82 protein-coding genes (1 of these 82 running past the window's edge) are annotated in these 115,343 nt (G+C 70.7%); 42 read left to right on the top strand and 40 right to left on the bottom strand.

The genetic code is table 11. From position 1 onward, the window contains the following. Nucleotides 1-267 precede the first annotated feature (267 nt). Nucleotides 268-1,851, top strand: coding sequence for a PucR family transcriptional regulator (locus Q9R33_RS18205; protein ID WP_056372405.1), 1,584 nt, complete (start codon nt 268-270; stop codon nt 1,849-1,851). A gap of 5 nt (nt 1,852-1,856) precedes the next feature. Here Q9R33_RS18205 and Q9R33_RS18210 read toward each other — a convergent pair whose 3' ends face one another. Next, nucleotides 1,857-2,270: a type II toxin-antitoxin system VapC family toxin gene (locus Q9R33_RS18210; protein WP_056372279.1), complete on the bottom strand. Its 414-nt coding sequence runs from the start codon at nt 2,268-2,270 to the stop codon at nt 1,857-1,859. Beyond that, the gene (locus Q9R33_RS18215) at nt 2,267-2,491 is read right to left on the bottom strand and encodes a FitA-like ribbon-helix-helix domain-containing protein (protein WP_045301358.1); all 225 of its coding nucleotides are present in this window, start codon (nt 2,489-2,491) and stop codon (nt 2,267-2,269) included. The genes Q9R33_RS18210 and Q9R33_RS18215 overlap by 4 nt, the downstream gene beginning before the upstream one ends. Nucleotides 2,492-2,558: 67 nt before the next feature. Here Q9R33_RS18215 and Q9R33_RS18220 point away from each other — a divergent pair, with 67 nt between their 5' ends. Further along, nucleotides 2,559-2,909, top strand: coding sequence for a DUF2695 domain-containing protein (locus Q9R33_RS18220; RefSeq protein ID WP_311294633.1), 351 nt, complete (start codon nt 2,559-2,561; stop codon nt 2,907-2,909). 8 nt (nt 2,910-2,917) lie between these two features. Here Q9R33_RS18220 and Q9R33_RS18225 read toward each other — a convergent pair whose 3' ends face one another. From Q9R33_RS18225 to Q9R33_RS18265, 9 genes are all read right to left on the bottom strand, one after another. Then, nucleotides 2,918-3,259: a cupin domain-containing protein gene (locus tag Q9R33_RS18225; RefSeq protein ID WP_310250156.1), complete on the bottom strand. Its 342-nt coding sequence runs from the start codon at nt 3,257-3,259 to the stop codon at nt 2,918-2,920. Next, nucleotides 3,256-4,686, bottom strand: coding sequence for an FAD-binding oxidoreductase (locus Q9R33_RS18230; protein ID WP_056372282.1), 1,431 nt, complete (start codon nt 4,684-4,686; stop codon nt 3,256-3,258). The genes Q9R33_RS18225 and Q9R33_RS18230 overlap by 4 nt, the downstream gene beginning before the upstream one ends. Before the next feature lie 112 nt (nt 4,687-4,798). After that, entirely contained in the window at nt 4,799-5,356 is a 558-nt protein-coding gene (locus Q9R33_RS18235; protein ID WP_056372284.1) for a cysteine hydrolase family protein, read from the bottom strand. Nucleotides 5,357-5,384: 28 nt separating this feature from the next. After that, entirely contained in the window at nt 5,385-6,305 is a 921-nt protein-coding gene (locus Q9R33_RS18240; RefSeq protein WP_311294634.1) for an ABC transporter permease, read from the bottom strand. Next, nucleotides 6,302-7,252, bottom strand: coding sequence for an ABC transporter permease (locus tag Q9R33_RS18245; protein ID WP_311294635.1), 951 nt, complete (start codon nt 7,250-7,252; stop codon nt 6,302-6,304). Before Q9R33_RS18245 ends, Q9R33_RS18240 begins: the two co-directional genes overlap by 4 nt. Further along, a complete protein-coding gene (locus tag Q9R33_RS18250) occupies nt 7,245-8,429 on the bottom strand; it encodes a spermidine/putrescine ABC transporter substrate-binding protein (protein ID WP_056372289.1) in 1,185 nt (394 codons plus the stop codon). Before Q9R33_RS18250 ends, Q9R33_RS18245 begins: the two co-directional genes overlap by 8 nt. A gap of 110 nt (nt 8,430-8,539) precedes the next feature. Then, nucleotides 8,540-9,745, bottom strand: a complete 1,206-nt coding sequence (locus Q9R33_RS18255; RefSeq protein ID WP_311294677.1) for an ABC transporter ATP-binding protein — start codon at nt 9,743-9,745, stop codon at nt 8,540-8,542. A 308-nt stretch (nt 9,746-10,053) separates the two neighbouring features. After that, nucleotides 10,054-10,842 (bottom strand): DNA-formamidopyrimidine glycosylase family protein, encoded by a 789-nt coding sequence (locus Q9R33_RS18260; RefSeq protein WP_310250145.1) that lies wholly within the window; start codon nt 10,840-10,842, stop codon nt 10,054-10,056. Beyond that, nucleotides 10,835-15,745: a DEAD/DEAH box helicase gene (locus Q9R33_RS18265; protein ID WP_311294637.1), complete on the bottom strand. Its 4,911-nt coding sequence runs from the start codon at nt 15,743-15,745 to the stop codon at nt 10,835-10,837. Before Q9R33_RS18265 ends, Q9R33_RS18260 begins: the two co-directional genes overlap by 8 nt. 111 nt (nt 15,746-15,856) lie before the next feature. On the opposite strand from Q9R33_RS18265, the gene Q9R33_RS18270 reads away from it, so the two are divergent. Further along, entirely contained in the window at nt 15,857-16,321 is a 465-nt protein-coding gene (locus Q9R33_RS18270; RefSeq protein WP_311294638.1) for a hypothetical protein, read from the top strand. A 9-nt stretch (nt 16,322-16,330) separates the two neighbouring features. On the opposite strand, the gene Q9R33_RS18275 is transcribed toward Q9R33_RS18270, so the two are convergent. The 4 genes from Q9R33_RS18275 to Q9R33_RS18290 all read right to left on the bottom strand — a co-directional run bounded on the left by Q9R33_RS18275 (nt 16,331) and on the right by Q9R33_RS18290 (nt 19,544). Then, nucleotides 16,331-16,513 carry a PspC domain-containing protein gene (locus tag Q9R33_RS18275; protein ID WP_056372302.1) on the bottom strand — a complete coding sequence of 61 codons (183 nt, stop codon included), beginning with the start codon at nt 16,511-16,513 and terminating at the stop codon, nt 16,331-16,333. Nucleotides 16,514-16,552: 39 nt separating this feature from the next. Then, nucleotides 16,553-16,735, bottom strand: a complete 183-nt coding sequence (locus Q9R33_RS18280) for a PspC domain-containing protein (RefSeq protein WP_311294639.1) — start codon at nt 16,733-16,735, stop codon at nt 16,553-16,555. Nucleotides 16,736-16,853: 118 nt separating this feature from the next. Beyond that, on the bottom strand, nt 16,854-18,608 hold the full coding sequence (locus Q9R33_RS18285; protein ID WP_311294640.1) for an ATP-binding cassette domain-containing protein: 1,755 nt from the start codon (nt 18,606-18,608) through the stop codon (nt 16,854-16,856). A 264-nt stretch (nt 18,609-18,872) separates the two neighbouring features. Next, complete coding sequence (locus Q9R33_RS18290) at nt 18,873-19,544, bottom strand: alpha/beta hydrolase (protein WP_056372307.1); 672 nt, start codon at nt 19,542-19,544, stop codon at nt 18,873-18,875. Between the two features lie 91 nt (nt 19,545-19,635). Here Q9R33_RS18290 and Q9R33_RS18295 point away from each other — a divergent pair, with 91 nt between their 5' ends. The 3 genes from Q9R33_RS18295 to Q9R33_RS18305 all read left to right on the top strand — a co-directional run bounded on the left by Q9R33_RS18295 (nt 19,636) and on the right by Q9R33_RS18305 (nt 23,998). Continuing rightward, nucleotides 19,636-20,223 (top strand): NUDIX hydrolase family protein, encoded by a 588-nt coding sequence (locus Q9R33_RS18295; protein WP_056372309.1) that lies wholly within the window; start codon nt 19,636-19,638, stop codon nt 20,221-20,223. Between the two features lie 62 nt (nt 20,224-20,285). Then, a complete protein-coding gene (locus tag Q9R33_RS18300; RefSeq protein ID WP_311294641.1) occupies nt 20,286-22,199 on the top strand; it encodes a M3 family metallopeptidase in 1,914 nt (637 codons plus the stop codon). Between the two features lie 215 nt (nt 22,200-22,414). After that, a complete protein-coding gene (locus Q9R33_RS18305; RefSeq protein ID WP_311294642.1) occupies nt 22,415-23,998 on the top strand; it encodes a hypothetical protein in 1,584 nt (527 codons plus the stop codon). A gap of 280 nt (nt 23,999-24,278) precedes the next feature. Here the strand turns inward: Q9R33_RS18305 and Q9R33_RS18310 are convergent, their stop codons facing one another. The 3 genes from Q9R33_RS18310 to Q9R33_RS18320 form a co-directional block, all read right to left on the bottom strand. Then, a complete protein-coding gene (locus Q9R33_RS18310) occupies nt 24,279-25,349 on the bottom strand; it encodes a low specificity L-threonine aldolase (protein ID WP_311294643.1) in 1,071 nt (356 codons plus the stop codon). Between the two features lie 114 nt (nt 25,350-25,463). Beyond that, complete coding sequence (locus tag Q9R33_RS18315; protein ID WP_311294644.1) at nt 25,464-26,195, bottom strand: SDR family oxidoreductase; 732 nt, start codon at nt 26,193-26,195, stop codon at nt 25,464-25,466. 133 nt (nt 26,196-26,328) lie between these two features. Next, complete coding sequence (locus tag Q9R33_RS18320; RefSeq protein ID WP_311294645.1) at nt 26,329-27,750, bottom strand: DUF6421 family protein; 1,422 nt, start codon at nt 27,748-27,750, stop codon at nt 26,329-26,331. Between the two features lie 108 nt (nt 27,751-27,858). Here Q9R33_RS18320 and Q9R33_RS18325 point away from each other — a divergent pair, with 108 nt between their 5' ends. Then, nucleotides 27,859-28,314, top strand: coding sequence for an Lrp/AsnC family transcriptional regulator (locus tag Q9R33_RS18325; protein WP_082497223.1), 456 nt, complete (start codon nt 27,859-27,861; stop codon nt 28,312-28,314). A gap of 86 nt (nt 28,315-28,400) precedes the next feature. Further along, nucleotides 28,401-29,360, top strand: coding sequence for a diacylglycerol kinase family protein (locus tag Q9R33_RS18330; protein WP_311294646.1), 960 nt, complete (start codon nt 28,401-28,403; stop codon nt 29,358-29,360). Nucleotides 29,361-29,456: 96 nt separating this feature from the next. Here the strand turns inward: Q9R33_RS18330 and Q9R33_RS18335 are convergent, their stop codons facing one another. The 3 genes from Q9R33_RS18335 to Q9R33_RS18345 all read right to left on the bottom strand — a co-directional run bounded on the left by Q9R33_RS18335 (nt 29,457) and on the right by Q9R33_RS18345 (nt 33,175). Further along, entirely contained in the window at nt 29,457-30,974 is a 1,518-nt protein-coding gene (locus tag Q9R33_RS18335; protein ID WP_056372320.1) for a CoA-acylating methylmalonate-semialdehyde dehydrogenase, read from the bottom strand. 46 nt (nt 30,975-31,020) lie between these two features. After that, nucleotides 31,021-32,355 carry an aspartate aminotransferase family protein gene (locus tag Q9R33_RS18340; RefSeq protein WP_311294647.1) on the bottom strand — a complete coding sequence of 445 codons (1,335 nt, stop codon included), beginning with the start codon at nt 32,353-32,355 and terminating at the stop codon, nt 31,021-31,023. Nucleotides 32,356-32,443: 88 nt separating this feature from the next. Beyond that, nucleotides 32,444-33,175, bottom strand: a complete 732-nt coding sequence (locus Q9R33_RS18345; protein WP_311294648.1) for a hypothetical protein — start codon at nt 33,173-33,175, stop codon at nt 32,444-32,446. 178 nt (nt 33,176-33,353) lie between these two features. Between Q9R33_RS18345 and Q9R33_RS18350 the strand changes: the two genes are divergently transcribed. Both Q9R33_RS18350 and Q9R33_RS18355 read left to right on the top strand, forming a co-directional pair. Next, nucleotides 33,354-34,544: a histidine kinase gene (locus Q9R33_RS18350; RefSeq protein WP_311294649.1), complete on the top strand. Its 1,191-nt coding sequence runs from the start codon at nt 33,354-33,356 to the stop codon at nt 34,542-34,544. Continuing rightward, nucleotides 34,541-35,197 carry a response regulator transcription factor gene (locus Q9R33_RS18355; protein ID WP_082497226.1) on the top strand — a complete coding sequence of 219 codons (657 nt, stop codon included), beginning with the start codon at nt 34,541-34,543 and terminating at the stop codon, nt 35,195-35,197. The genes Q9R33_RS18350 and Q9R33_RS18355 overlap by 4 nt, the downstream gene beginning before the upstream one ends. A 25-nt stretch (nt 35,198-35,222) precedes the next feature. On the opposite strand, the gene Q9R33_RS18360 is transcribed toward Q9R33_RS18355, so the two are convergent. From Q9R33_RS18360 to Q9R33_RS18390, 7 genes are read right to left on the bottom strand one after another with little or no spacing between them, the layout of a single operon-like run. After that, nucleotides 35,223-36,404, bottom strand: coding sequence for an ABC transporter substrate-binding protein (locus Q9R33_RS18360; protein WP_311294650.1), 1,182 nt, complete (start codon nt 36,402-36,404; stop codon nt 35,223-35,225). Nucleotides 36,405-36,453: 49 nt separating this feature from the next. Then, entirely contained in the window at nt 36,454-37,299 is an 846-nt protein-coding gene (locus tag Q9R33_RS18365) for an ABC transporter permease subunit (RefSeq protein WP_311294651.1), read from the bottom strand. Further along, nucleotides 37,296-38,087, bottom strand: a complete 792-nt coding sequence (locus Q9R33_RS18370) for an ABC transporter ATP-binding protein (RefSeq protein WP_056372329.1) — start codon at nt 38,085-38,087, stop codon at nt 37,296-37,298. The genes Q9R33_RS18365 and Q9R33_RS18370 overlap by 4 nt, the downstream gene beginning before the upstream one ends. Next, nucleotides 38,084-39,013: an ABC transporter permease gene (locus tag Q9R33_RS18375; RefSeq protein WP_056372331.1), complete on the bottom strand. Its 930-nt coding sequence runs from the start codon at nt 39,011-39,013 to the stop codon at nt 38,084-38,086. The genes Q9R33_RS18370 and Q9R33_RS18375 overlap by 4 nt, the downstream gene beginning before the upstream one ends. A gap of 10 nt (nt 39,014-39,023) precedes the next feature. Then, a complete protein-coding gene (locus Q9R33_RS18380; RefSeq protein WP_056372332.1) occupies nt 39,024-40,043 on the bottom strand; it encodes a TIGR03842 family LLM class F420-dependent oxidoreductase in 1,020 nt (339 codons plus the stop codon). Between the two features lie 10 nt (nt 40,044-40,053). After that, a complete protein-coding gene (hydA, locus tag Q9R33_RS18385) occupies nt 40,054-41,496 on the bottom strand; it encodes a dihydropyrimidinase (RefSeq protein WP_056372334.1) in 1,443 nt (480 codons plus the stop codon). Between the two features lie 15 nt (nt 41,497-41,511). Further along, nucleotides 41,512-42,360, bottom strand: coding sequence for a nitrilase-related carbon-nitrogen hydrolase (locus tag Q9R33_RS18390; protein WP_311294652.1), 849 nt, complete (start codon nt 42,358-42,360; stop codon nt 41,512-41,514). 308 nt (nt 42,361-42,668) lie between these two features. On the opposite strand from Q9R33_RS18390, the gene Q9R33_RS18395 reads away from it, so the two are divergent. From Q9R33_RS18395 to Q9R33_RS18410, 4 genes are all read left to right on the top strand, one after another. Next, nucleotides 42,669-43,847, top strand: coding sequence for a histidine kinase (locus Q9R33_RS18395; protein WP_311294653.1), 1,179 nt, complete (start codon nt 42,669-42,671; stop codon nt 43,845-43,847). 112 nt (nt 43,848-43,959) lie between these two features. Further along, on the top strand, nt 43,960-44,622 hold the full coding sequence (locus tag Q9R33_RS18400; RefSeq protein WP_310250086.1) for a response regulator transcription factor: 663 nt from the start codon (nt 43,960-43,962) through the stop codon (nt 44,620-44,622). A gap of 103 nt (nt 44,623-44,725) precedes the next feature. Further along, complete coding sequence (locus tag Q9R33_RS18405; protein WP_056372341.1) at nt 44,726-45,505, top strand: ABC transporter ATP-binding protein; 780 nt, start codon at nt 44,726-44,728, stop codon at nt 45,503-45,505. After that, complete coding sequence (locus tag Q9R33_RS18410) at nt 45,502-46,980, top strand: FtsX-like permease family protein (protein WP_311294654.1); 1,479 nt, start codon at nt 45,502-45,504, stop codon at nt 46,978-46,980. Before Q9R33_RS18405 ends, Q9R33_RS18410 begins: the two co-directional genes overlap by 4 nt. A gap of 110 nt (nt 46,981-47,090) precedes the next feature. Here Q9R33_RS18410 and Q9R33_RS18415 read toward each other — a convergent pair whose 3' ends face one another. Both Q9R33_RS18415 and Q9R33_RS18420 read right to left on the bottom strand, forming a co-directional pair. Beyond that, entirely contained in the window at nt 47,091-48,416 is a 1,326-nt protein-coding gene (locus tag Q9R33_RS18415; protein WP_311294655.1) for a hypothetical protein, read from the bottom strand. Continuing rightward, on the bottom strand, nt 48,413-50,155 hold the full coding sequence (locus Q9R33_RS18420; protein ID WP_311294656.1) for a hypothetical protein: 1,743 nt from the start codon (nt 50,153-50,155) through the stop codon (nt 48,413-48,415). Before Q9R33_RS18420 ends, Q9R33_RS18415 begins: the two co-directional genes overlap by 4 nt. Nucleotides 50,156-50,294: 139 nt before the next feature. On the opposite strand from Q9R33_RS18420, the gene Q9R33_RS18425 reads away from it, so the two are divergent. Continuing rightward, nucleotides 50,295-50,888, top strand: a complete 594-nt coding sequence (locus tag Q9R33_RS18425; protein ID WP_056372348.1) for an NADPH-dependent FMN reductase — start codon at nt 50,295-50,297, stop codon at nt 50,886-50,888. A gap of 33 nt (nt 50,889-50,921) precedes the next feature. Here Q9R33_RS18425 and Q9R33_RS18430 read toward each other — a convergent pair whose 3' ends face one another. Next, nucleotides 50,922-51,431: a hypothetical protein gene (locus Q9R33_RS18430; protein ID WP_311294657.1), complete on the bottom strand. Its 510-nt coding sequence runs from the start codon at nt 51,429-51,431 to the stop codon at nt 50,922-50,924. Nucleotides 51,432-51,613: 182 nt separating this feature from the next. On the opposite strand from Q9R33_RS18430, the gene Q9R33_RS18435 reads away from it, so the two are divergent. Then, complete coding sequence (locus Q9R33_RS18435) at nt 51,614-52,255, top strand: 2-phosphosulfolactate phosphatase (protein ID WP_311294658.1); 642 nt, start codon at nt 51,614-51,616, stop codon at nt 52,253-52,255. A gap of 6 nt (nt 52,256-52,261) precedes the next feature. Here the strand turns inward: Q9R33_RS18435 and Q9R33_RS18440 are convergent, their stop codons facing one another. From Q9R33_RS18440 to Q9R33_RS18450, 3 genes are all read right to left on the bottom strand, one after another. After that, the gene (locus Q9R33_RS18440; RefSeq protein ID WP_056372354.1) at nt 52,262-52,753 is read right to left on the bottom strand and encodes a SprT-like domain-containing protein; all 492 of its coding nucleotides are present in this window, start codon (nt 52,751-52,753) and stop codon (nt 52,262-52,264) included. Between the two features lie 50 nt (nt 52,754-52,803). Then, the gene (locus tag Q9R33_RS18445; protein ID WP_056372356.1) at nt 52,804-53,331 is read right to left on the bottom strand and encodes a hypothetical protein; all 528 of its coding nucleotides are present in this window, start codon (nt 53,329-53,331) and stop codon (nt 52,804-52,806) included. A gap of 97 nt (nt 53,332-53,428) precedes the next feature. Beyond that, complete coding sequence (locus tag Q9R33_RS18450; protein WP_311294659.1) at nt 53,429-54,292, bottom strand: fused MFS/spermidine synthase; 864 nt, start codon at nt 54,290-54,292, stop codon at nt 53,429-53,431. A 258-nt stretch (nt 54,293-54,550) separates the two neighbouring features. On the opposite strand from Q9R33_RS18450, the gene Q9R33_RS18455 reads away from it, so the two are divergent. The 3 genes from Q9R33_RS18455 to Q9R33_RS18465 all read left to right on the top strand — a co-directional run bounded on the left by Q9R33_RS18455 (nt 54,551) and on the right by Q9R33_RS18465 (nt 58,312). Next, the gene (locus tag Q9R33_RS18455) at nt 54,551-56,209 is read left to right on the top strand and encodes an ABC transporter substrate-binding protein (protein WP_056372360.1); all 1,659 of its coding nucleotides are present in this window, start codon (nt 54,551-54,553) and stop codon (nt 56,207-56,209) included. Between the two features lie 107 nt (nt 56,210-56,316). Continuing rightward, the gene (locus Q9R33_RS18460) at nt 56,317-57,321 is read left to right on the top strand and encodes an ABC transporter permease (RefSeq protein ID WP_056372363.1); all 1,005 of its coding nucleotides are present in this window, start codon (nt 56,317-56,319) and stop codon (nt 57,319-57,321) included. A 28-nt stretch (nt 57,322-57,349) separates the two neighbouring features. After that, nucleotides 57,350-58,312, top strand: a complete 963-nt coding sequence (locus Q9R33_RS18465) for an ABC transporter permease (RefSeq protein WP_056372365.1) — start codon at nt 57,350-57,352, stop codon at nt 58,310-58,312. Nucleotides 58,313-58,369: 57 nt separating this feature from the next. On the opposite strand, the gene Q9R33_RS18470 is transcribed toward Q9R33_RS18465, so the two are convergent. Next, nucleotides 58,370-60,166: an ABC transporter ATP-binding protein gene (locus Q9R33_RS18470; protein ID WP_311294660.1), complete on the bottom strand. Its 1,797-nt coding sequence runs from the start codon at nt 60,164-60,166 to the stop codon at nt 58,370-58,372. Nucleotides 60,167-60,315: 149 nt separating this feature from the next. On the opposite strand from Q9R33_RS18470, the gene Q9R33_RS18475 reads away from it, so the two are divergent. Beyond that, nucleotides 60,316-61,071, top strand: a complete 756-nt coding sequence (locus Q9R33_RS18475; protein ID WP_056372368.1) for a LamB/YcsF family protein — start codon at nt 60,316-60,318, stop codon at nt 61,069-61,071. A gap of 17 nt (nt 61,072-61,088) precedes the next feature. Further along, the gene (locus Q9R33_RS18480; RefSeq protein WP_396654131.1) at nt 61,089-62,699 is read left to right on the top strand and encodes a 5-oxoprolinase/urea amidolyase family protein; all 1,611 of its coding nucleotides are present in this window, start codon (nt 61,089-61,091) and stop codon (nt 62,697-62,699) included. Nucleotides 62,700-62,820: 121 nt separating this feature from the next. Here the strand turns inward: Q9R33_RS18480 and Q9R33_RS18485 are convergent, their stop codons facing one another. From Q9R33_RS18485 to Q9R33_RS18500, 4 genes are all read right to left on the bottom strand, one after another. Beyond that, nucleotides 62,821-65,022, bottom strand: a complete 2,202-nt coding sequence (locus Q9R33_RS18485) for a caspase family protein (protein WP_310250059.1) — start codon at nt 65,020-65,022, stop codon at nt 62,821-62,823. 38 nt (nt 65,023-65,060) lie between these two features. Beyond that, the gene (locus Q9R33_RS18490; RefSeq protein ID WP_311294663.1) at nt 65,061-67,253 is read right to left on the bottom strand and encodes a CHAT domain-containing protein; all 2,193 of its coding nucleotides are present in this window, start codon (nt 67,251-67,253) and stop codon (nt 65,061-65,063) included. 158 nt (nt 67,254-67,411) lie between these two features. Continuing rightward, the gene (locus Q9R33_RS18495) at nt 67,412-70,051 is read right to left on the bottom strand and encodes a DUF4062 domain-containing protein (protein ID WP_310250053.1); all 2,640 of its coding nucleotides are present in this window, start codon (nt 70,049-70,051) and stop codon (nt 67,412-67,414) included. Beyond that, on the bottom strand, nt 70,045-72,663 hold the full coding sequence (locus Q9R33_RS18500) for a DUF4062 domain-containing protein (protein ID WP_310250050.1): 2,619 nt from the start codon (nt 72,661-72,663) through the stop codon (nt 70,045-70,047). Before Q9R33_RS18500 ends, Q9R33_RS18495 begins: the two co-directional genes overlap by 7 nt. A 220-nt stretch (nt 72,664-72,883) precedes the next feature. Here Q9R33_RS18500 and Q9R33_RS18505 point away from each other — a divergent pair, with 220 nt between their 5' ends. The 4 genes from Q9R33_RS18505 (at nt 72,884) to Q9R33_RS18520 (ending at nt 81,825) form a co-directional block, all read left to right on the top strand. Next, entirely contained in the window at nt 72,884-73,213 is a 330-nt protein-coding gene (locus tag Q9R33_RS18505) for a hypothetical protein (RefSeq protein ID WP_056371429.1), read from the top strand. Between the two features lie 300 nt (nt 73,214-73,513). Beyond that, nucleotides 73,514-77,014, top strand: a complete 3,501-nt coding sequence (rpoB, locus tag Q9R33_RS18510; protein WP_056371427.1) for a DNA-directed RNA polymerase subunit beta — start codon at nt 73,514-73,516, stop codon at nt 77,012-77,014. Between the two features lie 41 nt (nt 77,015-77,055). Further along, nucleotides 77,056-80,928, top strand: a complete 3,873-nt coding sequence (gene rpoC / locus Q9R33_RS18515; RefSeq protein WP_311294664.1) for a DNA-directed RNA polymerase subunit beta' — start codon at nt 77,056-77,058, stop codon at nt 80,926-80,928. Between the two features lie 282 nt (nt 80,929-81,210). Next, complete coding sequence (locus Q9R33_RS18520) at nt 81,211-81,825, top strand: hypothetical protein (protein ID WP_056371423.1); 615 nt, start codon at nt 81,211-81,213, stop codon at nt 81,823-81,825. 1 nt (nt 81,826) lies between these two features. Here the strand turns inward: Q9R33_RS18520 and Q9R33_RS18525 are convergent, their stop codons facing one another. Continuing rightward, nucleotides 81,827-82,357: a hypothetical protein gene (locus Q9R33_RS18525; RefSeq protein WP_311294665.1), complete on the bottom strand. Its 531-nt coding sequence runs from the start codon at nt 82,355-82,357 to the stop codon at nt 81,827-81,829. A 236-nt stretch (nt 82,358-82,593) separates the two neighbouring features. Between Q9R33_RS18525 and Q9R33_RS18530 the strand changes: the two genes are divergently transcribed. The 17 genes from Q9R33_RS18530 to Q9R33_RS18610 all read left to right on the top strand — a co-directional run. Beyond that, on the top strand, nt 82,594-83,577 hold the full coding sequence (locus tag Q9R33_RS18530) for an ABC transporter (protein WP_311294666.1): 984 nt from the start codon (nt 82,594-82,596) through the stop codon (nt 83,575-83,577). Nucleotides 83,578-83,617: 40 nt separating this feature from the next. Then, nucleotides 83,618-84,196 carry a hypothetical protein gene (locus Q9R33_RS18535; RefSeq protein ID WP_311294667.1) on the top strand — a complete coding sequence of 193 codons (579 nt, stop codon included), beginning with the start codon at nt 83,618-83,620 and terminating at the stop codon, nt 84,194-84,196. Between the two features lie 263 nt (nt 84,197-84,459). Continuing rightward, nucleotides 84,460-85,128: a hypothetical protein gene (locus Q9R33_RS18540; protein WP_056371415.1), complete on the top strand. Its 669-nt coding sequence runs from the start codon at nt 84,460-84,462 to the stop codon at nt 85,126-85,128. 174 nt (nt 85,129-85,302) lie between these two features. After that, nucleotides 85,303-86,442 carry a serine/threonine-protein kinase gene (locus Q9R33_RS18545; RefSeq protein ID WP_311294668.1) on the top strand — a complete coding sequence of 380 codons (1,140 nt, stop codon included), beginning with the start codon at nt 85,303-85,305 and terminating at the stop codon, nt 86,440-86,442. Continuing rightward, entirely contained in the window at nt 86,442-92,411 is a 5,970-nt protein-coding gene (locus Q9R33_RS18550; protein WP_311294669.1) for an Ig-like domain-containing protein, read from the top strand. The genes Q9R33_RS18545 and Q9R33_RS18550 overlap by 1 nt, the downstream gene beginning before the upstream one ends. A gap of 55 nt (nt 92,412-92,466) precedes the next feature. Then, a complete protein-coding gene (locus Q9R33_RS18555) occupies nt 92,467-93,432 on the top strand; it encodes a MoxR family ATPase (protein WP_056371411.1) in 966 nt (321 codons plus the stop codon). Then, nucleotides 93,429-94,838, top strand: a complete 1,410-nt coding sequence (locus Q9R33_RS18560; RefSeq protein ID WP_311294670.1) for a DUF58 domain-containing protein — start codon at nt 93,429-93,431, stop codon at nt 94,836-94,838. The genes Q9R33_RS18555 and Q9R33_RS18560 overlap by 4 nt, the downstream gene beginning before the upstream one ends. Further along, nucleotides 94,835-97,396: a transglutaminase-like domain-containing protein gene (locus tag Q9R33_RS18565; RefSeq protein ID WP_311294671.1), complete on the top strand. Its 2,562-nt coding sequence runs from the start codon at nt 94,835-94,837 to the stop codon at nt 97,394-97,396. The genes Q9R33_RS18560 and Q9R33_RS18565 overlap by 4 nt, the downstream gene beginning before the upstream one ends. Beyond that, on the top strand, nt 97,393-98,970 hold the full coding sequence (locus Q9R33_RS18570; RefSeq protein WP_311294672.1) for a DUF5684 domain-containing protein: 1,578 nt from the start codon (nt 97,393-97,395) through the stop codon (nt 98,968-98,970). The genes Q9R33_RS18565 and Q9R33_RS18570 overlap by 4 nt, the downstream gene beginning before the upstream one ends. After that, a complete protein-coding gene (locus Q9R33_RS18575; RefSeq protein ID WP_311294673.1) occupies nt 98,967-99,548 on the top strand; it encodes a hypothetical protein in 582 nt (193 codons plus the stop codon). Before Q9R33_RS18570 ends, Q9R33_RS18575 begins: the two co-directional genes overlap by 4 nt. 350 nt (nt 99,549-99,898) lie before the next feature. Continuing rightward, nucleotides 99,899-100,267 carry a 30S ribosomal protein S12 gene (gene rpsL / locus Q9R33_RS18580; protein WP_018171438.1) on the top strand — a complete coding sequence of 123 codons (369 nt, stop codon included), beginning with the start codon at nt 99,899-99,901 and terminating at the stop codon, nt 100,265-100,267. Between the two features lie 5 nt (nt 100,268-100,272). Beyond that, nucleotides 100,273-100,743 (top strand): 30S ribosomal protein S7, encoded by a 471-nt coding sequence (gene rpsG, locus Q9R33_RS18585; RefSeq protein ID WP_056117669.1) that lies wholly within the window; start codon nt 100,273-100,275, stop codon nt 100,741-100,743. Between the two features lie 94 nt (nt 100,744-100,837). Further along, a complete protein-coding gene (gene fusA / locus Q9R33_RS18590) occupies nt 100,838-102,952 on the top strand; it encodes an elongation factor G (protein WP_056371404.1) in 2,115 nt (704 codons plus the stop codon). A gap of 158 nt (nt 102,953-103,110) precedes the next feature. Next, complete coding sequence (gene tuf, locus Q9R33_RS18595) at nt 103,111-104,304, top strand: elongation factor Tu (protein WP_056371402.1); 1,194 nt, start codon at nt 103,111-103,113, stop codon at nt 104,302-104,304. Nucleotides 104,305-104,482: 178 nt separating this feature from the next. Next, entirely contained in the window at nt 104,483-104,701 is a 219-nt protein-coding gene (locus tag Q9R33_RS18600) for an Rv0909 family putative TA system antitoxin (protein WP_056371400.1), read from the top strand. 331 nt (nt 104,702-105,032) lie between these two features. Beyond that, on the top strand, nt 105,033-114,752 hold the full coding sequence (locus Q9R33_RS18605) for an LPXTG cell wall anchor domain-containing protein (RefSeq protein WP_311294674.1): 9,720 nt from the start codon (nt 105,033-105,035) through the stop codon (nt 114,750-114,752). A gap of 445 nt (nt 114,753-115,197) precedes the next feature. After that, nucleotides 115,198-115,343: the beginning of a SpaA isopeptide-forming pilin-related protein gene (locus tag Q9R33_RS18610; RefSeq protein WP_311294675.1), read on the top strand. It continues 6,667 nt past the right edge of the window; the window shows 146 of its 6,813 coding nt (coding positions 1-146); its start codon is at nt 115,198-115,200; the stop codon falls past the right edge of the window.

Here is a 115,343-nt window from a genome sequence, read left to right on the forward strand (position 1 = left end):
GGACGACGACGCACGCTCCGCCCCATCGATCCAATGCGAAATCACCCGGACGTCGGCGTCCGTGGTCGCGGGCGCGACGGCGCTCTCGGCAATGCTCATGGGTGGCTCCTTCTCGGTGTCGGACAGATCGTGTGGTGATCCCCTAGGCTGGACGGGTCCCAGCCTGTCAGAGAAGAAGAGGCGGCCACGGTGCCCGACCGTCGCGAAGATCGGACGATCCACACGGATCGTCCGGTAGATCGATCCGCAGATGAGATCCTCCCGACCGTGCGCGAAGTGATCGCGCTCGAAGCGGTCGCGCAAGGGGTTCCCGAAGTGCTCGTCGGCGACGACGCGCTCGATGCGCGCGTGCGCTGGCTGCACGTCTCCGACAGTGCGGGCGTCGCTCGCCTGCTGGACGGCGGCGAGATGCTGCTGTCGACCGGTTCGTCGTGGCCGGTGGAGCCGGGAGATCTGCGCCGGTTCATCGACGAGCTCGCCGACGCGGGGCTCTCCGGCCTCGTGCTCGAGCTGGGCACGCACTACCGGTACGTCCCCGCCGTGGTCATCGAGGCGGCCCGCGAACGAGGCCTCGCCTTGGTCGTGCTGCACCGGGAGCTGAAGTTCGTCACGGTCACCGAGGCCGTCCACAGTCGCATCATCACAGGACAGACCGACGCGCTGCGCGCGCGCGACGAGGTGCGCGAGCGGTTCACGGCGCTGGTGCTGCGCGGATCGCCTGCGGACTTCATCGTCCACCAGCTCGCGCAGACGCTCGGCGCGCCCATCGTGCTCGAGAACCTCGGTTACGAGGTCGTCGCGGCAGAGGTGCCGCTCGCGATGGAGGAGGAGCTCTTCACCGAGTGGGAGCTGCGATCGCGCTCCGCGCACCGGCGCTCCGAGCATCGCCGGGAGCGCGGCATCCCGGCCGGAGCGGACGACTGGCTGATCGTCCCGGTCGAGGCGCGAGGCATCCGCTGGGGGAATCTCATCGCGCTGCCCGGACCCGAGCACGCGGCCGGGCGGGCCGCCGTGCTCGAGCAGGGCGCGATCGCCCTTGCGGTCGGCCGTCTCGCCGACGGCGACGCCGACGAATGGGCGCGCATCGGCCGGCGGCGCCTGGTCGACGGGCTGCTCGCCGGACGCTTCGCCGGTGTCGGCGGCGCCGCCGCGCGCCTCGAGGCGGCCGGCCTGCCGCTGCGGGGCGCCAAGCTCCACGGGCTGGTCGTGTCGGGCGCGCCGGTCGCGGTGGAGCGGGCGGATGCTGCCGCCCGCGCCCTGCGAGGGCGCGCGCTGGCGGGCTCGGCGCCGGCGGGCGTCGTGGCGCCGGCGACCACGATGCTGGTGTCGCTGCCGCCGGACGCCGTGTTCGACGATGCGGCCGTGGTCGCGTTCGTGCGCGCGCTCGTCGACGCCGCGGACGTCGAGCGCGTCACCGTCTCGGTCGGGCGCAGCGCCGAGGGCATCGATGCCGCGCTCGCCTCGGTGCACGAGGCGGTCGATCTCGCGGGCGGCCGGAGGCGGCGCTCGGGGCGCGGCCCGCATCTGCGACGCGCCGAGAACCGTCCGCTCGTGCAGTTGGTCACCGCCCTGCGTGATGACCATCGCGTGCTCGAGCATGGCGAACGGATGCTCGCCCCACTCATCGCCTACGACCTCTCGCGGTCGGGTGACCTGCTCGACGTCCTCGAGGCGATGCTCGCCCACCCCGGTAATCGCACCGCGGCGGCTGCGGCATCCCATCTGTCGCGTTCGGTGTTCTATCAGCGCATCGCGCTCATCGAGGAGCTGCTGGGCACCGATCTCGACGACGGCGAGACCCAGACCGCGTTGCATCTGGCGCTGCTCGTGCGGAGGTCGGCCGGACGCTGACGCGTCTACGCGTCCGCGGGCTCCCAGGGGTCGACGAGGTCGATGCCGAGATCCTCGAAGTCCTTCGGGTTGCGCGTCGCAAGCGTCGCACCGTGTGCGGCCGCAATCGCGGCGATCATCCCGTCCTCCACAGACAACGGGCGTCCGGCGATCCGGCGCGCCTCCTGCAGGCGTGCGTAGCTCCGGGCGGCTCGCTCGTCGAATGGCAGCACGCGACTCCCCGAGAGGATCGAGTCGATGGCCGCGATCAGTCGCTCGCGGCGCGCACCCTCCGGAAGCCGCCTGGCTCCGACAAGGAGCTCAGCGACGGAGACCGCGGTGATCGCGGCATCGGTCCGCGACTTCATCCAGGCGACGACAGCGGTGTCAGGCGTCGAGCGCAGCGGTTCGGACAGCACATTCGTGTCGAGGATGATCACGACAGATCGAGCTCGCGGGGGAGGCTGCGCGCGGGTGGTTCGAGGTCGATGGCGAGACTGCTCGCCGCGTCGATCCAATCGACGATCATGCTGCTGGGCGACACCGCGCTCGTCAGGATCGCTCGCGCTTCCGCCTCCATCGACCGGCCGTGCGCGGCGGCTCGCTCCTTCAGGCGCTGCTGAACCTCGTCATCGAGGTTGCGGACGGTGATGGCACCCACGGCTGCTCCCTTCGACTGCTGGCAATGCTAGCACTTCGATGTCGGAGGCCCCAGCCATGCTCTCGCCATGGAAACAGCCATCGACATCCAAGCCGAATCGTTCGTGCGTGAGCTCGCCGCCGCGATCATCGCTGCGCGGGATGGTGAATGCCTGGCGTGCTATCTCGACCGCGTCCTGCGCGACGCCCCCTGCGACGGCTCGCTGCGCCTGGCGCGCACCTACCGCGACGCACTGGCGCCGCGTGCCGTCGCGCTCGAGGGGCGCCTCGAGAGCGGCGGCGGCTTCTGCGACTGCGAGGTGCTGATGAACGTCTACTGGTCGAAGACCGACGAGGTGAGACCCTGCCGCGGCGCGAGGCGCGGGTCCACGAAGCCGTGCGACCTCTGGCTGCGCCGCAGACGCGGGGATCGGTGGTGAGCCCGGAGTCAGCCCGCGATGTAGACCTTGCGGAGCGTCTCGCGCACCGTCCACACCGTGCGCATGCCTGCTGTCAGGCGCGCGATCGACCCCGCTCGGAGCTCGATCGGCTCGAGGGTCGGGTCGTCGAAGGCCACGGTGGCCGAGCCGGACAGCACGACGAAGACCTCGTCGGCCTCGACGTCGGTCGACGCGCCCGGCGTGTGCTCCCACACGCCGAGCTCGGTCCCCCCGAACCCGCCGAGTTCGGCGAACCCCGTGGCAGGGGAGCCCTGCACCACCTGGTCGGCGGGCAGCGGCTCGAGGTCGAGCTCGAGGGACGCCGCATCCGTCACGATCGCGGGGTTCACGAGTCGAACCCCAGACCGAGCGCGTCGAGCGTCTTCAGCAGCAGGTTGCGCTTGCCCTTGTTGTGGTCGGCACGGTCCAGAGACCAGCGGGTGGCGTTGATGCCCATGGACGCCGCGGGCTCGGGAGGGAACGGGAGCGGGCGCTTGCGCACCATCTCGAGCTGAGTGCGCTCGTTCTCGACACCGTCGAGCAGGTCGAGCATGACCTCGCCGGCGAAGCGGGTCGATCCGACGCCGAGCCCGGTGAAACCGGCGGCGTACGCGACACGGCGGTCGCGGGCGGTGCCGAAGAACGCCGTGAACTGGGTCGAGGTGTCGATCGCGCCGGCCCACTGGTGCGTGAAGCGCAGCCCCTCGAGCTGCGGGAAGGTGGTGAAGAAATGGCTCGCGAGCTTGGCCCACGTCTCGGGCCTGTTCTCGTACTCGGGATTCACCTTGCGTCCGTACCGGTAGATCGCGTCGTAGCCGCCGAACAGGATCCGGTTGTCTTTGGTGATCCGGTAGTAGTGGAACTGGTTCGCCATGTCGCCGATGCCCTGGCGGTCCTGCCAGCCGATCGACGTGAGCTGGATGTCGTTCAGCGGCTCCGTCATGAGCACGTAGTCGTACACGGGAACCGTCATGAGCCGGTTGCGCTTGATGAGCGAGGGGAACACGTTGGTGCCGAGCGCGGCCCGAGAGGCCTCCACCCGGCCCTCGGGCGTTGTCACGACCACGCCCGGTCCGCTCGTGTCGAGGCCGGTGACGTGGGAGCGCTCGAAGATCACGACGCCGCGTTCCTCGCAGACCCGGGCGAGCTCGGCGGCCATACGCGCGGGATGGACCATGCCGCACGCGTTCTTCTCCCACACCGCAGCGAGGTACGTGGGGGAGTGGACGGATGCCTGGGCCTCGGTCCGGTCGAGATAGACCACGCCCTCTTCGCCCTCGGCCGCCCACTCCTTCAGCCACTCCACCTGGTGCGGCTCGATCGCGGGAGCGAGCTGCCCGGTGCGCTCGAACTGGAAGTCCATGCCGAAGCGGGCCTCGGAGGCCTCGATCGCATCGAGATTCTCGTGCCCGAGCCGGTCGAGCGTGGTCATCTCCTTCGGCCAGCGGGCCATGCCGTTCTCGTCGCCGTGGGTGAGGCTGGCCTCGCAGAAGCCGCCGTTGCGGCCCGACGCCGCCCAGCCGACGCGCTGCGCCTCGACGACCACGACCTTCGCGTCGGGGTCGCGCTCGGTGGCGAGGAGCGCCGTCCACAGCCCCGTGTATCCGCCACCCACGACGACGAGGTCGGCATGGTGCGTGCCGACGAGCGCGGGCCTGTCGGGAAGGAGGCTGTCGGGAAGGTCGTCGCGCCAGAACACCGAGTGCTTCGTGTCGGCGAGGGAATGCCGGACGACGGATGCTGCCGGCCGCTGTCGTTCGAAGACGGTCGTGCCCACGGTTATCAACTCCGATGCGGTGTGTGGTGCTCCCATCCTCACGCGTCTGCCGGGTCGACGCGGGGCTTGCGTGTCGGAAGTTGTCCGGCGGGTCGGACAGGTTGTCGCGGCCTCAGCCGGAGACGAGCTCCCCCACGAGCGCATCGACGTCGGCGACGCGGGCATACGTGCCGTCGAGCGCCGCCATGAAGGCGAGGTGCACCTGGGCGCCCGGCACCGTGCGGCCGTCGTAGGCGAGGTCGGGAGCGGCGCACGCGTCCTGCGCGACGGCGATGGTGAAGCCGAGGTCGGACGCCGCCCGCACGGTGGCGTCCACGCACATGCTCGACATCATGCCCGCGACGACGATCTCGTCGGCGTCTGCTGCGCGCAGCAGCGACTCGAGCCCCGTGCCGAGGAACGCGTTCGGCTCGTGCTTGACGATGACGTGCTCCTCGCCGTCGGGTGCGACCCGCGGATCGAACTCCACCCCGGGGGTTGCGGGGGCGAAGAACGCGGCATCCGGTGCGTCCCACACGTGCTGGACGTGCACGACCCGCTCGCCCGACGTGCGGAAACCGGCGAGCAGTCGCGCGGCGGCATCGGCGGCGGAGTCCGGGTCGACGAGCGGGTGCCGCCCGCCGGGGAAGTAGTCGCGCTGGATGTCGATGAGGAGCAGGAGTCGGGTCACCGCAACAGCATAGGGTCGCACAAACGCATCAGCCGCCCGTCATCGTCCGCGCGATCTGCGTCGCGGAGTCGCCCGCGCGCTTGAGCACGAGCGCGACGAGGGCCAGCGCGACGAGGGTCAGCAGCAGCATGATCGTCGACACGGCCGCGATCTCGGGACGCAGCCCGGTCCGCAGTGCGCTGAGCACGTACACGGGCCACGGCGTCGTGCCCGACACCTGCACGAAGGCCGCCACGATCGTGTTGTCAAGACTCAGCGTGAACGCCAGCAGGAAGCCGGCGAGCACCGCGGGCATCGCGAGCGCGAGGGTGATCCGGCGGAACGTCGTGAGGGGCGTGGCGTAGAGATCGGCGGATGCCTCCTCCAGCTGCGCGTCCTGACCCACCAGCCGCGCACGCACGATGTACGACACGACCGCGGTCGCGAACAGCGACGAGCCGACCGACAGGCGCACGATGCCGTCGTTGAACATCGACAGGCCGAGGTCCTGACCGAGGAAGACCATGAAGGGGAGGAGCGCCACAGCGTCGACGATCTCGGGCGTGACCGACACCAGCAGAAGGAGCCCCAGGAACCACCACACCCACTTGCCGGGGTGCCGCGCCATCGCGATCCCGGCCAGGGTGCCGAGGACCGTCGCGATGATCGCCGCGATCAGCGCCGTGATGAGCGATACCCGCACGGCGTTCTGAATCGCCGGCTTGACCAGGATGGAGGTGAAGGCGTCGACGCCGAACCCGTCCCACACCGCCAGCAGGCGGCCGGTGTTGAACGAGTGCACGACGATCACGATGATCGGCAGGAACAGGAACAGCATGACGATCAGGCCCCAGACGCCGAAGGCGACGTCCGACCACGACCTGCGGGGGCGCCGGCGCGGCGCGGCGCCCGGGCGCGCCGCCCGCGTCTCTGCCTGGAGGATCGTCTCGGTCTCGGTCTGCGTGGTCACGTCGTGGCCTCCAGGATCGCGGCGGGGGCAGCATCCGTCTTCGCGTTCTCGGGAACCGGCCCGAGAACCAGCCGGTTGCGAGAGCGGAACGGCAGCGCGACGAGCCAGATGATCACGGCGCACACCCCGATCGCCACCATGATCAAGAGCATGAGGAGCACCGCCATCGCCGATCCCAGCGCCCAGTTCTGCGCGGTCTGGAACTGTCCGGCGACGAGCTGACCCACCATGTTGCCCTTGGCGCCGCCCAGCACCGTGGCGGTGATGTAGTCGCCCATCAGCGGGATGAAGACCAGCAGCACGCCCGCGATGATGCCCGGCTGCGACAGCGGCAGCGTGACGCGGAAGAAGGTCACGAGCTTGCCGGCGCCGAGGTCCTTCGATGCCTCGCGCAGCGCCGGCCCGACGCGGTCGAATGCGACGAACAGCGGAAGGACCATCAGCGGCAGGTAGTTGTAGACCACGCCGATGATCACGGCCGCACGCGTGTAGAGCAGCTCGAGCGGGCCGTCGAGCACGCCGATGCCCTGAAGCACGGTCGACAGCCACCCCTCGGGAGCGAGGATCACCTGCCAGCCGATCGTCCGGACGAGGAAGTTGGTCCAGAACGGCACGAGGACGAGCGCGATCAGGATGCCGCGGCGCTGAGGTTTGACCTTGAAGGCCATCCAGTACGCGACCGGCGCCCCGATCGCGAAACAGAGCACCGTGCCGATGATCCCCACCCACAGGGTGTTCTGGAACGTCGCCAAGAAGGTCGGCGAGATGGCCTCGACGTACCGGTCGAACGACAGGACGTCGTTGGCGTGGGTGCCGAACACACCGGGCTTGTAGCCGAAGCTGAACCACACGACCATGGCGACCGGCGCGACGAAGAAGAGGAGCAGCCACGCCCAGGCGGGGACCGCGAGCGCGGGCCCCACCGCACCGGTGGCGCGATTACGCACCGGCGGCAGCCTTCACCTCGTTGTAGATCTCGACACGAGTGCTCAGCGAGTCGTTGAGCACCTGCTCGTGCATGCTCTCGAGCTGCTCGGGCGTGAAGAAGATCATGTCGAGACGCTCGACTTCGGCCTCTTCGGCCGCGCCCTGCATGTCCTTGCCGCCGACGTTGTAGCCGACCCACTCGAGGTTCAGCAGCTGGTTCTCCGGGATCATCGCGAAGTCGATGAAGGCGTGGGCCGCCTCAGGGTGGGCCGCCCCGGTCGCGATCGCCCAGTTGTCCATCCACAGCTCGGTCTGCGGGCCGGGCAGCACCCACTGCCAGCGGTCGGGGTCGGACGACTCCTGGATGCCGAGCCGCGCGTCGCCGTTCCAGGCCATGAGCAGGGCGTGTGTGCCCTGCGGAATCGTGTTGGCGCCGGCGGCGGAGTCGAACGCCGCGACGTGGGGGGCGATCTTCTCGACGAGGAAGGCGCGTGCCGCCTCGAGCTCGTCGGGGTCGTCGGTGTTCCAGTCCAGGTCGTTGGCCCAGAAGTACGATCCGACGACGCCGGCGGGATCGTCGGACATGGCGGTCTTCCCGCTCGCCTCGTTCTGCGCGGCATCGAAGTAGTCGGCCCACGTCGTCAGCTCGCGGGTGATCACGGTCTTGTCGTAGACGTAGCCCGTCGTCCCCCACGCCTTGCAGATCGAGTAATCGTTGTTCGGATCCCACGCGCGCCCGAGGAAGGCCGGGTCCATGTTGGACAGGTTCGGCAGCAGGTCCTTGTTGAGCTTCTGCAGCAGCCCCTGCTCGATCATCTGCGGGATGAAGACGCCCGTGGGCACGACGATGTCGTAGCCCGACGTGCCCTTCGCCGCGACGAGCTTGGCGATGAGTTCCTCGTTGGATCCATACGAGTCGAGCGTGACCTTCGGTCCGAGATCGGCGGTGAACGCCTCGACGACCTCGGGTGCGTCGTACTCCGCCCACGTGTACACCGACAGGCTGTCCTCGAGGGCCCCGCCGGTCGCCTGAGGGGCGGGCGCTCCGCCGCCGCCGGGGGTGCAGGCCGCCAGCACCGTGGCGCCGCCGGCGAGCGCGGCGAGACTCAGGAAGCGCCGGCGGGACAGCTCGCGGGCGATCAGAGGCGCCGCACCCTCGGGGGCGAGGATGCGAAGCGGCGTACGAGGCTGGGTCATCGGGTACTCCTGGAGTCGGGTCGGGAGCCGAGACGGATGCTGCGGCTGCGGGCGTGCGGCGGGCGTGCAGGTCGTGCGGAGGAGCGTCGGGTGCGGGTCGAGTCGTCGGGTCAGGCGGTCGGCGGTGCGACGTAGCCGCCCTGCTGCGCCGCGTCTTCGTCGGCGGCGGGGAACAGCAGCACGTGATGCGCCGCCCACGTGCAGAGGACCGGGTCCCCGATCGCGAGGGGCGGGGCGTCCGGCGTGGGCCGCCGCACGATGAGGCTCTGGTCGGCGCCGAGCCGCACCAGGTACTGCATCGTGTCGCCGAGGTGCGACACCCCGATCAGCTCGCCGCGGGCCGTGTTCGCGTCCGGGTAGCTCTGGCCGGCGGTCGCTGGGTCCGTCGACGGCGCCTTCTCGATGCGGATGAACTCGGGCCGCACCGCGGCCTCGCCGAGGTTCGTGGTCGTGAGCACGGGTGACGCGGCCCGCACCAGCGCGTGCGGAGAGGTGATCGCCGCCCCGGCCTCCGCGGCCGGTCCGCGGAAGAAGTTCTGCTGCCCGACGAATGCGGCGACATACGCCGAAGCCGGTCGCGCGTAGACGGTGTCGGCGTCGGCGAGCTGCTCGATGCGGCCGGCGCGCATGATCGCGATGCGATCGCTCATCGACAAGGCTTCGCCCTGGTCGTGCGTGACGAAGACGAACGTGATGCCCAGGCGGGACTGCAGCAGCTTCAGCTCGAGCTGCATCTCCTCGCGCAGCTGGCGGTCCAGCGCCCCGAGCGGTTCGTCGAGCAGGAGCACCGCAGGCCGGTTCACCAGGGCGCGGGCCAGCGCGATGCGCTGCTGCTGTCCGCCTGACAGCTGCGTCGGCTTGCGGTCGCCGTACTGCCGCATCTGCACCATGTCGAGGGCCTGGGTGACGCGATCGCGCACCTCCGCCTTCGGCGTGCGCCGCTGCTGCAGCCCGTAGGCGACGTTCTCCGCGACCGACAGGTGCGGAAAGAGTGCGTAGGCCTGGAAGACCGTGTTGACGTCGCGCCTGTACGGCGGCGCGGCGAGCACCGAGCGGCCGGAGATGCGGATGTCACCGGCATCGGGGTGTTCGAACCCCGCGATCATCCGCAGTGTGGTGGTCTTGCCGCAGCCCGAGGGCCCGAGCAGCGAGATGAACTCGCCGGGCTGGATCTCGAGTGACAGGTCGTCGACCGCGAGCTGCTCGCCGTAGTACTTCGTGATTCCCGACAGGGTGACGGCCCCGCGTGCGCCGTCGCCGTCGGGGGGAACCTGCTCCGCCGAAGCCTGCGCTGCGGTCGCCGTGCCTGTGGACATCGTCACCTCGTGAGGGTCCTTCTGGTGCGGGCCGCGCGACGATGCACGGCCTATCGGGTGTGGAGGTATTCAATATGGCGACGTAGGCGCCCGCAACGGAGCCGCGGCCGAACCAGACGATCCGGGCCGGTGCCGCCGCCCAGTGGGACAGATCGTCCGGGCTTGTGTGACGGTCAGGAAACCGCGGCGTTTCCGCGGTGGCACGACGCGGGGGAAACGGATGCCTCGCCCCCGTGCGACACTTCGTCCGCCGGGGATCGTGATCAAACCGTGCGGGAACCGGGGTTCAGGTGGGTTGGCACCGAGACTCAGCGCTGGCAGGTCGGGCACCAGAACACGATGCGCTCGCGCGTCGGATCCGCGCCGAGGCTGCCGCCCAGGATGAGGGTGCCGCATCGGCGGCACGGGCGCCCTTCTCGCCGATACACCCACGTCGATCGGCCGGCGCGCGCGTCACCCGTGAAGGTGCGTCCCGTACGGTTGCGGTTCGCGCGGATCATGCGGGCTCCGAGGTCCACGATGGCCGCAGCATCCGTCTCATTCGCGGGCGTCGTGGGCAGGACGCCGCGCACGAACAGGATCTCGTTCGCATACTCGTTGCCGAAGCCCGCGATGTTGCGCTGGTCCTGCACGGCGACATGCACCGCGCGGGTGTCGGCGGCAAGGCGGCGGGCGGCCTCCTCGTGATCCCACGAGTCGGACAGCGGATCGGGACCCAGATAGCCGACGAGATCGTCTTCGTCGCTGGTCGGGACGAGCTTGATGTCGGCGAGGTCGAATCCGACGGTCTCCCACTCGACGCCGTCGGGCGCCGTCGCCCCGATGATCGCCCGCGCGCGGAAGGCCGGGGCGTGCCAGCGTTCGCCGCGCCGGTAGACATGCCATTCGCCCTCCATCTTGAGGTGCGTGTGGAGCGTCCAGGACCCGATGCGGTGGAGCAGGTGCTTGCCGCGCGAGACGACCTCGTGCACCACCTCGCCGCGCAGGTCCGCGGTGGCCAGCTGCGGGACCCGCAGCTCGAAACGCGTCACCGTCGCCCCTGCGAGCGCTGCGTCGAGCCGCCGAGCAGCGCGGTAGACGGTGTCGCCTTCAGGCACGTGCGCCTGCCCTGTCCTCCGGTCCCTGAGCCTGTCGAAGGGCGTCGCCCGCGGTGAGGCGGCGCAGCGTGAGACCGCGCGGCGACTCCACGAAGCCGGCATCGCGAAGCGTCCTGCCCACAGAGGTGCCGTAGACGAACGCGCCGTTCACCTGCTCGATCGTGAGGGTGTCGAGGCGCCGTGCGCGAGCGGTCGCCGCGAGGTCGCGCGTGGCGGCGGCCAGCGCCACTTCGTCGTCCGTGAAGGCGAGGGCCGACTTGCCGCCCCGCTCGAGGTAGAGCGTGAGCGCGCCGTCGACCAGTACGACCAGGGCGCCCGCCTTGCGACCAGGGCGGTGCGAGACGCCCTCCAGGGCCGGCCACGCGAGCGCGGCCCCGTAGGGGTTCGCGGGATCGGTCGCCGCCAGCGTGACCGCCCGCAGCGGCGGCGGGTCGGCGAGTCCGGCGAACTCGCGCAGCCGGTCGACGGTGGCCGAGGCTGCGAACTGCGCGGCGCCCAGCTTCTCGATCACGTAGCCGCGGCGGCAGTGGCCCGCTTCCTCGAAGCCCGCGAGCACGCGATAGGTCTGGGCGAACCCGCCGGGCACGCCCTCCGACTGCACCGCGCCGCGCGTCACCACGCCGTACCGGTCGAGCAGCAGGCTCGCCGTCGCGGTCGCCCGCAAGGCGGCGTCGGGTTCGGCCGCCGGAAGCAGCGACCACCGGCCGCCGATCGCCGGTGGACGAGCGGGGACGGAAGCTGCCACCGCTCGCACCGCCGCACCCCGGTAGAGCCGCGCCCGCGGTGTGCGGCGGCTCACCCGATGGGCCTGCGAGCCGCCGGACACGAGCGCCCGGACCGGTGCGAAGGTGTCGTTGGTCACGAGGCCCGCCCATGTCAGTCGCCACAGCGCGTCGACGACGGACTGCTCGTTCTCGGCGCCGGTGGTCTGCCGCAGCTGCGCGGCGAAGTACGCCCCGCCGCCGCCGAGCGCCGCGAGCAGCTGCGCGTCGAGAGAGCCCGGTGCGACCTCTTCGGCCTCATCCGGGAGTGCCAGCGTGAGCGGCACCGCGTCAGCCGGGTGCAGGGCGATCCAGCCGTCGCGGCCGGGGAGACTGCCGTGGCCAGACCACACCACTTCGCCGGTGGCCGTGAGCTCGTCGAGCATGCCGGACGTGTAGTCCGCGACGCGGGCGGGGAGCACCAGCGACTCCCACGCGCTCGCGGGGATCGGCACGCCCGCGAGTTGCTCGACGACCGCGGCGACGCCGTCGATCCCCTCGAGCGGCCGCGTCACGTGCTGCCACACCGGGAGGAACCGGGCGTACGCATGCTGCGGCACCGGCTCGACGCTGCCGCGGATCGCCGCGAGCGAGCGCATGCGGAGGCGGCGGAGCACCTCGGTGTCGCACCACTCCGTCTCATCCGCGCGCGTCGCCCCCGACGCTCCCGAGGCCGTCGAAGGGGCGGGAAGGAAGAAGCCGCTGGTGACGCGTCCCTGCGACTCGAGGCGTTGCAGCGTCAGCCGGGCGACGGCCACGCCGATGCCGAGGCGGTCGGCCGCGGCATCCGCCGGGAAGGGGCCGTGGGTGCGCGCGTACCGCGCCACCAGGTCGCCGAGGGGATCGGCCACAGGTTCGAGGAACGCGGTCGGGATGCCGACAGGCAGCGCCGCGCCGAGGGCATCGCGCAGTCGCCCCGCGTCTTCGATCGCGGCGATACGCGTGATGCCGGCGATGGTCACCGGGATCGCGCGCCGCGCCGAGACGAGGGCGTCGAGGAGAGCGGATGCCTCGGCCTCGGTCGCGTGGTCGAGGTTACCCATCGGTTCGGGGCGTTTCGTCTCGCTCGTTCCTCGCTCGCTCGACGAGCGGGGGGCGGTGTCCGGGTCGAGGCGCTCCGCCACCTCCGACGCGTCGAGCGGGCCGAGGAGGCGGAGCAGATCGGCAACGCCCTCGAGCCCCCGCGCGCGGCGCTCGGGGTCGAGGCGCTGAGCCTCGCGCTCGAACTGCGCGATCACGTCAGGGTCGAGCAGCTCCCGCATCTCGACCTTGCCGAGCAGCTCGGAGAGGAGAGCGGGGTCGACGGCGAGCGCCGCGGCGCGGCGCTCGGCGAGCGGCGAGTCGCCCTCGTACATGAACGCGCCGACGTAGCCGAAGAGGAGGTCGCGCGCGAACGGCGAGGGCTGCGCGGGTTCGGTCTCGATGAGCCGGATGCGCCGCTCGCCGATCCCGCGCATGAGACGCAGCAGCGACGGCACGTCGTAGACGTCCTGCAGGACCTCGCGGAGCGTCTCGAGGATGATCGGGAAGGTCGGATAGCGCCGCGCGACCTCGAGGAGCTGCGCCGATCGCTGCCGCTGCTGCCACAGCGGCGTGCGCTTGCCGGGGTTGCGGCGCGGCATCAGGAGCGCGCGCGCTGCGCACTCGCGGAACCGGGAGGCGAACAGCGCTGAGCCGCCGACCTCCTCGGTGACGATCTGGTCGAGCTCGTCGGGATCGAAGACGAAGAGGTCCGCGCCCGGCGGCTCGGCCGCAGCATCCGGAATCCGCGCGATGATCCCGTCGTCGCTCGCCACCGCCGATCCGTCGACTCCGAGTCGCTCACGGATGCGGGCGTTCACCGCGAGGGCCCACGGCGCGTGCACCTGCATGCCGTACGGCGAGTGCAGGATCACGCGCCAGTCGCCGACCTCGTCCCTGCCGCGCTCGACAGTGAGCTGGCGGTCGGTCGGCAGCGTGCCGGTGGCCTCGCGCTGCTCGGCCAGGTACGCCAGCAGGTTGTCTTGCGCGAACTCGTCGAGGCCCGCCTCGCGCAGCCGCGACTCGGCCTTGGCAGGCGCCGCCGCCGACACCTCGCGCGAGAACCTGCCGAGCGCCTCGCCGAGCTCGGCCGGACGGCCGATGCCGTCGCCGTGCCAGAACGGCACCTTGCCGGGCTGCCCGAACGCGGGCAGCACGTTGACGCGATCGTGGGTGATCTCGACGATGCGCCAGCTCGTGGTGCCCAGGGTGAAGACGTCGTTGACGCGCGACTCGTAGACCATCTCCTCATCGAGTTCGCCGACCCGCGCGTTCTGGGATTCGCCCGCGATGAAGACGCCGAAGAGGCCCCGGTCGGGGATCGTGCCGCCACTCGTCACGGCGATGTGCTGTGCCCCCGGGCGACCGGTCAGCACGCCGAGGTCGCGGTCCCAGATGACGCGGGGACGCAGCTCGGCGAACTCGTCCGAGGGGAACCTGCCGGCGATGAGGTCGAGGGTCGCCTCGTACGCAGACCGCGGGAGGGAACGGAAGGGCGCGCTGCGCTTGAGCGTCTCGTACCAGCCCTCGACGTCGACGGGACCGATCGCGGCGGCGGCCACCGTCTGCTGGGCGAGGATGTCGAGCGGGTTCTGGGGGATCGCGATCGCCTCGATCTGACCCGCGAGCATGCGCTCGGTGACGATCGCGGTGTGCAGCACGTCGCCGCGGTGCTTCGGGAACAGGGCGGCGCGGCTCACCTCGCCGACCTGGTGACCGGCGCGGCCGATGCGCTGGAGCCCCGAAGCCGCACTCGGCGGTGCCTCGACCTGGATCACGAGGTCGACCGCCCCCATGTCGATGCCGAGCTCGAGACTCGAGGTCGCGACCACGCAGCGCAGGATGCCGGACTTCAGCTCTTCCTCGACCTGCGCCCGCTGCTCCTTCGAGACCGATCCATGGTGCGCCTTCGCGAGGATGGGATCTGCCCCTGCCGTCGCACCGGCCTGCGCCATCATCGCGGCGGGCACCGCCGGATCCGGCAGGTCGAGTCCGAGGCGTTCGGAGTAGATCTCGTTCAGCCGGCCGGTCAGCCGTTCGGCGAGGCGACGGGAGTTGCAGAACACGATGGTCGAGCGGTGCAGCAGGATGCGATCGACGATCGCCTCCTCGACGTGCGGCCAGACCGACCCCGTCATCTCCGTCTCGCCGGCTCCGGAGGCCCGCGGTGGCGCGCTCGAGGACTGTCCGTCGGCGAACCAGTCCTCGTCGATCGGCTCGTCATCGAGGTCGTCCGTCGGTCCGGGGCGTTTCGACTCGCTCGTTCCTCGCTCGCTCGACGACCGGGGGTCAGGCTCGTCGGAGGTGAACGGGCTCGGCGGCGGAGGCGGGTTCAGCATGTCGCCGATGGGCACGACGACCTTCATGTCGAAGGCCTTGCTCGCGCGCGGCGCCACGATCTCGACGGGCTCCGCACCGCCGAGGAACCGCGCCACCTCGTCGATCGGACGCACGGTCGCCGACAAGCCGATGCGCTGCGCGGACGGAGCATCGGGCGCGAATGAGCGCCGCAGCGCATCGAGACGCTCCATGCTCACCGCCAGGTGCGCTCCGCGCTTGGTGGCAGCGACGGCGTGCACCTCGTCGACGATCACGGTGTGGACGTCGCGCAGCGTCTCGCCCGCGCGGCTCGTGAGCATGAGGTACAGCGACTCGGGGGTCGTGATGAGGATGTCGGGCGGCGCCTGCACGAGCTTGCGCCGGTCGCCCGCGGGGGTGTCGCCCGACCGCACGCCGACGGTGACCTCGGGGACGCTGAGGCCGAGGCGCCGTGCCGATTGCCCGATCCCGACGAGCGGCGAGCGGAGGTTGCGCTCGACGTCGACGCCGAGCGCCTTGAGAGGGGAGATGTAGAGGATCCGGGTGGCGGGGGCCGTGGCATCCCGTCGCTTCTTCTTGCCCTCGGGTGCCGGCGACGCCGGGGCCTTGTCGTGGAAGACGCGGTCGATCGCCCACAGGAAGGCCGACAGCGTCTTGCCCGAACCGGTCGGCGCGACGACGAGCGCATGCTTGCCGGCGGAGATCGCCTCCCACGCGCCCTTCTGGGCGTCGGTCGGAGCATGGAAGGCGCCGCGGAACCAGTCCTGCGTGGCAGGACCGAACCGCTCGAGGACGTCGCCCATCACTCCATCTTCGTCGTGATCGCCGACATCGGGCCAGGTTCCGTCCAGGACCGTCGCGTAGGCTCCCTCCGTGCGTGCACCCCCGGCACGCGCTCACCGCCGAGGACCGTGATGGAACCGATGCCCTCGAGCGAGCCCACGGCCCCGGCTCCGCTCACCCGCCGCACCGACCCGGCACTCGCCGACCGGTCGTGGATGCGCTCACGGCGCGTGCAGACGTTCGGGCTCGGCGCGCTCTGCGGTGCGCTGGGGCTCTCGCTGCTGGTGGTCGTCACCACGATCCTCGGAGCATCGCAGAACCAGGCGCCGCTGGTGCCCGCCGACCCGGCGCCCGTCTCGGAGCCGCGGCCCTCGGCATCCATCCCCGCCACGCCGTCGCCGTCCTCCACGCCGACGACCGGGCCGGCGGAGGAGACGGATGCCGCCACCGAGCCGGAAGCACCCGCCGAGCAGCCGGTGGTCGCGGTCCCTGCGCCGGCGCCCGAGCCCACCCAGACCCAGCCTCCGGCCGACGAGTCCACGGACAGCCCCGGCAACAGCGCGAATGCGCCGGGTCAGCTCAAGAAGAAGCCCTGAGCGTCTGCGTCAGCGCTCGTCGGGCATGAGGATCCAGAACAGCAGGTACATCAGGATCGAGACGCCGAAGAACACGGTCGAGCCGATCCAGAGCACACGCACCGGCACCACGCTGCAGCCGAAGCGGTCGGCGATGCCCTGGCAGACTCCCGCGATCATGCGCCCTTTCAGCGGGCGGACCAGGCGATGCATGCGTTCATCATGGCCTCACGCGCCCGACCGCACCAGGGGTCAGCGTTCGGAGGGGACCACGATCCACAGCAGGATGTAGATCCACAGCGACAGGCCGAAGAAGACGACCGCGATCAGGGTGAGGATGCGCACGAGGGTGACGTTCCACCCGAAGCGGTTTGCGATGGCGGCGCAGACGCCGGCGATCCATCGGCCCTGCTGAGGTCTGACGAGTGCGTTCATGGCTCCATCCTGCTCGCGTCGGTGAGTGCCCGCACGGGTGCGAGCCCCCGGCTTCGCGCGGGGGCCGGGCCGCGGCATCCGTCTCCCCTTCCGGAGAGAGGGATGCCGCGACCCGGCGTCAGCGCTCGGTCAGCGTGCCGTCGCGGTCCAGCTCGAGGACGAGGCTCACGCCGAGGCGTTCGAGGAACGCGTCGTCGTGGCTCACGATGAGCACCGCGCCGCGGTAGGCCGCGATCGCGTCGACGAGCTGGTCGACCGTGTCGAGGTCGAGGTTGTTCGTCGGCTCGTCGAACACCAGCAGCTGCGGCGGCGGGTCGGCGAGCATGAGCCGCGCGAGCGCGACCCGGAACCGCTCGCCGCCCGACAGCGTGCCCACCGGGCGTTCCACCGCAGCCCCTCGGATGAGGAACCGCGCGAGCCGGTTGCGCAGCTCCACGATCGTGACGCTCGGCGCGGACGGGGCGACGTTGTCGAGCACGGATGCCGCATCGTCGAGCCCGTCCACACGCTGCGGCAGGTACCCGACACGGTCGGTGTGCAGCTCGGCGCGCGCCGTTTGCAGGACCGTCGGGGACCGGCCGGCGGTCGAGCCCGGATCCTCGGGCCCCTGTCCTTCGTCGTCCGTGGGTGGTCCTGCGAACGGTTCGGGGTCGGTGTCGGTGTCGGAGCCGACCAGCTTCTCGAGCAGAGTCGTCTTGCCGGCGCCGTTCGGGCCGATCAGCGCGACCCGCTCGGGTCCCTGGATGATCCACGAGCGCTCGCCGTCGCCGAGGGTGGCGATGCGGCGCCCGGCCGGAACACCCGGGTCGGGCAGGTCGATCTTCACGATGTCGTCGTCGCGCACGCGGCGCTCCGCGGTATCGAGGGCTTCCCGAGCGGATGCCTCGCGGTCGGCCTTCTCGCCGCGCAGCTTGCCCGCCGAGACCTGAGCCGCCCGCTTGAGGTTGCCCGCGACGATCGGCGGCACCCGCTTCTCGAGCTGCGCCTTCTGTCCCATCGCGGCTCGGCGCGAGATGGTGGTCTCGGCCTCGATGCGCTGGCGCTTCTCGCGCTTCAACGCCTGGCGGGCGGCACGCTCGGCGTCGCGCGCGGCGCCCTGCTCGGCATCCAGCCACGCGCGCCACTCGGAGTAAGGCCCGCCGAAGGTCGACAGCTCGTTCGCGTACAGCTCGGCGGTGTCGTCCATCAGGTCGAGCAGGGCCGTGTCGTGGCTCACCACGACGAGGGCACCGCGCCACGAGCGCACCATGTCGTGCAGGCGTGCCCGCGCCTCGCGGTCGAGGTTGTTGGTGGGCTCGTCGAGCAGCGCGATGGTCCCCACGCCCCCTCCACGCGGCGCTGGCGCGCCGCGCGGAGCCTCCGGGCGCGTGGGCCCAGCTCCGCCCAGCAGGCGGATGCCGGCGATCGCGGTGAGCACCGCCTCGCCGCCCGACAACTGCCCGACGCTGCGGTCGAGCATGTCGGGGACGAGACCAGCTTCGGCGAGGGCCGCGTGTGCGCGCGCCTCGATGTCCCAGTCGGAGCCGACCGCGTCGAAGTGACGCGGGTCGGCGTCGCCGGACTCGATGGCGCGCAGCGCCCGGAGCGTCTCGCCCACGCCGAGCAGGTCGGCGACGGGCCGGTCGACGTCGAGCGTCAGGCGCTGCGGAAGGTACGCGGCATCCGTCGCCCCAGCGATGTGACCGCCCGAGGGCGTGAGCTCGCCGGCGATGAGTCGCATGAGCGTGGACTTGCCGGAGCCGTTCCGGCCGACCAGACCGGTGCGGCCGGTGCCGAACGATCCGGAGACATCTGAGAGCGCGGCGGAGCCGTCGGGCCAGGCGAACGAGACCCGGTCGAGGACGATGGCAGGGGTCAGGGTGTGAGCGGGCATGAGGCCTCCTGTGTCAGACGTGCGCTGACACCGAGGGGCCGCAGGACCGGCGTCCGGGCATGCCGGAGCGGGATGAGGAAGCGGCGGATCGACGGCAGCGCGAAGTGGTTCAAGCGCTGGCGCGTCGAGAGTCGACGGAGCAGCGCGATTACAGCGCGGTCGCGTCGATCAGCTTCAAGGGAGTTCCTCACGGAGGGGACAAGGCCGTCAGTCACCATAGCCGACATCCCTGGACAGGGCCAGGGCTTCGGCTCGCAGGCTCGCTCAACCACCTGGGGTTGTCGTGAGCTCCTCGAGCTGCTTGTCGAGGAAGATGCGCACGTCGTCGAGCTCCTGCTCGGAGACGCTGTGCGTGAGGCCCGGGTACACGCGGCCGCTCAGGTCGACGCGTTCGGGCAGCCACTGCGTGGTGTGCTCGACGAGAAAACCGGGGATGACGTCGTCGTTGGTGCCCCGGCCCCAGAACACCGGGGGCTTCCGCTCGGCGAGCTCGGCATCCTTCGCCAGCTCGCCGGGAGTCACGTAGCCCGACAGGTTCACGGCGAACGCGAACCGCTGAGGGTCGAGACGCATCGCCTGCAGCGACACCGCGCCGCCTTGCGAGAAACCGAGAAGGCCGACGGATGCTGCGCCCGCCGCGTGCGCATCGACCCAGGCGATGACGGCCTCTGCCGCGCGCGTGACGTGCGAGGGATCGCGGCCGTCGAGGCCGTCGATCGGGTACCAGGAGCGACCGGGCGCCGGCCACGGCGGAACCAGGGGGGCAGCGAGGCTCGCGACCACGAAGGCGTCGGGAAGGTAGCCGCGCAGGGGATAGAGGTCGTGCTCGTCGGCACCGTAGCCGTGCAGGAGCAGGAGGAGGTGGCGTCCTGCGAGGGCCGACCGCTCGGTCGACCACAGCACGGCGTCGGCGTCGAGGACGAGCGCTTCCGGCATGCCCTCATCCTGACATGCGGCGCCGACACGGCCGAGGCCCGAACGGGTGCGGTCCTCGTCGCGGGTGGGTCGCGCGGGGTATACAAGAGGCATGTCCGTGCGCACTCCCGACCCCGAACCTGCGGGCGACGAGCCGTTCGGCCCGCCGGCCGGCAATGTCTCGAACCCCGCGTGGCTGAGCGACATCGAGCTCGAAGAGGCTCGTCGACGGCTGCCCATGCTCTACGTCGAGGGCGTTCCGGTGCGCACCGACGGCATGGGGCAGGTCACACAAGTCGGCATCCTGCTGCGGGCGACCCCCATCGGGGAGATCTCGCGCACCATCGTGTCGGGTCGCGTGCGCTACGGCGAGACCGTCCGCGACGCGCTGTTCCGGCACCTCGAGAACGACCTCGGACCGATGGCCTTCCCGATGCTGCCGCCGCAGCCGACGCCCTTCACCGTCGCCGAGTACTTCCCGCTCCCGGGCGTCAGCGCCTACCACGACGACCGGCAGCACGCGGTGTCGCTCGCGTTCGTCGTCCCCGTCACCGGCACGTGCGAGCCGCGTCAGGACGCGCTCGAGGTGACCTGGCTGACACCGGAGGAGGCGGCATCCGATGCCCTCTCCGCCGAGATGGAGGGCGGACGCGGCACCCTCGTGCGCATGGCGCTCGCGAGCGTGGGCGCGCTGCGCTGACCCTCGCGCCCGCCCGGATCCCGCCCTCGCGCGGTGTCGCCGCCCGCGCATAGGCTCACAGGGTGACTCTCGCACCCCTGCCCTTCCCGTCCGACGCCGCCGGCTGGGCGGCCTTCGCGACCGAGCGTCCTGCCGAGCGCATCGCCCGCGTGCATGAGATCGACGCACGCCTGACCTCCGACGCGGAGCTGACGACCGCGGCACGCCTCGAGCTCTGGAACGACGCCGACATCGCCCTCGCCGAGGCGCTCAGCGAGGCCTACGTCGTGAGCGAGGCGCACCCCGACGCCGAGGTGCGCGAGACCGCGGAGTCGCAGGTGCAGGCGGTCGAGTCGCTGTCGGCGGGGCGCCTTCTGAACCGCGATCTGTGGAACTCGTTCGCGGATGCCTCGACCGACGGTCTCGACGAAGACCAGGCGCGCCTGCTCACGCACCTGCTGCGCGACTTCCGCCGCGGTGGCGTCGAACTGGACGAAGCCGACCGCGAGCGTGCCCGGCAGCTGGCCGACCGCGACACCGAGCTGTCGCTGGCGTTCTCGCGCAACATCCGCGACGGCCGCCGCGAGATCACCGTCCCGGCCGAGGGCCTCGCGGGAATGCCGCAGGACTTCATCGACGCCCACCCCGCCGACGCGCAGGGACGCGTGACGCTGTCGACCGACTACCCCGACCTCATGCCGGTCCGCGACTACGCGCACGACGGTGCGACCCGCGTCGCGCTGGTGAGCGCCTACAACGACCTGGCGTGGCCCGAGAACGACGCGATCCTCGCCGAGCTGCTCGACGTGCGCGCCGAGCGCGCCCGCCTCCTCGGCTACCCGGACTGGGCCGACTACGAGACCGAGACCCGCATGATCGGGTCCGGGGCCGAGATCCCGGCATTCCTCTCGCGGCTCGACGACGCATCACGGGCGGCGACGGATGCCGAGTACCCGATCCTGCTCGAACGCCTGCGTCGCGACATCCCCGCTGCCGACGTCGTGTCGATCGCCGACTTCTGGTACCTGCTCGGGGCGATCAAGCGCGAGCAGTACGACGTCGACGCACAGCTCGTGCGGTCGTACTTCCCGTTCGAGCGCGTCGTCGCGGGTGTGCTCGACGTCACCGGACGCCTGCTCGATGTCGAGTACGTGCCCGTGGATGTGCCGGCGTGGCACAGCGACGTGCAGTCGTTCGATGTGATGCGGGGCGCCGATCGCCTCGGGCGCATCCACCTCGACCTGCACCCGCGCGAGGGCAAGTTCAGCCATGCCGCGTGCTTCCCGCTCGCGCCGGGCGTCTCCGGACGCGTGCTTGCGGAGGCGGCGCTGCTGTGCAACTTCTCACGCGGACTGCTCGAGCACGACGAGGTCGTGACGTTCTTCCACGAGTTCGGGCATCTCGTGCACGACATCCTGGGCGGCCGGCAGCGCTTCGCCCGCTTCAGCGGTGTCGCGACCGAGTGGGACTTCGTCGAGGCACCGAGCCAGCTCCTCGAGGAGTGGGCGTGGGACGCCGAGGTCCTGGCCTCGTTCAGCGCGAACGCCGACGGCGAGCCGATCCCGGCCGATCTCGTCGAGCGCATGCGCACCGCCGACGCCTTCGGCCGCGCGCTCGAGGTGCGCCGCCAGCTGGGGCACGCCAATGTGTCGTACCACCTGCACGTCGACCGGCCCGCCGACCTGCAGGCCGAGACGGAGCGGCTGTACGCGGCATCCAGTCCCGTCCAGCCGCTGAGCGGACTCCATTCGTACGCCGGCTTCGGGCACCTCACGGGGTACGGCGCCTGCTACTACACGTACCAGTGGAGCCTGGTGATCGCGCGCGACCTGCTGAGCGGCTTCGGCGCGGGACTGATGGACCCGGAAGCCGCACGTCGCTACCGCACGGGGGTGCTGGAACGGGGCGGATCGCGGGACGCGCGAGACCTCGTCGAAGCGTTCCTGGGGCGCCCGTCGTCGTTCGACGCGTACCGGGAGTGGCTCGCCGGCGAGTGACGTTTCTCGCGCACAGCGCGGCGTTGTAGGGTTCACCTACCCCCGAAGCGCAGTCACCCGCGACACACCCCCCGGTGTCGTCGAGGACGGTGCGGCCACCGCTGCCCGCTCGCGCGGCGATCCGTTCGCCGGCGCGTCGAGCCCGGTACCGCACGCCTCCGCCGCGAGCACTCGCCGAAGCTGCACCACCCTCGCCACAGAAAGCGGAGATACCGATGTCCGACCACGCCCAGAGTGCCGCAAACACGGGTCAGGACGACCCGACCCCGTTCGACAACCTGATCGGCGACACGGCGACCACCGCGTTCGGATCGGGCTTCACGACGACCTTCCGCGGCTACGACAAGGAAGAGGTCGACGCCGCCATCGCCGGGCTCGACGCGCGCATGCGCGCCGCCAGCGACGAGGTCGCGCAGCTCAAGCAGCACCAGCGCCGCGCCGGTGCCGCCGTAGCGCAGAGCCGCGCCAAGGCCGAGCGGCTCGAGGCCGAGCTCCAGGCGGCGAACGAGCGCCGCCAGGCCGAGATCGATGCCGCGATCGCCGAACGTCAGGCTGAGATCGACGCCACCCTCGTCGCTCGGCAGGAAGAGGTCGAGCGCCTCGAAGCCGCGCTCGCCGAAGCCGAGCAGACGCGCCAGGCCGACCTCGAGCGCGTCGCGGCCGAGGCATCGGCCGCCCGCGAGGAAGAGGGCGACGCGGTCCAGCGGCTGCGAGGCGAGCTCGAACTCGCGAACGCGAAGATCGCCGACGCCGAGCAGCGCGTGCAGACCCTGAGCGACGAGCTCGTCGGCGCGACCACGGAGTCGCCCAACCGTCAGCAGTTCGAAGAGGTGCTGCGCGTCGCCGAGGACCAGGCGAGCCTGCTCATCCGCAACGCCACGATCCAGGGCGACCGCCTGCTCGAGGCCGCGCGCGAAGAGATCGCGAACCGCCGCGCATCCGCGCAGGCCGAGGCCGACGGCATCGTCTCGCAGGCCCAGCACGACGCGCAGCAGATCCGGCTGAAGGTCGACACCGAGCTCACTGCGCACGAGGCGCGCCTCGAGCGCGAAGCCGCGCACGCGGCCGAGAAGGTGTCGCAGGCCGAGCGCGAGGCCGCCGCGATCCGCTCCGAGGCCGAGAAGGGCGCGGCCGTGCTGCGCTCGACCGTGGCGCGCGAGACCGCCCGCGACCGCGCGGAGGCCGAGGAGACGGTGCGCGAGCTGCGTCTGCGCGCCCTCGAGTTCGAGGCATCCCTCACCCGCCGCCAGGACGACGCGCACCAGGAGTTCCTCGTGCTGCACAACCAGGCGGTCGCCCACGCCGAGCGCATCACGCAGGACGCCAACGAGCAGGTCACCGCATCGCTCGAGCACGCCCAGCGCGTGTCGGTGAAGGCCGAGGACTTCGAGCGCCTCATGCGGGCCCAGTCGCAGCAGATCGAGGCCGACGCGCAGCTGCGCGCGCGCGAGCACCTCGACCGCGCCCACGTGAAGGCCGAGCGCATCATCGACCTCGTGACGACCCACTCGCAGTCCGTGCTCCGCGACGCCGAGGACCGCACGCGTCAGCTGCGCTGGCAGCAGCACCAGCTCATGAGCTTCATGGCCGAGGTCAAGGAGCTCATCCGCCCCGAGACCCCCCTCACGTCGGCCGAAGACGCTGCCGCGAGCGACGACATCCAGACGGAGGACACGGATGCTGCCGCTGCTGTGGACGTCGAAGCCGAGGCCGGCGAGACCCAGGCCGGCGAGGCCGGCGGGCAGTCTGAGGACGCGCAGGCCGAGGACGAGCACGGCCGCGAGCAGCACGAAGGCTGACCCCTTCTCCCCGCTCGTTGAGCGAAGCGCGCTCTGGCGCGCGAAGTCGAAACGCCTCGAACCCGCGGCTTGCGCCGGGTTCGAGGCGTTTCGTCTCTGCGTCTCGACGCGCAAGCTCGCTCGACCGCGTTCCTCGCTCGCTGAGGCGACCGAGGATGCCCGGGTGTGCGGCATCCGTCCCACGGCTTCAACAGGTCAACCGCGCTTCTGCAGGAGCGCCCTACGGCGCATGCTCCTGCAGAAGCCCGGTTGACCTGTTGAGCGGCGTCGGCGCGCGGAGTCAGGCGGCCGAGGTCTCGCGGGCGATCGCCGCGAGGAAGGCGTCGATGTCGTTCTCGGAGGTGTCGAAGCTGCACATCCAGCGCACCTCGTTCTTCGCGGCATCCCAGTCGTAGAAGCGGAAGTGGGCGCGCAGGCGCTCCGCCACACCCTCGGGCAGGGTCGCGAAGACGCCGTTCGCCTGCGTCGGCTGCGTGAACTCGATGCCCGAGATCGAGCCGTCGGCGATCCCCGCCTCGATACCGGCGCGCAGGCGCTGCGCCATGGCGTTGGAGTGCGAGGCGTTGCGGTGCCACAGGTCGCCCTCGAGGAGGGCGAGCAGCTGCGCCGACACGAAGCGCATCTTCGACGCGAGCTGCATGTCGAGCTTGCGGAGGAACTTGAGCCCTTCCGACGCCGACGGGTTGAGCACGACCACGGCCTCGCCGAGCATCGCGCCGTTCTTGGTGCCGCCGAAGCTCAGCACGTCGACGCCCGCGTCGCGCGTGAACGCGCGGAACGGCACGTCGAGGGATGCCGCGGCGTTGGAGATGCGCGAGCCGTCCATGTGCACGTGCATGCCGAGGCCGTGCGCGTGGTCCGCGATCGCGGTGATCTCGTCGACCGTGTACAGCGTGCCGAGCTCGGTCGACTGCGTGATCGACACCACCAGCGGCTGCGCACGGTGCTCGTCGCCCCAGCCCCACGCCTCCCTGTCGATGAGCTCGGGGGTGAGCTTGCCGTCGTCGGTCGGCACCGTCAGGAGCTTGATGCCGGCCACGCGCTCGGGGGCGCCGCCCTCGTCGACGTTGATGTGCGCCGTCCCGGCCGTGACCACCGCGCCCCAGCGGGGGAGCATCGACTGCAGCCCGACGACGTTCGCACCGGTGCCGTTGAACACCGGGTACGCCTCGACGCCCTCGCCGAAGTGGCGGGCCATCACCTGCTGCAGACGCTCGGTGTAGACGTCGTCGCCATACGCGACCTGGTGGCCGTCGTTGGCAGCGGCGATCGCCGCGAGCACCTCGGGGTGGATGCCGGAGTAGTTGTCGCTGGCGAAGCCGCGCAGGTTCGGGTCGTGGATCGTGGTCACGGGTGTCCAATCTAGTTCGCGGCGGCGCATGACTCAGGCTGCGGGAGGCGTCAACCGGGTGCCGCCCTCGGGATTCCGGCGCCGAGGTCGCTGTGCGACCGCGAATTGCCTGAGTCATGCACCGCCGAGGTCGATGATGGTGTCGTTGATGTCGGCGGCATCGGCGAGCCAGAGGTCGGCGAACCGGTGCGCGAGCGCCTCTTCGAGTCCGTCGAGGCTCTTCACACGGAAGATGACGGATGCCGCGGCCACCGGCCTGCCGGCATCCCGGGCGTCTTTCGCGAAGCCCTGCGCGACCGCGCGCGCCCACGCCTCGGTCGCGGCCTTCACCGCGGCGTAGTTCGCGCCGCCGGCGAGCGGACGCGCCACCGCCGTGGACGACACCACCGCGAGGCGACCGGCCCCGGAGGCGCGCAAATCGCCGTCGAAGGCCCGGCTGACGTGGCGCAGCGCCGTGAGGGAGCCCTCCAGGAAGCGGAAGTCGGCGTCGGTCTGGCCCGCGAGCCCGCCTCCGCCGCGCCAGCCTCCGACGAGGTGCAGCACGCCGTCGACGAGTCCGTCCGTCGCGTGGATGCGCTCTGCGAGCGCAGCGACCGCGGTCTCGTCGCCCAGGTCGCAGACGTCGGTGCGGACGCTTCCGGCCGTGGCGGCGAGGGGTGAAGCGGGAGCCCCGCGCCGAGAAGACGTGGGGACCGTCTCGAGCGAATCGAGGAGATCGCGCAGCCGGCCGGCGTCGCGCCCGACGGCGACCACGCGCGCACCCGCGTCGCGGAGCACGCGCGCGGCCGCGCGCCCCGACGCGCTGGTCGCGCCGGCGATGATCACGAGCCTGCCTGAGACGCTCATGCTCCCCCCTTCCGTCGATGGCGTGCGTTTCCGTCGAGTTCACATGATCTCGCCGAACGCACACATTCTGGCCGCACCTGACGTGTGTTCTCGGCGAGATCACGTGATGTCGCCGAGAACAGCACGTCGCGCGTCAGGAATCGCGCCCGGTGATCCCGGCGGTCGACTCGATGACCGGCTTCATCTTCTTGTCGAGCGCCTCGAAGAACATCGACAGCGGGAACTCGTCGTCCAGGACCGCGTCGGTGTAGCCCTTCGGGGCGCCGGCGAGGATCTCGTCGGGGAGGCCCCGCGCCCACCGCGAAGCGGGGTTGGGCGTCAGCGTCGAGCGCACCAGGTCGTAGGCCGCGAGCCAGTGCGCCGTCTTCGGGCGGTCGATCGAGCGCCAGTACAGCTCGTCGATCGCCTCGCCGAGCGCGATCACGGCCGCGGGCACGTCGTCCCAGTCGAAGGCGAGCGCGGTGTCGGTCCAGTGCAGCACGTCGCGCTGGTGCAGCCACGCGAAGAGCAGCTGGCCGCCGAGCCCGTCATAGTTGCGCACGCGCGAGCCCGTGATCGAGAAGCGGAAGATGCGGTCGAAGATCACCGCGTACTGCACGAGCTTCGCGTGCTCGAGCATCTCGGCTTCGGCCGCGGTGAGCGACTCCTGCGCCGACAGTCGCTTCTCGATCGCGACGCACTCGCGGAACGCGGTGAGGTCGCACCGCAGCTCTTCGAGCGAGTACAGGAAGTACGGCATGCGCTGCTTGATCATGAACGGATCGAACGGCAGATCGCCGCGCATGTGCGTGCGGTCGTGGATGATGTCCCACATCACGAACGTCTTCTCGGTCAGCTCCTGGTCGTCGAGCATGCGCGCGGCGTCGGCGGGGAGGTCGAGCTTCGTGATGTCGGCGGCGGCACGGACGACGCGGCGATAGCGCGCGGCTTCGCGGTCCTGGAAGATCGCGCCCCACGTGAACGTCGGGATCTCGCGCATCGCGACGGTCTCGGGGAACAGCACCGCGGAGTTCGTGTCGTACCCGGGCGTGAAGTCGACGAACCGCAGCGACACGAACAGCTTGTTGCCGTAGTCGCCGGCCTCGAGCTGCGCGATGAACTCCGGCCAGATCACCTCGACGAGCACGGCCTCGACGTGGCGGTCGCTCGAGCCGTTCTGCGTGTACATCGGGAACACGACGAGATGACGGATGCCGTCGGCCCGCTGCTGCTGCGGCTGGAAGGCTTCGAGCGACTCGAGGAAGTCGGGGACGCCGAACCCCTGGTCCATCCAGCGCTCGAAGTCGCGCACCGATGCGGAGAGGTACTCGGCGTCGTGCGGGAAAGCAGGGGAGAGGGCGCGGATGCCGGCGGTGATCTCGGCGACCAGAGCGCGGGCCTCGGTGTGAGCCCCAGCATCCGGAATCGATCCGTCCTGCACCTGGAGGCTCTGGATCGCGGTCGCCGCGGCCTTGAGCCGCAGCCAGGCGTCGCTCGTCTCGGCCATGCGGGCGTCCTCGACGACCTCGGGTTCGCCGACGATCGCCTTCGACGTGTGAAGGGTGCTGCTGGACATGGTGAACCTCCGATCTTCGAGTGCGGTTTCACTCCTGATTCTAGAGAACTTCCCTTCATTCCAGGATTCGACAGGAAAATTTCCTGTTCGCGCCACTAGAGTCGAGTCATGCCTGCACTGGATGACGCGATCGATGCCGCCATCGTGCGCGAGGTGTCCCAGGACGCCCGCGCCACCCTCGCCGACCTGTCTGCAGCCGTCGGGCTGTCGGTGTCCGCCGTGCAGGCACGACTGCGTCGCCTCGAGAGCCGCGGCGTCATCACCGGCTACCGCACGCTCGTCGACGCCGAGGCCGTCGGAAAGCCGCTCGCGGCCTTCGTCGAGATCACGCCGCTCGACCCCGCCCAGCCCGACAACGCGCCCGAGCTGCTCGAGCACCTCACCGAGATCGAGGCGTGCCATTCGATCGCGGGCGACGCGAGCTACATCCTGCTCGTGCGGGTCGCGTCTCCGCGCCACCTGGAGTCGCTGATCCGCGACATCCGTGCCGCCGCGTCGGTCAACACCCGGACGACGGTCGTGCTGCAGACGTTCTACGAGAACCGCCCCATCCTGCCCGCCTGAATGGGCACCGGCTCGCGGCTTCGGCAGATCGTGGGGTTCAGCGCAAGACCTCTGCTGCAGCCGGCGCGCGTCGGTAGCCTCTGCCCATGGACGGCCGTGGAGTGCTCATCGTGCGGAACGCGCAATCCGGCACGGCGGTGATCCGGTCGGATCCGGCGACGACGTTCGCCGAGCGCCTGCCGGGCGCCGTCGTGCACGAGCTGGCGGAGGGGGAAGACCTCGCGGAGGTCGTCGCGGAGGCGATGAAGTCGGATGCCGCACCCGACGTGCTGGGGATCTACGGCGGCGACGGCTCGGTGTCGCGCATGGCGCACCTTGCCCGGCAGCACGACCGCAGGCTGCTGGCGATGCCCGGCGGGACGTTCAACCACTTCGTCCGGGCGCTCGGCATCGAGGGCGTCGACGATGCGATCGATGCCTACGACGCGGATTCCGCCGTGGCCGTCGGTGTAGTGGAGGCGACGGCCGACGCCGGCGAACCGGTGACGGTGCTCAACGCGGTGTCGATCGGTGCGTACCCCGAACTCATCGAGGAGCGCGAGCGTCGCAGCAGCCTGGGCAAGTGGATCGGCGGTGCAGTGGCCACGGCGGTCGCACTGCGTCGCGCCGAGCCGCTGACGATCGTCCGGGACGGCAGGCGGGCCCGGGTCTGGTCGGTCTTCGTGAGCGTCGGCCGCAACGATCCCGACCGTGTCGCGACGATGCAGCGGCAGGAGACGGATGCCGCCGTGCTGGATGTGCGCATCCACCACGCACGCGGATCCAAGGTCCGCGCCTTCGCGTCACTCGCGTTCGGCAAGCGGTCCGCGGCCGTGCTGCGCGCGATCGGGCTGTTCCCCCGGGACGCCGACATCGAGCGGCTCGTGGTGCGAGAGCTCGAACTCCAGGTGCGCCCCGAGCCGGGGCATCCGTCCGTCTTCGTCCATGACGGCGAACTCGAGGAGCGGGCTCCCGGCGGCTTCACCCTCCGGTGCGTCGCCGTGCCGCGGGCGCTGACGGTGTTCGCGCCGCCCGGCGCGCCGGGCGCTCCCTCGTCCCCCCGGTGAGACGTCAGCCGTGGGACGAGACCCTGGGCGAACCCCAGCGTCTCGTCCCGCAACTGTCGTCTCACGGACTCCGGCGGGCTGCCCGGGTGAGCGGGGTCAGTCGTGCTGGGGGAAGCCCAGGTTGATGCCGCCGTGCGACGGGTCGAGCCAGCGCGACGTGATCGCCTTCTCGGCCGTGAAGAACTCGAAGCCGTGCGGGCCGTACGCCTTCGCGTCGCCGAACAGCGACGCCTTCCAGCCGCCGAACGAGTGGTACGCCACCGGGACGGGGATCGGCACGTTGATGCCGATCATGCCGACGGTCGCCTCGCGCTGGAAGCGCCGGGCAGCGCCGCCGTCGTTCGTGAAGATCGCGGTGCCGTTGCCGTAGCGGCTCGAGTTGATGATGTCGAGGCCCTCCTCGTAGCCCTCGACACGCACGACCGACAGCACGGGTCCGAAGATCTCGTCGGTGTAGACCGTCGAGGTCGTCGGCACGTTGTCGATCAGGGTCGGTCCGAGCCAGAAGCCGTTCTCGTCGCCGTCGATCTCGACGTCGCGTCCGTCGACCACGACCGAGGCGCCGTCGGCTCCGGCGACGTCGAGGTACGACGTGACCTTGTCGCGGTGCTGGCCCGTGATGAGCGGGCCCATGTCGCAGCCGCGCGTGCCGTCGCCGACCTTGAGGCCGGCCATGCGCTCGGCGACCTTCGCGACGAACGCGTCGGCGACGGTGTCGACCGCGAGCACGACCGAGATCGCCATGCAGCGCTCGCCGGCCGAGCCGAAGCCGGCGTTCACGGCGGCGTCGGCGGCGAGGTCGAGGTCAGCGTCCGGGAGCACCAGCATGTGGTTCTTCGCGCCGCCCAGCGCCTGCACGCGCTTGCCGTGCGAGGTCGCGGTCTCGTAGACGTACTTGGCGATCGGCGTCGAGCCGACGAACGAGATCGCCCGCACGTCGGGGTGCTCGAGGAGCGCGTCGACCGCCTCCTTGTCGCCGTGCACGACGTTGAAGACGCCGTCGGGCAGTCCCGCCTCCGTGAGCAGGCCGGCGAGCCAGTTCGCCGCCGTCGGGTCCTTCTCGGACGGCTTCAAGACCACGGCGTTGCCGGCGGCGAGCGCGATGGAGAAGAACCACAGCGGCACCATGGCCGGGAAGTTGAACGGGCTGATGATGCCCACGACGCCCAGCGGCTGGCGCAGCGTGTACACGTCGATGCCGGTCGAGACGTTCTCGGAGTACGCGCCCTTGGTCAGGTGCCCGAGGCCGCACGCGAACTCGACGACCTCCATGCCGCGGGCGATCTCGCCGCGCGCGTCGGAGAGCACCTTGCCGTGCTCGGCGGTGAGGATCTCGGCGAGCTCCTCCTTGCGGGCGTTGAGCAGCTCGCGGAACGCGAAGAGCACGCCCTGGCGCTTGGCGATCGACGCATCGCGCCACTGCAGCCACGCCGCTGACGCAGCATCCACCGCCTCTCCGACGTCTTCGCGCGACGCGAACCGCACCTCCTTCTGGACCGTCCCCAGCGCGGGGTTGAACACCTGGCCGGTGCGCTCGGATGCCCCGGCCCAGGGGGCCCCGTTCACCCAGTGGTCGAGAACCGCCGTCTCGGTGCGCGGCAGGGTGTCAGTCATCGTGTTCCTCCTTCGGAAGCCCTCCTCGTGAGAGGGCGTGCACGTGTCACGCGAGGTCGTCTTCGACTCTCGTCAAGGCTTCATCGTAGATCGACATCGCCTCCTGCACCTCCCCATCGGTCACCACGCAGGGCGGCACGACGTGGATGCGGTTCTCGGCGGCGAAGGGCAGCAGGCCTCGCGAGGTGAGCTCCTTCTTGAGGCGTCCGATCACGTCGGCGCCGACCGGTTCGCGGGTCTCGCGGTCCGAGACGAGGTCGAGCGCCCAGAACACGCCCTCGCCCCGCACTTCGCCGATGAGCGGGTGCTTCTCGGCCAGCTCGGCCAGTCCCGGGCCGATCGCCTCCTCGCCCACGCGGCGGGCGTTGTCGACGATCCCCTCCGACTCCATCGCGTCGATGGCGGCGATGATGGATGCTGCCGCCAGGGGATGACCGGAGTAGGTGAGCCCGCCGGGGAAGACGCGGTCGTCGAACGTCGCCGAGATCTCGGGCGAGATGATGACGCCGCCCACCGGGACGTAGCCGGAGTTCACGCCCTTGGCGAAGGTGATGAGGTCGGGCACGACGTCGTAGCCCTGGAACGCGAACCAGCGGCCGGTGCGGCCGAACCCCGCCATCACCTCGTCGAGGATCAGGACGATCCCGTACTTGTCGGCCAGCGCCCGCACACCTGCGAGGTAGCCCGGCGGCGGCAGCATGATGCCGGCCGTGCCGGGGATCGACTCGAGCAGCAGTGCCGCGATCGTGGACGGCCCCTCGGACTGGATGACGCGCTCGAGGTGCTGCAGCGCCCGCTCGGACTCCTCCTCGGGGGTCGTCGCCCAGAACTCGGTGCGATAGAGGAACGGCCCGAAGAAGTGCACGTGTCCGCGGGCGAACTGGTTCGGCATCCGTCGCCAGTCGCCCGTCGCGACGATCGCCGCGCCGGTGTTGCCGTGGTACGAGCGGTACGTCGAGAGCACGGTGTCGCGGCCCACGTCTCCTCGAGCAGCACAGTGAAGGCGCGCCATGCGGATCGCGTTCTCGATGGCGTCGGCGCCGCCGTTGGTGAAGAAGACCTTGGCGAACCCGTCGGGCGCCTTGTCGAGGATTCGCTCGGCCGCCTGCCCACGGTGCAGGTTCGCCGTGGCGGGGCCGATGGTCGCGAGACGCCCGGCCTGCTCGCGGATGGCGGCGACGACAGCGGGATGCTGATGCCCGATGTTGACGTTGACCAGCTGGCTCGAGAAATCGAGCAGGCGGTTGCCGGCGTGGTCCCACACGACGGTGCCCGAGCCGCCCGCGATCACGGGGAGGTCCAGGCCCGCCTGCGCGGACCACGAGTGGAACACGAACTCGCGGTCGAGTTCTTTCGCGAGGGCGTCGAGGTCTTCGGTCATGCGGCCACGTTGCTGGATCGCGCCGGTCGGCGCAAGACCCGCGAGGCCCGCCCGACCCTCGACAGAGGCTCGGGCGGGCGAACCGCGGTCAACCCGCCGTGACGGCGCGCTCCGCGCGCACACGGTGAAGGATCGCGACGCCGAACCACACGGCCGGCACGAAGCCGACGGCGGTGATGACGGCGAACAGCACAGGCGTGAACGGCACCACGAACATGACGACGGTCGGCACGATCGCGAACGCGAGCAGCCACCACGGCACGACCCCCGCGCGGGCGAGCCCGACCGTGACGAGCGGGGTGGCGATGAGGTTGAGCATCGGGAGCATCGACAGGACACCGAAGACCGGACCGCCCTGCACCGCCTCCGAGACGGCGACCGCGGCGGCGGGGTCGAGCTCGAGGCCGATCGTCATCGTCCAGAAGTCGAAGAGCACCCAGCCCGAGACCAAGGCGTGGCTGAGCGTCGCGAGCAACGCGCCGACCAGCGCGAGCCAGCCGCCGCGGGCGCCACGGACGAGTCCGGGGACGGCGAGGAAGCCGAGCGCGAGGAACAGATTCCCGAAGTGCAGCAGCGTGGCCGACAGCTGGGTGAGGGCCGGGTCGGCGGCCAGGGAGGCGATGTAGTCCGCGGTCGACTCCGAGGCCTGCGGCGGCGACGTCGCGATGCCCGCGGTGTACAGGGCCGCGCCTGCGATGAGGGCGAGCCCGCCGAGGGCGGCGAGGCGGCGGCCGGGCACCGAGGCCGGCGCCGTGGCGGGCGGGGTGGCCGGCGCTGCCGGCACCGGTGCGGCGGTGGGCGGAGTGTCGTGGGTGGTCATATCGGTCCTTCCGGTTCAGGGGCTCGCTGCGAGCCGTCACCGAAGCTACGGGCGGGCGAGCCCGCGGCGGATCGCCCGCCCGTATCGTTCCGCCGCGCCGCGCGGTGGAAAGCGTCGCCGGCGCGTTCCGTCTCACGACGGACGCGGGCGTCCCCGAGCGGGGCCTAGCATTTCGGGCATGACGCCGCGCGATCCCGCCCTGTCCTCTGCCTCATGGCTGTCGCGGTACGGCTCAGCGCTGCTCTACATCGCGGGCGGGTCCCTCGTGATCGCGCTCTCGGTGATGGAGTTCCTGCTCGACGACCGTGTGGTGGTGCCGCAGCAGGCGCTCATCCCTCCGATCGCGGTCGGGGTGGTCGTCATGCTGGCGCCGCGGCTGCCCCTCACCGCCGCGATCGTCGCGGCGCTGTCGCCGCCGTTCAACCTCCTGCTGGGGGCGCCCGGCCCGGGCGGCGTGCAGCTGCTCGCGATCATCCTGCTCATCGGGCGCGCCGCCGCCGTGCTGCCCACCCGCCGCGCGGTGTGGGCGCTCGCCATCGGTGCCGCCGCCGCGCTCGCCGCGGGCGTGCTCGGTTCGGCGGCCCTCTGGGAAGGTCTCTTCACGGTGTCGGTGTACGTCGCCGGTTTCGGTGTCGGCCTGCTCGTGCGTCGCGAACGCAGCCAGGCGCAGCGCCTGCGCGAGCTCGCCGTCGAGCTCACCGAGCAGAGGGAGGCGGCCGCGGCCGCGGCGGTGATGGCCGAGCGGGCGCGGATCGCGCGGGACGTGCACGACTCGGTCGCGCACCAGGTCAGCGTCATGGTGCTGCAGATCGGTGGCCTCCGCCGCCTCCTGCCCGAGCGCCCGGATGCGCAGGAGGTGCTGCGCGGCCTCGAAGGCGTCGGTCGCGAGGCTGTCGACGAGATGCGCCGGGTCGTCGGGCTGATGCGCGAGCCTGCCCCCGACGAGCACCCGTCGCTCAGCCGCCTCGAGAAGATCCTCGCGCCGCTGCGGGAATCCGGCATGCCGATCACCCTCGACGTGATGGGGGACGCGGTCGCGCTCCCGCCCTTGCAGGACACCGCCCTTGTGCGGGTGATCCAGGAGTCCCTGTCGAACGTCGTGCGCCACGCGGGCGCGGCCGCCACGGCGATCGAGGTCGTGTACCTCGCGGGCAGCGTGCGCGTGACCGTGACCGATGACGGGGTCTTCCGGTCTGCGGATGCGGTGGGTGCCGCCGGCGGTCACGGCGTCCGCATCATGCGGGAGCGCATGACGGTCGCCGGGGGCTCGCTCACCGCCGGACCGCTCGGCAGCGGCTGGCGCGTCGTCGCCGAGGTGCCGGTGCGCGAGAGCTTGACGCCGCTGACCGAGAGCACGGTCGCGCCGTGATCCGTGTGCTGCTGGTCGACGACCAGGCCATGGTGCGGGCGGGCCTGCGGATGGTGCTCAGCGCGGAGTCCGACGTGGAGGTCGTGGGCGAGGCGTCGGACGGCGCGGATGCCCTGCGACTCGTGGCACGCCACTCTCCGGACGTCGTGCTGCTCGATGTGCGGATGCCCGGCATGGACGGCCTCGAAGCGGCACGCCGGATGAGTCAGGATGCCGCCGGCCCCGGCATCCTCATGCTCACGACGTTCGACGAGCACGAGATCGTCGACGAGGCGCTCTCGACCGGCGTCGCCGGGTTCCTCCTCAAGGCCTCTTCCCCCGAGCAGCTGGTCGACGCGGTGCGCGCGGTGGCGGCGGGTTCGGGCGTGCTCGACCCCGCGATCACGCGCCACGTGATCGACCGGTTCGCGACGGCACCGCGTGTGGACGCCGCCGCCGCCGCGACGCTCACGGAGCTGAGTCCGCGCGAGGTCGACGTGCTGCGGCTCGTCGCCGCCGGTCGCAGCAACGCCGAGATCGCGTCGATCCTCTTCCTCGGCGAGGCGACCGTGAAGACGCACGTGAGCCGGATGCTGCTGAAGCTGGGCCTGCGCGACCGGGTGCAGGCGGTGGCGTTCGCGTACGAAAGCGGTCTGCTTACCCCGGGCGGCTGATCGCTCGGCCGCCCGGGGTCCGCCGCTACTGGCCGCCCTCGGTGAGGGTGACGTCGATCGGCGTGTACTCGCCGGCGACCTCGACGCCCTCGTCCTTCAGCGCGGCCAGCGCCTTCTCGATGTACTCGTTCGAGTACGCCGAGGCGGCGGGTTCGGTCGTGATGAGCTCGAGGTCGTCCTGGTTCTTGGCCGACAGCGCGCCCGCGACCGTCTTGTCCCACGCGGCCTTGTCGACCAGACCGAAGTCGGCGCCGGTCCAGATGAGCTTGTTGACCTCGTTCATCTGCCACTGCTGATGCACCGGGCCGACCGGGAACGCGTCGACGCCGGGGCTCGTCGCGATCCCATAGACGATGTCAGCAGCCTCCTCCGGGTTGTCGCGCGCGAAGATCCAGCCCTTCGTGATGGCCTTGAGGAACCGCACCGCGGCGTCGGCGTAGGCGGGGTCGTCCTCGAGGCGCTGCGTGTCGGCCCAGATGGCGTCCTGCAGCATGGCGCCGTCGGTCTCCTCGTACGAGATGACGTCGAAGTCCTCCGGCTGGTACAGCTCACCGGTCGCCGGGTTCACGACCTCGAGGATCTGCGCCCACTCGTTGTACGTCATCGCCTGGGCGGCGTCGACGTCCCGGTCGAGGAGGGCGTTCATCGAGAAGTCCTGGGTCGTGATCGACACCGTGGTCGAGTCGAGGTCGTCCGCGGCCATCGCCGCGAAGATCTCCCACTCGTTGCCGAAGCCCCACGATCCGATCCGCTTGCCCTCGAAGTCCGCGACCGATTCGATGCCGTCGCCCTTCCATGACACCTGGAGCGTCCCCGACTTCTGGAACACCTGCGCGATGTCGGTGAGCTCGACGCCGGTGGCCTCCAGCGTGCCGAGCACCTTCGGGACCCATGCGATCGCGAAGTCGACATCGCCCGCGACGAGCGCGTCCTGCGGGACGATGTCGCCGCCCGACGGGACGATCTCGACCTCGTCGAAGCCCTCCTCCTCGAAGTAGCCCTTCTCCTGGGCGACGTAGTACCCCGCGAACTGCGCCTGCGGCAGCCACTGCAGCTGCAGCTTGATCGACGTGAGCGGCTCGAAGTCCTCGCCCCCGCCCCCTCCGTCGTCGCCGGAGTCACCGGAACCGGCACACGCCGCGAGCGCGAGTGCCGCGACGGTGAACACGGATGCTGCGGCCAGGCCGTGTCTGATGCTGTGTCTCATTGCGTTCCTTTCGTGTGGTGCGTTGTCTGTCCCTCGGTTTCGGGACTCTTCAAGCCGACGACCGTCTCGTCGCCAGCCGCTCCAGGAGCGAGGTGACGAGGAAGAACACGAGCCCGATGATGATGCCGCCGAGCACGTATGCCCAGGCGAGAGCGGCGCGGCCGGATTTCGCATAGGTCGCGATGGCCGTGCCGATGCCGTCGGCGGGCCCGCCGAAGTACTCGGCCACGAGCGCGGCGATCACGGCGAGTGAGCTCGCGATGCGCAGGCCCGTCATGAGGTAGGGCAGCGCCGTCGGAAGCGTCAGCACGCGGAAGGTCTGCCAGCCGGAGGCTGCGGACGCGCGGAGCAGGTCGCGGTGCACGGGGCGGGTCTGCCGGAGGCCCCGCAGGACGTTGACGAACACCGGGATGAACGCGGCGATCGTGGCCACCGCCTGCCGCCCGAACTGGCTGGAGGCGCCGAACATCGTGTTCAGGATCGGCGTGACCGCGACGATCGGGATGACGGCCAGCGCCGACACGAGGGGCGCGAGCATGCCGTCGACGGGCTTGGCGGCCGCGGCGAGACCGGCGAAGAGCAGCGCGAGGAGCGAGCCGACCACGAGGCCGATCAGCGCATTCGTGGCCGTGATCGTCATGTCGTCGAGGATGATCGGGAAGCGCCTCACGAACTCCTCGGCGATCGCGATGGGGCTCGGCAGCATGCGCGGGGCGGTGCCGAGAACGTCGACCCAGAAGATCCAGATCGCGAGGATCAGGATGCCGACCACGATGGGCGCGACCCACTTCAGCCAGCCCGGAAGCTCGCGTTCTGCCGGCATCGGCCGCGGCGCCCTGCCGGACGGCTCCGGTGCAGCGGGGAGCATCGTGGTCGCAGCATCCGCATCCGTCATGATTCGCTCGCCCTCGTCACGGGCGTGCCGTGGAGCGCCTCCCGGACCGCGGTGACGCGGTCGAAGAACTCGGGGGATTCGCGCAGGGCCTCGTCGCGCACGTCGCCGAGGCCCGTCTCGATGACGTCGGTGATGCGACCGGGACGCGGGCTCATCACGACGACGCGGTCGGAGAGGAAGACCGCCTCGGGGATCGAGTGCGTCACGAACACCACTGCGGCGGAGGTCTCGGCGGCGATGCGGGTGAGCTCGGATTGCAGGCGCTCGCGCGTCATCTCGTCGAGCGCGCCGAACGGCTCGTCCATGAGGAGCAGCTTCGGCCGTGCGGCGAGAGCCCGCGCGATCGCGACGCGCTGCTGCATGCCGCCGGAGAGCTGGTCGGGGTAGCGGTCGACGAAGTCCGAGAGGCCGACGAGCTCCGCGAGCTCCGCGATGCGCGCCGCACGATCCGCTCTGCCGGTGCCGTGGAGTTCGAGGGGAAGCCCGATGTTCGCCCCGACCGTACGCCAGGGGAGGAGCCCCGCCTGCTGGAACGCGATGCCGTAGTCCTGGTCGATGCGGGCGCGCTTGGCCGGCTTGCCGAAGATCTCGAGGGTGCCGCTCGTGGCCTGATCGAGGTCGGCGATGAGGCGCAGCAGCGTCGACTTGCCGCAGCCCGACGGCCCGATGAGCGACACGAACTCTCCGGCCGAGACCTCGAGTTCGACGTCGGTCAGCGCGACGACTTCCCCGGTCTTCGTCGGGAAGACCTTCCCGACGCCGGCGGCGTGGACTGCGAGCTGCGTCATGCGGTCGCTTCTCCTCTGCGGTAGTTGGCGAGTCCGAGGCCGATGAGGGCGACGGAGCCGGCGGCGATGAGGCCCAGCGCGATCGAGCCGAACGTGGGACCCCACGGTGCCGCCGGGTCGGACGAGGCCTGACCCGCGAGCTGGATGAGCATGCGGCCGATGCCGCCGCGCATGCCGATCGACACCTCGGCGACGACCGCGCCGAGCACCGCGTTCGCGGCCGCGAGCCGGAGCGCGGGGAGGAGGTGGGGGACCGCGGCGGGAAGGCGGAGGCGGAACAGGGTCGCCCAGTAGCCGGCGGCGTAGCTGTTCATGAGGTCGAGGTGGATGCGGTCGGGCGACGCGAGTCCGCGCAGCACGCCGACGGCTACCGGGAAGAACGCGAGGTACGACGCGATGACGGCCACCGACAGCCACTGCGGCCAGATGCCGCCGCCGCGGTCGATCTGGTTGCCGATCGCGTTGACGACGGGTGCGAAGGCGATGAGCGGCACGATCTGGCTCACGACGATCCAGGGGAGAAGCCCCCACTCGAGCAGCCGCCAGCGCTGCATCACGAGGCCCAGCACCGCGCCCACGGCGACGCCGATCAGCCACCCGACGGCGGCGATCCCGAGCGTCACGAGCGCCGCACCGGCCACCGAGACCCACAGCGGCGGGGTATCGCCGCCACTGGTCGGGGCGAACAGCCGCGCGGCCATGTCCCACACGTGCGGCATCGCGCGGTCGTGGGTGCGCGGGAGGAGCATGACACCTGAGCCGGACTCGCCCGGCACCGCGCCGACGATGAATCCTTCGCTCGGCCCGGCGAACTTGTACAGCTCCCAGAGCACCAGCACCGCGAGCACCCCGAGCGCGCCCCATCCTGCGGCGATCCATCCCCGCAGCTCGCCCTGCCGACGCGTCGACCACCCGATCGGCCTCATGCGGCCGCCGTCACTTCTTCGCCGTGACGTGGGCCGAGAGCGCCGGAATCACCGTCTCGCCGTAGACGCGGAGGGTCTCCTCCTTGTTGTCGTGCTGAAGGTACCCGGCGAACTGGGTCACACCCAGCTCGCGCAGCTGCTCGAGCTTGGCGATGTGATCGGCCGCCGTCCCGAGGATGCAGAACCGGTCCACGATGTCGTCCGGAACGAAGTCGACGTGGTCGTTGTCGGCCTTGCCGTGGGTGTTGTAGTCGTAGCCCTGGCGTCGCTCGATGTAGTCGGTGAGCGCTTCGGGCACCCCCTCGCCGTGATGGCCGTACTTCGCCACGATGTCGGCGACGTGGTTGCCGACCATGCCGCCGAACCAGCGGCACTGGTCACGCATGTGCTCCCAGTCGTCGCCGATGTACATCGGCGCCGCCACGCAGAATGCCAGCGACTCGGGGTCGCGGCCGGCGGCGGCGGCGGCATCCTTCACCGTCTTGATCATCCAGGCGGCGATGTCGACGTCCGCGAGCTGCAGGATGAAGCCGTCGCCCACCTCGCCGGTGAGCTTCAGCGCCATCGGCCCGTACGCGGCGACCCACACGTCGAGCTCGGACCCCCGGCTCCATGGGAACTGCAGCGTCGCGCCCTTGTACTCCACGGCCCGCGAGTTGGCGAGCTCGCGGATCACGTGGATCGACTCGCGCAGCTCGGCCATCGTCGTGGGCCTGCCGTTCGTCACCCGCACCGCCGAGTCGCCGCGGCCGATGCCGCAGATCGTGCGGTTGCCGTACATCTCGTTGAGCGTGGCGAAGACGGATGCCGTGACCGTCCAGTCCCTCGTCGCGGGGTTGGTCACGAACGGCCCCACCGTGACGCGCTTGGTCTCGGCGAGGATCGCGGAGTGGATGACGTACGGCTCCTGCCACAGCAGGTGCGAGTCGAACGTCCACACGTGGCTGAAGCCGTGCGCCTCGGCGAGCTGGGCGAGCTGCACCGTACGTGCGGCGGGCGGATTCGTCTGGAGGACGACACCGAAGTCCATGGGCTGCTCCTCAGATCAGGTACTGCGACAGGCCGCGCTTGAGGAACCGGCCGTCGCCCTTGGCGCCGAGGTACTCGCCGTCGTCGACCACGACCTTGCCGCGCGAGATGACGGTGTCGACGTGCCCGTCGATCTCATAGCCCTCCCACGCGGAGTGGTCCATGTTCATGTGGTGCGTACGCCCCTCGCCGAAGCCGATCGAGGTGTGGCCGTTCGGGTCGTAGACCACGACATCGCCGTCGGCGCCGGGCTGGATGACGCCCTTGCGCCCGTACAGGCCGAACATGCGCGCCGGGGTCGTCGAGGTGAGCTCCACCCACCGCTCGAGCGTGATCTTGCCGGTCACGACGCCCTGGTACATGAGGTCCATGCGGTGCTCGACCGAGCCGATGCCGTTCGGGATCGCACGGAAGTCGTCGAGCCCGAGCTCCTTCTGGCCCTTCATGCAGAACGGGCAGTGGTCGGTCGACACCATCTGGATGTCGTTGGTGCGCAGCGCCTGCCACATGTGGTGCTGGTGGCCCTCCTGACGCGAGCGCAGCGGCGTCGAGCACACCCATTTGGCGCCCTCGAACTGCCCCCACTCCTCGCTGAACGCGCCCAGCTGCTCCTCGAGCGACAGGTACAGGTACTGCGGACACGTCTCGCCGAACACGTTCCACCCCTGGTCGCGGGCCCAGGCGAGCTGATCCACGGCCTGTTTCGCCGAAACATGGACGACGTACAGCGGGGCACCGGTGAGGTTCGCGAGCATGATCGCGCGGTGCGTGGCCTCCTCCTCCATCTGCCACGCACGGGCGATGCCGTGGTAGTACGGCGCCTTCTTGCCGGCCTCGGCGAGCTGCGCCGCCAGCACGTCGATCGCCGGCCCGTTCTCCGCGTGCATCATCGTGAGCAGGCCGGTCTCCTGCGAGACCTGCATCGCCTTCAGCACCTGGGCGTCGTCGGAGTAGAAGACACCCGGGTAGGCCATGAAGAGCTTGAAGCTCGAGACGCCCTCGTCGACGAGACCCCGCATCGCCGCGAGCGAGTCGTCGTCGACGCCGCCCACGATCTGGTGGAAGCCGTAGTCGATGGCGCAGTTGCCCGCGGCCTTCTCGTGCCAGGCGGCCAGGCCGTCCTGCACGCGCTCGCCGTAGCGCTGCACGGCGAAGTCGATGATCGACGTCGTGCCGCCCCACGCCGCGGCGCGGGTCCCGGTCTCGAACGTGTCGGAGGCGTTGGTGCCGCCGAAGGGCAGCTCCATGTGGGTGTGCGCGTCGATGCCGCCCGGGATCACGTACTTGCCGGTGGCGTCGATGACGGTGTCGACGGATGCCGCGACATCCGTTCCGAGAAGCTGCGAGCCGGGCGCGAGCACGGCCGCGATGGTCTCGCCGTCGATGAGCACGTCCGCTTCGCCCCGGCCGGTCGCCGAGACGACGGTGCCGCCCGTGATGAGTGTCGTCGCCATGTCAGTCCCCCCGGCTCACGGCTTCGCGATCTTCGTGTAGGAGTCGGGCCGGCGATCACGGTAGAACTGCCAGTCGTCGCGCATGTCGCGCACCATGTCGAGATCGAGATCGCGCACCAGGAGCTCCTCGTGCTCGCCCGAGCCGCGCTCGCCGACGAAGTTGCCACGGGGGTCGATGACCTGGCTCGTGCCGTAGAAGTCGACGGCGAGGTCGCCGTACTCGTTGTCCTCGCGGCCCACGCGGTTCGGCTGCAGCACGAAGTACCCGTTCGCGACGGCTGCGGCGGGTCCTTCGACCTCCCACAGCCGGTTCGAGAGACCGGGCTTCGTAGCGTTCGGATTGAAGACGATGTGCGCGTCGTTCAGACCGAGCTCGCGCCACCCCTCGGGGAAGTGGCGGTCGTAGCAGATGTACATGCCGACCCGGCCGACGGCGGTGTCGAACACGGGGTAGCCCATGTTGCCGGGCCGGAAGTAGAACTTCTCCCAGAACCGGTCGAGATGCGGGAGGTGGTGCTTGCGGTACTTGCCGAGGATCGTGCCGTCGGCATCGACGAGCACCGCCGTGTTGTAGTACACGCCGGTCTCGGCCTCTTCGTAGATCGGCAGCACCGTGACGATCCCGAGCTCCTTCGCGATCGCGGCGAAGCGCTGCACGATCGGCCCCTCCGACGACTCCGCGAAGCGGTAGTACTTCTTGTCCTGCGTGATCCCGAAGTAGGGACCGTAGAACAGCTCCTGGAAGCACACCACCTGCGCACCCTGGGCGGCGGCGTCCCGCGCGAACCCTTCGTGCTTGTCGAGCATCGACTCCTTGTCGCCCGTCCAGGTGGTCTGCGAAATCGCCGCGCGTACCGTCGTCATCGTCTCTCCGTTCATGAACCGGCTGGTGCCGTGTTCGTCCGTCCCTCGGGCGGGTCGGGCGGGTCCGATCGATGGAGCAGCCCCGCTTCCCGATCCTGGCGATCCGACGTTTCCCGTCGGTTTCGGCCTGTGACGCGACAGTAAAGCCTTGCCCGGTGCGGCGCAATGGTCGGCTGGGCAGACCTTATGGATCGCGGGAACGGGATGCCGCAGCATCCGGTCCGTACATCCCTCGAATGATCCCCGCCCACGGCGGATACAGCGCGGGACGGATGCCTCGGCCCGAGGCGCTCGCGTAGCGTGAGACGGTGTTCCGCCGCCTGAAGACGTCCCAGATCGTCACCGACGTCGTGATCGCGGTCGGCTTCTTCGTGATCGCGTGGCCGGTCGAGGCCCTGGTGGCCTCCGGCGCGTGGTCGAGTCTGGGCCCGGTCGGAGACGCGGTGTCCGGACTGCTCATCGCCGCCCTGTTCACCGGCGCGCTGGCGCTGCGCCGCCTGTCGCCGGCGCTGGCCCTCGGCATCGCCTGGGTCGGCGCGCTCGTGCAGATGGGGCTCGGGCGCCCGCCGAGCTTCGCGGATCTCGCGATCTTCGGCGTGCTCTACACGACCGCGGCCTACGGATCGCGGGTGGTCTACTGGGCGGGCTTCGCCTCGGCGCTCGTCGGGGCGCTCGTGATCACGGTGTACCTGTTCGCCGGGCCGCCGTTCGCCGGCGGAGGGCTGTCGTGGCAGACACTGCCGCTGGCGCTCGTCGTTCTCGTCGCGGGCGCCTTCGCGCTCGGGCTCTCCTGGACGATCGGCGCCCTCGTGCGCACCGCGGTGCGGGCGCGCGAGAACCGCGAGGCGCAGCAGCGCGCCGAGGCCGAGACCGCCGCCGAGCAGGAGCGCGTGCGCATCGCGCGCGACATGCACGACGTCGTCGCGCACTCGCTCGCGGTGGTGATCGCCCAGGCTGACGGCGCGCGCTACGCGGCATCATCGGATGCCGCGATCGCCACGGAAGCCCTCGCGACGATCTCGACCACGGCCCGCTCGGCCCTCGCCGACGTGCGGCTGCTGCTCGGGCAGCTGCGGCACCGCCAGGGCGACGGACCGCAGCCCACGATCGCCGATCTCGAGGAGCTGTACATGCAGGTGCGCACCGCCGGGGTGCAGCTGCGGGTCGACGTCGACCCGGCGCCGCCGGGCGAGCCCCCGGCGGCTGTGCAGCTCGCGGTCTACCGCATCCTGCAGGAGGCGCTGACCAACACCCTCCGGCACGGGGCCCCCGGAGGCTCCGTCGACGTGCGGCTGTCGTGGCTGTCCGACCGCGTCGAGCTCGACGTCCGCAATCCCGTCTCGCCCGGCTCGCAGCCGGGGCGGTCCGGCCACGGCATCATCGGCATGCGCGAACGCGCCCAACTCGCCGGCGGACGGCTCGACGCGGCCGACGAAGGCGGCGCCTTCACCGTGCGTGCCACCATTCCCCTCGGGGGCGCCGGTTGAGCCCGCCCGTGCACGACCGCGGATCCGCGGGTGCGGACATGTTCGGCGACACGCCGGGTCGCGGCATCCTTCCCCCGGCGTGTCGTGCCCGCCGTCCGCAGGTGCGGATCCGATGCTGTGCGCAGGAGGGCGAACGGTGATCAGAGTGGTTCTCGTCGACGACCAGTCGCTGTTCCGCGCAGGCATCCGCATGCTCATCGACTCGCAGCCCGACCTCGAGGTCGTGGCCGAGGCATCCGACGGCCGCGAGGCGATCGAGGCGGTACGCCACTCGCGGCCCGACGTCGTTCTGATGGACATCCGCATGCCCGTCATGGACGGCCTCGCCGCGACCGCCGAGCTGCTCACCGATCCCGAACCTCCGCGCATCGTGATGCTCACGACGTTCGACCTCGACGAGGCGGCCGCCCGCGCCATCCGCCAGGGGGCGAGCGGTTTCCTCCTCAAGGACGCCGACCCCGAGTTCCTCCTCGCGGCGATCCGCACCGTGCATGCGGGGTCGGCCGTGATCGCAGCATCCGCCACTCGCGAGCTGTTCGAGAGATTCACGGATGCTGCGCCCCGGCCGGTCCCGAATGCGTACGCGGACCTCACCGAGCGCGAGCGCGAGATCTTCGCCCTCGCCGCGCGCGGGCTGTCCAACGCCGAGATCGCCGCGCGCGAGTACCTGTCAGAGGCGACGGTGAAGACGCACATCAGCCGCATCCTCACGAAGCTGGGCCTGCGCGACCGCGTGCAGCTCGTGGTCTTCGCCTTCGAGCACGGTCTGGTGTAGCGCTCAGCGCCCCTCGAGGGCGGCTCGAGGTCATCCTCGAGATGTAGACGGATGCCTCTGACGGGCGACGCGGGCGACCCCGGGTCGTTCCTACCGTCGAAGCATGGAACTCTCATCGACCGACCTGGGCCTGGCCGCCCGGGTGCAGCAGCTCACCAAGACCTACGGAACCGGCGAGAGCACGGTGCACGCGCTCGACGGCGTGAGCGTCGGCATCCGCCGCGGCGAGTTCACCGCGATCATGGGCCCGTCGGGCTCGGGCAAGTCCACGCTCATGCACATCATGGCGGGACTCGACGCCCCCTCGTCGGGGCGCGCGTGGATCGGCGACACCGACATCACCGGTCTCAGCGACCTCGAGCTCACGATCCTGCGGCGCCGCCGCGTGGGGTTCGTGTTCCAGGCGTTCAACCTCGTGCCCACCCTCGACGCGCTCGGCAACATCCTGCTGCCGTTCGACCTCGACGGTCGCCGGCCCACGACCCTCGAGCGGGCGCGCATCGACGGCCTCGTCGAGCGTCTGGGACTCGCGTCCCGCCTGAACCACCGCCCCCACCAGCTGTCTGGCGGCCAGCAGCAGCGCGTCGCGATCGCCCGTGCGCTCGCGACCTCGCCCGACCTCGTGTTCGCCGACGAGCCCACGGGCAACCTCGACTCGCGCTCGGGTCGCGAGGTGCTCACGCTCCTCGCCGCCGCCACGCGCGAGCACGGCCAGTCCATCGCCATGGTCACGCACGATCCGGTCGCGGCCTCGCACGCGGACCGCGTGCTCTTCCTCGGCGACGGGCGCATCGTCGCCGACAAGCCCCGCCAGAGCGCCGAGGAGATCTCGGCCTACATGCTCGCCTCGGAGCTGGGTGCGGGCGCGGCGGTGGCGTCATGACCGCGATCGCCGAATCGGGTCGGGTGCATCTGCCCGCAGCATCCGTCCCGCGCAGCGTCGCCACACCGCTCGGGTGGCTGCGCGAGCGCGGTATGGGGGCGAGCATCCTCGTGGCCGCGATCTCGAGCGCGTTCGGCGCGATCCTGCTGAGCGCGACCGGGTTCATCGCCGCGGTGCTGCGAGCGGACCCGTTCATCGGCGAGAGCGGCATGCTCGCCGCGGTGCTCGCGATCATGAGCTTCCTGCTGATCGGCGTCGCCGTGTACGTCGCGGCCATCGTCACCGCGAACACCTTCGCGACGGTCATCGCGGGCCGCACGCGCCGCATCGCGCTGCTGCGGCTGATCGGCGCCTCGGCGCGCTCGCAGCGTTCCGAGGTCGCGCACCAGGGTCTTGTCGTCGGCGTCATCGGTGCGGTGCTCGGGCTCGTCGCCGGCACCCTCGTGTCGTGGGCGGGCGTCGCGCTGGCAGGGGCCGCGTTCGGCATCGAGGACGTGGAGTACGCCGTCGTGCAGCCGGTGCTCGTGATCCCGGCCGTCGTGGTCGCGCTCACGACCTGGGCCGCGGCGTGGGCGGGGTCCCGGCGCGTGCTGACCGTCACACCGCTGCAGGCGCTGGGCGGCTCGGTCGAGGCATCCCACGACGCGTTCACCCGCAAGGGCGCACGCAACGGCGCGGCGATCACGCTGTTCGCGATCGGCGGGGCACTGCTCGCGGGAGGCATCGCCATCGGGCTCGTCTCCCCGCTCGGCGTGATCGTCGCGTTCTTCGGCGGGATCTTCTCGTTCACCGGGCTCGCGCTCGGCGCGACGCTCGTGATGCCTCCGGTGCTGCGGCTCGTGGGCAGGCTCTTCGGGTCGTCGGCGACCGCGCGCCTGGCGTCGGAGAACGCGCTGCGCTACCCCGAGCGCTCCAGCCGCATGGCGATCGGCGTCGTGATGGGCGTGACGCTCGTGACGATGTTCGCCGTCGCACTCGAGACCGTGAAGGTCGTGCTGACGACGTCGGCCGGTGGCGAGGCCCCGCAGGAGATGACCACGCTGCTCGACACGTTCGCCGGGATCATGATGGGGCTCGTCGCGGTCTCGGCGGTCATCGCCGCCGTGGGGCTCGTGAACCTCCTCACGATCGGCGTGGTGCAGCGCCGCCGTGAGCTCGGGCTCCTGCGGGCCCTCGGCGTCTCGACGGGGCAGGTGCGGCGCATGGTGCTGCTCGAGGCCGCGCACATCACGATCACCGCGACGATCACGGGCCTCGTGCTCGGCATCGCCTACGGCTGGGCCGGCGCGCAGTCGCTGCTGGGTGCCGTGCCGATGCCGCCGTCGTTCTCGTCGCCGACGCTCGTCGCTCCGGCTGTGCCGTGGCTGCCGGTGGCGATCATCGTGGTCGCGACGGCGGTGCTCACCCTCGTCGCGGCGGTCGTGCCGACGCGGCTCGCGACGCGGGTCGTGCCCGTCGAGGCGCTCGCGGACTGAGACCGGCGTTCCCCGGTCGTTGAGCGGAGGGCACTCCAGCGCCCGAAGTCGAAACACCCTGGGTCTCCTCGGAAGCCCGGGGCGTTTCGACTCGCTCGTTCCTCGCTCGCTCAACGACCGGGGGGAATGAGCGGGACCCGACGGAAGGGGCCGTGCGCGGCGTCGGCCTCGAGCTCGATCCACTCCTCACCGCCGGTGAGGTCGTCGGTCGAGTAGAGGTCGGCGACCTCGCGCAGCGCGGTGACGAGCTGCGGCTGCGGCACGGCGCCGTCGCCCTTGCCGTGGACGTCCTGGCGGGTCGACAGGACGGCGGCGAGCCGGGGCTGCTCGGGCCCCCGGTCCTTCCACAGCGCGTGCAGCGAGCGGGGCGTGGCGTTGCGGCTGCCGTGGTGGCCGACCTTGTACAGGTCGATGCCGGCGAGCCGCTCGCGAAGCTGCGGCTCGTCCGTGAGCCGCTCCAGCGTGAGCCGCCAGTTCTCGATCTGCGCATCGCCCGGGAACAGCATCGACAGTCCCTTGATCTCCAGGAGCAGGATGATGCTGGTGTTGTTGAGGGCGTCGTCGAGGTCGCGCACCAGACGGGCCGCCGAGTGCGATCGCTGGTTCGCGAGGCGGTCGATGAGCCAGCGCACCGGACCGGGCCCGTGTGCGATCGGTGCGGGGGCGCCGGCGTCGGCGGCAGAGCCGACGACGCGCAGTGAGGCGCCGAGTGCACGGAGCCAGTACTCCGGATCGTCCTCGCGCTGCTTCGCGACGCGCGGGTCCTGATCCACCGTGGGCGGGCCGAGCACGGTCGCCCGCATCCCCGGCACCACGTCGTCGATGCCCGACTCCATCCCGGCGTGCAGGTACCTGCCCCGGTCGCCGAGTGAGAGCTCGTCCAGCAGGGCCACCGCTTCGGCGTTCTTGAGCTGGTCCTCGGCGGCCGCCCTGACATCGTCGTCGAGCCCGACGAGCTGGGTCAGCTTGGCGACGTGCTCCTGGGCCTCTGCGAGCAGCGCGGCGTACCGCACGGACGCGCTGGTGAGGCCGTTCGGCGGCTCGGCCGCCGCCAGGCCCGGGTCTCCGGGGCCGTTCGCCGTCGCCGACAGCCTCGGATCCTCGGTCCACGACCGCAGCACGAGCGTGGGTGCGAGCCTCTTCATGATGGTCGCGCCCGCGTCGACCTCGAACCCCCGCAGGTGGTCCCGGTGGCGGTGGGTGACCACGAGCACGTCGAGCCGGCCGCCTGTGTGCTTCTCGATCAGCGCGGCGACGTCGCCCATACGGCCGCGGGCCATGCCTTCGCGCGGTGAATGGCTCGTGCCGTAGTCGATGAGGATGTGCCGCTCGGAGCGGCCGTCGGAGAGCGGCTCGTCGTACTCGACGGACACCAGGAAGCAGTCGCCGAAGCCGACCTGGTACATGCGGACGCGAACGCGGATCGGAGTGCTCACCATGTCTCCCCGGAGCTCTGCTCGGTGCGGTGCAGCTCGGCGAACGTCTGCCCGCGAGCCGCCCCGTCCGAGAAGCCGAGGCGGCGCTTCGAATCCATGCGGCCGGTGCGGGCGAGGTGGTCGAGCCGCAGCTGCTGGCGACGCCAGTCGTCGAGCCGCTTCTGGATGTGCAGCTTGAGCCGGCCGAACTGGTCGAAGATCAGCGTCCCGCCGCCGAACAGCTGCACGGGCGTGCTCGGATCGATCGCCGGCGAGAGCTGGAGCCCCGACTCGTCGGTGAACTCCCGCGCGGTCATGTCGGCCATCTGGACGTATGTGGCGACCGACTCCGGCACGATCAGTCCGTCGGGACCGATCCGCTGCGTCGGCAGCACCGACTCGATCACCGTGTAGTAGTCGGTCGACACGTCGAGGCGACGGGCGTTCTGCCAGAGGAAGCGCGACACCTCGTCGCGGTCGCTGCGGAGCCCTGCGAAGTTGATCCCGAGGTAGCGGGGTGGCAGCTCCGACTCGAGCACGTCGGTCACCCGGCCGGAGGGGAGCGTGATGCCGGCCTTGGCGAACCCGTCGACCAGGAGCTTGCGGTAGCCGAGGTCGTCGTCGGGCACGACCTCGTTGTCGGCCAGCAGCACCGCGTTGAGGAGGTCGCCGAAGTCGAACTCGACGGGCGGCAGGTAGTCGAGGCCGCGGATCAGCATCGTGAGCAGCTGGGACGCCGCCTTCGCGCCCTCCTCGGCGGCCCGCGCGCGGTCGACGGTGACACCCTTGCCGGTCGCCGCCGGGCCGTTCGGCCGTGAGAACAGCGCCTGCAGCCGCATGTACCAGATGTCGATGAGCAGATCGAAGGCGATCGCCACCAGCACCTCGCCGCGCTGGTGCGGCTCGAGGAAGTCGGTCCGCTTCGCCCAGTCGGCGGGCGGCGGCTTCAGCGCCGACTCCCGCAGCGCGCCGCGGCCCTGAGTCAGCACGCTGCCGATCTGCTCGGCGACGCGGGCGAGCATGTTCTTGCGCAGCGCCTCGGGCTCCACGTGGCTTCGCGGGATGCGCCCGCTCTTGTCGGGCTTGCCGAGCGCCTGCTCGATGACCGGGCGCATCGAGAACACCGAGAGCAGGGCCACGATGTCGGCGAAGCCCTCGTGGAATGCGGCCTGGTCGGGAAGGCTCGGCTCGAGGAACCGGCCCCGCAGTCCGTCGAGCACGGCGTGCGTCGTCTCGTGCACCACCACGTCGTGGCTCAGGCACGTGTAGATCGTTTCTCCGGTCGGGTCGGCGGGCGGCACGTAGCCGAACAGCAGTGCGCGGTCCTCGAACGAGTAGTAGGCGTTCGCCTCGGCGAACGCGTGCGGCACGAGGAACAGCTGGTGGCTGCGGAATCCCCACGGAAGCCGGCGGCCCAGCGCCGTCTCGAACGTCGCGAGCGTGCGCGCGGCGGTGGCGTACACATGCTGCGCGTGGAAGGCCCAGTCGGTGCGCAGCACGTCGTCGGTCGCCTCCGCGAAGAGGTCGTCCTTGCCCAGCGGCTCGTGCTTGACGTAGCGGCCGGTGGCGGTGTCGTAGTCGACCACGTGCAGGCGGGCTCCCCGGGGTCCGTCCTCCATGCGCGACCACGGCACCTTCACGTTGGCGGTGAGGATGCTCGCGTCGTCACCGCTCACCGACGGATCCTGTGCGATGAGCCGCAGCGTGATGTGCGTGCGCGGCTCGTCGGCGGGTTCCGCGAATTCGACACCGTCCGCCATGTCACACCCCCAGGGTCTACGGCTCCACAATGCAGCGACTTGCCCCGCTCTGGAAGAGGGTCGCCGCGCAGTCCTGATACCGAGGGGGTCTGGAGCGCAAGGGGGTGCGTGAGCCGGCGCACGGGTGCAGGCTGGCCGCATGCAGATCGAGATCGTTGAGCACGAACCGCCCTATCGCGTCGGCGTGATCGTCGGCAGCCTCTCGCGCGAGTCCGTCAACCGGCGTCTGGCACTCGCCGTGCAGCGGCTCGCGCCGCCCGAACTCGAGTTCTTCGAGATCTCCTACGCCGACCTTCCGCTGTACAACCGCGACCTCGACGCCGACTATCCGCAGGCGGCGCTCGAATTCAAGGAGGCGGTGCGTTCCTCCGACGCGCTGCTCTTCGTGACGCCCGAGTACAACCGTTCGATCCCCGGCGCGCTCAAGAACGCGATCGACTGGGGCAGCCGGCCGTGGGGTCAGAACGCGTGGAGCGACAAGCCGGTCGCCGTCATCGGCGCCTCGCCCGGGCAGATCGGCACCGCCGTCGGCCAGCAGTCGCTGCGGAGCACGCTGAGCTTCCTCAACGCACGCCAGATGACCACCCCCGAGGCGTACATCCACTTCACGCCGGGGCTCATCGAGGCCGACGGCGAGGTGACCGTCGCCTCGACGGAGGAGTTCCTCCGCACCTTCATGGTGAAGTTCCTCGAGTACACCGCGCGCGTGCTGACGGTGATCCCGCAGACGTGATGATGACGGATGCCGCGGCCCGCAGCATCCTCATCACTCGTCGTCGCGTGGTTCGGGGTCGTGGGACCACGAGGGCGCGAGGGCGCGCACGCGTGCGGCGCGCCACTGCCACATGCCCCACAGCACCGGCCATAGGAGGGGCGCCGTCGGGCCGCCGATGACGAGCCGGTCGCGCCACAGCGTCTTGCCGGGCTGACCGGGCGCCGGCGACACCGCCATCTGGTGGTCCCAGACGTCGAGGCTGGCGAGCGGGCCCGTGAGCGGGATGCCGCTGTCGCGGAAGATCCGGACACGCCCGCCGGGTTCGTCCACGGAGCGCTCGCTGACGTGGATCAGCTGCCTCCCCATCGGCACCGCGCCGAACGCCGACAGCTGCACCGGCACGTCGTCGCCGGGGGTCCACGACGTCGGCAGCCCGCTCGGCACGAGCGGGGCGAGGTCCATCAGCGGGCCGTAGAGCTCGGCGACGGCGCGGGGCGAATGCACCGCCCGCCACGCGGCATCGGCGTCGCAGTCGATCACGAACTTCAGCAGAATCCGCATGCGCTCCAGTGTCGCATTCGCTTCTCCGGTTCGAGTCGGGCTTGCGCCGACGTCCACATCATGCGCTCTCGCCGAGAGCACGCGATGTGCGCGTGCACGACGTGTCGTCTCGGTGGGAGCACATGATCGGTGCGCGGGGCACCGAGGACGGCAAGAAGGATGCTGCCGCCTACGCTGGACGGATGCCCGAGAGAGCGTTCGACCAGCACCGCTACCAGGTCCGCCACGACTGGGGGATCGATGGGCTCCGTCGCCTCGCCCCCGCGGACGTCGTCGTGGTCGTCGACGTGCTCCGGTTCTCCACGACGGTGACGGATGCCGTCGCCCGGGGCGAGACCGTGCCCCTCGACCCCTCGGCGCACGCGGTGTCGATCAACGGCGCGGCCGTGGCCGACGCGACGGCGCAGTCCGGCGCCGTGGTGCTGCTCGGATGCCTCCGCAACGCCGCCGCGGTCGCCCGGGCTGTGCTCGACCTCCAGCACGAGCGCGGTGCGCGCACGAGCATCGCCGTGATCGCGGCGGGCGAGCTCGCCGGCCGTGACGCCGGCGCTCCGCTCCGGTTCGCGGTCGAGGACCAGCTCGGCGCCGGTGCGATCGTCGACGCGCTCGGCGACCTCGGCGTCGACCACACCTCGCCCGAGGCGGCGGCGGCGTGCGAGTCGTTCCGTGGGCTGCGCGGCGCCGTCCGGCACCTGCTGACGGCCAGCGGCTCCGGGCAGGAGCTTCTCGACCGCGACACCCGCGACGAGGTGCTGAACGCGGCCGCGGTGGATGCAGCATCCGTCGTCCCGGTCCTGCGCGACGGGGCGTTCGTCGCGTACTGACGCGGCTCAGTCGCGCGGGGTCATCGCGGCCAGGCGCGTCGCGCGCGTGATCTCGCGGCGCGTCCACGTGAAGGCGTGGCGCTCGTCGAAGTGCGGGGCGCACTTCGCGCACGACGTCGGCCGGGTCGCCTTGCGGTGACGGTAGGCGACGTGCCCCGCGGGGCAGACGCCGATCCACGGCGCGAGCTCGGTCGCCGTCTCGCCGTTGTGGGTGGTGCCGCCGACATAGCCGAGGTCGCGCGCGACGGCCTTCCACCGCGCGCCGTGGCCGGCACGCGGCCCGGCCAATGCGTGGGCCACCTCGTGCAGCAGCGTCTGGTGGTTGGTGTCGTCGTCGTACCGCGCCGCGAGGTAGCGCGAGACGCTGATGCGCTTGTGCGTGTAGTCGCACAGCCCGGCCCGGCGCTTCGCGTTGTCGAACGCGAAGCTCCACGAGTCGTCGAGGTGAAGGGCGATGAGGGCCTCGGCCCAGTGCCGCACGCGATGCAGATCCGACATGTGCGCGAGACTAGAACGTATCTCCGACACTCCGGCTCAGGGTGCCCACCTCAGCTGGCGACGGATGCCGCGGCCCGGCGCCGGTCGGCGGCGTCGATCGCGAGGAGGGTCGACTCGAGCTGGTCCTCGGTGGCGCCGGACTCCTGGCGCAGGAATAGCGCGCGCTTGAAGTCCTTGCGGGCGGCCTCGAAGTCGCCGGCGTCGTAGTTGACCTTGCCGCGGTGCTGGTAGGCGAAGGCCCCGATGCCGGCCCAGCCCTGCCCGTCGGCCTCTTCGGCGCACGTGGTGAGCTCCTGATCGGCGGCACCGTACGCGCCACGGGCCTGCAGCACCGTGGCGTGCAGGATGCGGGCGCGCAGCAGGTCCTTGCGGGTGCCCGCCATGCGCGCGACGCGCACCGACTGCTCCGAGATGACGAGAGCCTCGTCGGGGCGATCCAGGACCTTGAGCAGCCAGACGCGCTCGAGCAGCGCCGGAAGGCTGCGCTGATCGCCGATCTCTTCGAGCCGCTCCTGGCACTGGCTCGCGTTCACCTTCTCGCGGAGAGTGTCGGGATCGTACCCGCTGATGTAGCTCACGTCTGACTCCCTTCGCCGCGCCGGTGGCTCCTCCAGTTTGCCTTGCCGCTTCCCGGGACGCGGTCGTGCCACGCCGGGTCGCGGCATCCGTGAACCGTCAGCGGGTGAAGACGGATGCCGAGGGCTTGGGCGACGGCGTCGCGTCGGCGTCGGTGGCCACGCGCGCGCCGCGCGCGAACTCGTCGAGCTCGCGTCCTTCGGCGACCTTGGCGGGGTGCGGACCGGCGGCCATGAGGCGCGGGAGCCACTCGGTCGGAAGGGGCGCGCGGGATGCGGCGATCACGAGGTTGCCGAAGCGGCGGCCCTTGAGCGTCTGCACCTCGGCGAGCACGATCACGTGCTCGAGCACGGCCTGGACGGTCGCGACCTCGCGGCGGGCGAAGGCGAGTCCCGCGCCGTCGGCCACGTTCACGAGGAGCACTCCGTCGGGGGCGAGGAACCGTGCGGCCTCGGTGAAGAACTCCACGGTCGTGAGATGCGCGGGCGTCTGAGCGCCCGAGTAGACGTCCGAGACGACGAGGTCGGCGGCGCCCACGAGACCCGCGGGCAGGCGCCCGAGCGTCTCGCGCGCATCGCCGATGCGCACTCGGATCGAGGCGCCGCGGGCGAGCGGCAGGTTCTCGCGCACGAGGTCCCACAGCGCCGGCTCCAGCTCGACCACCTGCTGCCGCGAGCCCGGACGCGTCTGCTCGATGTACCGCGGGATCGTGAGCGCGCCGGCGCCCAGGTGGATCGCGGTCAGCGGCTGCCCGGGCATCCGCAGCCGGTCGATCACGGCACCCATGCGCGCGACGTACTCGAAGTGCAGGTGCGTCGGATCGTCGAGGTCCACGTGCGACTGCGGCGTGCCGTCGACGTCGAGCTCCCACCCGCCGGCGAACGGCGAGCGCACCACGCGGGCGAGGGTCCCATCCGAGAGCCGGACGGAGGGGACGGGTGTCTCTTCCCTCGCGCGCGCCATGCTCCCCACGTTAGCCGCATCGCCGTCGCCAGCGGTGTGCGGTTGACGGTTCTGCCCACCGTCGGCGGAGCGCCCTGCGCAGAACGCTGAACACGCAGCATCCGTATCCGCCGAAACCGAATCGAGACACAGGCGTAACCGACGGGAACGCCGCACCCGGGTAGCGTCGGAGCATCACACCCCGCTGAGGGCTTGCGCGCACCTCTGCTCCACGACGATGTGCAGCGGAGCCCACACGACATGGAAGGTGCACAGCACATGCTCCACACTGCGAGAAGGCGCTGGCTCGCCGGCGCCGCCGCGGTCGCCGTCGGCGCGATCGTCCTCACCGCCTGCGCGAGTCAGCGCGACGACGGCGGCGGAGACGAGCAGGCGAGCGACGTCGACTCGACGTTCGTTTTCGGCGCGTCGGGAGACCCGGCCAGCCTCGACCCCGCGTTCGCGAGCGACGGCGAGACGTTCCGCGTCGCGCGCCAGATGTTCGAGGGCCTGGTGGGCACGGTGCCCGGGACGGCCGACCCCGCGCCCCTCCTCGCCAAGAGCTGGGAGCAGCCCGACGACACGACCTACGTCTTCACCCTCGAAGAGGGCGTGAAGTTCCACGACGGCACCGACTTCAACGCTGAGGCCGTCTGCTACAACTTCGACCGTCAGAACGCCTTCACCGGCGTCGCCGCGTCGCAGAGCATGGCCTACTACTGGGGCGTCATCATGCGCGGCTTCGGCGACGAGTCGATCTACGACTCCTGCACGGCCGACAGTGAGACCCAGGCGACGATCACGCTGAAGCAGCCGTTCGCCGGGTTCATCCCGGCGCTGTCGCTGCCGTCGTTCTCGATCCAGAGCCCGGACGCTCTCGAGGAGTACGGCGCCGACGATGTCGGCGGCACCGAGGAGGCGCCTGTCCAGAGCGAGTACGGCCAGGGCCACCCCACCGGCACCGGGCCCTTCGTCTTCGACTCGATCTCGCTCGGCGAGCAGACCGTGCTCAAGGCGAACCCCGACTACTGGGGCGAGCAGGGCGACGTCCAGGAAGTCATCTTCCGCGTCATCGGCGACACGACGGCCCGCCGTCAGGCGCTCGAGGCCGGCAGCATCGACGGCTACGACCTCGTCGCACCGGCCGACCTGCAGGCGCTCGAGGACGCCGGCTTCTCGCTGGTGAACCGCGACCCGTTCAACGTCCTGTACCTCGGCATGAACCAGGCCGCCCCCGGCCTGTCAGAGCCCAAGGTGCGCCAGGCGATCGCGCACGCGATCGACAAGGACGCGCTCATCACGCAGGTGCTCCCCGAGGGCACCGTCGCCGCGAGCCAGTTCATGCCGGACGCCGTGATCGGCTGGAACGAGGACGTCACCCAGTACGACTACGACCCGGAGGCCGCCAAGGCGCTCCTGGCCGAGGCCGGCTACAGCGAGGCGAACCCGCTGACGATCACGTTCAACTACCCCGTGAACATCTCGCGCCCCTACATGCCCAACCCCGAGCAGATCTTCACGAACCTGCAGAGCCAGCTCGAGGCTGTGGGCATCGTGCTCAACCCCGTCACCAACGAGTGGGTCGAGTACCTCGACCTGATCCAGGGCGGTACCGAGCACGGCATCCACCTGCTCGGCTGGACCGGCGACTACAACGACCCCGACAACTTCGTGGGCACGTTCTTCGGCCTGCCCACCAACGAGTGGGGCTTCGACAACGCCGAGCTGTTCCAGGCGCTCACCGACGCTCGCGGACTCGCGACCGAGGAGGAGCAGGAGGCCGCCTACAAGGCGATCAACGAGCAGATCATGGAGTTCCTGCCGGGCATCCCGCTGGCGCATCCGGTTCCGACGCTCGCCTTCGACGCGCGCGTCACGTCCTACCCGGCCAGCCCGGTGCAGGACGAGGTGTACAACATGGTCGAGCTCAGCGAGTGACGCCGTGACCGGATGCCCCGTCCCGGCGACAGCGCCGGGACGGGGCATCCGGTTCCCCCCGTCGGCTCGCCACGCGGCCACCGGTCGCCGTCCCCGGAGATTCCCACGTGCTACGCACCATCGGCAGGCGCCTCCTCCTGCTCGTCCCGACCCTGTTCGGGTTGACCATCCTGTTGTTCTTCTGGGTGCGCGCCCTGCCCGGCGGGCCGGCCGTCGCCCTCCTCGGCGAGCGGGCGACGCCCGAGCGGGTCGCCGAGATCAACGAGCTCTACGGCTTCAACGAGCCGCTCATCGCGCAGTACTTCACGTGGCTCGGACAGCTGCTGCAAGGAAACTTCGGGGTCTCGATCCAGACGCAGCGTCCCGTGACCGAGGAGTTCACCCGGCGCTTTCCGGCCACCCTCGAGCTCACGATGTTCGCGATCATCCTCGCGGTCGGCGTGGGCATCGCGATCGGCTACTGGGCCGCCCGCCGCCACGGCAAGGCCGCCGACCACTTCGCGGTGTTCGCGAGCCTCATCGGCATCACGATCCCGGTCTTCTTCCTCGGCGTCATCCTCAAGTGGGTGTTCGCCGTCCAGCTCGGCTGGCTCCCCTCCGACGGCCGTCAGGATCCGCGCCTCGACGCGACGCACTACACGAACTTCTACGTGCTCGACGGCATCATCACGGGCGAATGGGATGCCGCGTGGGACGCGTTCCTGCACCTGATCCTGCCGGGAATCGCCCTGGCGACGATCCCGCTCGCGATCATCACGCGCATCACCCGCGCCTCGGTGCTCGAGGTCCAGAACTCGGACTACGTGCGCACCGGCATGGCGAAGGGCATCTCGCGCTCGACCATCCGCGGCCGTTTCATCCTGCGCAACTCGCTGCTGCCGGTCGTGACCACGATCGGCCTCCAGTTCGGCCTGCTGCTGTCGGGGGCGATCCTGACCGAGTCGGTGTTCGCCTATCCCGGCATCGGGTCGTTCCTCTCCCGCGCCATCTTCACGCGCGACTACCCCGTGCTGCAGGGTTTCATCCTCTTCATCGCCGTCATCTACGCGCTCATCAACCTCGCGGTGGACGTGTCGTACAGCTTCATCGACCCGAGAGTGCGGGTGCAGTGATGATGCGCATCGAGATCGGAGGTGCGGCATGACGTCCGCGATGCTTCCCCCCGCCCCCAGCGGCGGCCCTGTCGACGACACCGCGGTCGACGACAAGGAGCTGCTCGCCGCGAAGACCCGCGGCGGCGGCTTCTGGCGCGACGTCTTCCGGCGTCTGCGCCGCAACCCGAGCGCGTGGGTCGGCGCCGTCATCATCTCGATCTTCGTGCTCGTGGCGGTCTTCGCGCCCTGGCTGGCGCCGTACGGTCCCGAGGAGCTGCCCGGCCAGCAGTACATCACGCCGGGCCACATCCCCGGCCCGGGCGAGATCCCCGGCTTCCCCCTCGGCTTCGACCGCTTCGGCGGTGACATGCTGTCGAAGCTCATCTGGGGCGCACGCGCGTCGCTCGTGATCGGCATCGTGTCGACGCTCCTCGGACTCATCGGCGGCATGATCCTCGGCCTCGTCGCGGCCACGTTCGGCGGCTGGGTCGACACGCTCATCATGCGCTTCGTCGACATCCTGCTGTCAGTGCCGTCGCTGCTGCTCGCCGTCTCGATCGCGGCGCTCATGGGCCAGACGCCCCTCGCGATCATGATCGCGATCGGCGCCGCCCAGGTGCCGATCTTCGCGCGACTGCTGCGGGCGTCGATGCTGCAGCAGAGATCGAGCGACTACGTGCTCTCGGCGGCGACGCTCGGCCTCGGCCGCGGACGGATCACGATGAGCCACGTGCTCCCGAACGCGGTCGGCCCGGTCATCGTCCAGGCGACGCTGACGCTCGCGACCGCGGTCATCGAGGCCGCCGGCCTGTCGTATCTCGGCCTCGGCGGCGGCGTGCCCCAGACCGCCGAATGGGGCCGTATGCTCACCTACGCGCAGCTGGAGCTCGCCGTCAACCCGTGGATCGCGATCCTGCCGGGCATCTGCATCACGGTGACCGCGCTGGGCTTTACACTCCTCGGCGAGGCCCTGCGCGAGGCGATGGATCCCCGCACCCGCGCGCGCTGACCCCCGGCATGCTCGGGGGTCGGTGGAAGCCGGGCGCTGAGCCGTCGTACCGAGAAGTCAGACGGCGATGTCGAGCTCGTTGCCCGGGATCGAGGCGAGCAGGCGCCGCGTGTACGGGTCGCGCGGGTTCGTGAAGATCTCCTCGGAGGACGCCGCCTCGACGAGCTGCCCGTCCTTCATGACGCAGACGTAGTCGCTGATGAGGCGGACCACCGCGAGGTCGTGCGAGATGAACAGGTAGCTCAGGCCGTACTCGCGCTGCAGGTCCCGCAGAAGCGTCAGCACCTGGTCCTGCACGAGCACGTCGAGCGCCGACACGGGCTCGTCGCAGACGATGAGGTCGGGGGAGAGCGCGAGGGCGCGGGCGATCGCGACGCGCTGCCGCTGGCCGCCCGACAGCTCCGACGGATACCGGCGCAGCATCGACTGCGGCAGTGCGACGTCGTCGAGCAGCTGCCGCACGCGTGCGGCGCGGTCCTTCGACGATCCGCGCTTGTAGAAGTCGAGCGGCTCCGAGATGATCCGCTCGATCGAGAACATGGGGTTCAGCGACGAGTAGGGGTCCTGGAAGATCGGCTGCACGCGCTGGCGGAACTGCTTGAGGGCGCCTCCCTTGAGCGTCGCGACGTCCTGGCCGTCGAAGCGGATGGACCCGCTCGTCGGCTCGAAGACGCGCAGCACCATGCGCGCCGTCGTGGTCTTGCCCGACCCCGACTCGCCCACGATCGCGACGGTCTCGCCGCGCGGGATGGAGAACGACACGTCCTGCACGGCCGCGAAGTCCTCTTTCGAGCCGCGCACCTGGTAGATCTTCGTCAGGCCCTCGACCTCGACGATGTAGTCGGGAGCGGATGCCTCGGCCTCAGGCTCGGTGATCGCGCCGGTCGAGCCCGGCGTCGCATCGGCCGGGTGCTCGGCGGGCACCGGCCCGGACACGGAGGCGGGTGCGGCATCCGTCGCCGAATCGGCGACGGCGATGTCAGGCTCGGGCGTCGCGGGGGCGACCGCGCGGAACACCTCGGGGCGCAGCCGCACGGCCGCGACCGACGGGGCCGCCTTGACGAGCGCCTGCGTGTACGGATGCTGCGGATCTTCGAGGATCTGCCGCGCAGGGCCTTGCTCCACGATGCGGCCACGATTCATCACGACGACGCGCGACGCCCGCTCGGCTGCCAGGCCCAGGTCGTGGGTGATGAGCATGACCGACGTCCCGCGTTCGCTCGTCATCCGCTCGAGCTGGTCGAGGATCGTCTTCTGCACCGTGACGTCGAGCGCGCTCGTGGGCTCGTCGGCGATCAGCAGCTTGGGGTCGCACGCGAGGCCGATCGCGATGAGCGCGCGCTGCCTCATGCCGCCCGAGAACTCATGAGGGTACTGCTTGGCCCGGTCGGCCGCGTTCGGGAGACCCGCCGCGGCGAGAGTCTCGACCACCTTGCGGTCGACATCCTTGCGGGTGGCGAGTCCGTGCGCGAGGAGTGTCTCGGCGATCTGCGAGCCGATCTTGGTGACGGGATTGAGGTTCGACATCGGGTCCTGCGGCACGAGCCCGATCGAGCGTCCGCGGATGGTGCGCATGACCCCTTCCGAGGCCCCGACGAGGTCTTCGCCCTCGAACAGGATGCTTCCCTTGGTGACCTTGCCATTGCCGGGCAGCAGCCCGATGACCGCCATCGCGGTCGTCGACTTGCCCGATCCCGACTCGCCGACGATGGCGAGCGTCTCGCCCGCGGCGAGGTCGAGGTCGACGCCTTCGACGGCGTGCACCGGCCCGTCGATGGTCTGGAAGTCGACGGCGATGTCGCGGACCTGGAGCAGCGGCGCTCCGGCCACGACGCGTTCGGTGGTTCGGGCCATGCGGTCCATCCTGCCCGGCGGAGTCGTTTCGCGCACCGATGCGGAGTCAGCCTTTACGGATCCGTAACGCGGGCGCGCCCCGAGGTGCCGTGGAACCGTGGAGTTCCGCCGGCGGGCTGTCCGCTGCGCGGCGGCAGTACCGTGGAGCAATGGCGGCCATCGACCTCAACGCCGACCTCGGCGAGACCGTGGACGGGGTGCCCACGGCAGACGACGAGGCGATGTTCGCGGTCATCTCGAGCGCGAACGTGGCCTGCGGCGGGCACGCGGGCGACGCTGTCTCGATGCGCGAGGCCGTGGTCCGCGCCGAGCGATTCGGTGTCGCCGTCGGGGCCCACCCGTCGTACCCCGATCGCGCGAGCTTCGGCCGGGTCGCCGTCATCATCGATCCCGCCGAACTCGCTGCGACGGTCGCGGAACAGCTCGCCGCGCTCGCCGACGCCGGCGCCGACCTCCGCTACGTCAAGCCCCACGGAGCGCTGTACCACGAGGTCACCGTCGACCGCGAGAAGGCCGATGCCGTCGCCCGGGCGATCGCGGACCGCTCCGCGCTGCTCGGCCGGCCCTTGCCCGTGCTGGGCCTGGGCGGTGAGATCGCGAGGGCGGCGGCATCCGTCGGCCTGCCGTTCGTCCACGAGGCGTTCCTCGATCGCGGCTACCTCCCTGACGGCTCGCTCGTGCCGCGAACGCAGCCGGGCGCACTGCTCGACGACCCCGCGCTGGTGGCGGCGAGGGCCGTCCGCCTCGCGGACGAGGGCGTGGTCGAGGCGGTCGACGGCTCCCTCGTGCACGCGGATGCCGCGTCGCTGTGCGTGCACGGCGACTCGCCGTCGGCGGTCGACATGGCCCGCGCCGTGCGCGCGGCGCTCGACGCCGCCGGCGTGGAGGTGCGGGCGCCGTGGTGAGCCCGCGCGTGCGGCCGATGGGGGAGCGCGCGTTCCTCCTCGAGGTCGGCGCCCTCGATGAGGTGCTTCCGCTCCACGCCGCGCTCGCCGCCTCGCGTCCGGAGGGCGTCATAGACCTCGTCCCCGCCGCGCGCACGGTGCTCGTGCGGGTCGATCCGCGGGTGCTGCCGGCAGCGGCCGCGCGTGCGTGGGCGCTCGGTGCGGCGACCGAGACCCGCGAGGCGACGGATGCTGCGGCCCCGCCCGTCGAGCTCGACATCGCGTACGACGGGGCCGACCTGGCCGACACCGCGCGCCTGCTGGGGGTCGACGCCCACGAACTCGCGCGGCGCCACGCCGAGGCGGACTGGCGGGTCGCGTTCACGGGCTTCGCGCCCGGCTTCGGGTACCTCGTGAGCGACGACTGGACCTTCGACGTGCCCCGGCTCGAGTCGCCCCGCACCCGGGTGCCCGCCGGGTCGGTGGGGCTCGCCGGCGCCTTCAGCGGCGCCTACCCGCGCGACACCCCCGGTGGCTGGCGGCTCATCGGCACGACCACGGCGCCCCTTTTCGACCCGGATGCCGCGTCCCCCGCGCTGCTCTCACCGGGAGCGCGCGTGCGGTTCCGCCCGGTGCCCGCTGCGGTTTCCGGTGCCCGCCCGACCCCGATCGAGAGCCGCTCGCCTGTGGCGAACGGTCGGCCGGGGCAGCAGGTTGTGACAGGTGAGCGGCCGCAGGCCGGGGAAGCCGGGCCGCCTGCGGGCGAGCGGGCGACGGGGCGCAGCATCCGTGTCGCCGAACCAGGCCTCTTGACGACCGTGCAGGATCTCGGGCGCGAAGGCGCGGGCTCGGTCGGCGTCGCCGTGTCGGGGGCGCTCGACCGCGGAGCGCTGCGCACCGCGAATCGCCTGGTCGGAAACCCCGAGGGCGCCGCCGGCCTCGAGATCACCATGGGTGGCCTGCGCGCCGTGGCCACCGCCGATCTCTGGCTCGCCGTCACCGGCGCCTGGGGCACGGTGCGGATCGACGGACGCGAGGTGGATCCGTACCAGGCGCACGCGTGGCCCGCCGGAGCAGAGCTGCACCTCGACTGGTTCGTGCACGGCGCCCGCGGCTACATCGCTGTGCGCGGCGGCCTCGACGCCCGCGTCGTGCTCGGGTCGCGCGCGACCGATCTGCTCGCGGGACTCGGGCCCGCGGCGCTGCGCGCCGGCGACCTCGTGCCGGTGCGCGACGACGCGTCGGCACCGATCCCGGTCGCCCCGCCCGGCGCATGGGGGGCGCCGCACGACGACGAGCTCGAGCTCGATCTGGCTCCCGGGCCTCGCGCCGACTGGTTCACCCCGGCCGCGCTCGCGACCCTGTACGACTCGGTGTGGACGGTCTCGAACCACGCCGACCGCGTCGGCGCGCGCCTCGACGGTGCCGAGCTGCCGCGTCTGCGCACCGGCGAGCTCGCGAGCGAGGGCATGGTGCCGGGTGCGCTGCAGGTGCCGCCGAGCGGCCGGCCCACGATCCTCCTCGCCGACGGTCCGGTCACCGGCGGCTATCCGGTGATCGCGGTGGTGACGGATGCCGGCCTCGACCTCGTCGCTCAGGCCCGGCCGGGTACCCGCATCCGCTTCCGGCACGCGCGCCCGGGCGGCTGAGCCACACATCCCGGGCAACCGGCCCTGCCGACCCGAGGAGATCTGCGGAACCGAGGAGCGTCCGCAGCAGAACACCCTCTGGTGTGCAGATCTCCTCGGATCCGCTTCGCGGCCCGGCGGGTCAGGCGCCGCCGGCTTCGAGCAGGTCGGCGGTCGCCCGCAGGATCGCGACGATCGCGGCGGTGCGCACGTCCGCAGGTGCGCGGTGACCGTCGGATTCGACAGCGCCGGGCGCGGCGGCCGCGAGGACGTCGTGCACCGAGGTCAGCAGTCCGCGGGCGCCGAGTTCGCCGGCGGCGGACAGCATCGGACGCTGCTCGTAGGTGTCGTCGAGCACGTCGAAGACGGCCGCGACGAAGGCGGTGTTGCTCAGCTTCGGTGTCTTCGCCAGCACGCCGAGGGCGGCCGTGGTGAACACGCCGTGGCCGTTGGTCTCGAGCGCGACCTGGTCGGGCTGGCAGGCGCTGATGAGCACCTCCTTGCCGTCGGCTCGGGGCGTCGGCGGCACCGCCGCGCGGTCGGTCTCGACCTCGACCACCCGCTTCCACGCGGCTGTGCGGAAGGGATCGTCCGGCGACGCCGCGCGCTCTTCGCGGAACGCCGCTTCTTCGCCGGCGTTCAGCACCGTCATGCGCGGCGTCGCACCTGCGGGGATCTTGCGCGACTCGAACTCGGTCGGCGTGATCTCGCGGTTCACCGAGCCGGAGTGGCACGAGTCGAAGAACAGCGTCACCGCGACACCCTCGGGGATCGCGTCCCAGATGGCGCCGAGATCGTCGTCGACGATCAGCTGTCCGTCGCGGAAGTCGACCGGGCAGAGGGCCTCGTCCTTCGGGCCGAACTCGTCGGTCTCGTCGCCGTCGAGATCGGGCACGAACGTGCCGTGGCCGGCGAACTGGATCGCGACGATGTCGCCGTCGCGGGCCGACGAGACCTTGTCGAGCATCGCGCGCAGGATCGCGTCGCGGGTCGCGTCGCCGTTGTGGATCGACTCCACCTGGAAACCCGCGTCGCCGAGCGCCTTGGCCCAGGACACCGCGTCAGCGACGCAGCCGCTGAGCGGGTCCCTCGGGTACGCGTCGATGCCGATGCACAGGGCGAGCTTGCGCGGTGCCGCGCCTCGCGCGCCGGTCGGCTCGGGACGGGGCGCCGGGACGAACTCGCCGACCCCGCGCGCCCGCGCCGGGAACACGGCGACGTGGTCCGCCTCGTTGCTGTCGGGCACGCCGACCACGCGCCGGGCGAGACTCATCATGGTCTGCTCGTCGTTGTCGAAGTCGCCGTGCGATGTCGCCTGCGTGCTGCTGCGGGGCCCGCGGGTGACGGGGCCGAGAACCAGGCGCTCGCTCCGGTCGCCCAGGTACGCCATCGTCCGGCCGGCGCCGCGCAAGTGCTCCTCGACACCGAGGATCTCGGCACCCTTCTCCGCTTCGAAGGCCCGCGAGACGAGGTACAGGAGCGACTTGCGGTACACGCCCGCGGTGTTGTCGCGCTTCTCGTGGTTCTCGTCCATGGTGAAGATCGAGAGGTTCTCGATCTTCCCGGCCTCCGCGAGCGGCAGCAGCGTCGCCTCGAAGGTGTCGACGCGCACCGCGGGCGCGAGGAACGTCACGGTCTTGACGCTGTCCACGCGGTCATCGCCCTCGAACAGCCGCGGGACGAAGTGCGAATGGTAGATCGAGCCCGCGCTGTGACCACCGATGTGCAGTTCGATGGCGCCCGCGTTCGCCGCCATGAACTCGCGCAGCGCGCCGGCCAGTACGAAGGCCCCGCCCGGGTCGCCGCCGTCGACGCTGGGAAGACACGCGCCGGCCGAGTCGAGCTTCATGTCGTCCCAGAACTTGCGACCTCCGAGCACGCGCGCCGCAGCCTCGACCGCGAGGTCCGTGAGGTCGGTGAAGCCACGCTTGCCCGCCTTGCCGCGGACGACGTCTTCGAGGGTGGTCTTGAACCCGCTCTCCCACACGAGGTGGATCGGGTACACCCCGTTCTTCTTCCACCAGCCGGTCTGCCGCTGCGCCGTCAGCAGGCCCGCGTCCTTATCGGTGAGACCGCCGTGCGCCCAGATGAACACGGGGACGGGTGCGGGCGTCTCGCCGGCGCGGGTCTTCTTCGCCTGCTGGTCGACGAACGCGGCGAGATCCACCTCGATCATGCGCCGGACGTCGGCCGCCGTCGTGGCGAAGTCCGCCACGGTGCGGGGCTTGGCGACCGCGGTCTTGGCGAGGCGGCCGTCCGCGGTGTGGACGACATGCTTGCGCAGCGCGGTCAGCTCGGCCGCCGTGAGGCTCGCGCCCCGGGCGGTCTTCGTGGTCTCGGGCATGGTGTCACGTCCTGTCTGGTGGTGATGGTGGCTGAGGGTCAAGGGTGGTCGCCGGCGTCCCCTGCGGCGTGGGGCACGAGCCGCGCGCGCGGGTCGGCGAACACGGTGAAGGCCAGCGACGTGAGATCGCCGGCCTCGCGCGCCGCCTGCCGCGCAGCGAGGACCGCCTCGCCGACGGTCGCGTTCTCGCCGAGCGTCCGCTGGTAGAAGGTGCGGACGAAGAGTGCCGTGACGTCGTCTCGCACGGCCCACGAGCAGCCGATGAACACGCCCACGCCGCCGCGGAGGAAGACCTCCGCGAAGCCGCCGAGGCCGGTGGCGCCCGAGCGCAGCCGGCCGACGTCGCAGGCGCTGAGGAAGACGAAGGGGGTGGAGGTCACGGCCGCGGTGTCGAGCTCGGGGAGATCTCGTCGGGCGTCGGAGTCGGTGTACGACGCCGACCCGTCGTCGTGGTCCTCGGAGAACGCCGCGAAGGCGATCTCCTGACCGAGCGGCGCGATGTCGCGCCACCGGCCGTGCCCCGCGAAGTGGAGCAGGTCGAAGCCGTCCTCGATCGCCTGGCGGAACTCGATCGGGTCGGCAGCGGATCGCGGCGGACCCGCGAGCAGGTCGCCGAGTGTCTCGATCTCCTCACGGGCGCGCGGGAGGTCGAGGCTGTGGTCGACGTAGTCGGGTGCGATCGCGACGACACGCGTGGGGTCCACGGGGATCACGGTGGGTCGCGACGTGCCGTACATCCATCGGGTGAGTCCGAGGTCACCGAGGAAATAGCGCTCCGGATCGGGCCGTTGCCTGCCGACCGGCACGAGATGCACGATCTCCCAGGGGATGTCGAGCTCGCCGGAGGTCTGCAGCACCAGTTGCGAGATCCGGCGGCGTCGGCTCCAGAGCAACGCGTTGACGTCGTCGCCGAGGAGCTCCTCGGCGACCCGGGCACCGAGGGTGCGCACGTCCCGCCGGGCGGTGTCGGCGGCCTCATCGGGGTCGTCTTCGACGGATTCCAGGAAGGTCTTGCGAACCCTGGAGAGCTCCGCGTAGATGCCTTCGACGTACGCGCTCTTATCGGGCAGCCGCACGGAGTTCTTGACGACGGTGCGCCCGACCTTCGCCGTCACGAGCAGCTCCGATGCGCCGCGCGACATGGACTCGTCGATGACGAGCGTCGGAAGGTCGGCGATGCTGCGGGGCGGGGCCGCGACGGAGGCGACCGTGGTGCGCGGGTCATCGGCGACGATGCCCTCGACGTCGTCGTCGACCGCGACGATCGGCGTGCTCAGCGCCAGCACCGCGAGCGGCGTCACGATGGGCGGCTGCGTGAACGTGACGGTGATGTGTCCGCGTCCGGGGCCGTCGGGGACCAGCGCGAAGACGAGTCGACGCGGGTCGGAGACCTGCGCCGGGAGCATGGTCGAGATGATCGACGGGGTGCCGTCGGCGAAGGCGAGGCCCCGCAGCTGCATGGCCACCTCGATCTCGCGCGCCGGGTCGAACAGCGCCGTGGCCTTCTTGCGTGCCGTGCCGGCCGTCGGAGCGAGGTCTGCGAGCGACAGCCGCACGATCGCGTCGAACGGGACGCCCTCCACGACGCGCGCCGGCACCTCGGCGTCGACGAATGCCGGGACGGGAGCCGCCCCGTCGAGCCCGCCGGACGGCGCCTCGGGGACAGGCACCGGCTCGGCGGCCACGGGGGGCGGCGCGGGCGCGGGCATCGCAGGTGGGGCAGGAGATGGCGGGACCACGGGCGCGAGCCCGGGTGAGCGTCCGCCGAATCCGCCGCCACCGAGCACGACGTCGGGAACGAGGGGTGGCGGCGGCGGTTCCGCGGCCGCCTCCAGCTCGCCGCCCATCCCCATGCCGCCCTGGGCGACCTGATGCTCGAGCCACGCGATGCCCGTCTCGAAGTCGCTCGCCACGACCGTGAGGTGCAGGGTCTCGTCGTGTGCGACCGCGATCCGCGCGCCGTACCGGCCTTCGCCGAGCGCCTCGAAATGGACGAGTGCGGCAACGCCGCCGCGGAGGACGATCGCCGCGTAGTGGAAGTCGTCGCTGCCCCTGACGCGCACCCGCACCACGGTGTCGGAGATGCCGTGCAGCATGATGTCGGCCAGGAGGGTCACACCGAACTCGTTCGGCTCGACGTCCGGTGGGGCCGCGTCGACGCGCACGTCCACGGCGTCGGCGTCGGAATCGACGTCGACTGCGCCGTGCGGCACGTCTGGAACACGCGCCATGTCGACCCCCTCGCACCGGTGCCCAGTCACCTGACGATCCGAGAGCGCTGCTCGGTGCACAGCATACGAGCGCGCTCCTCACCACACCAGAGCGGGTCGTGCGGCGGGTGATACCTCTGAAACGAATGGATGCCGCGGCCCGCGGCATCCATTCGGCCCTACCAGGCGCGCAGAGCGTCGGCGACCGTCGCGAACTCGTGTTCCGGCAGCGCCAGCTGCACCGCCTCGGCGATGGTGAGCTCGGCCCCGGCGATCTCGCCGGCCTCGACGCTCTGCGCATCGCGGCCGCGGAGGATCTCGAGGTACGGCGTGTGCACCGTGAACGCCTCCACGTCGAAGATGCCGATGCGCCGGCGGATCTCTCCCGCCGCGACGGCGAGCGCCGCCGCCCGCCATGCCTCGCCGTGGGCCGCCGCGACCGCGCACACGCCCTCGAGGCCGTACGCGACGCCCTCTTCGTAGTGCAGCCCGATCGAGAGCAGCAGGGTGTGGACGAACTCCCGCTCCGCCTCCTCGATGCGGCCGAGCTGGAAGTTCAGGCGGGACCGCAGGTTGCCGGCGACCGAGGTCGTGAACAGATCGCCGCGCGACTGGGCGACCGAGGTGGCGCGGTCGAAGTGCGCGAGGGCGTCGTCGGTGGCTCCGCGCACCCAGGCGAGCCGGCCGAGCGAGACCTCGGTGATCGCCTCCGCCCACGTGTTCCCGCGCTCGCGCAGCGTGACCACCGCCTCGCGCAGCTCGGCTTCGGCCTTGTCGGTGTCGAGATGCGAGAACTGCACGCGCGCCGTCGCGCGCGCGGCGAGCGCCATGGCCGCGGCATCCTCGTCGCCGCTCTCCCGGAACAGGCGCACGCACTCGCCGAGGCCGGCCACCACCTGCTCGCTCGGCCGCTGCCACATCTCGCCCCACAGCGCGAAGAACCACGCGATCGCGCGGGTGTGCGGCGTGATGGGCTGCTCGTGCTGCTTCTCGAGCAGCTCGAGCATCCACACGCGCACTTCGGCGAAGAAGCCGGAGATCCACCAGTAGATGAGGAGGCACCACGCGAAGTCGCCGGCGTCGTCGAGACGGTTCGTGTAGACGAGGTGGCGCACCGCCGCGCGGAGGTTCGGCAGTTCGAGCCCCAGTCGCACCACGGCGTCGGCCTGCCCGCGCCCGCCGAGGTCGGGCGCGATCTGCTGCACGAGCTCCCGGTAGTAGTCGGCGTGGGCACGCCGCATGCGCTGCGCGTCGCCGCGCTCCTTGAGATGGTCGAGCGCGTACTCCCTCACGATCGCGAGCAGCGAGAAGACGCGGCGTCCGCCGAGCTCGCTCTGCTTCACGAGCGAGCCGTCCGCCAGGGCGGCGAGGGCGTCGATCGCGTGACCGCCCCACGGACGGCCCTCGCCGAGGGCCTCGACCGCATCGAGCGTGAACCTCGTCGCGAACACGCCGAGGTCCTCGAGCAGGCCACGCTGCTCGGGCGGCAGGAGGCTCACGCTCCAGTCGATCGTCGCCCGCATCGTGCGGTGCCGTTCGGGCAGATCACGCACCGCGGCTGTCAGCAGCGGGAGGCTCTTCTCGAGGCGCCCGGCGATCTGCGCCGGGTTCAGGATGCGCACCTTCGCCGCCGCGAGCTCGATCGCCAGCGGCAGCCCCTCGAGCCTGCGGCAGATGTCGGCGAGATCCCGTGCGTTGTCGGGGGTCACATCGAACTGCGGATCGATCGCGCGTGCCCGGTCGACGAACAGCGACACCGCCGCCGAGCGTGTGCTGCGGTCCAGGCTCGCCGGGCCCTCGCCGGCGGGCGTCGTGAGCGGCGGCACGTCGTAGACGCGCTCGCCGCGGATCCGCAGCACGATGCGGCTCGTCACGAGGAAGGTCGCCGTCGGCGCGACCGTGTACAGGCGCACGAGCACGGGTGCGGCATCCACGATCTGCTCGAAGTTGTCGAGCACGATCAGCACACGACGATCCGCGAGGGCGTGCGCGATGCGCTCCTCCAGCGCGGCCTCGCCGTTGTCGCGGATGCCGAGGTAGTAGGCGATCGTCGGCAGCAGCAGTCCCGGCTCGAGCACGCCCTCGAGGAGGACGAAGTAGACGCCGTCCGGGAAGAGGTCGGCTGAGGCCCTGGCCGTCTCGATCGCGAGCCGGCTCTTGCCGATGCCGCCGGGCCCGATGAGGCTCACGACGCGGTCCGTGCCCCTCGCGAGCAGGGTGCGCACCGCATCGATGTCGGCCTCGCGCCCGATGGTGGTCGTGTAGGGCACGGGGACCCGGCCTACCAGGCTGACCGGCGCGGCACCGGCGTCCGGCGCCTCCGGAGTCCTGGACTCGTCGAAGCGTTCGGCGAGGAGCATGGCGAGGTCGCCGGCGACGTGGTCTTCGAGGTCTTGGGTGTTGTGGAAGTGGAGGTAGGCGGCGGTGTCGTCGGCTTGGATGCGGGCGATGAGGTGGGTGAGTCGTTCGTCTCGGGTGTCGGTGTCTTTGACGTAGATGAGTTTGGGCATGCCGGCGGGGGCGAGGTTGTATTCGTCTTCGAGGCCGGAGACGTTCTCGTCGGGGGCGACCCAGCCGTAGCTCTGGCCGTAGATGCCGATGAAGACGTCGGATTGGGCGAGGTAGGAGCGGTAGAGGTCTCGGGGCGGGTGGGGGCGGGCGCCGAGTTCGAACATCACGGGGGCGAGCCGGAGTCGCTCGATGGCCGACCGCACTGCTTCGCGTTCTTCCGCGAGCTCGCGCAGGGTCGAGCTCACGAACACCCGGATCCGCTGGTCGGGCGTGCGGATCACGGGCGCGCGCTGGAGGCCCGTCACCACGAAGGGACCTTCTCGCGGACGTCCGCGTCGGCGTCGGGCAGCGCGATCGCGATGGCCTCCGCGAGGCCCATCTCCCTGCCCGCGCGCTCACCGGCCTCGACGCTCTCGGGATCGATCGCACGCAGCGCCTCCAGCGGGGCGAGATGCACGGCGAACCCTTCGATGTCGTAGATGCCCGTCGTCTCGCGGATCGTCGCCGCCACCGCGGCCAGAGCTCCGGCGCGCCACGCCTCGCCGTGCGAGGCGGCGATCGCCGACATTCCTTCCAGCCCGTACGTGGCGCCGTCGACGAAGTGCAGCCGGATCGACAGCGTCAGGGTCAGCAGGAACTCCGCTTCCGCCTCATCGCGCTCGCCCAGCACGAAGCGCAGGCGCGCGCGGTTGTTGCCCGCCACGACGCGGGTGAACGCGTCATCGGCGGCGTCGGCGATGTCGACCGCACGGCCGAGGTGCTCGAGCGCCGCCGGGATGTCGCGACGAAGCATGCCGAACTGGCCGAGCACCACCTCGGCGAGGGACTCGGCCCAGCGGTCGCCGAGCTCGTGGAGCGTCGCGATCGCCTCTCCGATCTCGGCGCGGAACACCTGTTCGTCGAGGTCGGCGAACTGCAGCCGCGCCGACGCCTTCGCGGCGAGCGCCATCGCAGCGGCCTGCTCGTCGCCGCTCTCGGTGAACAGCCGCACGACCTCGCCGAGGTCCTCCACCGCCTGGTCGCTCGGTCGCTGCCACAGCTCTGCCCACAGCGGGAAGAACGTCGCGATCGCGCGCGTGCGCGGGGTCAGCGGCATCCGCTTCTCGAGAAGTTCCAGCATCCACAGCCGCACGTCGGCGAAATACCCGCAGATCCACCAGTAGGCGAGCATCGTCCACGCGAAGTCGCCGGCGTCGTCGAGCCGGTCCATGGAGACCAGGTGGCGGGCCGCGGCGCGCAGATTCGGCACCTCGAGCCCCAGTTCGGCCACGGCATCGATCTGCTCGGCGCCGCGAAGTCGTGGGGCCACGCGATGCACCAGGTCGAGGTAGTAGTCGGCGTGCGCGATGCGCATCGCATCCGCCGCCCGCCGTGACTCGAGCGACTCGAGCGCGTACTCGCGGACGATCGCGAGGAGCGAGAACACCGAGCGGCCGCCCGAGTCGATGCGCTGCACCAGCGAAGCATCGATCAGTGCGGCCAGCGTCTCGATCGTGTGGGGACCCCACGAGCGGGTCCCGCCCACCGCCTCGACCGACTCGAGGCTGAATCGCGCGGCGAACACGCCGAGGTCTTCGAGCATCGCGCGCTGGTCATCGGCCAGCAGGCCCACGCTCCAGTCGATCGTCGCCCGCATGGTGCGATGGCGGTCGGGCAGATCGCGCACCGAGGTCGACAGCAGCGGGAGGGTGTGCCCGAGGCGCTCGGCGACGTCGTGCGGCGAGAGCAGGCGGATCTTCGCCGCGGCCAGTTCGATGGCCAGCGGCAGCCCGTCGAGCCGGCGGCAGATGCCGATGACGTCGGCCGCGTTCTCGGCGGTCAGCTGGAAGCCGGGGAGTGCGGACGCGGCACGCTCCGCGAACAGCACGCACGCCGAGGAGGCCTGTGCCTGCGCGAGCGTGGCGGGGACGTCCGGTGCGGGCGTCTCGAGCGTCTCGACCTCGAACACGCGCTCGCCGCGGATGCGCAGCACGATCCGGCTCGTCACCAGGAAGCACGCCCGCGGCGCGAGCGAGTACAGGCGCACCAGGACGGGGGCCTCGTCGATGATCTGCTCGAAGTTGTCGAGCACGATGAGCACGTGGCGGTCGCCGATCGCCTGCGCGATGCGCTCCTCGAGCGTGGCCGCCCCGGTGTCGCGCACGCCGAGGATGTAGGCGATCGTCGGCAGCAGCAGCCCCGGCTCGAGCACGCCCTCCAGCGGCACGAAGTACACGCCGTCGGGAAACAGGTCGGTGTTCGCGTGGGCCGCCTCGATCGCGAGCCGGCTCTTGCCGATACCGCCGGGCCCGATGAGGCTCACCACGCGGTGGAGGCCTCCGGCCAGCAGCGCCCGGATCTCGGCGAGCTCGCCCTCGCGCCCGATCGTCTCGGTGTACGGCTCGGGCACGCGTGCCGCGAGCGAGATCTCGGCCGCCGTGGCCGGCTCGGTGCGCCGCGACTGGTCGAAGCGTTCGGCGAGGAGCATGGCGAGGTCGCCGGCGACGTGGTCTTCGAGGTCTTGGGTGTTGTGGAAGTGGAGGTAGGCGGCGGTGTCGTCGGCTTGGATGCGGGCGATGAGGTGGGTGAGTCGTTCGTCTCGGGTGTCGGTGTCTTTGACGTAGATGAGTTTGGGCATGCCGGCGGGGGCGAGGTTGTATTCGTCTTCGAGGCCGGAGACGTTCTCGTCGGGGGCGACCCAGCCGTAGCTCTGGCCGTAGATGCCGATGAAGACGTCGGATTGGGCGAGGTAGGAGCGGTAGAGGTCTCGGGGCGGGTGGGGGCGGGCGCCGAGTTCGAACATCACGGGGGCGAGCCGGAGTCGCTCGATGGCCGACCGCACTGCTTCGCGTTCTTCCGCGAGCTCGCGCAGGGTCGAGCTCACGAACACCCGGATCCGCTGGTCGGGCGTGCGGATCACGGGGTGTCCCACCCCAGTCATGTGCATATATTGGCGCGATCCGGGGCGTTTCGCCATGGTTTCGGTGCATTGATGTATCGGACCGGCGACGGCGCTGCGCCGGGCGGACATGCCGCTTCGCGTCGCGGCCCCTCTCTTCCGCGCGGCCGTGCGCAGGAGTATGTTGCGGCGGTGACGGCGTCGGAGAGGACACCGTCGTCCGAATTGGGGCTTCGGACATCACTCATGGGAGGGGAATGCGATGAAGAAGGCTTTGGCGTGCGCGGTCGTGGCGATCGGGCTGGTGCTCGGCAGCGGCGGAGCCGCGATGGCAGGCGAGGCCACCGGGAACGGCGGAGAGGCGCAGGGGGCGAACAACTCCGCGTCGGAGTGCGCGTTCTCCGGCCAGGACACCATCGACAGCGTCGAGGGCAACCCGGAGGGCTTCGATGACGACGGCCTCGCGGCGCGAGGCAACCAGAAGCACGGGTACAAGGGCATCCAGAGCTACGGCATGTTCGTGAGCGCGGGCATCGACGTGGGAATCAACCCGGGAGACGCCTGCCGCGGCAACCTCGGCAAGAAGCACTGATCCGGCTTGACACCAGGCCGCACCCGTGCGCTCCGGCCCTGTGCCGGGCGCGCGGGTGCGGTCGTCTTGCGGCTTATACCGCAGCATCCAGAACTTTTCAAGAATCCGACTGGACACGGCGCGTCGTCCGACGTATAGTGGGTCTTTGCGCTCTTGGATTCCCCCTGCCCTCATATGGTGGTCGGCTGTGCCTGCGCCCCCTCACGTTCACGTGGGGAGTGCCGCGCGGGTTTCGGGGATGAGGAGCACTCCACCTGACGACAAGGAAACGAGCCCTACGGGCCCACGGAGGTAATCCCCTTGGCTGCTGCGCGCAACGCATCCAACCCCACCACCACCCCGAAGAACGGACGCGGAGCATCCCGCCTCTCGTTCGCCAAGATCTCCGACACGCTGACGGTCCCCGACCTTCTCGCGCTGCAGACCGAGTCGTTCGACTGGCTCGTCGGCAACGAGGCCTGGAAGGCGCGCGTCGCGGACGCGAAGGCCGCCGGTCGCACCGACGTGCCCGAGGTCAGCGGTCTCGAGGAGATCTTCGAGGAGATCTCGCCGATCGAGGACCTGAGCGAGACCATGCAGCTCTCGTTCACGAACCCGTACCTCGAGCCCGAGAAGTACTCCATCGAGGAGTGCAAGGAGCGCGGCAAGACGTACGCGGCCCCGCTCTACGTCGAGGCCGAGTTCATGAACCACCAGACCGGTGAGATCAAGACCCAGACGGTCTTCATGGGCGACTTCCCGCTCCAGACCGACAAGGGCACGTTCATCATCAACGGCACCGAGCGCGTCGTCGTGTCGCAGCTCGTCCGTTCGCCCGGTGTCTACTTCGACAAGACCCCCGACAAGACGAGCGACAAGGACATCGTGTCGGCGCGCGTCATCCCGTCGCGCGGCGCCTGGCTCGAGTTCGAGATCGACAAGCGCGACCAGGTCGGCGTCCGCATCGACCGCAAGCGCAAGCAGTCGGTCACCGTATTCCTGAAGGCCCTCGGCCTCACCAGCGAGGACATCCTCGCCGAGTTCGCCGGCTTCGACTCCATCGAAGAGACCCTGTCCAAGGACACGATCCTCACCAAGGAGGACGCGCTCCGCGACATCTACCGCAAGCTCCGTCCGGGCGAGCAGGTCGCCGCCGAGGCCGCCCGCGCGCTCCTGGACAACTTCTACTTCAACCCGAAGCGCTACGACCTCGCCAAGGTCGGCCGGTACAAGATCAACCACAAGCTCGGTCTCGACAAGCCGCTCACCGACTCGGTGCTGACGGTCGACGACATCGTCGCGACGATCAAGTACCTCGTCCGCCTGCACCGCGGCGACGTGACGTTCGACGGCGTGCGCGGCGGCAAGCCGGCCGAGATCCGTCTCGACGTCGACGACATCGACAACTTCGGCAACCGTCGCATCCGCGCGGTCGGCGAGCTCATCCAGAACCAGGTCCGCACCGGTCTGTCGCGCATGGAGCGCGTCGTCCGCGAGCGCATGACCACGCAGGACATCGAGGCGATCACGCCGCAGACCCTGATCAACGTCCGCCCCGTCGTGGCCGCGATCAAGGAGTTCTTCGGAACGTCGCAGCTGTCGCAGTTCATGGACCAGAACAACCCGCTCGCGGGTCTGACCCACAAGCGCCGCCTCTCGGCCCTCGGCCCCGGCGGTCTGTCGCGTGAGCGCGCAGGCGTCGAGGTCCGCGACGTCCACCCGTCGCACTACGGCCGCATGTGCCCAATCGAGACGCCGGAAGGCCCGAACATCGGTCTGATCGGCTCGCTCGCCTCGTTCGCGCGCATCAACGCGTTCGGCTTCATCGAGACGCCGTACCGTCGTGTCGTCGAGGGCAAGGTCACCGACCAGATCGACTACCTGACCGCCTCGGAGGAGAGCGACTACATCGTCGCCCAGGCCGGTGTCGAGCTGAAGGCCGACGGCAGCTTCGCGCAGGACCGCGTCCTCGCCCGTCGCGGCAACGGCGGCGAGGTCGACCTCTTCCACTCGGAGGAGATCGGCTACATGGACGTCTCGCCGCGCCAGATGGTGTCGGTGGCGACCTCGCTCATCCCGTTCCTCGAGCACGACGACGCGAACCGCGCCCTCATGGGTGCGAACATGCAGCGCCAGGCCGTCCCGCTTCTCCGCTCGGAGTCGCCGGTGGTCGGCACGGGCATGGAGGGCTTCGCCGCGATCGACGCCGGTGACGTCGTCACCGCCGACAAGCCCGGTGTCGTCGTCGAGGTCTCGGCCGACGTCGTGACCGTGCAGCTCGACGAGGGCGGCACGCAGGACTACTTCCTGCGCAAGTTCGACCGCTCGAACCAGGGCACGTCGTACAACCAGCGCGTGGTCGTCTCGGCCGGTGAGCGCGTCGAGGCCGGCGAGGTCATCGCCGACGGTCCCGCGACGGAGAACGGCGAGCTCGCCCTCGGCAAGAACCTCCTCGTCGCGTTCATGACGTGGGAGGGTCACAACTTCGAGGACGCGATCATCCTCAGCCAGGACCTGGTGAAGGACGACACCCTCTCCTCGATCCACATCGAGGAGTACGAGGTCGACGCCCGCGACACGAAGCTCGGCAAGGAGGAGATCACCCGTGACCTCCCCAACGTCAGCCCCGACCTCCTGAAGGACCTCGACGAGCGCGGCATCATCCGCATCGGCGCCGAGGTGCGTCCCGGCGACATCCTCGTCGGCAAGGTCACGCCGAAGGGCGAGACGGAGCTCTCGGCCGAGGAGCGCCTGCTCCGCGCGATCTTCAACGAGAAGAGCCGCGAGGTCCGCGACACGTCGCTGAAGGTGCCCCACGGTGAGCAGGGCACGATCATCGCGGTCAAGGAGTTCAACGCCGAGGACGGCGACGACGAGCTCGGCTCGGGCGTCAACCGCCGCGTCGTGGTCTACATCGCCCAGAAGCGCAAGATCACCGAGGGTGACAAGCTCGCCGGCCGTCACGGCAACAAGGGCGTCATCGCGAAGATCCTCCCCGTGGAAGACATGCCGTTCCTCGCGGACGGCACGCCGGTCCAGGTCATCCTGAACCCGCTCGGCATCCCCGGTCGAATGAACTTCGGCCAGGTCCTCGAGCTGCACCTCGGCTGGATCGCCAAGCAGGGCTGGAAGGTCGAGGGCACCCCGGAGTGGGCCGCCCAGCTGCCCGAGCAGGCGTTCGAGGCGCCGGCAGGCACCAAGGTCGCCACGCCGGTGTTCGACGGCGCGTTCGAGGCCGAGATCGCGGGTCTGCTCGACTCGACGAACCCGACCCGCGACGGCGAGCGCCTGATCGACTCGTCGGGCAAGACGCAGCTGTTCGACGGGCGCTCCGGCGAGCCGTTCCCGGCTCCGATCTCGGTCGGCTACATGTACATCCTGAAGCTGCACCACCTCGTGGACGACAAGATCCACGCGCGCTCGACGGGTCCGTACTCGATGATCACCCAGCAGCCGCTCGGTGGTAAGGCGCAGTTCGGTGGCCAGCGCTTCGGTGAGATGGAGGTGTGGGCCCTCGAGGCCTACGGCGCCGCGTACGCGCTCCAGGAGCTCCTCACGATCAAGTCCGACGACATCCTCGGCCGCGTCAAGGTCTACGAGGCGATCGTCAAGGGCGAGAACATCCAGGAGCCCGGCATCCCCGAGTCGTTCAAGGTGCTCATGAAGGAGATGCAGTCGCTCTGCCTGAACGTCGAGGTCCTCTCGGCCGACGGCACGGCGGTCAACCTCCGCGACACCGACGACGACGCCTTCCGCGCCGCTGAAGAGCTCGGCATCAACATCTCCAGCCGCTTCGAGTCCTCGTCGATCGACGAGATCTAAGCGCGCCAGGTAACGAACGAATTTCCGACACAGGAGAACCAGTGCTCGAATCAACCACTTTCGATCAGCTTCGCATCGGCCTGGCCACCGCTGACGACATCCGTCGTTGGTCCTACGGCGAGGTCAAGAAGCCCGAGACCATCAACTACCGCACCCTGAAGCCCGAGAAGGACGGTCTGTTCGGCGAGCAGATCTTCGGACCCTCGCGCGACTGGGAGTGCGCGTGCGGCAAGTACAAGCGCGTCCGCTTCAAGGGCATCGTCTGCGAGCGCTGCGGCGTCGAGGTCACCAAGTCCTCGGTCCGCCGTGAGCGCATGGGCCACATCGAGCTCGCCGCGCCCGTCACGCACATCTGGTACTTCAAGGGCGTGCCCTCGCGCCTCGGGTACCTGCTCGACATGGCGCCGAAGGACCTCGAGAAGGTCATCTACTTCGCCGCGTACATGGTGATCTCGGTCGACGACGAGGCTCGCCACCGCGACCTCTCGACGCAGGAGAACAACATCCGCCTCGAGCTCAAGACGCTCGCCGACCGCCGCGACGCGCGTGTGGCCGCCCGCCTCCAGAAGCTGGAGGAGGAGCTCGCCGCGCTCGAGGAGGAGGGTGCCAAGGCCGACCAGAAGAAGAAGGTCAAGGACGCCGCCGAGAAGGAGATGGCGTCGATCCGCAAGGGCACCGACGACCAGATCACGCGTCTCGAGAAGGTGTGGGAGGACTTCCGCACGCTCGAGGTCGGCCAGCTCAAGGGCGAGGACGAGATCTTCCACGAGCTCCAGGACCGCTTCGGTCAGTACTTCGAGGCCCACATGGGCGCGGAGTCGATCAAGCGTCGCCTCGAGGCGTTCGACCTGGCGGCCGAGGCCGACAGCCTGCACCTGCAGATCTCCGAGGGCAAGGGCCAGCGCAAGATCCGTGCGATCAAGCGCCTGAAGGTCGTCAACTCGTTCCTGCAGACCGGCATGTCGCCGGCCTCGATGGTGCTCGACGTCGTTCCGGTGATCCCGCCGGAGCTGCGCCCGATGGTGCAGCTGGACGGTGGCCGCTTCGCGACCTCCGACCTGAACGACCTGTACCGCCGCGTGATCAACCGCAACAACCGCCTCCGTCGCCTGATCGACCTCGGTGCCCCCGAGATCATCGTCAACAACGAGAAGCGCATGCTGCAGGAGGCCGTCGACGCGCTGTTCGACAACGGCCGCCGCGGTCGCCCCGTCACCGGTACCGGCAACCGCGCCCTGAAGTCCCTGAGCGACATGCTCAAGGGAAAGCAGGGTCGCTTCCGCCAGAACCTGCTCGGCAAGCGCGTGGACTACTCGGGCCGTTCGGTCATCATCGTGGGTCCGCAGCTCAAGCTCCACCAGTGCGGTCTGCCCAAGCAGATGGCGCTCGAGCTGTTCAAGCCGTTCGTGATCAAGCGCCTGATCGACCTCGGTCACTCGCAGAACATCAAGGCGGCCAAGCGCGCCGTCGAGCGCACGCGTCCCGAGGTCTGGGACGTGCTCGAGGAGATCATCCGCGAGCGTCCCGTGCTGCTCAACCGTGCACCCACGCTGCACCGCCTCGGCATCCAGGCCTTCGAGCCGCAGCTCGTCGAGGGCAAGGCCATCCAGCTGCACCCGCTCGTCTGCGCCGCCTTCAACGCGGACTTCGACGGTGACCAGATGGCCGTGCACCTGCCGCTGTCGGTCGAGGCCCAGGCCGAGGCCCGCATCCTGATGCTCGCCTCGAACAACATCCTCAAGCCGTCGGACGGCCGTCCGGTGACCCTGCCCTCGCAGGACATGATCATCGGTCTGCACCACCTGACCACGGTCATCGAGGGTGCTGCCGGCGAGGGCCGCGTGTTCGGCTCGGTCGGCGAGGCGATCCTGGCCAAGGACGAGGGCACCCTCGACCTGCAGGCCAAGGTCCGCATCCGCATCCCCGGTCTCGCGTTCCTCGAGGGCGAAGCGCCCGAGGGCTACGAGCGCCACGGCCTCGTGGACGCGTCGCTCGGCCAGGCGATCTTCAACGACACGCTCCCCAAGGGCTACCCGTTCGTGCGCGAGCAGGCCGACAAGGGCAAGCTGTCGCAGATCGTGAACAAGCTCGCCGAGGAGTACCCGAAGGTGGAGGTCGCAGCATCCCTCGACCGCATCAAGGACGCCGGCTTCTACTGGGCCACCCGCTCGGGTGTCACCGTGGCGCTCAGCGACATCCTCACGCCGCCGAACAAGGGCGAGATCGTCGCGGGCTACGAGAAGCAGGCCGCGAAGGTCCAGGCGCAGTTCGAGAAGGGTCTCACCACCGACGCCGAGCGTCGTCAGGAGCTCATCAAGATCTGGACCGAGGCGACCGACGAGGTCCAGAAGGCGATGCGCGACCACTTCCCGGCCGACAACACCATCAACCGCATGGTCTCGTCGGGCGCCCGTGGTAACTGGCTGCAGATCCGCAACATCGCGGGTATGCGAGGCCTGGTGAACAACCCGAAGGGTGAGATCATCCCGCGCCCGATCATCTCCTCGTACCGCGAGGGTCTGTCGGTGGCGGAGTACTTCATCGCGACGCACGGGGCCCGTAAGGGTCTGGCCGACACGGCCCTCCGTACGGCCGACTCGGGCTACCTGACGCGTCGTCTCGTGGACGTCTCGCAGGATGTCATCATCCGCGAGGAGGACTGCGGCACGACCAAGGGCCTCGAGTTCACCATCGCCGCCCCCGGCGCCGACGGTGAGCTGGTGCGCGACGCGAACGTCGAGAACTCGGTGTTCGCCCGCACGCTCGCGGCCGACGCCGTCGACCCGAAGGGCGAGGTCGTCGCCTCGGCCGGTGAGGACGTCGGCGACGTGCTCATCGACAAGCTCGTCGCGGCGGGCGTCGAGTCGATCAAGGTCCGCTCGGTACTCACGTGCGACTCGGCGGTCGGCGTCTGCGCGAAGTGCTACGGCCGTTCGCTCGCGACCGGCAAGATCGTCGACATCGGCGAGGCCGTCGGCATCATCGCGGCCCAGTCGATCGGTGAGCCCGGCACGCAGCTGACGATGCGTACCTTCCACACCGGTGGTTCGGCGTCGGCAGACGACATCACGCAGGGTCTTCCCCGCGTGCAGGAGCTGTTCGAGGCCCGCACCCCGAAGGGTGCGTCGCCGATCGCCGAGGCCGACGGCCGCATCACGATCGACGAGACCGACAAGGCCAAGAAGGTCATCCTCACGCCCGACAACGGCGACGAGCCGCACGTCTACCCGGTCCTCAAGCGCGCGACGCTCCTGGTCGAGGACGGACAGCACGTCACCGTCGGTCAGCCGATCCTGGTCGGCACGCTCGACCCCAAGGAGGTCATGCGTGTCATGGGTGCCCGCGAGGTGCAGAAGTACCTCGTGAACGGCGTCCAGGGCGTGTACCGCTCGCAGGGTGTGCCGATCCACGACAAGCACATCGAGGTCATCGTCCGTCAGATGCTGCGGAAGGTCACCGTGGTCGACCACGGCGACACCACGCTGCTCCCGGGTGAGCTGGTCGACTTCAAGAAGTACCAGACCATCAACCGCGAGGCGGTCGGCGGGGGCAAGCGCCCCGCGTCGGGTCGTCCCGAGCTGATGGGTATCACGAAGGCGTCGCTCGCGACCGAGTCGTGGCTGTCGGCCGCGTCGTTCCAGGAGACCACCCGCGTCCTGACGCAGGCGGCCATGGAGGGCAAGAGCGACCCGCTCATGGGCCTCAAGGAGAACGTCATCATCGGAAAGCTCATCCCCGCCGGAACCGGACTCGCGAAGTACCGCGATGTCACGGTCGAGGCGACGGAGGAGGCCAAGAGCGAGCGGTACCCCAACCGCATCTTCGCCTCGGACGGCGCGTACACCGACGCCGACCTGAGCTACGTCGACTTCGACAGCTTCTCCACGGACGGTTTCACCACCGACTACAACTGAGTCCCGGGTCGGAACGACCCTGAACCTCGACGAACGGCCCTGGTTTCGACCAGGGCCGTTCGTGTTTTCGGCCGATCTCTGTGCCGAAACACGGATCCGTCATCCGACACGCCGGGCTGCAGCATCCGTTCCCGGCGTGCCGTCGTCACCGACCCGTGTTTCGGCGGCAGGAACGTGCGGGGGGACGGATGCCTCGCCCCGCGGCATCCTCGCAGGCCCCGCGCGCGCCGCGGCGCAGCATCCGTCTCTCCGGCTTACCGTGGAGGCGGAGGTGGGGGCCCCATGGCGAGGACCGGCGGACGCAACTCGTGGATCGCCGTGCCCGCGGGGATCCTGTGCGCCGCGGTCGTCGCCTCGCTCGTGTGGCTGGCGCTGCCGATGGTCCCGGTGGCCGTCGCGTGGGTCGGCGACACGCTGCGCAGTGCCACTGCGCCGCGGCCCGAGGCGACGCCCGCGCAGACGCCCGCCCAGACCGCGGCGGACGGCGGCGCGATCGACTGCCGCACGCTGTACTCCGACGATCTCTGGAACGAGCTCACCTGGCGGGAGGGATCGCTGCTCAACCAGTCGATGGCGGCTCCCGCGACGACGGCGACGGCGTTCGCCGACGCCGCCGCACCCGACGTGCTGGTGACGTGCACCTGGCGGTTCGACGCGGGCGGGATCGTCACCACGCTGTCGAAGGTCGACGCGGACGCCGCCACGATCGCCGAGGCCGCGCTGGCGGGCGACGGGTTCTCCTGCCGGACGGCGGACGGCGCCACCGTCTGCGATCGCACACGGGGCGCGGTGCGCGAGGAGCACACCCTCCGTGACGGACTGTGGCTCGTGAGCGTCGAGACGACGTGGCACCCCGAGGACTACGGCCCGCGGCTCGACCGCACGGTCTGGGGCTGACTCAGCCGAAGATGCTCGCGACGAGGGCCGCCGTGTAGCCGGCGGGCGCGAGGTTCGAGTACTGCGTGTCGATGAGGATGTCGTCGCGCCAGAACAGCGTGCGCCCGTCGGTGACGGGGTACGTCTCGTTCGGCCAGGTCTTCTCGCAGCGCGTGCCGCCATCGGGGGTGTAGCAGGTGTAGCCCTCGTCGGTGACGAGCTTGTTGAGCATGTCGAGCGCCGGCCCGCGCGACATGTACGAGATCGTGGTGACCAGCCCGGTCGTGTCGGCGGCGGGGTCGCGCCACACGCACACCAGGCCGCCGTCGGCCTGCGGTCCCGATGCGCCGAAGGCGGGGTCGTTGAGCGGCACGCCCTCGAGTTGAGCGAGCACGTCGGCGGTCAGGATCGCGCGGCAGTCGTCGGGGATCTCCGCGCGCGCAGTCGGTGACGGCGTCGGCGTCGGCGTCGCCGATCCGGACGCCGACGCGGACGGTGTCGGCGTGAAGGTGAGTCCGCCCCCCGACGGCGCGTCGGGTGCGCACGCCGTCAAGGCGGCGAGTGCGAAGAGAATGGTCCCCGCGACCACTCCACGCCGCGCTGGCGCGCGTCGCGGAGCCTCAGGTGGCGGGGGCCCAGCTGTAGCCGCGGTGACCTGGAACGCCCGTGGTGCCATGGGCTCAGGGTAGTGGGCGGGCGCGGATTCCTCCGGCACGCCTCCGTCGTGTGCGCGGAACCGCGGGCTACTCTGCCTCTGCGGGGATGATCCCTGCGTGAGGAGTGCCTGCGATGAGTGACCCCAAGTCGTCCTACGGCGAGCCCGTCGACGAGCCCAACGGCGTCGACGACGTCGTCGGCCGTGCGAACGAAGGTCTCGCCGACGCAGAGGCCGCCAAGCGCGACGCGGTCGGCAGCGAGACTCCCGCCCCAGAGCCCCCCGCCGACGAGGCGCCTGGCGCCTCCGACGCCCCCTCGACCGCCGCCGAGGCGCCCTCGACCGCCGCCGACGCGCCGGCCGCCGCCGAGCCCGACCCGTGGGAATCGCCGGAGGCGGCCTCGTTGGACTACACCTCGTCCGCGACGCCCGCTCCCGCCGCCGACGACTCGCCCACCGTCGTGGTCCCGCCGGTCGTGACCCCCAGCGAGCCCGTCGTCGCCGAGCCCGTGGTCGCCGAACCCGCGGTCGTCGCCGCGGCCGCGGCCCCGCAGCCGATCTTCGTGCAGGCGCCCGAGGCCCCGCGTCCGCGGGGCAACCGCGCCGCCGCCGGAGCCATCGGCCTGCTCGCCGCCGTCGCGTTCGCCGTGCTCTACCTCGCGGTGTGGCTCGGCGTCGACGCGATCAAGGGCGACGTCACCGGCGCGAACGTCGGCACGACCGCCCTCGAGGCTCTGGCGACCTGGTCGCTCTGGGTGCCGGTCGTGGTGTTCTTCCTCGGCTTCTGGCTGCTCGGCGCCATCATCAACCGCGGCCGCTGGGGCCACTGGGTGGTCTTCGGCATTCTCGTGGGCGTCGCCGCGTACGCCGGACACATCCTGGGCGCGCTGTTCCAGGCCCCGTTCTGGAACCTCACCGCCAGCGAGGGCGCCACGCTCGTCGAGGGGGAGCTGCTGACGCCGCTCGCGATCGCGGCGTTCATCATCGGCCGCGAGCTCACGATCTGGTTCGGTGCGTGGGCCGCCGCGCGGGCGAAGCGCGTCACCGAGCTCAACATCGAGGCGCAGCGCGAGTACGAGCGCACGCTCGAGGCCGGCCCGCAGCTCGTCCGCGCGTAGGCGCCGTCCGCGGCCGTGCCCGCCGACGTAGGCTGGCGGCATGGCCGCTGACGGTTCGGACGGGCCGTCGCAGGGACCCGTGCGACCGCCTGTCGCCCTGGCCTTCGCGACGATGGGCTTCGTCGCGCTCCTCATCTTCGGACTCGGCATGACCAGTCTGGCGATGGGGGAGGACGTCATCGCGAGCCCCGGGCTCGGGCAGGCTCCCGGGATCACCGGCGTCGTGTGCGCGACACTCGCGTTCGCCGGCGGCCTGTGGGCCGCGATCGCACGCACCTCGAGCCGGACGGATGCTGCGGCCCCGACGGGCGGCGCCGCACCGGCTGCCGCGGGCCCGGGGTCGATCGCCGGCGCCGGGGCGAGGCATCCGTCGTACTGGGGTGCCGCGTGGACGACCGCCGCGACCTTCCTCGCGTACCTCGGGGGAGTGTGGTTCGGCGCCGTGTTCACCGGCGCCGATCTCGGCGTCGCGACGGCGGTCGTGGGCCGGCTCGCGACCACGTGGTTCGGGTTCGTCGTCGCCGCCGCGGCGTTCGTGTCGTCGTGGGCGGGCATCGCGCTCGTGCGCACCCGTGCCCGCCGCCCGAGATGGCCGTGGGAGGACGAGTTCGACGAGTGATCCGGCGGCCGACGGCGCCGCGAACACCCTTCATCGCAGCATCCGATTCCGGGAAGTCCGGACTTCGCCCGACTCAGTGCTCCCCCTCACGCGATGTCCGGACTTCGCAGGTTCGCGGCGTCGGCCGGGCAACGGCGCGGTCCGGACTTCGCAGGTCTTCGCGCGGCGCGCGCTGTGAGGTCCGGACCTCACAGGAGAGGGAACAGGGCAGGCGACCGCGGAAATCCGCGCGGGTGCCGGGGCCGGGCACTAGCGTGGAACGCGTGGAGCGGTCGCTCGAGACCCAGGTCAGCCAGGCGGTGGACGCCTGGCTCGCGTGGGTGCCCCGCTGGGAGCCCGCGACGCACCACGGGCGGACCGCCCCCTGCCGCCGCTGCTTCGGGTCGCCCGTACTCTCGGCTGCGGGCCTCGGCGCCGACGTGCCGCACGGCGTGCAGCACGGGCTGTCGACCCGCATCAAGACGATCGTCGACCGCTCGGTCGCCGAGTACACGGCGCTGAACCTCCCGATGCTGCAGGCCGAGCTCGATCAGCAGGCCGCCCGCAACCGCGCGCGCACCTACCGCCCCGGCGAAGGACTCGATCCCGAGTTTGAGGGCCTTCCGATGGACCCCGATCCGGTGCCCGGCGCCCCGTTCCTGTTCACGATCGCGGGGCTCGCCGAGGAGGCCGACGCGCATGTGCCGGCGCTCCCCCCGCTGAGCGAGGAGGCGAAGGCGGCGCTGCGCCAGGAGGTCGGGCTCGCCGACGACTACGCGAACATGGTCGGCCGCGAGGTGTGCACGGTCCTGCTGCACCATCGCCTGCGCATCCAGGCCGCAGTGACCGAGTACGTCGAGCCCCAGATCGAGGCGATGCTCGCCGATCTCACGAAGTCGCTCGACGCACCGTTCGACCCCCACGACCCCGGCGAGGCTCCGCGGCTAGACTGACGCCGGCCCCGTCTCTGCGGCACGGTCCGGTACCGGCCCGCCGCACGCGCTCCACTGTCCACATCCCTGCTCGCCATGCGGGTTCTCGGGAGGCGGGTTTTGTTAGCATGACCGGGTTTGTTGTCGCTCCGGCGACATGGGTGTGACGGTGGCGGACTGCGGGGAGGTGTGCTGGTGGCTGCACGGCTTCCTTCGGCGCCTCCGATCCTTCCCGGGCTCGCCTACATCCGCCCGCTGGGCTCCGGCGGCTTCGCGGACGTCTTCCTCTACGAGCAGGACATGCCCCGCCGCAACGTCGCAGTGAAGGTCATGCCGAGCGACGTGCGCGACCCGGAGCTGCGGCGCATGTTCAACGCTGAGGCCGACGTGCTCGCGCACCTGTCGGCCCATCCCTCGATCGTGACGGTCTACCAGGCGAGCATCTCGGCCGACGGCCGCCCGTACATCGTCATGGAGTACTGCCCGGGCTCGCTCGCGCAGCGGTACCGGGTCGAGCGCGTCCCCGTCGACGAGGTCCTCGCCATCGGCGTGCGCATGGCCAGCGCGCTCGAGTCCGCGCACCGCGCCGGGCTCATCCACCGCGACGTCAAGCCGAGCAACATCCTCATCACCACCTTCGGCACCCCCGTGCTCGCCGACTTCGGCATCTCGGCCTCGCTGCAGCGCAAGAGCGGCGGCGAGGTGCTCGCGATGTCGATCCCGTGGAGCGCTCCCGAGGTCGTCGCCGAACAGACGAGCGGCACCGTGACGAGCGAGGTGTGGAGCCTGGGCGCCACGGTCTACTCGCTCCTCGCGGGCCACAGCCCCTTCGAGCGCCGCGAGCGCGGGCAGAACACCAAGGAGCTGCTGCGCAAGCGGATCGCGCGCGCCACCTACGTCGAGATCCCGCGGGCCGACGTCCCGGCGTCGCTGCAGGCCGTCCTGGCGACCGCGATGAGCCGCGATCCGGGTCGCCGGTACGACTCGGCCCGGGCGTTCGGCGAGGCGCTGCGCGAGGTGCAGTCGGGGCTCGGCCTCTCGCCGACACCGCTCGAGATCCCCGATGCGGAGTGGTCCCCGGCATCCGCCCCCGTCGATTTCGGGGACTCGGCGCTGCGCGGACCCGCGCGCTCGCACGTGGAGCGCGACCTCACCCGCAAGACGCGCGCCGGCACGGGTGTCGCGCAGCTCGCCCGCGACGAGGACACCGAGATATCGGCGCCCGCCCGTCGGCGCGGTCGCGCCGTGCTGCCCTGGGTCATCGGCATCGGAGCGGGGATCGTCGCCGGCGCCGGCGCGGTCGTCGTGGCGCTGCTGGCCGCGGGGGTGCTCTGATGCGACGCGGCACCATCGCCGGCATCGTCGCCGCCGGCGCGGTGGTGGCCACCGTCATCGGCATCAGCATCGTGTGGCCGGGGCTCGACGCGCAGGAGACCCCCGACGTCGACACCGCGGTCTGGGCGCTGCAGACGGGCGACGGCCGCCGCTACGCCCGCGTGAACACCTCGGTCGGCGAGCTCGACACCGTGCGCAGCATCAGCAACCCCGACCAGGTGGTGCAGACGGGGGATGCCGCGTACCTCTTCAGCGACAGCTACTCGACGCTCACGCGCATCGACGCCGCGATGCCCGCCGACCTCGACGAGGAGGCGCTGCAGTCGTCGCAGAAGACCCCGTCCGGCACCACCGAGGTCGTGACCGCCGGAGACTGGGTCGCCTACCTCACCGACTCGGGCGCCGTCTTCGCGGGCCGCCTTTCGAGCGGCACCTCGTCGCAGCTCGACCCGTTCGGCGCGGACGACGACGACGCCCCGCAGTACACCGCCGAGGCGATCGCCGTCGACGAGCGCGGGATGCTGTTCGCGTACTCGGGCGCCGACGGTTCGGTGCTGCGCTACGACATCGGCGAGAGCCAGGTGCGCGCGCGCGACGCGTTCGACCAGAACGGCATCGACACGCCGGCCATCACGGCGGCGGGCGACACGTGGGCGGTGGTCGACACCGAAGACGGCGAGGTGTGGCTTCGCGGGCAGGATGCCGCGGCGCAGGCGCCGACGACGGGTGCGGTGGTCGTCGGCGCACCGGACGCGCAGGGCACCGCCGTCTATCTCGCCGACGAGACCGGGCTGGTGCGGGTGCCGGTCGACGGGTCGGCCATCCAGACCCCGGTCGGAGACGGTGCAGGAACGGTGCTCGGCACACCCGCGCAGCCGGTCGCGCACGGGGGCGAGACCTACGCGGCATGGCTCGGCCAGGGCGATGCGGGCGGTCTGCTGTGGCGCTCGAGCGGCGCCACCGCACCGCTCGACTACGGTGACGAGACGATGGGCGACCAGCAGCGCCCCGTGTTCGTCTCGAGCGACTCCGCGGTCATCCTCAACGACACCCGCTCGGGGTGGGCCTGGTCGGTGCCCGACGGCGCGCTGATCCCGTCGAGCCAGGACTGGAGCCTCGACGACCGCACCGACCCCGACGCCGTTCCCAGCGAAGAGCAGCTGCAGGTCGTGCTCGATCCCAAGCCGCCGATCGCCGAGCCCGACGCGTTCGGCGTGCGGGCGGGCGCCCTCGCCTCGCTGCCGGTGCTCATGAACGACCACGACCCGAACGAGGACGTCCTCACGATCGACCCGGCGTCGATCACCGGGCTCGACCCCGCGTTCGGAACCGTGTCGGTGACCGACGACGACCAGCGCCTCGCCCTCCGGGTGCAGCCCGGCGCGACGGGATCGGCGACCTTCTCGTACGCGGTCACCGACGGCACCACCGAGAACGGCCTGAAGTCCGACCCGACGTCGGTCACGGTGACGGTGGCGGACGCCGCCGCCGACTCGGCGCCCCAGTGGTGCGGCGTCGAGCGATGCCTCGTCGAATGGCCCGAACCCGAGGTCGCCCGGGGCGGCACGGTGACCGTGCCCGTGCTGCCGGGGTGGGTCGACCCGGAGGGCGACCCCCTTTTGCTCCTGTCGGTCGAGAACAAGAGCGGTGTCGGCAGCGTCGCGGCGACGCCCGGCGGCGACGTCGTCTATCAGCACGACGACGCCGGCGACGGCGGAGAGCAGCTCGTCGAGCTGGAGGTGACGGTCGCCGACACCCAGGGCGGCGCGACCGTGAAGCCGCTCATGATCACGGTGTCGCCGCAGCCTCAGCTCGCGGCGCAGTCGTTCGCCGTGACCGACACGGTCGCCTCCGGGATCACCGTCGACGTCGCCGAGCACGTCACGGGCACCGCGGGCACCCTGTCGCTGGAATCGGTGCGGGTGCTCGACGATGCCGCGGCCACCGCGACGGCGGTCAGCGGCTCGACCTCGTTCGACTTCGCGGCGAAGAGTCCTGGCACGTTCCGCGTCGACTTCACGGTGACCGACGGCGTGAGCGAGGCGAGCGCCACGGCCCGCATCACCCTGCTGCCCGCCGACGCGCCGGCCCAGCTGGCCACGTCGCCAGTGGTCGCGTTCGTGCACCCTCAGCAGGACGCGACCCTCGAGATCTTCGACGCCGTCTCGAACCCGACACGTCGCGTGCTGCTGTTGAGCGACGTCGTCGCGCGGGCGGACGACGGCGCCACGCTGTCGGTCGACGGCGTCGGCCAGAACCACCTCCGCGTGTCGGGGACCACGGCCGACGGCGCCGCCGGACGACTCGGCACCGTCTCGTACGTGGTGAGCGACGGCACCGAGGACGCGGGTGCGAGCGTCGAGGGGGAGGCGACGGTGTACCTGCTGCCACCCGCGCCGGAGCTCGCGCCGATCGCCGTCGACGATGCCGTGGTGGTGCGCGCCGGCGCCCAGATCGACATCCCGGTGACGGGCAACGACATCTCGCCCGCCGGCGGCAGGCCGACACTGAACCCGGCCTCGGTGAGCTCGTCGTCGGAGGGCGCGCTCGCGTTCGCGTCGGGCGACCTGCTGCGCTACCTCGCTCCCGACGAGCCCGGCCAGTACGCGATCGAGTACTCCGTGTTCACGACGGGCGCTCCGGCGCTCGCCGACACCGCGACGGTGCGGGTGACGGTGATCGACGCGGAGGCGAACCGCGCCCCCACCGCCGACACGCTCGAGGGTCGCGTGCTCAGCGGCCAGTCGACCCTCCTCGAATTCGACGACTTCGGCGCCGACCCCGACGGCGACGTCGTGACCCTCGACCGGATCGTCGAGCAGCCCGCCCGGGGCGCGGCCACGATCACGGCCGACGGCGGATCGATCATGTACACGAGCGTGCCCGGCGACAGCGGCCAGGTGTCGTTCCGCTACCGCGTCGTCGACGCGTTCGGTGCGACCGCCGACGGGACCGTGCGCATCGGCGTGCTCGACAGCCAGGCCAACCCGAGCCCGGTCACGTTCACCGACTACGTGCAGGTGCAGGCAGGTGCGGGCAACACGATCCGCGTCAGCCCGCTCTCCAACGACGTCGACCCGACCTTGGGCGAGCTGCGGGTCACCGACATCCGTCCCGACGTGCCGGCGACGCTCGTGGACGGCAGCGACAACCCCGAGTTCGCACGGCTGAACGAACAGATCGTGGGCGCGGACGACACCACTGTCCGGATCGCGGCGGGGGACGAGCCCGCGACGATGTCGTTCCTCTACGACGTCGAGTCCTCCTCGGGCAACACGGGACGCGGGCTCATCGTGGTGCGCGTGGTTCGCGAGAACGTCCCCGACTTCCCGGTCGTCGCCGACACCAACCTCACCGTCGAGACCCGTGAGGACTTCCCCCGGGGAGTCGACGTGCTCGGCGGCAAGGTCACCTGGTCGGGCGGCGACGTCGACGACCTCGAGCTGTCGCTGTGGGGCGATCCCGACGGCGTCTCGGTGCGGGGCTCGCAGCTGCGGGGCGAGCTCCCCGAGACCACGCGGCTGATCCCGTTCGCGGTCACCGGTGAGGGCACCGCCGGCGAGGTGACCTCCTACGGCTTCCTCCGCGTGCCGGGCGAGAACGACCTGGCGCTGACGCTGCGCGCGAACGCCGCCCCGCCCGAGGTCACCGAGCTCGAGTCCACCACCTTCGACATGGCGGACCTCGTCGCGCGCCCCCGGGGCGCGGTGGTCGAGCTCGGAGAGGACGTGCGGGCATCGGGCGCTCGTCCCGAGGCCTCCTGCACCGTCGAGTCGGGCACCGTCGTGCGCTACGACGCGGGTTCGGGCGCACCGTGGGTCGACGCCTGCCAGGTCCCCGTGCGCCTGAGCGGCCAGGAGGACTGGACCTACCTGTCGGTGCCGATCGTGGTGCACCCCCGCGACCCGCAGCCCGAGCTCCGGCCGGCATCCATCACGGTCGGGCCCGGCGAGAGCGCGACCTTCGACCTGCAGAACATGACCACGTGGCAGCTGCGCCCGGACTGGGACGGGATCGTCTACGCGACCGAGCACGCCGGCACCGCGTTCGAGGTCACGCAGGAGGGCTCCATCGTGACCGTGACCGGGGCGGACCGCGCCGTCCCGGGCTCCGAGGAGGCCGTGCTCGTCTCCGTCACGAGCCACCCCTCGGTGGCCCCCGCGCGGCTCATCCTCCGCGTCGGCGCCGCGCCGTCGACGCTTCCGCAGGGCGGCTCGGTCGTGCAGCAGTGCTCGCAGGCCGGAGGGTCGTCGTGCACGATCCCGGTGATCGGCGCGGGCGGCGAGGTCAACCCGCTGCCCCGCACTCCGCTCGAGGTCGTCGGCGTGCGTCCGACGGGCGCGTGCGCCGGGGTGGGCTTCCAGGTGGCGTCGGCGACGTCGATCACGGCGACGTGGACGACGGATGCCCCGGGGGCGACGTGCACCGCCACGTTCTCGGTGCGCGACGCCCAGGGCCGCGTGACGAACGCCGAGCGCGACGGCCGTGTGCTCCTCGACCTGCTCGGATTCCCGAAGACACCCGCGAGCATCACCCAGACGGCATATGCCGACGGGACGGTGACGATGAGGATCGATCCGGGCGAGGCCCGGCTGGCGTACCCCGCGCTCACCGGCTTCGTCATCCGCTCCGGCGGGCAGGAGGTGGCGCGGTGCGCCGCGGACGGCGTGTGCCCCGCGGTCGCCGCCCCGAACGGCGAGCAGCGCACCTACGACGCCTGGGCCGTCAACGCCGTCGGTGAGTCGAAGGCGGCCGTGCGCACCGTCGCATGGGCGTACGACGCGCCGCTCGCGCCGACCAGCGTGATCGCCGCCCCTGTCCCCACCGGTGACGGCACGGGCGGCATCGTGTCGCTGGTCATCGACGGGATCGAGGCCGGCGAGACCGGCAGCCTCGAGATCGCGAGCCCTGCCGGCGAGACGGTGCGGGTGCCGGTGAGCCGCAACCAGACCCGCGTCGAGGTGCCGTGGTTCCGGGTGGGCAGCAACACCGGCACGATCGTGACCATCACCCCCTACTCGCGGTTCGACCTGCCGCCCGGCCTCGGCGGCAGCGCGTCGGGTGGCGCCGCGACGGTGCAGACGAACGGCATCGGCAGCCCGCTGTCGCCGCAGCTGACGCTCAGCTCGGTGTCGAACGGCGACGGCACCGCGACGGTGACCGCGCGCGCCTCCGCACAGCGCAACGGCGACGGCTCGGCACTGCGCTACGGCATCGTGCAGGACGGCCAGCGCTGCACGGTGACCGAGGACGGCGCGACGGCGACCTTCCCCGGCCTCACGGACGGCGAGGAGTACACGTTCCGCGCGTGCGTCGAGTCGTGGGACGGCGGCGCGTCGTTCGGCCGCGCCGAGATCACCCAGAGCGTGCGCGCCTTCCAATCCGGCAGGGCGCCGCAGGGCTGGACCTTCGTCGTCGACGGCACGCCGAGCGTCCAGTCGCAGCGCGCCGACTGGGTGATCCGCCAGAACCCGACCTCGACCGAGCGGCTCCCCAACCGCAATCACGCCGAGTTCCAGGGCTGGGGCCCCGGCAGCACGGTGTTCGGCCAGGATCCCGGCATCCAGGTGCGCTACGTGCACGACTTCTGGGGCACGGCCACCGCGTGGTCGACGGTGACGCCGCGCGCGGGCAGCGCCCCGTACCAGGTTCAGGCCAACTGGACCGTCACCTCGTGCGTGGGGGGAAGCCCGCTCACGTACCGCGGTCAGTCGTCGAACGCCCCGAACGGCTCATCTGCGGCGTTCACGTTCGGCAATGCCGGCCTGCGGTACTACGACAAGCAGGACCGCCTCCTGACGCACAACGCCGGCACGTGGGACGTGCCGCAGGGCGCGGTCCGCGTCGAGGGCATCTCGGTGTCCGTGAACTGGGACGCCCAGGGCTGGGGCCTGGCCCCCGCGAGCACCGAGTTCTCGGCGATCTGCCAGCCCGGCAACGGCGACCCGGGACCGCCGCCCACGCCCTGAGCGGCAGCATCCGCTCTCCCCACGATCTTCCCTACACGACGAAGGACGACACCACATGACGATCACGCAGGAGCAGGCCGACTGGTTCGCGCAGACGTTCGGGCAGATCGCCGACAACGTCGAGCGCGCCGTCCTCGGCAAGCGCCATGTCGTCGAGCTCGTGCTCACCGCGATGCTCAGCGACGGGCATGTGCTCCTCGAGGACGTGCCGGGGACCGGCAAGACGTCGCTGGCGCGGGCGATGGCGCAGTCGGTGCAGGGCACGAACACGCGCATCCAGTTCACGCCGGACCTGCTGCCGAGCGACATCACGGGGCTCAGCGTCTACGACCAGAAGGAGGGCGTGTTCGAGTTCCACGCCGGCCCGATCTTCGCGAACATCGTGCTCGCCGACGAGATCAACCGCGCGAGTCCGAAGACGCAGTCCGCCCTCCTCGAGGTCATGGAGGAGGGGCGCGTCACGATCGACGGCGTCTCGCGGGAGGCGGGCGTGCCGTTCCTCGTGCTCGCGACGCAGAACCCCGTCGAGCAGGCGGGCACCTACCGCCTGCCCGAGGCGCAGCTCGACCGCTTCATGATGCGCACGTCGCTCGGCTACCCCGACCATGCGGCGACCGTCCGCATCCTCGACGGGGCGGCCGTCGCGACCGCCGAGCTCACGCCGATCATCACGCCGCAGGCGCTCGTCGGCATGGCCGACCTCGCCGCCGCTGTGTACGTCGACGCGCTCGTGCTCGACTACATCGCCCGCCTGGTCGACAGCACGCGCACGGCCGACGAGGTGCGCCTGGGCGTCAGCATCCGTGGCGCGCTCGCCCTGGCGCGCGCCGTCCGCACGCGGGCCGCGTCGCAGGGCCGCACCTACGCGACCCCCGACGACGTCAAGACGCTCGCGGTGCCCGTGCTGTCGCACCGCCTGATCCTGCACCCCGAAGCCGAGTTCGACGGCGTCACCCCCGAGACCGTGGTCGGGCAGGTGCTGCTCGATGTGGCACCGCCCTCGAGGCGCGAAGCGGTATGACGAGCCCCGAGCGCCGCGGCGGCGCCACCGGGACGGTGGAGCCGCGCATCACGCGCACCGTCCAGTCCACCGGCACGACCGGCCGCACTCACGTGACCGCCACGGCCACGAGCGTCGGCGAGTCGCGCCGCGGACGCGCCTTCGTGCGCGCCGCCGTGTGGTGGACCGGCGTGTGGCGGGCGGCGGGCTCGGGTATCACGACCGCGGCCGAGTGGGCCGCTCAGACCGTCCGGCCGGCAGGAGCCCTGGTGGCCCTTGCGGCGACCGTGGGGCTCGTGCTCGGGGTCGTCTTCGGCTGGGTGGAGTTCATGGTCGCGGGCGCGGCATCCGTCGTGCTCATCGTCGCCGCCGTGCCGTTCCTGTTCGGCGCCCGCGCGTACGACGTCGACCTGTCGCTGACGCACGAGCGGATCGTCGCAGGCGAGGGCGTCACCGGCCGCATCGACGTGCGCAACGACGGCCACCGCACCGCGTTGCCGGGCCGCATCGACATCCCGGTCGGGGCCGGCCTCGTCGAGTTCGGCGTGCCGCTGCTGCGACCTGGGAACGCCGTCGAGCAGCCGCTCGACATCCCCGGCCTCCCGCGCGGCATCGTCAGGGTCGGTCCGGCGACCACGGTGCGCAGCGACCCGATCGGGATGCTGCGCCGCGAGCACTCGTTCCCCGACGTGCACGACCTCTACGTCCACCCCCGCACGACCGCGCTCCCGTCCACGAGCGCGGGGCTCATCCGCGACCTCGAGGGCGCGCCGACGCGCCGTCTGGTCGACGCCGACATGTCGTTCCACGCCATCCGCGAGTACGCTCCCGGCGATTCGCGCCGCCAGATCCACTGGCGGTCGACGGCGAAGACCGGGCGGCTGATGGTGCGTCAGTACGAGGAGTCGCGGCGCTCGCGCATGGCGGTGGTCCTCGCGGTCGCCGCAGCCGAGTACGCGGATGCCGACGAATTCGAGCTGGCCGTGTCGTGCGCGGCGTCGCTGGGCCTGCGCGCCGTCCACGACGCACGCGACGTGCAGATCGTGACCGGCTCCGAGATCCCGCGGGTGGTGCGCGGGCGCCTGCGCGCGATCCGCCACATCCCCGCCGCGGCGCCGCGCCCCATGCTGGACGGCTTCAGCGGCGTCGAGCTGCTCGAGAGCACGATGCCCGTCGGCGAGGTGTGCCGCCTGGCAGCGGAGTCGGGCGAACGGCTGTCGATCGCGTTCGTCGTGGTCGGCTCGCGCGTGCCGCTGACGAGGCTGCAGCAGGCGGCCCTCGCGTTCCCGGCCGACACCGCGGTCGTCGGCCTCATCTGCGACGAGCGCGCGCACCCGCGCATGCAGCCGCTGTCGGGCATGACGGTGCTCACCGTCGGGACTCTCGAAGACCTCTCGGGCCTCCTGCTCCGGGGAGCGACATCGTGAGCGGGTCGATCCCCGTGATGGAGCGGATGGATGCCGCGCCCCGCGGCGCGGCCGACGCCATCGGCGTGCGCGCGCCCCGGCTCGTCGCCCGCGTGTGGGCCGGCGCCGGGTTCGCGGCGGTGATCGCCGTCGTCGCGGCCGTCGCCGCGTGGCCGATCTACCGCTCGGGCACCTTCGCGCTCCTCGTGATGGTCGGCACCCTGGCCGGCGTCGGGATCGCCGCCGTCGCGTGGTGGCGCCGCTGGAGCGGCTGGACCGCGGCTGGGGCGCTGGCGCTCGCGGTGCTGATCCTCGGCGTGCCTCTCGCGGTGCCCTCGCGCCTGGGCACGCCCGACGACCTCGTGCGGGGCCTGGGCGAGCTGGCGAGCGGCCTGGTGCTCGGCTGGAAGGACCTCGTCACCGTCGAGCTGCCGGTGGGCTCGTACCGCAACCTGCTCGTCCCGGCGCTGGTCGTGTTCCTCATCGGAACCTGCACGGTCCTGCTGCTCGCCTGGCGGGAGGATCGCGCGGCCTACGCCGCGGTTCCGGTGGCGCTCGGGATGGTGACCTTCGGGCTCTTCTTCGGCCGCACGACCGTGAGCTCCCCGCTCGAGGTCGGTCCCGTGTTCCTCTACGCGCCTGTCGAGACCGCGGTCGGCGTCACGGCCCTTGTGGCGTGTCTGCTGTGGCTGGCGTGGCGCACCCACGACGAGCGCGTCCGCGCACTGCAGCGGGCCGCGGCATCCAGCGGCGTCCGCATCTCGCGCCGCCCCTCCGCGGCCGACCGTCGTCGCACCGCGCTCGGCGCGGGCATGGTCGCGGTCGCGCTCGTGGTCGCGGTGGCGGTCGTGCCGTTCGCCGCGCGCGGTGCGGAGCGCGAGGTGCTGCGCTCGGCCGTCGGGCCCGACATCGACCTGTCGGCCGAGGTCAGTCCGCTCTCGCAGTACCGCGCGCTGTTCGCCGACGCCCGCGCCGACGACGTGCTGTTCACGGTCGAGCCGGTGGTGACCGACGGCGTCGTCGGGGCGCTTCCCCAGCGCGTGCGCCTCGCGACCCTCGACGCCTACGACGGCGAGATCTTCCGGTCGGGCGGCGAGGGCGCCGTCGACGCCGGCAGGTTCGTGCGTGTGCCGTCGGCCCTCGACGCCGGCGAGGGCACCGAGGTCGCGGCGCGGATCGAGATCGACGCGTGGGACGGGATCTGGATGCCGACCGCCGGCCGACTCGAGGCGGTGGCGTTCGACGGCGACCGCTCCGCCTCGCTGGCGGACCGGTTCTATTACAACGCCTCGGCCTCGGCCGGGGTCCAGACCGCCGGGGGAGGATTCGAGTCCGGCGACGCGTTCGTCGTGCGCGGCGTCGAGCCCGAGGCTCCGGAGCTCAGCGAGCTCGACGCGCCGGGGAACCCGGGCGGCGTGGCCGCCCCCGACAGCCTCCGGACGTGGATGGACGAGCACGCGGTCGGGTCGGCCGGCTCGGCCCTCGCGGGCCTGGTCGCGCTGCTGCGCGAGCGCGGCTACCTCAGCCACGGCCTCGACGAGGGGGCGCAGGAGCCGGCCTGGGCGGCGGCCCTGCCCGACTACGCGTTCCAGCCCAGCGCCTCGGGCCACTCGCTCGCCCGCGTCGACACGATGTTCGCGCGCCTGCTCGAGCGCGAGACGGATCAGAGGGCCGTGGCATCCGGCAACTACGTCGCGGCGATCGGGGACGACGAGCAGTTCGCCGTCGCGGCGGCGCTGATGGCCCGCGAACTCGGATTCCCGTCGCGGGTGGTGCTGGGAGCGCGCCTGTCCGCGGCCGAGCCCGATCTCGCGACGTGCGACGAGGGAGCCTGCCGCGCGCATGACCTCACGGCGTGGACCGAGGTGCAGTCGGCGGCGGGCGAGTGGGTCGCGGTCGACGTGACCCCGCAGCATGCGCAGTCGCCGAGCCTCGACACGACCGAGCAGCGCGACCCCGAGAACGTCACCGAGGTGCGCCCCGATTCGGTCGAGGAGGTCGTGCCGCCGGACCCCACGCAGGAGGACTCCGCCGCCGATCGCCCGGCCGACGACGACACCGGCGCCGACCTGGCGTGGCTCTGGCCGATGCTGCGGATCGGCGGCATCGTGCTCCTGGTGCTCGTGCTCGCGCTCGGGCCCTTCCTCATCGTGATCGGCACGAAGGCCGCCCGCCGCCGCTCCCGCCGGCACACCGGCACACCGGCGACCCGCATCGCGGGCGGCTGGGACGAGTACGTCGACGCGGCGCTCGACAGCGGGCGCGCGGCATCCCGGACCGCCACCCGCAGCGAGCTCGCCGCAGCGTTCGCGACGCCCGCGGGTGCTGCGCTCGCGCGAGACGCCGACCGCGCCGTGTTCTCGCACGCGGACCACTCCGCCGACGCCGCGCGGCGCTACTGGGAGGCCGTCGACGCGGAGCGACGCGCCCTGCGCCGCGAACGCGGGTTCTGGCGCGGAGCGCTCGCGACCGTATCGTTGAGATCGTTGTTCCGTCCGATGGCGCCCGAACCGGGCGGCCGCACGCGATTCGCCGAGAGGGGGAGACGACGGGCCGAGCCCGTGCGTCCCACGCCATGAACGCCACAGATGCCACCGCAGCCGTCTTCGGCACGCTGATCAGCCTGCTGCTGTTCGCGGGTCTCTACGTCTGGACCGCGCTCGCACTGTCGGCGGTGTTCCGCAAGTCCGGCGTCGAGGCCTGGAAGGCATGGGTGCCGGTCCTCAACACCATCGTGCTCCTGCAGCTCGCGGGACTCTCGCCGTGGCTGGTCGTCCTCGCGTTCGTCCCGTTCGTGGGCATCGCGTTCCTGGTGGTCTGGGCGATCGCGCTGTACCGCGTCAACGTCGCCTTCGGCTTCGGTGCCGGCATGACCGTCCTCGGCTTCCTGCTGCTCCCGGTCTGGGCGTCGATCGTCGGCTGGGGGAGTGCGCGCTGGGTCGGACGCGAAACGGATGCTGCGAACACCCGCGCGCCCTTCGGCGCCGGCGTGCGGCGCAGTTCGGGCGAGACGGCGACGCTTCCTCCGCTGCCGCCGTTCCCGGCTCCTGGTGCACCGACCCAGGCAGGCGCGCATCCGCCTGCGCCGACGGCCGTCCCGCCGGTGCCGACGAGCGCCGGCGCAGGGTTCGCGCCCCCGTCCGCGTACGCTCCGCAGGCATCTGTGGCCGCGGCGCCCGCCCCTGAGCCTGCCCCCGCATCCACCCCGGCCGCCGCGGCGCCCGGGGCGCCTCAGGAGTCGGCCGCGGCCGACGTCACGCCGCCGGCCGCGGGGTGGACGCCCCCGCCGTTGCCGGGCCGCCCCGTTTCCGCCGCGCCCGCCGAGGCGGGTGGCAACGGCACCGGCGACGCGGACCCGTGGCAGGGCTTCGCGCTCGACGGGATCGACCTGAGCGCCGAGGTCACCGGCGCCGTTCCCGGCGCTCCGGCGCCCATCTCCGCCGTGCCCGCCACGCCGCTCGCATCCCTCCCGACCGCCGCCGCGTCTCCCGCGCCCGCCGGGCCCGCCCGCACCGGCGCCGAGTCGTTCACGCCGCCCGACGCCGCGACCACCGGCGAGGAAGGCATCACCCGGCCGCCCGTCACCCGCGTGCCGGCGGCCCCCTCGGCGGGCGACGAGCGCGAGCCGTGGGCTCCCGCGCGCTCGCCGATGAGCGAGGCCGACGCCTTCCCCGAGACCTCCGGACCGGTGTCGGCGATCTACGGCGCGCCCGAGGCCGGCTCGCCGCGATCGGCGCGGTCGTCGGTGTCGGCGTTCCACAGCAAGCCCGAGATCCCCGACGAGCAGGACATCCTCGAAGAGACGATCATCGCCCGCCGCAAGCGCACCGACTGGGCGCTCGTGCCGCCGACCGGCGAGCCCGTCGCGCTCTCGTCGGAGATCGTCATCCTGGGCCGCCGGCCCGCCGCCGACCCGGACCACCCGAGCGCGCAGCTCGTCTCGATCCAGGACGGCACGGTGTCGAAGACGCACGCGCGCCTCCGGCTGCGCGACGACAAGTGGTACGTGACGGACCTCGACTCCACCAACGGCGTGCTGTTCGCCACCGTGATGGGCACCGAGGTCGAGGCCCCTCCGGGTGAGGAGGTCGAGGCCGGCGACCGGTTCCTGCTGGGCGACGCCGAGGTCCGGCTGCGCCGGAGCGACGGGTGATCGATCCCGACGACGAGCGCACCGCCCTCTCCCGACGCAGGACCGCGGCGCCCGCGCCGGAGGGCCACGACGCGTTCGACGAGCGGACGCTGCCGTCGCGGCGCTCCTCGACCGAGATCGACGCCGTCGACGACACCGTGATCTCGGAGAGGTCGGCGGTCGCCTCCGACTCCGAGATTCCCACGCAGGCGGCAACCGAGTCGGCGCCGGCCGGCCCGCGACGGACCGCCCACCCGCGCTCACCCGAGCCCGGCGATCCCTCCGCCGGCGCACGGCGCGCCGCATCCCCGCAGCCGCTCGCCCCGGAGCCCGCCGGGGAGACTTGGGCGGCGCCCGGCCGGGTCGCGGCTCCGCCCGCGTCGGCGGCGGACGCCTACCGCGCCCGTGCCGTCCCGCCCGTCACCGCGGTGCGTGCGGAGCCTGCTCGCCGCACGCCACAGGATCACGTCGACACGGCTGCTGCCGACGCGATCCGCAGGCGTCGCCGACGCCGGCGGATGATCGCGGTCGTGGCCGCGGCATCCGTCCTCGTCATCGTCGCCGCGCTGGCACTCGTGGTCCTCCTGACGAGCGGCTGACCCAGACGCCCGGAGGCGATCTCGGCCGTGCTGCGGCGTGTCGTCGACCGGTTGGGGCCACAACGTGCTTCCGCGTTTGCCCGACCCCCGAAACCCACGTATCATAGAGCGGGTGTGCGCTCACGCGCGCCGTCGACCGTGCCTCGGTACGGGAACCGGTGCGAGCGCCGCATCTCAGGGAACGGCCTGCGAACAGGCCACCCCCACGGCATACCCACCAACGAAAAGCGTGTCAGTCATTCTGGCGCGTCGGTGGGTCCGCGTGAGCCCGCAGCGTCACGAATCGCAAGATCCGGATGCCGCGGGGGAGACCACGACGCTGTCACCGTGCAGCACAACAAGGAGAGAACGTGCCAACCATTCAGCAGTTGGTTCGCAAGGGTCGCTCGCCCAAGGTCTCGAAGACCAAGGCGCCGGCGCTCAAGGCGAACCCGCAGCAGGCGGGTGTCTGCACCCGTGTGTACACCACCACCCCGAAGAAGCCGAACTCGGCGATGCGCAAGGTCGCCCGTGTCAAGCTGCGCAACGGCACCGAGGTCACCGCGTACATCCCCGGCGAGGGCCACAACCTGCAGGAGCACTCGCTCGTGCTCGTCCGCGGCGGTCGTGTGAAGGACCTCCCCGGTGTCCGCTACAAGATCGTCCGCGGTGCGCTCGACACCCAGGCAGTCAAGAACCGTAAGCAGGCTCGCAGCCGCTACGGCGCGAAGAAGGGCTGAGAAAGATGCCTCGTAAGGGACCCGCCCCGAAGCGCCCCGTCGTCAACGACCCGGTCTACGGCGCTCCGATCGTCAGCCAGCTCGTCAACAAGATCCTCGTCGACGGCAAGAAGTCGCTCGCCGAGTCGATCGTGTACACCGCCCTCAAGGGTGTCGAGGCGAAGAACGGCCAGGACGCCGTCGCCACGCTCAAGAAGGCGCTCGACAACGTGCGCCCCACCCTCGAGGTCAAGAGCCGCCGCGTCGGTGGCTCGACCTACCAGGTGCCGGTCGAGGTCAAGCCTCACCGCGCCAACACGCTCGCCCTCCGCTGGCTCGTGAGCTACGCCAAGGGTCGCCGTGAGAAGACGATGACCGAGCGCCTCCAGAACGAGATCCTGGACGCCTCGAACGGCCTCGGTGCCGCGGTCAAGCGCCGCGAAGACACCCACAAGATGGCCGAGTCGAACCGCGCCTTCGCGCACTACCGCTGGTAAGCCGCTTCGACAGGCTCAGAGACCGGTTCGCCGGTCCCTGAGCCTGTCGAAGGGCCGCCCGCCCAGAACCACCTTCAACAGCTAAGGACACCCCGTGGCACAAGAAGTGCTCACCGACCTCAACAAGGTCCGCAACATCGGCATCATGGCGCACATCGATGCCGGCAAGACGACGACGACCGAGCGCATCCTGTTCTACACGGGCGTCAACCACAAGATCGGCGAGACGCACGACGGCGCTGCCACCACCGACTGGATGGAGCAGGAGCAGGAGCGCGGCATCACGATCACGTCGGCCGCCGTCACGTGCTTCTGGAACAAGAACCAGATCAACATCATCGACACGCCCGGCCACGTCGACTTCACGGTCGAGGTCGAGCGGTCGCTGCGCGTCCTCGACGGCGCGGTCGCCGTCTTCGACGGCAAGGAGGGCGTCGAGCCCCAGTCCGAGACCGTCTGGCGTCAGGCGGACAAGTACGACGTGCCCCGCATCTGCTTCGTCAACAAGATGGACAAGCTGGGCGCCGACTTCTACTTCACGGTCGACACCATCGTCAACCGCCTGAAGGCCAAGCCGCTCGTGCTCCAGCTGCCCATCGGCTCGGAGAGCGACTTCGTGGGCGTCATCGACCTCGTCGAGATGCGTGCACTGGTGTGGCCCGGCGACGCCAAGGGCGACGTGACCATGGGCGCCAAGTACGAGATCCAGGAGATCCCGGCCGACCTCGCCGACAAGGCCGCGGAGTACCGCGAGATCCTTCTCGAGACGGTCGCCGAGTCCGACGAGGAGCTTCTCGAGAAGCACTTCGGCGGCGAGGAGCTCACGGTCGCCGAGATCAAGGCCGCGATCCGCAAGCTCACCATCGCCTCGGAGCTCTACCCCGTGCTCTGCGGCTCGGCGTTCAAGAACCGCGGCGTGCAGCCGATGCTCGACGCCGTCGTGGACTACCTGCCGTCGCCCCTCGACGTCCCCGCCATCGAGGCGAAGGACCCGAAGGACGAAGAGGTCATCATCGAGCGTCACGCCGACCGCGACGAGCCGTTCGCGGCGCTCGCGTTCAAGATCGTCACGCACCCCTTCTTCGGTCGCCTCACCTACATCCGCGTCTACTCGGGTCACCTCGACTCGGGTGCCCAGGTCGTCAACGCGACCAAGGGCAAGAAGGAGCGCATCGGGAAGATCTTCCAGATGCACGCCAACAAGGAGATGCCGGTCGACTCGGTCACCGCCGGTCACATCTACGCGGTCATCGGCCTGAAGGACACCACCACCGGTGACACCCTGTCCGACAGCGCCAACCAGGTCGTCCTCGAGTCGATGACGTTCCCGGAGCCGGTCATCGAGGTCGCCATCGAGCCGAAGACCAAGGCCGACCAGGAGAAGCTGGGTCTCGCGATCCAGAAGCTCGCCGAAGAGGACCCGACGTTCCGCGTCGAGCAGAACGCCGAGACCGGCCAGACGGTCATCAAGGGCATGGGCGAGCTTCACCTCGACATCCTCGTGGACCGCATGAAGCGCGAGTTCAAGGTCGAGGCCAACGTCGGAAAGCCCCAGGTCGCGTACCGCGAGACGATCAAGAAGACCGTCGAGCGTCACGACTACACGCACAAGAAGCAGACCGGTGGTTCGGGTCAGTTCGCGAAGATCCAGTTCGCGCTCGAGCCCCTCGAGGTCACGGCCGACAAGACGTACGAGTTCGAGAACAAGGTCACCGGTGGCCGCATCCCGCGCGAGTACATCGAGCCGACCAACCAGGGCTTCCAGGACGCCATGAACGTCGGCGTGCTCGCCGGCTACCCCATGGTGGGCGTGAAGGCCATCCTCATGGACGGCGCGTCGCACGACGTCGACTCCTCCGAGATGGCGTTCAAGATCGCGGGCTCCATGGGCTTCAAGGAGGCCGTCCGCAAGGCGAACCCCGTCATCCTCGAGCCGCTCATGGCGGTCGAGGTGCGTACTCCTGAGGAGTACATGGGCGACGTCATCGGCGACCTGAACTCGCGTCGTGGCCAGATCCAGTCGATGGAGGACGCCCAGGGCGTCAAGGTCGTCCGCGCGCTGGTCCCGCTGTCCGAGATGTTCGGATACATCGGCGACCTGCGCTCGAAGACCTCGGGCCGCGCCGTGTACTCGATGGAGTTCGACAGCTACGCCGAGGTTCCTCGCAACGTGGCCGACGAGATCGTCCAGAAGGTCAAGGGCGAGTAACCCTTTTCCGTCGGGATGCCTCGGTGACGCGGCATCCCGACGGCACAACTTCACACAGAATCAACAGAACCGTCTCTACTAAGGTGGAGATATCCCCGTAGACGACCGGCGCACACCAGCGCCCGGAACCTCTACACGAACGTCCTGAGGAGGACCCAGTGGCTAAGGCCAAGTTCGAGCGCACCAAGCCGCACGTGAACATCGGAACGATCGGTCACGTCGACCACGGCAAGACCACGCTCACCGCCGCAATCTCGAAGGTGCTCGCCGACACGTACCCGTCGGCCACCAACGTGCAGCGCGACTTCGCGTCGATCGACTCGGCTCCCGAGGAGCGTCAGCGCGGTATCACGATCAACATCTCGCACGTCGAGTACGAGACCCCGAAGCGTCACTACGCCCACGTCGACGCCCCGGGTCACGCCGACTACATCAAGAACATGATCACCGGTGCCGCTCAGATGGACGGCGCGATCCTCGTGGTCGCCGCCACCGACGGCCCGATGGCTCAGACGCGTGAGCACGTGCTGCTCGCCAAGCAGGTCGGCGTGCCCTACCTGCTCGTCGCGCTGAACAAGTCGGACATGGTCGACGACGAGGAGATCCTGGAGCTCGTCGAGCTCGAGGTTCGCGAGCTCCTCTCGTCGCAGGACTTCGACGGTGACAACGCTCCGGTCGTCCGCGTCTCGGGCCTCAAGGCTCTCGAGGGCGACGCCGAGTGGACCGCGAAGATCCTCGAGCTCATGGAGGCGGTCGACGAGTCGATCCCCGACCCGGTGCGTGACAAGGACAAGCCGTTCCTCATGCCCATCGAGGACGTCTTCACCATCACCGGCCGTGGCACGGTCGTCACGGGCCGCGCCGAGCGTGGCACGCTGGCCATCAACTCCGAGGTCGAGATCGTGGGTCTGCGCCCGACGCAGAAGACGATCGTCACCGGTATCGAGATGTTCCACAAGCAGCTCGACGAGGCCTGGGCCGGCGAGAACTGCGGTCTGCTCCTGCGCGGCACCAAGCGTGACGACGTCGAGCGCGGCCAGGTCGTCGTGAAGCCCGGTTCGGTCACCCCGCACACCAACTTCGAGGGCACGGCGTACATCCTGTCCAAGGAGGAGGGCGGCCGTCACAACCCGTTCTTCACGAACTACCGTCCGCAGTTCTACTTCCGCACCACCGACGTCACCGGCGTCATCACGCTGCCCGAGGGCACCGAGATGGTCATGCCCGGCGACACCACCGACATGACGGTCGAGCTGATCCAGCCGATCGCCATGGAGGAGGGCCTCGGCTACGCCATCCGTGAGGGTGGCCGCACCGTCGGCGCCGGCACGGTCACGAAGATCCTCAAGTAAGGTTCTTCGGCGCAACTGCTGCGAGAAGCCCCCGGGAGTGATCCCGGGGGCTTCTCCGCGTCTGCGGGGCGTCTGAGATGCGCACGCGACTGATCGTGCGCAAAGGGGTTCCGTCGCAGCATCCGTCCCGACAGGATGGGTCTGGGCGCCTCGCCGGGGGGTGCGCGAAGGAGTGAGCATGGGCGGTTTCGACGACCTCGTCAACCAGGGCAAGGGCCTGTACGAGCAGAACAAGGACAAGATCGGCGAGTTCCTCAAGTCCGAACAGGCCGAGGACATCAGCGACAAGGTGCTCGACGGCGCCTCAGGTCTCGCCAAGAAGGTCGTGCCGGAGGAGCACCACGACACGGTCGACGACGTCCGCGGGAACGTCGACGGAGCAGTCGGCAACCAGTAGCGGAATCATCGAGAAGCGGCCCGGGGAGACCCGGGCCGCTTCGTGTTTCCTGAGGCGATCGTGATCGGCGCGCGAACATTGAGACTTGACGTCCCGCCCGAAGCGCCGATAGCTTGACCGTGGGCTACGTGCGTCCGGTGCGACTGGGGAGTTAACACCGGATGGGAACGCACACTTGGGGAGTCCGACCGGGAAATTCGGGGTCCCCTTGAGCTGACATCAGCGAGAAGGGGAAACCTTGATGTCTGGGCACTGGGGAATTGACGGTTCGGCACGCTCGGGAGTGCGGCGGAGGCTTCGGGAGGCGCGTGAGCGCGACCGCAAGCTGACGATGAGGCACCGGTGGTACGCCGGTGGCATCGCGACGCTGCTGTCGGGCGCGCTGATCTTCACGGGGGTCACTCCGGCGATCGCGGAGGTCGTTCCGACGCCCACGCCGTCGACCGAGGCGACGACTCCTCCGGAGGAATCGACTCCTCCTGCCGAGGAGACGCCGGCTGAGCCGGCACCGTCCGACCCGGCGCCCGCCCCGGCCGAACCCGCGCCCGCGGAGCCCGCTCCGGCGCCGTCGGAGGAGTCGACCGAGCCGCCGGCGGATGAGACGCAGAGCGACGAGTCGAAGACCGACCAGTCGCAGTCGCGCGTGGCGCCGTCGACCGAGGACGCCGGCGTCGGCGTCCTCTCGGTGCCTGAGCCGGGTGCCGGCCAGGCCGTGATCACGGTGAAGGTCGGATCCGACCGCACCGGGATCACCGGCGTGACGAACCTCATGGGCGTCGTGCTGCTGCTCAACACGGGGGTGAACTCGCCGAGCGGGACCCGTCCCGACGGCGTCGCCGGCACGGCTGACGGATGGGCCAAGTGCACCTCCGACGCCGACGGCGACTGTTCGTTCGTCGTGCCCAACACGGGCAACAACGGCGCGAACCGCGACGCCCGCTACTGGGTCGTCCAGTCGAGCGTCCCGTCCGGCTACTACATGAACCCCGTGCTTCGCGTCGGCGGAGCGAGTGGCGCCGGTTCGCAGTTGACCTACCAGTTCCGCACCGGCTCGCTGCTGCGCGCGGGCAACACCTACTCGTCGCAGAACGCGAACGACTTCATGCTGGCTTCCGGCGACGCGGACAACGCATCGGGCGGCATCTGGCAGCAGTCGCGCAACAACCCCACGCTCGCCCCGGCGTGTGGTCTGGACGTCGCGCTGATCCTCGACATCTCGGGCTCGGTCGGCGACGCGCTCCCGAACCTCAAGCAGGCTGCCAACACCTTCGTCGACGCGCTGCAGGGAACGCCGTCGCGCATGTCGCTGTTCTCGTTCTCGTGGCAGACGCCGGGTGCCGGTGCCTCGCAGAATTACCCCGACCTCGTGTCGGTCTCGACTGCCGGCCAGGGGACGACCTTCAAGAACCGGTACTCGGGCTGGACGTCGTCCGGCGGCACGAACTGGGACCGCGGCCTCGGCATCGCGGCCTCGTCGAACACCGGCGCCAACAAGTTCGATGTCGCAGTGATCATCACCGACGGCAACCCGACCACCTACAACCAGCCGTATCAGGGCAGCGGCAGCGACAACCGCTTCCGTGAGACCGAGAACGGCGTCTTCTCGGCCAACGCGCTCAAGGCCGCAGGCACCCGCGTCCTTGCGTTCGGCGTCGGCGCCGGTGCGACGGGCGCGAACAACGCGCTGAACATCCGCGCCATCTCCGGCCCGACCGCGTACACCGGCAGCAACGGCGCCGTCGCGGACTACTACCAGACGGCCGATTACAGCGCCGTCGGCGCGGCGCTCCGCAACCTCGCGCTCGGCAACTGCCAGGGCAACCTCACGGTCACCAAGCAGATCGTTCCGAACACCGCTCCGGCGGGCTCGATCGCGGGCGCCACTCCCGCGGGCGCCGGCTGGCAGTTCGCCGGTGTCTCGAACACCGCGGGTGTGACCACGCCCACGGCGAACCGCACCACGACCGCCGACGGCACCGGCACCGTGACCTACCCGCTGAACTTCGGCGGTGGGATCACGCAGGGCAACATCACGGTCACAGAGACGCAGCAGACCGGCTTCACCCTGACCCAGGTGAACGGGGCGAACGCCGTCTGCAAGAACCTCAACACGAACGCAGCCGTGGCGGTGACCAACCAGGGCGCGCTGGGCTTCTCTGTGAACGTGCCCAGCACGGAGGCTGTCAACTGCATCGTCTACAACCGGGCACCGAGCCCCGAGGCCGACATCACGGTCACAAAGAAGTGGGTCGTCAACGGCACCGCATACGCGAACGGCGCGCAGCCCGGTGGGCTGACCTCGCAGCTGAGCCTCACGGGTCCCGGCAACGCCACCGCCACCCCGCAGGGCTGGGGAGTCACCCGCGGCGGCTACACGCAGGGCAACTCGACGACCCTCACCGAGACGGTCGGGCTGATCGATCCGCAGCTGTGCACCAACGACGCCCGCGTGACCGAGGTCAACGGCGCGTCGATGAACACCGCGTTGGGCTCGGGCTATCAGGTCGCGCTGAGCCAGGAGCACAACACCGCGACGATCACCAACAACGTGACCTGCCGCAGCACGCTGACCCTCGTCAAGCAGGTGCAGGGCGGCAACGCTCAGGCGTCGTCGTGGACCCTCAACGCGCAGAGCACCGACGTCCCCGCGCCGATCGCCTTCGCGCCCGGCACCACCGGCGTCAAGCACGACGTCACGCCGGACGCCCGCTACCAGCTGTTCGAGACGAACGGCAGCCCGCTGTACGCGCAGACCGACAACCGCACGAACCTGCAGTCGAACCCGCTCTCGAGCGGTTCGGCCACCTGTATCCAGGTCGACGGCAACGGCAACCCGGTGCAGGGAAGCGGCTACTCGGACGGCATCAACGGCGGTGTCAACGTGCCGCTCGGCTACAACGTGCGATGCACGCTGGTGAACCAGACCGCTTCGCTGACGCTGCTCAAGCACGTCGTCAACGACAACGGCGGTTCGGCGGAGGCCGACGGCTGGAAGCTGACCGGAACGCCGGCGATCCTCGCCGGGCTGTCAGCGACCACGGTGGACGGTTCTGAGACGCCGGTCGCCGAAAGCACCTTCCAGGTGCGCCCGCGTCACACCTACACGCTGACCGAGTCGAGCGTGGCGGGCTACCAGTTCCAGAAGCTGCAGCAGCTGGTGAACGGGTCGTGGGTCGATGTCGTGGCCAGCGCCGACCCGAACGGGTACCCGCGCCAGAACGGCCAGGGCAACTGGATGGTCCAGGTCGCCGGCCTCGACACGCCGGTGTACCGCTTCGTCAACGACGACGTGGCGCCGAAGCTGACCCTCGTCAAGGAGGTCGTCAACAACAACGGCGGCACCGCGGCCAACACCGCATGGACACTCGAGGCGAACACCCCCGGTGGTCCGAGCCTCAGCGGCGTGACGGGCACTCCGGCGGTCTCGAACCAGAACGTCAAGGCCGGCGTCGTCTACACGCTCTCGGAGTCGGTGATCGCGGGCTACGACTGGACGACGCTCTCCTGCACGGGCTACGCGAACACCACCAAGGACAGCCCGACGCTGACCCTCAAGCCGGGCGACAACGTCACGTGTACCTTCACCAACGACGACAAGCCGGGCAAGCTCACGCTCGTCAAGGTCGTCGATGACAGCAACGGCGGCTCCGCTGTCGCGAGCGACTGGAACCAGAAGCTCACGGCCAAGCGCGGCCAGGACGCGACCCTGACGTTCAACCACAACGAGACGAAGGATGTCCCGGCGGGCGTCTACACGCTCAACGAGATCAACCAGATCACCGGCTACGAGTGGACGAACCTCGTCTGCTCGACCGGCGGCACCTCGCTGCAGGACAAGACGGTGACGGTCGCCAACGGCGCGAACGTGACCTGTACCTTCACCAACCGCGCGATCAAGCCGACGCTGAACCTCGTCAAGATCGTCGACAACAAGAACGGCGCCGGCTCAGCCACGCCCGACATGTGGACGCTCACCGCGGCGGCCGACGGCCAGCCGTCTGTGACGGGCCAGGGAACGGCATCCGGAGCGGTCATGCCCGGAGCGGAATATACCCTCTCCGAGAGCCAGAACGTCTCCGGCTACACCGCCGGCGACTGGAGCTGCTACATCACGGGCAGCGACCCGCGGGTGGCGTTCCCGGTCGACGACGACGTCGTGGTTCCGGTGGTCGGCAAGAACGTGACGTGTGAGATCACGAACACCGCGATCCCGGCCGAAGGCGGCATCGTCAAGAAGGTGCGCGCCGGCTCGCCGCAGCAGATCGCTGCCGGCCCAGACGCGGGCAAGTGGCAGATCGTGTACGACATCACCGTGACCAACCAGTCGCGCACGTCGACGCTCTTCTATTCGCTCACCGACGCGCTGCAGCTCGGCGCCGGCATCACGGCCTCGGCCGCGAGCTGGACCGGTCCGAACGGCACGAGCGGTGCCTTCACTCTGCCGGCCGGCACTGCGACGCTGGCGCCCAGCGGGTCGCTCGCACCGCAGACGAACGTGAACCAGCCGCTGGCGACCCACGTCTACACGGTGACGGTGATCGCCGATGTCGCGCCGAGCGCGGCAGGCGCGACCTCCTCGGTCTGCACTTCGACCGAGCCGAAGCGCGCGTTCCTCAACACCGCGACGCTGACGGTCGACGGCAAGCCGACGACGGTGCAGGACTGCGCCCAGCCGGTGTTCCCGACGATCGTCAAGGTGGGGACGAACCCGGCATCGCAGAACCCGGATGCCTCGTGGAACATCCAGTACACGGTCACGGTCGGCAACCCCAGCGCCACCACGGCGCTGCAGGCCACGCTGAGCGACGCGTTCCCCACGGCTCCGGCCGGCTGGACGCTCGACCCGAACAGCTGGACGGTCACCGCGGTCGGCAGTGCGCCGGCTCCCGCGGCATCGCCCTACGCACCCGGATCGGCGACGATCTGGACGGGCACGCTGCCCGCGAACACGAGCTACGCGTACACCGTGACGGGCAAGCTCGTGCCCTCGACGTCGGCGACCTCGATCGGCGACTGCGCGGCTGAAGCGGGCCTCAAGAACAAGGCGACCGTCACCTCAGGCCAGGTGGTGAAGGATGCCACGGGCTGTGTGTCGATCGTGCTCCCGCCGGTGACGGTCGTGAAGTCGAACGCAGGCGTCGTGACGCAGATCTCGCTCACCCAGTGGGAGATCCTGTACGACGTCACCGTGCAGAACTCGAGCCAGACGACGGCGACGGTCTACACCCTGACCGACACCCCGCAGCCGGGCGCGGGCTGGACTGCCGACCCCTCCAGCGGATGGGTTCCGACGGCTGACCAGCCGCCCGTGCCGGCACCGAACACGCCGATCGCGGCAGGCGCATCGCACACGTTCAAGTACCGCATGGTCGTGAACCGCAACGCGCAGGTCGAGAACCCCTCGCTGACGTGCGACCTCTCGAACGGCGGCGGCTTCTTCAACCGGGCGACGGTGACGTTCCCGGGCGGGACCGCGACCGACACCGGCTGCGCGACTCCGGGAACCCCGACCATCGTGAAGACCGGCAAGCCGGCGACCGCGAACGAGGACGGCACCTGGACGATTTCGTACGAGGTCGCGGTGTCGAACGCCAGCGGGAAGACGCTGTACTACTCGCTGACCGACACGCCGCCGGCCGCGCCGGCGGGCACTGCGCTCTCGAACTGGAAGGTGACGGGGCCGAACGCCTCGGCCGCATGGCCGACGCCGAACGTCATCGCGGCGCAGTCGATCGCGAATGGTGCGACGCACACGTTCACGATCACGGCGACGGTCACCATCACGGGAACGCTCAGCCCGGTGGCGAATGCCTGCGGTGAGGGCACCGCGACAGGTGTCGCGATCGTCAACACGGCGACGGTGACCAACGGCGTCAGCACCACGAACGACGACGGCTGCACCTCGGTCAACCCGCGGCCTGTCCAGATCGAGAAGTCGGACGGCGTCGTCTCGCAGGGTGTCGACGGCATCTGGGCGATCGAGTACGAGGTGACGGTGTCGAACCCGAACCCCCTCCCGAGCGTCTACACGCTGACCGACGCGCCGCAGTTCGACGCAACGAGCTTCGAGATCCTCACGCAGGGCTGGGAAGGCTCGCCGGACACCACCGACGTGCCGATCGCAGCGAATGCGACGGGAGCGGACGCCCACGTGTACACCTACGTGGTCACGGCCAAATCGAAGATCGATCCGGTTCCGCCCTCGGGCCTGCGCTGCACCGAGAACGGCGGTGGCTTCTTCAACGTGGCGACCGTCACGTTCCCGGGAGGCAGCGACAGTGACAGCGGTTGCGCGATCCCGGCGAAGCCGACGGTGCAGAAGACCGCGCTCGAGTCGGTCCAGAACACCGAGACCGGTAAGTGGACGCTCAGCTACGAGGTGTCGGTGACCAACGGCACCGGTGTCGACCTCTGGTACTCGATCACCGACACTCCTGACGTCCTGCCTGCGGGCGTGAGCGGCGGAGAGTGGGCGGCGACCGGGCCGGTGGCCACCGGCGGCGGTTCGGGAACGCTGAACCCGGCGTGGGATGGCGACGGAGTCGTGCAGTTCGCGACGGGACTGATCCCGACCGGTGCCACGCACACCTACACGGTGTCGCGCACGGTATCGGTCGCGGCATCCGTCGAAGACTCCGCCCTCGACTGCGAGAACGAAGGCGGCGGCATCTGGAACTCGTCGACCGTGACCAACGGCGTCGGCGGGAACACCAGTGAGGACTGCGCGCAGATCGATCGCCCGACGGTCGAGATCGCCAAGACGGTGACCGGCACGAAGCAGCTCGAGGACGGAACGTGGGAGATCACGTACGACGTCGTCGTCACGAACTCCTCGACCACGCTGGCGGCCGTGTACAGCCTCGACGACACCCTCGAGTTCGGTGGCGACATCGAGATCGTGGATGCCTCGTGGACCGGTCCTACCGGAGCCGGCGACTTCGCCGATCCGGCCTGGAGTGCCACTCTTGCGACCGACCAGGTGCTTGCGCCGAAGGCCGACGCGGCCGGTGTCGACACCTACACGGTGACGGCGCACGCGAACGTCGACGCGGAAGCGTGGGGCGGCGACACCCTCGTCTGCAAGGACGACGAGGGCCCGTCGGCCGGCGGCTTCCTCAATGTGGCGACCGTCACGGTGAACGGCGAGGCGATCCCCGCCGACGACTGCTCCGAGCCGAAGCTGCCCACGTTCCAGAAGATCGGGGTCTCGGCCGCACAGGACGAGGACGACGCCTCGAGGTGGCTCGTGACATACGAACTCCGGGTCACCGGCAGCGGTTATGACACGTTCTACTCGCTGTCCGACACGCCGGAGTTCGCTCCCGGGATCGACGTGATCTCGGGTGTGGCGCAGCGCACCGACACCGACCCGGTGGGCGACCCCATCCCGGTGACGGCGGGCACGGACTTCGTGACCGACGCACCGCTGGGCGCGACGGACGAGCCCCACGTGTACACGATCGCGTGGCTCGTCGACATCTCCGACACGTTCGACCCCGATCTCGCAGCCTGCGCGGGCGAGGGCACCGGATTCTTCAACACCGCGGTGCTGTCGATCGGTGAGATCGAGATCCCCGGGGAGGACTGCATCCCGGTGGAGGAGCGCGTCTACCCGGTGCCGACGAAGACCGTGACGTCGACGACCCAGGACCCCGAGACGGGTGACTGGACCATCGTCTACGAGATCGACGTCACGCTGGCCGGTGAAGGTCCGCAGAACCCGAAGGGCTTGTCGGCCGAGTACGACCTCACCGACACCCTCGACTTCGGCGGCGACATCAACATCGGCAGCGCCGAGTGGGAGTTCGACGGCACGTCGCACGACTTCGCGGGACCCGATTCGACCGAGACGCTCGCGAACGACCGGACGATCGACGCAGGTGAGACCCACACCTACACGGTGACGGTCGTGGCCTCGGTGACAAAGGAGGCGATCGACGGTCGCACCACCGACTGCATCAGCGGGGAGGGCCCGGAGGCCGGCGGCTTCCTCAACACCGCGCTGCTGACGTCGGGTGGCTCCGAGACGCCGGTGGACGCCTGCTCCGAGCCGGTCTTCCCGACGATCGAGAAGCACGGCGGCCAGACGACCGACAACGGTGACGGGACGTGGGACATCGAGTACATCGTCACGGTGAGCTACCCGGTGTCCGACTCCGACCCGCTGCCCGAATCGGTGGCCTATGACCTGACGGACGCCCCGGCGCTGCCGGCGGGTGTCGAGCTCGACGGTGACTGGCACGCCGAGGCGTGGACCGACGTCACCCCCGACCCGACCAACCCGACGTGGAACGGCTCAGGCACGTGGACGGTCGTGGACGACGGCGAGCTCACTCCCGAGAACAAGGTGCACACGTACCGGGTGTTCGCGACGGTCGAGGTCGCGGAGCCGCCGGCGGGCGCGCCGCAGGCGTGCCGCGACACCGAGTCCAGCGGCATCCTGATCCCGAACGTCGGTACGGTCACGTCGGGCGAGTACGTCAAGTCCGACGACGGCTGCCAGGTCGTGCACTACGACGACGTCAAGATCGAGAAGACCGCCTCGAACCTGCCCGAGGAGGGCAGTGTCGAGCCGGGTGACATCTTCACCTACGAGCTCACGGTGACGAACCTGGGCACGCGAGTCGCGAAGAACGTCGTCGTGACGGACCCGATCCCGGACCGTCTCGAAGTCACCGGCATCGAGCTGCCTGCGGGCTGGGTCAACGACAACTCGCCCAGCCTGGTCGATGAGAACGGTGAGCTCAGTGTGAGCACTCCGACTCTCGCGGTCGGGGCATCGGCGACGATCAAGGTGAACGTCACGTTCACCGAGGTCGAGGGGGATGTGATCGACGTCGGCACCGGCGAGCCGCCGGCAACGCCGGCGGCGATCGAGGAGTTCGTCAACACGGCGTGTGTCGAGGCCGACATCGACGCTGTCGAGTCGAACAACTGCGACACGAACGAGATCCCGGTCCGCGACATCTCCGTGATCGTCTACACCAAGTGCGTGGGCGACGCCCCGTTCCTCGGGTGGTCGGTCTCGAAGTCGCAGACGCTGCTCGCCGAACCGATCGACTTCTTCTGGGAGCCGGTCAACCCCGACGTCAAGCCGACCACGACGCCTGCGAACGTCACTCTCTCCCAGCCGGGCGGGACCCTGACGTGGGCTGACGAGATCTCGTGGCCCGGTGCGGCATTCACGCCGTCCGGCATCTCGATCGACTACCCCGGATGGCGCGCCATCGAGGTGACCGACATCGTGCCGGGCTCAAACCCCACGCAGTACTACCTGCCGGGAACGAGCAACGTCATGACGCCGGCGCAGCAGGCCGAGTTCATCTTCAACGGCCTGATCCTCGACCCGAGCGAGCTCGACTTCGCCTGGCGCGGCAACACCGAGGTCACGCTCTCGGTCAACCCGAGCGAGACGTTCTCGACCTCGTACCCGCCGGCGACGCCCGAGTGCTTCGTCGCACGCCACACCGAGGTGCAGATCGAGAAGACGGCGAGCGTCGAGAAGACCGAGCCGGGCAAGTCGTTCAGCTACACGCTCGACGTGGCGAACGTGAGTGACGACGCCGCGGCCGAGGGTGTGGTCGTGACCGACCAGATCCCGGCCGACATCAAGATCACCGAGGTGAACTGGACCGGCAAGGGCGACGCCGACACGTTCCCGAACTGGCAGTCCTGCGAGGTGACGGGTCAGAACGGCTCCGGCTACGGCGGCACGCTCACGTGCGTGCTGTTCGGACCCCTGCAGCCGATCAACTCCGACAACGGCGGTACATCGGTCGCTCCGCGGATCACGCTCTCGGCGACGGTGAACCCGGCGTCGAAGGCGAACACGATCAACAACATCGCGGTGGTGGACTACCACACGTTCGGCGACCCGGATGACCCGGGCCGCGATTCGGACGACGCCACCGTGCTGCTGTCGTCGCTGCCGGCGACGGGTGGAAGCCCGATGCTGCCGATCATCCTGCTCGGCCTGGTCGTGATGCTCACGGGCGCTGCCGTGGTCGCGGTCTCGCGCCGCCGACGCGGAGAGGTCAAGCCGACGCTGTGATCCCTGGAGAGGGCGGGCATCCCCCAAGGGCCCGTCCTCTCCAGCCGCCCGGCATCCGTTTTCAACGCGTTACTTGACGCGCACGGATGCCGGGCATACCTTTGCCAGCGGGAACACGTTTCGGCTCGTGTTTGGGGAGATAGCCGAACCTCGGGGATTTGGGATCCCTGGGTTCTGGGGTTCATCAACTCACAGCGAGTCGTGACGTGCTGGGAGGGGCCTCTACTTGGGGCACCCTGTGTCGTTTCGACCAAGGGTGAAGTTGATGTTCAGTCGTACTTTCGTGCGCGCCTCGAAGTCTGAGGGTCCGCGCCGCCGCATGCGTCAGGAGCGGACTGAGGAGCGTCGAATCGCGCTCCAGAACCGCTGGTACGTGGGGGGCCTCGCCGCGATCGTGGCGAGTTCTCTTGTGTTCTCGGGGATGTCCCCGGCATCGGCGGAGGAGGTGACCACCCCCGACCCCGCCGCCACCACAGAGGCGACGACGACAGACACGACATCGACGGATGCTGCGCCCCCGCCGCCTGCGGAGGAACCGGCCGCGGAGGAGCCCGCGGTCGAAGAGCCCGTCGCGGCAGCACCCGAAGCCAC

The organism is Microbacterium sp. PRC9, assembly GCF_031844125.1.
Lineage (GTDB): Bacteria > Actinomycetota > Actinomycetes > Actinomycetales > Microbacteriaceae > Microbacterium.

What these genes read in the sequence shown, in the direction of transcription:
- Q9R33_RS18220 (WP_311294633.1), top strand. Translation starts at nt 2,559, where the DNA reads ATGGAAACAGCCATCGACATCCAAGCCGAATCGTTCGTGCGTGAGCTC.
- Q9R33_RS18250 (WP_056372289.1), bottom strand. Translation starts at nt 8,429, where the DNA reads ATGACCCAGCCTCGTACGCCGCTTCGCATCCTCGCCCCCGAGGGTGCG.
- Q9R33_RS18255 (WP_311294677.1), bottom strand. Translation starts at nt 9,745, where the DNA reads ATGTCCACAGGCACGGCGACCGCAGCGCAGGCTTCGGCGGAGCAGGTT.
- Q9R33_RS18265 (WP_311294637.1), bottom strand. Translation starts at nt 15,745, where the DNA reads ATGGGCGACGTCCTCGAGCGGTTCGGTCCTGCCACGCAGGACTGGTTC.
- Q9R33_RS18270 (WP_311294638.1), top strand. Translation starts at nt 15,857, where the DNA reads ATGGAACCGATGCCCTCGAGCGAGCCCACGGCCCCGGCTCCGCTCACC.
- Q9R33_RS18275 (WP_056372302.1), bottom strand. Translation starts at nt 16,513, where the DNA reads ATGCATCGCCTGGTCCGCCCGCTGAAAGGGCGCATGATCGCGGGAGTC.
- Q9R33_RS18280 (WP_311294639.1), bottom strand. Translation starts at nt 16,735, where the DNA reads ATGAACGCACTCGTCAGACCTCAGCAGGGCCGATGGATCGCCGGCGTC.
- Q9R33_RS18285 (WP_311294640.1), bottom strand. Translation starts at nt 18,608, where the DNA reads ATGCCCGCTCACACCCTGACCCCTGCCATCGTCCTCGACCGGGTCTCG.
- Q9R33_RS18290 (WP_056372307.1), bottom strand. Translation starts at nt 19,544, where the DNA reads ATGCCGGAAGCGCTCGTCCTCGACGCCGACGCCGTGCTGTGGTCGACC.
- Q9R33_RS18295 (WP_056372309.1), top strand. Translation starts at nt 19,636, where the DNA reads ATGTCCGTGCGCACTCCCGACCCCGAACCTGCGGGCGACGAGCCGTTC.
- Q9R33_RS18305 (WP_311294642.1), top strand. Translation starts at nt 22,415, where the DNA reads ATGTCCGACCACGCCCAGAGTGCCGCAAACACGGGTCAGGACGACCCG.
- Q9R33_RS18315 (WP_311294644.1), bottom strand. Translation starts at nt 26,195, where the DNA reads ATGAGCGTCTCAGGCAGGCTCGTGATCATCGCCGGCGCGACCAGCGCG.
- Q9R33_RS18320 (WP_311294645.1), bottom strand. Translation starts at nt 27,750, where the DNA reads ATGTCCAGCAGCACCCTTCACACGTCGAAGGCGATCGTCGGCGAACCC.
- Q9R33_RS18325 (WP_082497223.1), top strand. Translation starts at nt 27,859, where the DNA reads ATGCCTGCACTGGATGACGCGATCGATGCCGCCATCGTGCGCGAGGTG.
- Q9R33_RS18330 (WP_311294646.1), top strand. Translation starts at nt 28,401, where the DNA reads ATGGACGGCCGTGGAGTGCTCATCGTGCGGAACGCGCAATCCGGCACG.
- Q9R33_RS18335 (WP_056372320.1), bottom strand. Translation starts at nt 30,974, where the DNA reads ATGACTGACACCCTGCCGCGCACCGAGACGGCGGTTCTCGACCACTGG.
- Q9R33_RS18340 (WP_311294647.1), bottom strand. Translation starts at nt 32,355, where the DNA reads ATGACCGAAGACCTCGACGCCCTCGCGAAAGAACTCGACCGCGAGTTC.
- Q9R33_RS18345 (WP_311294648.1), bottom strand. Translation starts at nt 33,175, where the DNA reads ATGACCACCCACGACACTCCGCCCACCGCCGCACCGGTGCCGGCAGCG.
- Q9R33_RS18350 (WP_311294649.1), top strand. Translation starts at nt 33,354, where the DNA reads ATGACGCCGCGCGATCCCGCCCTGTCCTCTGCCTCATGGCTGTCGCGG.
- Q9R33_RS18360 (WP_311294650.1), bottom strand. Translation starts at nt 36,404, where the DNA reads ATGAGACACAGCATCAGACACGGCCTGGCCGCAGCATCCGTGTTCACC.
- Q9R33_RS18365 (WP_311294651.1), bottom strand. Translation starts at nt 37,299, where the DNA reads ATGACGGATGCGGATGCTGCGACCACGATGCTCCCCGCTGCACCGGAG.
- Q9R33_RS18370 (WP_056372329.1), bottom strand. Translation starts at nt 38,087, where the DNA reads ATGACGCAGCTCGCAGTCCACGCCGCCGGCGTCGGGAAGGTCTTCCCG.
- Q9R33_RS18375 (WP_056372331.1), bottom strand. Translation starts at nt 39,013, where the DNA reads ATGAGGCCGATCGGGTGGTCGACGCGTCGGCAGGGCGAGCTGCGGGGA.
- Q9R33_RS18380 (WP_056372332.1), bottom strand. Translation starts at nt 40,043, where the DNA reads ATGGACTTCGGTGTCGTCCTCCAGACGAATCCGCCCGCCGCACGTACG.
- hydA (WP_056372334.1), bottom strand. Translation starts at nt 41,496, where the DNA reads ATGGCGACGACACTCATCACGGGCGGCACCGTCGTCTCGGCGACCGGC.
- Q9R33_RS18390 (WP_311294652.1), bottom strand. Translation starts at nt 42,360, where the DNA reads ATGACGACGGTACGCGCGGCGATTTCGCAGACCACCTGGACGGGCGAC.
- Q9R33_RS18400 (WP_310250086.1), top strand. Translation starts at nt 43,960, where the DNA reads ATGCTGTGCGCAGGAGGGCGAACGGTGATCAGAGTGGTTCTCGTCGAC.
- Q9R33_RS18405 (WP_056372341.1), top strand. Translation starts at nt 44,726, where the DNA reads ATGGAACTCTCATCGACCGACCTGGGCCTGGCCGCCCGGGTGCAGCAG.
- Q9R33_RS18410 (WP_311294654.1), top strand. Translation starts at nt 45,502, where the DNA reads ATGACCGCGATCGCCGAATCGGGTCGGGTGCATCTGCCCGCAGCATCC.
- Q9R33_RS18420 (WP_311294656.1), bottom strand. Translation starts at nt 50,155, where the DNA reads ATGGCGGACGGTGTCGAATTCGCGGAACCCGCCGACGAGCCGCGCACG.
- Q9R33_RS18425 (WP_056372348.1), top strand. Translation starts at nt 50,295, where the DNA reads ATGCAGATCGAGATCGTTGAGCACGAACCGCCCTATCGCGTCGGCGTG.
- Q9R33_RS18430 (WP_311294657.1), bottom strand. Translation starts at nt 51,431, where the DNA reads ATGCGGATTCTGCTGAAGTTCGTGATCGACTGCGACGCCGATGCCGCG.
- Q9R33_RS18435 (WP_311294658.1), top strand. Translation starts at nt 51,614, where the DNA reads ATGCCCGAGAGAGCGTTCGACCAGCACCGCTACCAGGTCCGCCACGAC.
- Q9R33_RS18440 (WP_056372354.1), bottom strand. Translation starts at nt 52,753, where the DNA reads ATGTCGGATCTGCATCGCGTGCGGCACTGGGCCGAGGCCCTCATCGCC.
- Q9R33_RS18450 (WP_311294659.1), bottom strand. Translation starts at nt 54,292, where the DNA reads ATGGCGCGCGCGAGGGAAGAGACACCCGTCCCCTCCGTCCGGCTCTCG.
- Q9R33_RS18455 (WP_056372360.1), top strand. Translation starts at nt 54,551, where the DNA reads ATGCTCCACACTGCGAGAAGGCGCTGGCTCGCCGGCGCCGCCGCGGTC.
- Q9R33_RS18465 (WP_056372365.1), top strand. Translation starts at nt 57,350, where the DNA reads ATGACGTCCGCGATGCTTCCCCCCGCCCCCAGCGGCGGCCCTGTCGAC.
- Q9R33_RS18470 (WP_311294660.1), bottom strand. Translation starts at nt 60,166, where the DNA reads ATGGCCCGAACCACCGAACGCGTCGTGGCCGGAGCGCCGCTGCTCCAG.
- Q9R33_RS18475 (WP_056372368.1), top strand. Translation starts at nt 60,316, where the DNA reads ATGGCGGCCATCGACCTCAACGCCGACCTCGGCGAGACCGTGGACGGG.
- Q9R33_RS18480 (WP_396654131.1), top strand. Translation starts at nt 61,089, where the DNA reads ATGGGGGAGCGCGCGTTCCTCCTCGAGGTCGGCGCCCTCGATGAGGTG.
- Q9R33_RS18485 (WP_310250059.1), bottom strand. Translation starts at nt 65,022, where the DNA reads ATGCCCGAGACCACGAAGACCGCCCGGGGCGCGAGCCTCACGGCGGCC.
- Q9R33_RS18490 (WP_311294663.1), bottom strand. Translation starts at nt 67,253, where the DNA reads ATGGCGCGTGTTCCAGACGTGCCGCACGGCGCAGTCGACGTCGATTCC.
- Q9R33_RS18500 (WP_310250050.1), bottom strand. Translation starts at nt 72,663, where the DNA reads ATGACTGGGGTGGGACACCCCGTGATCCGCACGCCCGACCAGCGGATC.
- Q9R33_RS18505 (WP_056371429.1), top strand. Translation starts at nt 72,884, where the DNA reads ATGAAGAAGGCTTTGGCGTGCGCGGTCGTGGCGATCGGGCTGGTGCTC.
- Q9R33_RS18520 (WP_056371423.1), top strand. Translation starts at nt 81,211, where the DNA reads ATGGCGAGGACCGGCGGACGCAACTCGTGGATCGCCGTGCCCGCGGGG.
- Q9R33_RS18530 (WP_311294666.1), top strand. Translation starts at nt 82,594, where the DNA reads ATGAGTGACCCCAAGTCGTCCTACGGCGAGCCCGTCGACGAGCCCAAC.
- Q9R33_RS18535 (WP_311294667.1), top strand. Translation starts at nt 83,618, where the DNA reads ATGGCCGCTGACGGTTCGGACGGGCCGTCGCAGGGACCCGTGCGACCG.
- Q9R33_RS18550 (WP_311294669.1), top strand. Translation starts at nt 86,442, where the DNA reads ATGCGACGCGGCACCATCGCCGGCATCGTCGCCGCCGGCGCGGTGGTG.
- Q9R33_RS18555 (WP_056371411.1), top strand. Translation starts at nt 92,467, where the DNA reads ATGACGATCACGCAGGAGCAGGCCGACTGGTTCGCGCAGACGTTCGGG.
- Q9R33_RS18560 (WP_311294670.1), top strand. Translation starts at nt 93,429, where the DNA reads ATGACGAGCCCCGAGCGCCGCGGCGGCGCCACCGGGACGGTGGAGCCG.
- Q9R33_RS18570 (WP_311294672.1), top strand. Translation starts at nt 97,393, where the DNA reads ATGAACGCCACAGATGCCACCGCAGCCGTCTTCGGCACGCTGATCAGC.
- rpsG (WP_056117669.1), top strand. Translation starts at nt 100,273, where the DNA reads ATGCCTCGTAAGGGACCCGCCCCGAAGCGCCCCGTCGTCAACGACCCG.
- Q9R33_RS18600 (WP_056371400.1), top strand. Translation starts at nt 104,483, where the DNA reads ATGGGCGGTTTCGACGACCTCGTCAACCAGGGCAAGGGCCTGTACGAG.
- Q9R33_RS18605 (WP_311294674.1), top strand. Translation starts at nt 105,033, where the DNA reads ATGAGGCACCGGTGGTACGCCGGTGGCATCGCGACGCTGCTGTCGGGC.